Genomic DNA, 115,343 nt, shown 5'->3' with positions numbered 1-115,343 from the left:
GGTTCGCCGGGAGCGGCCAGGTGTCGACTTTCTGCGCGATGGCCTTGAACGCCAGGGCACATTTGGAACGCGGAAACGCTTCGTACACGGCGCGCTGTTTCTGCACGGCCTTGCGTACGCATTCGTCGTACGGCACGGCGCCCACATATTGCAGGGCCACGTCGAGAAAACGGTCAGTGACTTTGGTCAGCTTGGCGAAGAGGTTGCGCCCTTCCTGCGGGCTCTGGGCCATGTTGGCCAGGACGCGGAAGCGGTTCATGCCGTAATCGCGGTTGAGCAGTTTGATCAGGGCATAGGCGTCGGTGATCGATGTGGGTTCGTCGCACACCACCAGCAGCACTTCCTGGGCCGCGCGGACGAAGCTCACCACCGACTCGCCGATGCCGGCGGCGGTATCGATGACCAGCACATCGAGGTTGTCGCCAATGTCACTGAACGCCTGAATCAGCCCGGCATGCTGCGCCGGGGTCAGGTGGACCATGCTCTGGGTGCCCGATGCCGCCGGCACGATGCGTACACCGCCCGGGCCTTGCAGCAAGACATCGCGCAGCTCGCACCGCCCTTCGATGACATCAGCCAGGGTGCGTTTGGGGGTCAGACCCAACAATACGTCGACGTTGGCCAGACCCAGATCGGCGTCCAGCAGCATGACGCGACGTCCCAGCTCGGCCAGTGCCAGTGAAAGATTCACTGAAACGTTGGTCTTGCCTACGCCACCTTTGCCACCGGTCACCGCGATAACCTGTACGGGATGCATGCTGCCCATGTTAATTGTTTACCTTGTCTTGCTTAGACCTAAGCCACATGTCGGGCTGCACGTTCAGTGTCTGAACAATGCCTGGCAGACCATCGATGCAGGAAAATTCCACTGTCATTTTCTTCACCTAGCCCGCGCGCTTGCCGGTGCTGTGATAAAGATCCGCAAACATATCCGCCATCGCTTCCTCGCTTGGCTCCTCCTGCATCTGCACGCTGACAGCCCGGCTCACCAATTGGTGCCGACGGGGCAAATGCAGATCATCCGGTATCCGTGGGCCATCGGTGAGATAGGCCACAGGCAGTTCGTGTGTCACGGCCAGGCTGAGCACTTCGCCCAGGCTGGCCGTTTCGTCGAGCTTGGTCAGGATGCACCCGGCCAGACCGCAACGTTTGTAACTGTGATAAGCCGCTGACAGCACCTGCTTCTGGCTGGTTGTCGCCAGCACCAGGTAGTTGCGCGCCTTGATGCCACGCCCGGCGAGGGTTTCCAGTTGCAGACGCAGGGCCGGATCGCTGGCTTGCAGGCCGGCGGTGTCGATCAACACCACACGCTTGCGCAACAGCGGCTCCAGCGCCTGTGCCAGGGACTGGCCCGGGTCGACGTGGGTGACCGGTACATTGAGGATCCGGCCCAGGGTTTTCAGTTGCTCCTGAGCGCCAATGCGGAAACTGTCCATGCTCACCAGCGCGATATTTTGCGCGCCGTATTTCAACACATATCGGGCCGCCAGTTTAGCCAGCGTGGTGGTTTTGCCCATGCCGGCAGGGCCGACCATGGCAATCACACCGCCCTCTTCCAGTGGCTCGACGTCCGGCGTGGCAATCATGCGGGCCAGATGGGCCAGCAGCATGCGCCAGGTGTGAGCCTGATCGTTCGAGTCCGGGACCATCGCCAGCAAGTCGCGGGACAGCGGGCCGGAAAGGCCGACCCGTTGCAGACGGCGCCACAGATTGGCCTGTTGCGGACGGCCGTCTCGCAGCTGGTTCCAGGCCAGCGAGCCCAGCTGGACTTCCAGCAGTTCGCGCAGGCCGTTCAATTCGGAGCGCATCGCTTCGTAGGCGCGGTCGCCAACGCCCGGCTCGGCGTTGCGCTCGGCGCGTTCGGCGGCCACTGCGGCGTGGACGGACGGGCGAAACGGTTCTTCCAGCGTCGGTTCGATCTGCTTGCTGTCATCCATCGCAAGGCCGGCGAACAACTGACGGTTGGCGACAGTGTCCAGCTCGCTGCGGTGGGTCAGCTCAGCCTGAGCAGTGACGATGAGCGACTGAGTCTTGCGCAGCTCATCTTCGAGTTCGATGTTCGGTACACGCGGGGCCAGCGCAGACAGCTTGTAGTCCAGGGCGGCGGTCAGTTCCACGCCGCCAGCGATCCGCCGGTTGCCGATGATGGCGGCTTCAGCGCCCAGCTCATCGCGAACCAGTTTCATGGCTTGTCGCATATCGGCGGCGAAAAAACGCTTAACTTGCATGACTCACTACCTCAGCCGTTAGGCCCGACAGTCGCTACGATGGTGACTTGCTTATTGTCAGGAATTTCCTGGTAAGCCAAAACATGCATATTCGGTACAGCCAACCGTCCAAAGCGGGACAACATGGCGCGAACCGGACCTGCGACCAACAAAATAACCGGCTGCCCCTGCATCTCCTGACGCTGCGCCGCTTCGATCAACGAGCGCTGAAGTTTCTCAGCCATGCTCGGTTCGAGGAGAACGCCTTCTTCCTGACCCTGACCTGCCTTCTGCAGACTATTTAGCAATATCTGTTCCAACCTTGGCTCAAGGGTGATCACAGGCAGCTCCGGCTCAATGCCGACAATGCTTTGGACGATTGCGCGGGACAATCCGACCCGTACGGCAGCCACCAGCGCGGCGGTATCTTGACTACGCGCAGCGTTGTTGGCGATGGCTTCTGCAATGGAGCGGATATCGCGAACCGGCACCTGTTCGGCAAGCAACGCCTGCAGCACCTTCAGCAGGGCCGACAGCGACAACACGCCCGGGACCAGTTCTTCCGCCAGTTTTGGCGATCCCTTGGCCAGCAGGGTCATCAATTGCTGGACTTCCTCGTGGCCAATCAATTCATGAGAGTGCTTGTAGAGAATCTGGTTCAAGTGAGTCGCCACCACGGTGCTGGCGTCCACCACGGTGTAACCGAGGGATTGCGCCTGGGCACGCTGGCTGATTTCGATCCACACGGCCTCCAGGCCAAACGCCGGGTCTTTGGCAGTGATGCCGTTGAGGCTGCCAAACACCTGACCGGGGTTGATCGCCAGTTCGCGGTCCGGGTAGATCTCGGCTTCGGCCAGGGTCACGCCCATCAGGGTCAGGCGATAGGCGCTGGGCGCCAGGTCGAGGTTGTCGCGGATGTGCACGGTCGGCATGAGAAAGCCCAGCTCCTGAGAGAGCTTCTTGCGCACGCCCTTGATCCGCGCCAGCAATTGACCACCCTGGTTGCGGTCCACCAGCGGAATCAGGCGGTAGCCGACTTCCAGGCCAATCATGTCGATCGGGGTCACGTCGTCCCAGCCCAGTTCCTTGGATTCCTGCGCGCGGGTCGGCGATGGCAGCAGCTCTTGCTGACGCTTGACCTCTTGCACGGCGGCCAGCTTGACCTGGTTCTCTTTCTTCCACAGCAGGTAGGCGCCGCCGGCAGCCACCAGACCGAGGCTGATGAAGGAGAAGTGCGGCATGCCCGGGACCAGGCCCATGACGATCATGATCCCGGCGGATACGGCGAGCGCCTTGTGGGAGGCAAACATCTGGCGGCCGACCAGTTTGCCCATTTCTTCCGAACCGGAGGCTCGGGTCACCATGATCGCGGCGGCGGTGGACAGCAACAGGGATGGCAATTGCGCCACCAAACCGTCACCGATGGTCAGCAGCGCGTAAACCTTGCCGGCGTCGCCGAAGCTCATGCCGTGTTGCAGGATGCCCACCAGCATGCCGCCGATGAGGTTGATGAAGAGGATCAGCAGGCCGGCGATGGCGTCGCCGCGGACGAATTTGCTGGCACCGTCCATGGAGCCGTAGAACTCGGCTTCCTGGGCGACTTCAAGACGACGGCGTTTGGCTTCGGGCTGGTCGATGAGGCCGGCGTTGAGGTCGGCGTCGATGGCCATCTGTTTGCCGGGCATGGCGTCGAGGGTGAAGCGCGCGCTCACTTCAGAGATCCGGCCGGCACCTTTTGTGACGACGACGAAGTTGATGATCATGAGGATGGCGAAGACGACGATACCGACGACGTAGTTGCCGCCGATGACGACTTCACCGAACGCCTGGATGACTTTACCGGCGGCGGCGTGGCCGTCCTGGCCGTGGAGCATGACGACGCGGGTGGAGGCGACGTTGAGGGCCAGTCGCAGCAGGGTGGCGACGAGGAGGATGGTCGGGAATACGGAGAAGTCGAGGGGCCGCAGGGCATAGATACAGACGAGCAGGACGACGATGGACAGGGCAATGTTGAAGGTGAAGAAGACGTCGAGCAGGAACGGCGGCATGGGCAGCATCATCATGGCGAGCATGACGAGGAGCAGTAGCGGGACGCCAAGTTGTCCACGGCCCAGGCCGATCAATCCGGTTCTGGCGTGGGAGATGAGTTGTGAGCGTTCCACCGATGGGCACCTGCGCGTTAAATCAATCTTTTGACGCCGAAGCGTTGTATCGGGGTTATTGCAAGAAGGGGTCCAACATTTGGGATTGGGTGAAAATATCAGAGTGCCAGTATTTAGATTTGAGATCTGAGTCGTGGCTTAGTACGCCAAGATCACAAGCGTCGGCCTAAAGGCCTCGGTTTCGCCTTCGGCGAGTTACTTGGAAAAGCACCCCAAGTAACCAAGGGTGCCTGCTCCTGGCTAGGTCCCTCCTCCGTCGGGATTCCCTCACTCCGACGACGCTCCGTGGGCCCGCGCCGAACGGACATCCATGTCCTGACGGCGCTCTCGCCGCATCCCTGCGGCTCGACCCACTGCGCGTCGTCTGCGTTCGGCCTGCACCCAAGTCGCGTTTTGTGGTGTCTGGACTTTTTGCGTATGAAGATCAGAAGCGCTTACGCTTAGTAGGACCGGCTTCAGCCGGGAAGAGGCCGGTGTGACCACCACCCATTTCACTGAATGCACGCGCTGCTCTTAGTGGGACCGGCTTCAGCCGGGAAGGCGTCAGATGTGACACCGCAAATCATCAAGGGCAAACGACGCTCATGTGGGAGTGAGCTTGCTCACGAAAGCGGCCTTCCAGACGCTAGATGATTGGCCGATCGTTCCCCCGCTCTGCGTGGGAATGCCGCCCTCGACGCTCCGCGTCCAGCCGCTAGATCACTTTCACCGCCCGCCCAATAAATTGAATCGGCCCCGTAGGCTTGCCGGTCGGGGAGCCGTTGGGGTTTTCGAGGGTCAGTTCGAAGAGTTGGTTGGGTTGCAGCGGCGGCAGTTTGTTCACCGGTACGGAGAGGGTCTGGCCGGGTTTGACCAGGCCCAGGGACACGGGGCCCTGCCAGCCGTCGGCTTTTGTCCAGAACTGGAGGGCTTTGTCGGCGGGGACTGGGGTGGCGCCGAGCGGTATCAGCTGGATTTCTTCCGGGTTGCTGGCCTGGATGACCCAGCCGGGGGCCTGGTTTTGCGGGGCAACGAGCACGACGAGGTAGGTCGTGGGGTTCACCGGGGCGGTTCGGGTCAGGAGCATCGAGCCCAGCAGCAGGGTCGCAACGAGTCCTGCGCCGGCCAGTCCGCGCCACAGGGGCAGGAGATCCCACCAGGAATGCGACGTCACGGCAGGCGTTTGTACGGGAACTCGGCGGTCGTGGCTGCCGACGCTGCGCTCGATCCGGTCCCACAGCCGTGGGCTTGGGGTGTGCGGTTCGGCGAGTTCGGTCAAGGCCAGCAGGCGCCCTTCCCATGCGTCCACCGCCGTACGCAAGTCGGCGTCCGTGGCGAGGCGGTTTGGGACATTGAGGCGTTGCTCGGCCGGCAGTGTACCTAACACGTACTCGCTGGCCAGTGCGTCCAGTTCATCGGCGCTGCCTTTCGACGGATAGCCTGTCATCCCATGCACTCCCGCAATGCCACCAGACTGCGTTTGATCCAGGCTTTAACCGTACCCAGTGGCGCGCCGATTTTCTGCGCTATCTCCGAATGCGAAAAACCGTCTACGTACGCATGAAGAATGCAGTTGCGACGCGCCGGTTCCAGTTGTTCGAGGCACCCGTAAATACGCCCCGAGCGGGCACGGTATTCGAAGGTGTCGGCGTCGGTGGCTGCCTCCAGAGAGGCCTCGGCCAGTAACGCGCTTTCGCTCTGTTCGCTGACCTGAACGATGTGCGCGTTGTCACGCATGAAGTTCAGCGCCAGGTGCCGCGTCACGCTGAAGATCCAGCCACGGGCAGTGCCTCGCGCCGGGTCGAAGCTGCCGGCGCGGGTCCAGATTTTGAGGAAGGCGTCGTGCACAATGTCCTCGGCCAGCGCGTCGCTGCGGGCGATCCGCTTGGCGACGCCGAGCAGACGTGCGCTTTCTTGCGTGTAGAGCGCGTGCAACGCCTGCTGCTTACCTCGGGCGCAGGCCGCCAGGCAGGCTTCGTAGTCAAAACAGTCTTCAGGTAGGGACAAAATGTTCAACCGCCAACGAAAAGAAATACCCCGACCCAAAGGCCGGGGTTGCGTCGGTGCAGCGTAGATGACTTTGTACGTCGGCGACGCTGCCTGACGTGGGACGTGGGTCTACTTGGTGGCCCAGAAAATATAGTCCGCCTGATATTTCACGATTTCCTGCTTGCCCTTGGTCGCCGTCGAGCACTCCATCTTCGGCGCGACACCGCCTTTGGTCGCCACCCGCTGGATGTAACTGACGTTGCTCATCGCGCCCTTGCCTTCCGCAGGGTTGGCTTTCACCAGCTGATACGGAATGTCGCCCGTCCCGGCGGGTGCCACAGCGAGCTGCGTACCGGTGATCTTCGAACCGTCAGCGGCCTGCCACGTCGCCGGTGGCCCGAAGTACGTGCCGACCTGCTTGCCGCTGCGATCATTCAATACCGCTTTCGGGCCGACGAATGTCCATTCGGTCTGGCCGGCGGCGTTGGGCTTGTCGCGGCATTCGTAGGTGATCTCGCCCACGCCTACCGTCTCCATGGCGATCTTGTGACCGTCCGGAACCTTGACCGCGTCAGGCAACGCCATCTGCGCGAAAGCCGCCGGCGCCGTTGCCAGCAGGCAAGTGGCAGCCAATGAAACACCGAACGTGCCCAGTAATTTTTTAGCGTTCATGCCATCTCTCCATTGGATAAACAGGTCAGCAGCCATCGCTACTACTTGTACTACCCGGGGGAAAGGGAACTGGATGCAGGGATTTGAAAATAAATCTGTGCGGCGAGTGGAGGGGATACGCGGAGGATGAGCAGAAGGGCATTGAGTCGATCGACATGGCGCCCGCAGAAAGGCCAGGCCATGGACCCGGCGGACGGAATGAGCGTCCGCCGGGTGCTGCAACGATCAGGTCAGCGCTTACGGCATCAGCACCGAATCGACCACGTGGATGACGCCGTTCGACTGCATCACATCAGCGATGCTGACCGCGCTTTTGCCACCTTTGGCGTCCATCACCCAGAGCTTGCCGTCATGGGGCATCACGGTGAGGGATTCGCCCTGTACGGTTTTCAGCATCACCTTGCCGCCGTTCATTTTGGCGTCCGCCATCAATTGTTTGGCGGTGTGGGTGCCCGCGACAACGTGGTACGTCAGAATTCTGGTCAGGTCAGCCTTGTTCTCCGGCTTGACCAGCGTGTCGACGGTGCCGGCCGGCAGTTTGGCGAAGGCTTCATTGGTGGGGGCGAAGACAGTGAACGGGCCTTTGCTGTTGAGCGTGTCCACCAGACCTGCCGCCTTGACCGCCGCCACCAGGGTCGTGTGGTCCTTGGAGTTGACGGCGTTTTCGACGATGGTCTTGGTCGGATACATGGCGGCGCCACCGACCATGACGGTATCGGCGGCAAAGCCGGGGGATGCAGCAAGACAAAGGGCAGCGAACGAGACAGCGGCGATGCGTTTGGCGAGGGTCAACATGGTAGTTCTCCCGGATTCTTAGGTCCTTCGGATGAAGGTGGGGGATATACGAAGCGGGCGCCGGAACGGATGCATCAGAGTGAGGATATTTTTCCCTGGGCGACGACCGGTCCGGTCGGCAGCCCGCTCGGTGACCCGTTCAACGGCTCAAGAGTGACCGCGAGCACTGCGCCGCTGGCGAGCAGGTCAGCCAGTGGCGGCGCTACGCTCAATGTTGCGGGGGCATTGGCCGGCAGCAGGCCCAGCGACCGAGGCTTGCCATCGGCAGCGATTACCCACGCCTCGGCACTTTTACCCGGCCAGTCGGCGCGGCCCGTGTTGACGAACAGCACGCTTCGACTGCCCGGATTGATCGTCGCGGCAAACAGCGTCGTGCCGTCGCTCTGTTCGAGACGCGCCAACAAGGCCGGCCCCGACGTCGGTCGAGGAACAGGTTGCTGAAGCGTCAGCACCGACGCCAGCAACCCGGCAGCCAGCGCCGCCGTTGTCCAGCGCCAGAGCCCTAGGCTGTTCCACCAGCCTGACACCCGTGACGGCGAATGGCTGGCACCCGCAAACAACCGCTGCTCAATCCTGCCCCAGGTGCCCGCGGGAGGACTGGACGCGGGCAATTGACCGAGCCACTCGGCGAACTGCTCCTGCCATTGCGCCAGCGCGCGTTGATGGCGAGGCTCCAGCACAATCATCGCCTCCACCCGCTCACGCTCTTCGCGGCTGAGCACGCCCAGCACGTACTCGGCGATCAGCAGGTCCGGGGTCTCGTCGGGGGGCACGGGATGATCGTTCATAGGCCGAGGCACAAGCGCAGTCGAAGCAGCCCGCGACGAATCCAGCTTTTCATCGTCCCCAGCGCAATACCGTGGCGCTCGGCCAGTTCGGCGTAGGAACAACCCTCGAAGAACGCCACGCGGATATAGCGTTGCTGCGCTTCTTCGAGGGTTTCAAGGCAGCGGTCCAGCTGACTGCCCTGCTGCTCGCGCTCGAGGGCGTCCGGGATGGGGTCGTCCTGGGTGGGAAATTCGGGGATGGTTTCGAGGGGATCGTGACGGCGATGAGCCCTGCGCCGGTCAATCGCCTTGTGGCGGGCCATGGTCGAGAGCCAGGTGATGGCGCTGGCCAGTTGCGGATCGAATCGAGAGGCCTTCAGCCACGCCATGATGTACACCTCCTGCAGGACCTCTTCCGCCTCGGCCCGATTGCCGGAATAGTGCAGGCAAATACCGAACAGCCTGGACGAGGTGGCGTGATACATCGCTTCGAACGCCAACCGATTGCCTGTGGCGCAGGCCAGCAACAGGACATTCAACGCTTCGGCGCTGGACTGAGCGTCAGACAGTGGCGCTGCATTCGATCGAATGGTCAAGTGGCGAGGCCTAGAAAGGGACTGAGGTCACTCTAGACGCTTTCGGTTTGCGCTGTCATCAAGCTGACGTCGGCCCTCCGTACGAAGATCAAGAGCGTCTGCCTGGGGGCAGACCGTTTCGCCTTCGGCGAGTTACTTGGAAAAGCACCCCAAGTAACCAAGGGTGCCTGCTCCTGGTTGGGCCCGACTTCGTCGGGTTCCTTCACTCCGGTCTCGCTCCGTGGGCCCGCGCCGAACGGGCATCCATGCCCTGACGGCGCTCTCGCCGCATCCATGCGGCTCGGCCCACTCCGCGAGACCTGCGTTCAGCCTGCACCCAAGTCGCGATTGGCGGTGTCTGGACTTTTTGTGTACGAAGATCAAGATCAAAGGCTTCCCGGCTAAAGCCGGTCACACAGTGTGTACGCGGTGCCTTTAGTGGGACCGGCTTTAGCCGGGAAGAGGCCAGCTCAGGCGCCGACATTTTTGCTGACAGTCTCCCTCCCTGTGGGAGCGAGCTTGCTCGCGAATGCTGCATTTCAAACACCAGAAATTCGGTGGATGTACCAACCCCTTCGTGAGCAAGCTCACTCCCACAAGTCCTTAGCGACTGATCTGCTCTTGATCTGCCTTGCTTTGCTTTTGATCTTTCCTACGAAGCAAGTCCAGACACCACAAAACGCGACTTGGGTGCAGGCTGAACGGAGGTTTCGCGGAGTGGGCCGAGCCGCATGGATGCGGCGAGAGCGCCGTCAGGGCATGGATGCCCGTTCGGCGCGGGCCCACGGAGCGAAACCGGAGTGAAGGTACTCCGACGAAGGAGGAGCCCAACCAGGAGCAAGCACCCTTGGTTACTTGGGGTGCTTTTCCAAGTAACTCGCCGAAGGCGAAACAGTCTGCCCCCAGGCAGACGCTGTTGATCTTAAAGATCTTGAAAAAGACTTACGAATCACGCCTCAAATCCGGCGGAATCGGCAGATTATCCCTCAGCGGATCAGGCCGCTTGCCACGCCCCGCCCGATACTGCCGAATCTGATACACATACGCCAACACCTGCGCCACCGCCAGATACAACCCCGCCGGAATCTCCTGATCCAACTCAGTGCTGTAATAAATCGACCGCGCCAACGCCGGCGACTGCAACAACAAAATCTCATGCTGCGCCGCAATCTCCCGAATCTTCAGCGCCATGAAATCACTGCCCTTGGCCAACAGAATCGGCGCCCCGCCCCGCTCAGCGTCATACTTCAACGCCACCGCATAATGCGTCGGGTTCGTGATGATCACATCCGCCTCCGGAATCGCCGCCATCATCCGCCGCTGCGACATCTCCCGCTGCAACTGACGAATCCGCTGCTTGACCTCCGGCCGACCCTCACTGTCCTTGTGCTCATCGCGCACCTCCTGCTTGGTCATCAGCAACTTCTTGTGCGACTCCCACAACTGCACCGGCACATCGATCGCCGCGATGATCAAAAGGCCCAGCGCCATCCACAGCGTGCTCCAGCCGACCAACTGCAAACTGTGCACCACCGCCATTTCCAGCGGCTCATGGGCGATGGAAACGAGGTCGCCCTTGTCCTTCATCAGCACCACCAGCGCCACCGCCAGCACAATCAAAAACTTCGCCAGCGACTTCAGCAGCTCGATCAGCGCCTTGGGCGAGAACATCCGCTTGATCCCGGCGGCCGGGTTCATGCGGCTGAACTTGGGCGCCAGTGAGCCTGCGGCAAACAGCCAGCCGCCGAGGGAAATGGGGCCGACGAACGCCGCCACGGTCAACGCCAGCAGGATCGGCTGCACCGACAGCAACGCCGCCTTGCCCGAGGCCATCAGCATGATCGCCATGCTGCGCTCGTCGAGAATCGCCTCGCGGGTGATGGTGAAATTGTCGCGCATTAACTGCATCATCATTTCCGCCATGGAGCCGCCAAACGCCAGCAGCCCCGCAGCGCCCACGATCATCACCACGACCGTATTGAGCTCCTTGGAGCGGGCGATCTCGCCCTTCTCCCGGGCGTCGCGTTTGCGTTTGTCCGTGGGGTCTTCTGTCTTGTCCTGACCACTCTCGCTTTCGGCCATGTCAGCGCGCCTTGACCAGGTCTCTGAGCAACTGCAGGGCGTCGACCGCCAGCGGTTGGTATTGATTGAGAATGTCGCCGAGGGTGATCCACAGAATCACCATGCCCAGCACCAGCGTCAGCGGAAAACCGATCGAGAAGATATTCAGCTGCGGCGCCGCGCGGGTCATCACGCCCATGGCAATGTTCACCACCAGCAGCGCAGCGACGGCCGGCAACACCAGCACCAGCGCCGCGGCGAGCACCCAGCCCAGACGCATCACCAACAACCAGATGTCGGCAGTGCTGAGGCCCTGCCCCACCGGCAAGGTGGTGAAGCTTTCGATGATGATTTCGAACACAACCAGGTGGGCGTTCATGGCCAGGAACAGCAGCGTCACCAGCATGGTGAAGAACTGTCCGACCGTGGCGATCGATACGCCGTTGACCGGGTCGACCATGGACGCAAAGCCCATGCCCATCTGGATCCCGATGATCTGCCCGGCGATCACGAAGGCCTGGAAAAACAGCTGCAGCGACAGGCCAAGCCCGGCGCCAATGATGATCTGTTGCGCGATCAGCAGCAGCCCGCTGAGGTCGAGAGCATTCACGGCGGGCATCGGTGGCAGGCTTGGCGCAACCACGACGGTGATCGCCAGCGCCAGATAAAGCCGCACCCGTTTGGGCACCAGCGCGGTCCCGATCATCGGCATGGTCATCAGCAACGCGCCGATGCGAAACAGCGGCAGCATGAACGCCGCCACCCATGTGCTGATCTGGGTGTCGGTCAACGCCAGCACAGGTTCCATCGAGGGGTCAGCCGATCACTTGGGGAATGCTGGTGTACAGATTGGTGATGTATTCCATGAAGGTGCGCACCATCCACGGGCCGACCACGATCAGGGTGACCAGCATGACCAGAAGGCGCGGCAGGAAGCTCAGGGTCTGTTCGTTGATCTGCGTGGCGGCCTGGAACATCGAGACGATCAGGCCGACGATCAGGCTCGGCACCACCAGAATGGCGACCATGGTCGTGGTCAGCCACAGCGCTTCGCGAAACAGGTCGACGGCTACTTCCGGGGTCATGCTGCGCACTCCACGTCAAACAGGTTCATACACCACCAAAACTGCCGGCCAGGGTGCCGATGATCAGCGCCCAGCCATCCACCAGCACGAACAGCATGATTTTGAACGGCAGGGAAATGATCAACGGCGACAGCATCATCATGCCCATGGCCATCAGGATGCTCGCCACCACCAGATCGATGATCAGGAAGGGGATGAAAATCATGAAGCCGATCTGGAACGCCGTTTTCAGTTCGGAGGTCACGAACGCCGGCACCAGAATCGTCAGCGGCGCCGCATCCGGGGTCGGAATGTCGGTGCGCTTGGACAAACGCATGAACAGCTCGAGATCGCTGGAGCGGGTCTGCGCCAGCATGAAGTCCTTGATCGGCACTTCGGCCTTGGCCACGGCGTCCTGGGCGGTGAGTTTTTCCGCCAGGTACGGCTGCAGCGCATCGTTGTTCACCCGGTCGAACACCGGCGCCATGATGAACATGGTCAGGAACAGCGCCATGCCGGTGAGGATCTGGTTGGACGGCGTCTGTTGCAGGCCCAAGGCCTGACGCAGGATCGAGAAGACGATGATGATCCGCGTGAAACTGGTCATCAGCATGACGAACGCCGGGATGAAGCTCAGCGCGGTCATGATCAGCAGGATCTGCAGGCTGACCGAATATTCCTGCTGGCCGTTGGCGCCGGTGCCCAGCGTGATGGCCGGGATCGACAACGGATCGGCGCCGAACGCCAGTGGCGCTGCAAGCAACAGCAGCAGCGTCAAAACAATGCGCATCAGTTCATGTCCTTCTGATCCGAAGTATCTGGCTTGCCCGTCGTGCCTGGCGTGCCTGCTTTCTTGCCGGCGGTACCGAAAATATTCATGCCTGTGCGTTGCCCCGCCGCGCCCTTGTTGCCCAGCGCTTCAAGCAAACGCCTGGCGAACTCCGGCTGCGCGTTTTGCGCGTCAGGGACCTCGACCGGCTCATTCATCACGTGCAGCGCAGTGATGCTGCCGGGCGAGACGCCCAGCAACACCTGTTCGTTGCCGACCTGCACCAGCACCAGCCGATCACGCGTCCCCAATGCGCGAGAGCCCACCAGCTTGATCACCTGATTGCCGGCCGGCCCTGCGCGCTGCACCCGGCGCATCAGCCAGGCCAGCACGAAGATCAGCCCGATCACCAGCAGCAGCCCCAGCACCAGTTGCAGCAACTGACCGGCCATCCCGCCGTTCACCGAACCGGCGACGGGCGCGGCGACCGCAGGCGTTGCCGTCGCAGCCGTCGCAGCCGTCGCAGCCGTCGTCGCCATCGTTGCAGCAGGCGCGGCAGGCGTCGCCGGATCGGCCGCCATCACCGCCCAGGACAACGCCAACAGCGGCAGGCTCGACAGGGTTCTGATCACGCCGCGCACTTAACGCAGCTTCTTGATACGTTCGCTCGGGCTGATCACGTCGGTCAGACGGATGCCGAACTTTTCGTTCACCACCACCACTTCGCCGTGGGCGATCAGGGTGCCGTTGACCAGCACGTCCAGCGGCTCGCCGGCCAGACGGTCCAGCTCGATCACCGAGCCCTGGTTGAGCTGCAGCAGGTTGCGGATGTTGATGTCGGTGCTGCCCACTTCCATGGAAATCGACACCGGAATATCCAGAATCACGTCCAGGTTCGGGCCGTCCAGCGAAACTGCGCCGTTGCTTTTCGCCACGCCGCCAAATTCTTCCATCGTCATGCGATTGGCGTTGTTGCCGGCGTCGGCCGCCAGCAGCGCGTCGATGTCCGCTTGCCCGTCCCCGGATTCACCCAGTGCAGCAGCCCACTCGTCGGCCAGAGCCTGGTCGTCTGCGGAAGTCATATCGTTGTCATTAGCCATGGTTGTCCTCGGGGAACATTGATTCGTTTACGCAGCACATTCGTTTTGCCGGCGACGGAGCGTCAGCGGCGTTCTATGGGTTCGACGACTTGCAGGGCCAGGTTGCCCTTGTGCGAACCCAGTTTGACCTTGAAGGACGGCACGCCGTTGGCGCGCATGACCAGGTGTTCCGGGAGATCGACCGGGATCACGTCGCCCGGCTGCATGTGCAGGATGTCGCGCAGCTTGAGCTGACGCGTAGCGACCGCGACGCGCAACGGCACCGACACGTCGAGCACGTCCTGCTTGAGGGCGTTGACCCAGCGTTCGTCCTGATCGTCGACGTCCGACTGGAAACCGGCGTCGAGCATTTCGCGGACCGGCTCGATCATCGAATACGGCATGGTCACGTGAAGATCGCCGCCACCGCCGTCCAGTTCGATATGGAAGGTGGACACCACGATCGCTTCGCTCGGACCGACGATGTTGGCCATGGCCGGGTTCACTTCCGAGTTGATGTACTCGAAGTTGACTTCCATGATCGCCTGCCAGGCTTCCTTCAAATCAATGAACGCCTGATCCAGCACGATGCGCACCACGCGCAGCTCGGTCGGGGTGAATTCACGGCCTTCGATCTTGGCGTGGCGACCGTCGCCGCCAAAAAAGTTGTCCACCAGCTTGAACACCAGCTTGGCGTCGAGGATGAACAGCGCGGTGCCGCGCAGGGGTTTGATCTTGACCAGGTTCAGACTGGTCGGCACGTACAGCGAGTGCACGTATTCGCCAAACTTCATCACCTGCACGCCACCCACGGCCACGTCGGCCGAGCGGCGCAGCAAGTTGAACATGCTGATGCGGGTGTAACGGGCGAAACGCTCGTTGATCATTTCCAGGGTCGGCATGCGTCCGCGGACGATGCGATCCTGACTGGTCAGGTCATAACTCTTTACGCTGCCAGGCTCGGCAACACTATCGGTCTGTACCAGACCGTCGTCGACGCCATGCAGCAGCGCGTCGATCTCATCCTGGGACAGCAGGTCTTGCACGGCCATGTCGTGGTCCTACTGCAGTACGTAGTTAGTGAAAAGTACCTGTTCGATCACGCTCTTGCTCAGCTCTTTCTGGCCCACTTCCTGGACCACGGCTGCCGCCTTCTGGCGCAGCATTTCCATGCCCACCGGCGTTGCGATGGTATCGAATGGCTGGCCGGAGAACATCATCACCAGGTTATTACGGATGACCGGCATGTGCGCTTTCAACGCTTCAAGGTCGGCGTGGTCGCGGGCCAGCAAGGTGATGCTGACCTGCATGTAGCGCTGACGGCCGTTGACGTTGTAGTTGACGACGAAAGGCGGCGTCAGCGGTTCGAAGATCGCCTCTTTTTTGGCATTCGCCGCTTCCGCAATGGCGGCGGCGTCCGGCTTGCTTTCGGCCTTGTGCATGATGAACCAGGTCGCGCCTACCGACACACCAATGGCCAGCAGCAGCCCCACCACAATGAGGATGATGACTTTCAACTTGCCCTTTTTTGCAGGGTCCGCCACTGCTGCGTCGTCACTCTTCGCCATGCCAATAATCCGTCACTATCCAAGGGGTTCGGTGTTGCGTGACAGAAGAAGAGCAAGGGTTGTGCCACATGGGCAGCTTCAAGCTGCAAGAGGTAAGCGGCAAGCTAAAGCAAAAGGCGGCAGAGCCCGAGAAACCGGGGTCTCCCACGCACTACCGCCCTTGATCCTGCTTTTACTTGCCGCTTGCCGCTAACCCCTTGCCGCAACTGACAACGCCCAAGCGTTGGCAAGGCGTTTTCAGGCGTAATAGTCCACCGCGCTGGAACCCACCACGGTCAGCGGTGCGCTGGCAGCCGCCGAGGCGGCGTCCACCGGAGCACCGTCGGCGATGAGGTCGCTGCCACTGGCACCGTTGACGCGGCTGCCGCCGCCGTTGCGCTGACCATCGCCACCAGACTGCTGCTGAGCCTGTTGCTGCCACCCTTGAGACTGGTCAGAGACGTTGACGTTGACCTGGCCCATGCCCTGCTGAACGAAGGAATCGCGCAGGCGAGACATCTGGCTTTCCAGCGCATCACGCACGCCGACATGGGCGCTCATGAAGGTGACCTGGGTCTGCTGGTCCGCCGCCATATTGACGCGGATGTCCAGACGGCCCAGTTCAGCGGGCTCCAGCTGGATGTCCGCCTGTTTGAGGTTCTGGCTCGACAGGTACATCACACGGTTGACCACGCCTTCAGTCCATCCCCCCTGATTCATCGCCAATGGCTGATTGAGCAATGGCGTGGCAGGAGCCGACGTCGACGTGTTTTTCACTTGCGCGGCCTGGGACAAGGCCGCCAGTCGATCGGCGAAGTTGTCCACTCGCGTATCGCTGGTGGCGGCCTTCACGTCTTTCAGGCCGTCAGCCAGCAAGCCGCTGAAGGCTTTGTCGCCGCCGCCTTCGGTGGTGCTCTTGTCCACAGGCTGGTCGCCCAGCGCCGCCAGGTTGGTGGCCAGCAGTTGCGAAGGATCGGCGTTCGGGTCTTGCTTGCCCCCACCTTTGCCGTCGCCCTGCACACCGTTGTTCTGCGCCGTCTGCTGGGCCTTGTTTTCCAGGGCGACCTGCACAGCGGTCAAGCCTTCCAGCGGATCGGCGTACGGATCGAAATCGTCGCCGGCAGCGTCGGTTGCGTCGGTTGCAGCGGTCGGCGCCTGCACCGCAGGCGGCGGCATCACGGGCAGCGTGCCGGCGAGAAGCGCCGGATCTACCACTGGCTGAACGGGAGGCGCGACGGCCACGGGCTCTTGAACCGGCGGCGTGACGGCCAGTGTCGGGTCCGGCACAGGGTCTACCGACGGCGCATCCGCGAGGGTCGGGTCTTTCCCATCGTCAGTCCCGTCATCCTTGTCGTGAGCATCGCCTTTGCCCGCGCCGGCCTCATCGTCGGCCTTGCCGTTCACCGGCTTGGCAGGCAAGCCATTGCCGTTATCGGCAACGGTCTTGTCGGCGGCGGCAGACGTATGGCTGGCGGCAGGCTTGTCGTCGGCTGCCGAACTCTTGGCGCTTGCCGGCTTGGGCGCCGGATTATCCGCACCGTGAGACTTGACCGGTGCCTGCCTGGCGAATACGTCAGAAAAGCTGGAACTGCTGTGCTTGACGGGTTCCGGCGCCTTGGTCGGGGCATTATTCCCGGCTTTCTGGGCTTTGGCCGCTGTCAAAGCCGTCAGTAATGGGTTGGTGGCGAGCGCCATGTGAATCTCCGCAAGAGCACAATTACAGAGAGACAAAGCAAATGGCGGGCCAGGTAGCGAGAGAGGCTGGATTAAACGTGAGTCCGAGGCAGAAAGCCGGAGGGGAACACCCGGCTCAGTGACTGGCGTGGCAGAGTTGCAGTTCGTCTTCGAAAACTTTCCTGACGGCGCAGAATTCCTCTTTGATCTCGGACACCAGCCGCCTTATCCGGGCGTCATCCGCTGTCACCATGCCGCGCCCCTGCTCTTCGAGTTGCAGGCACAGTTCTGACAAATGCGTGGCGCCCATGTTGCCGGTGCTGCCTTTGAAGCTGTGGGCCATCAGGCCGAGGCGTTGCAGCGAGGCGCTGGAGGAGGCAGTGAAGGAAGGGTCACGCAACAACAGAGTCATGTCGTTGACCCGATTGATGGAATCGGAAATGAACACCTGCAGCAGCGCCGGGTATTCAGCTTCCATCACGTCACGCAGCGTGCTGAGCACGTGGAAGTCCACAGGATTATTCGACACTTGTTCACTCCTTGATCAAGACGCGGGGATTATGCCAGACCCTCCCAGGCAAATTCCACGCTGGCCGTACGGCCATCATCGGACCACCGACAGCGGTCGCTGAGCTGCCGGACCAGCGCAAGGCCGCGCCCGGACAATTGGGTGACCGCAGGCGGCAGCGCCAGCACGCGATCGGAATCGAAACCCGCACCGCTGTCCTGCACCCGCACCGTCAGGCGACCGCCCTCGCCGTCCGGGACGATCTGAAAATCGATGCGGATAAAACCGTCCACCAGACGATCGAGGCGTTCGGCGCGTTGCTGGTAGTAAAGCCCAAAACCTGCGGCGTCGCGCTTCAGCGCCGAGTCGAGCCCGAGCACGCCATGCTCCAGCGCGTTGCTGTACAGCTCCGACAGCACGATATACAGCTCGCTGCTCTGCATGCGCAAGCCATGTACCTCCTGCAGCAGTTGCAACAGATACGGCAGCGGGTTGAAGCGCTTGAGCGTTGCCGCGCGGTACTCGAACGACGCGGACCAATCCAGCGGGCTGGAATCGCCGCTGTCGGTATAGATGACCGAGGGCGGGCCGAGCAGGTCAGGCTCGGTGAAGGCCACTTCGACCATGCTCACATCGTCCCGCGCCTGGCCGCGAAAGCGCGCCAGGGCCCACTGCACTTCTTCGATCAGCAGCGCCGGGTTGCGATTGCTCACCAGCACATTCTGCAGACGCCGGGCGCCGAACAGTTCGCCGTCCTGGCCGGTGCTGTCGACCACGCCGTCGGACAGCAGAAACACCCGGTCCCCCGGCCCGAAGGGATACACCTGGGTGTTGTCGTCAAAGCTGCCGGCGCTCAAGACACCGAGGGGCACGTTGGACGAAATCAGCGGCGTGTGCGGCCGGTCGTCGCCATGCAGCAGGTAACCATCCGGCAGGCCGCCGTTCCAGACCTCGACCAGTTGCTGCTTGAAGTTCAGGGACAGCAACGCGGCGCAGCAGAACATGTCGACGGGCAGGATGCGTTTGAGCTTGGCGTTCATCTCCCGCAGGGTTTCGGACAAGCCGTACCCCTTGGCGGTCATGCCGTAGAACACCTCGGCCAGCGGCATCGCGCCCACCGCCGCCGGCAAACCATGGCCGGTGAAATCCCCCAGCAGCAGGTGCATGTTGCCGGACGGCGACCACGCAGCCAAAAGCAGGTCGCCGTTGAACAGCGCGTAGGGCGATTGCAGGTAACGGATGTTGCGTGAACTCAGGCACCCGGAGTGGGCGATCTGGTCGAACACCGCCTTGGCCACGCGCTGTTCGTTGAGCAGGTATTTATGGTGGCGGGTGATCAGGTCGCGCTGGTGCAGGACGGTTTCCTGCAGCACGCGAAGGCGGTTCATGGCGTTGATCTTGGCGGCCAGCACCACTTGGTTGTAGGGCTTGGCAATGAAGTCGTCGCCGCCGGCGTCGAGGCAACGGGCAAGGTCTTCGCCTTCGGTCAGGGACGTCAGGAAGATGATCGGGACGAGCGCGTCACCCGCGAGTGTCTTGATCTGGCGCGCCGCTTCGAAGCCGTCCATGACCGGCATCATGGCGTCCATCAGCACCAGTTGCGGCCGCCGACGCTCGAACAGCCCGACCGCTTCGGCGCCGTCGCTGGCGGTCAGGACGTCATGGCCCTGGCGGCTGACGATGGCGGACAGGAGCATCCGGTCGCTGACGTTGTCATCAGCGATGAGGACCGTCAGGCGATCGGAGGCAGGCGAGATCATCAGGCGATTTTGAAGAGTTTGGAGAAGCTGGAGATGGTGAGGATTTTGTGGACGTCGGCGGTGCAGTTGACCAACTGGACTTCGGCTCTTTCGCCGCCGGCATGGTCGCGCAGCAGGAGGAGCATACCGAGCGCTGAACTGTCGAGGTAGGTCGTGTCTTTCAGGTCAACCGTATAGCGTTTGGCCTCGTGTTCTTTTTCGTAGGCGCCACGAAAGTCCTGGTGCTTCGAGAAGTCGAAGCGTCCTTTGATGGTGATGGTCAGCTCTTGGCCATCTTTGGAGCGTTCGGAGGTAACTGACATTGGCAAATTCCTTGTATGAAACAGCGCCAGACGCTTGAGTTTTAGCAGCCCTTGTGAGGCGTGGCAAATCGTTAGCTTTTACTTGGCTTTCAGGATCAAGAGGGTCCGCCTAACGGCAGACGTTTCGCCTTCGGCGAGTTACTTGGAAAAGCACCCCAAGTAACCAAGGGTGCTTGCTCTCGGTTGGGCCCTTCGTTCCTCAGGGTTCCTTCACTCCGGTCTCGCTCCGTGGGCCCGCTGCCATCCGCCATCCATGGCGGGGGGCAGCTCTCGCCGCATCCATGCGGCTCGGCCCACTCCACGAGACCTCCGTTCAGCCTGCACCCAAGTCGCGATTGGCGGTGTTTGGGCTTTTTGTGTACGAAAATCAAAAACAGATCAAAACAGATCAAGAGCTTCCCGGCTAAAGCCAGTCCTACAGTGCAACTGCCTTTGATCTTCTCCCACGCCAGTTCAAACACCGCAAAGCGCGACTTGGGTGCAGGCCGAGCGCAGGTTTTGCGCAGTGGGCCGAGCCGCATGGATGCGGCGAGAGCGCCGTCAGGACATGGATGCCCGTTCGGCGCGGGCCCACGGAGCAAGACCGGAGCGAGGGAACCCGACGCAGGAGGGCCAAACCAGGAGCAGGCACTTTTGGTTACTTTTAGTGCTTTTTAAAAGTAACTCGCCGAAGGCGAAACAGTCTGCCCCCAGGCAGAGGCTCGTGATCTTAAGGGTCTTGATCTTGATCTTGATCTTGATCTCAAGCTCCTAAAACTGCTCGGTCCGAGGCAACCTTTGTACCAACTCATCCAGCAACTTTTGCTCGCGTTTATCTTCCAGCGCACGCGCCTCATCGATATACCGCTGCACCAGCTTGCGCAGCCCCTCCACCCGCGCATACGCCTTCTGCCACTCGCCGCGCGCCTTGTTCAGATTATTCTCATGCCACGCCAGACTCTGACGCTGCTGCGCCACCGCCGTCTCCAACTGATTAAGAAAGCGCTGATAATTCATCAGCCACTGACCCGACACCCCATGGGCGCCCTTGTCGATCCACTGCTGCTGATAATCAGAGCGAAACTTATCCAGCTCACCCAGCTTGGCCTCAGCCAGCCGCACCTGACCCTGAAAATGCCCCAGGCGCTGCACGGCGGCCTTCTCGACCTTCTCGGCCATCTCCACCACCGGCGCCAGACGGGCTGCGCGACTGACTGCCATGACCGGTTAACCCCCAGCCTGAGGATTGAAAATCTTCGCCAACTGCTCCTCACTGCTCTGCATGCTCTCGTTCTCCTGCAAGCCCTGGCGCAAATACTTCACCAACTGAGGCTGCAGCGAAATCGCCAGGTCAGTCTCGCGATCGCCGCCGGCCACGTACGCACCGACGCTGATCAGATCGCGGCTCTGCTGATAACGCGACCACAACTGCTTGAAATACTGCGCCTGAACCATGTGCTGCGGATCGACCACGGACGGCATCACCCGGCTGATCGACGCTTCGATATCGATGGCCGGGTAATGGCCCTCTTCGGCCAGTCGCCGCGACAGCACGATGTGGCCGTCGAGCACGCCTCGGGCCGAGTCGGCGATCGGGTCCTGCTGGTCGTCGCCTTCGGACAAAACGGTGTAGAACGCGGTGATCGAGCCACCGCCCGCTTCCGCATTACCTGCGCGCTCTACCAGCTTGGGCAGCTTGGCGAACACCGACGGCGGGTAACCCTTGGTCGCAGGCGGCTCGCCGATAGCCAGGGCGATTTCCCGCTGGGCCTGGGCGAAACGGGTCAGGGAATCCATCAGCAACAGGACGTTCTTGCCCTTGTCGCGAAAATATTCGGCGATGCGCGTGCAATACATCGCCGCGCGCAGACGCATCAACGGCGCGTCATCCGCCGGAGAGGCCACGACGACAGAGCGCTTGAGGCCCTCCTCGCCCAGGCTGTGCTCGATGAATTCCTTCACCTCGCGACCCCGTTCGCCAATCAGCCCGACGACGATGATGTCGGCCTCGGTGAAGCGGGTCATCATCCCCAGCAGCACGCTCTTGCCCACCCCGGTACCGGCGAACAGACCCAGACGCTGACCGCGGCCGACCGTCAACAAACCGTTAATGCAGCGAATGCCCACGTCCAGCGGCTGGCTGATCGGGTTGCGATTGAGCGGGTTGATGGTCGGGCCGTCCATCGGCACCCAGTCCTCGGCTTTCATCCCGCCCTTGCCGTCGAGGGGGCGACCGGCGCCGTCGAGGACGCGGCCTAGCATGGTCATGCCCATCGGCAGACGGCCGGTGTCCGGCAGCGGAACGACGCGGGCGCCCGGTGCAATGCCGGAGACGCTGCCGACCGGCATCAGGAACACCTTGCCGCCGGAGAAGCCCATGACCTCGGCTTCCACTTCGACCGGGTGATGGCTGCCGTCGTTGATTACCATGCAGCGGCTGCCCATGGCCGCGCGCAGGCCCTCGGCTTCGAGGGTCAGGCCGACCATGCGCAGCAGTCGTCCTTCGACGATCGGCTGCGTAGGCAGGGAGATGGCGTCAGGGTAGGTGCTCAGACGCTTGGCGAAACTGGTGCGTTCAAGGCGCATCGACAGCACCCAGCGGGTAAGTGGTTTTCTCGGCGCTCTGGATCGCCTCTTCCAGTTCGATGGTCACATCGGGGGGCGCCGGATGAAGGGCCTGCTCGTGCAACTGGTCGAACATTTTGCCGAGGGCCTGACTGATCCGCGCCTCGACCGTGGCGTCGATGCGGCTGTGCTCGCTCTCGACCCGGCAACCGCCGGGCTGGATCGTATCGTCCTCGAGAATGCGCCAGGTTTCTTCGTGACGCTCACGCATGGCTTTGACCAGCGCGAAGTCCTGCGGGTTGACCAGAATGCGCACGTTGGCCGCGCCCATCGGCAACAGTCGCAACGCTTCGCGCAGCACCGTGCCGATCTGGCTGGAGTCGGTTTTCAATTCGCGCTGGATGACCTGCCGGACCACGTGTTCGACCAGTGACACCATGGCTTTCTCGATCTGTGCGTCCTGGTCGGCGATGGGCTCGAACAGATGCCCCATCAGGGTTTCCATGCTCTCGAGCTTGGCCGCCAGGGCCACTTCCGCTTCCTGACGAACCTTGAGCTGGGTGCTGTGGAAACCCTCTTTTTCGCCGATGGCAAACCCTTCGTTGTAGGCGTCCTGGCGGATGCTTTCCAACTCTTCCAGAGTCATCGGCTGGACTTCCTCCAGCGGCACTTCTTCGCTTTCGGCGAGCTCGGCTTCTTCGATGACCGGTTCCGGCTCTGGCGTTTCCACCTGCGGGTCGAAGCTGGGCAAGGCCCAGACGTCGAGGCCGCGCAAATCCTGGGCGCGGATGAGCTCACTGGGTGCTGCTTTATCGGAGCTGGACATCAACGACACCTACGCTTAAATCATTTCCTCGCCACCTTTGCCGCCAAGAACGATCTCCCCGGCCTCCGCCATACGACGGGCAATGGTGAGAATTTCTTTCTGGGCGCCTTCCACGTCGCTGACGCGAACCGGGCCTTTGGCTTCCAGGTCGTCGCGCAGCAGTTCGGCGGCACGTTTGGACATGTTCTTGAAAATCTTTTCCTTGATGGCGTCGTCGGAGCCCTTCAGTGCCAGGACCAGCACATCGGAGGAGACTTCGCGCAGCAAGGCCTGAATCCCGCGGTCGTCGACGTCGGACAGGTTGTTGAAGACAAACATGAGGTCTTCGATCTGCGTCGACAGGTCTTCGTCCACTTCGCGGATCGAATCCATGAGCTGGCCTTCGATCGAGCTGTCGAGGAAGTTCATGATATCCGCCGCACGCTTGATACCACCCAAGGTAGTACGGGACGTGTTGGCGTTGCCCGAGAACTGCTTCTCGAGGATCTGGTTCAATTCTTTCAGCGCCGCCGGCTGCACGGTGTTCAACGACGACACGCGCAGAATAATGTCCAGACGCACCTTGTGGTCGAAGTGGCTCAGCACTTCACCGGCCTGATCGGCGTCCAGGTAGGCCACGACGATCGCTTGAATCTGCGGGTGCTCGAAACGGATGACGTCGGCCACCGCGCGCGGTTCCATCCACTTCAGGCTGTCGAGACCGCTGGTGTTGCCGCCCAGCAGAATCCGGTCGATCAGGCCGTTGGCCTTGTCCTCGCCCAGTGCCTGGGTGAGCATCTTGCGGATGTAGCCGTCCGAGCCGATGCCGACACCGGTCTGATCGCCGACCACGTCGACGAACTCGCTCATCACCTGCTCGACCTGCTCGCGGTGCACATTGCGCATCTGCGCCATGGCCACGCCCACACGTTGAACCTCTTTCGGCCCCATGTGGCGCAAGACCTGCGCGGCATCGGTCTCACCCAGGGTAAGGAGCAGAATCGCGGCCTTGTCCACGCGGGTCAATTTAAGCGCAGCAGCTCTATCACTCATCAGCGTTGATCCACTCTTTGACGACCTGCGCTACACGCGCCGGGTCCTCGGCCACAAGGCTCTTGATTGCGTTGAGCTGTGCGTCATAGCCCTCGGTAGGGCTCGGCAACAGAATACTTTGCGGACCGCCCAGACTGACGCGGTCGTTTGCCAGTTCACCGTCCATCCCGATCATGCCGCCCAGCTCGGAGTCCCCGTCAAGGCGCTTGCCTTGAGGATTGGTGATGCCCTTGAGCACCGGACGCAGTACACCGAACACCAGCACCAGGATGAACAGCACGCCCATGGCCTGTTTGACGATGTCCCAAAACCACGATTGCGAATAGAACGGAATGTCCGGGATCACTTCGCCCCGATCAGTGGAGAACGGCACGTTGATCACGCTGACGCTGTCACCACGGCTGGCGTCGAAGCCGACGGCGTCCTGCACCAGACGGGTGAAGCGCGCCAATTGATCGGCGGTCCACGGCACCATCGTCGTTTCGCCGTTGGCCGGGTTGACCTTGACCTGATCATCCACCACCACCGCAACCGAAAGGCGATTGACCCGGCCCTGCTGCTGCTTGGTGTGGCTGATGGAACGGTCGAGCTCGAAGTTCTTGGTCGACTGGTTACGCTTGTCGGCCGGGTATGGCGCCAGCATCGGCTGACCGGTGGCCGGGTCCATGATCTGTTGACCGTTGGCGTCCAGCAGCGGTTGGCCCGGGGCGATGGCGCCCGCGGCACCGGCAGCACCGGCGGTGGCGTTCTGTGGTGCGGTCGCCGGGCCTGGCGGCTGGTTGCTCAAAGCACCCGGTACGCCACCTGAACCGCTGCCGCTGGAGCGTTGTTCGTTGACGGTCTGCTCGCTGCGCAGAGCAGGCTGGTCCGGGTTGAAGCTTTCGGCGGTGGATTCGACAGCGCTGAAATCAACGTCTGCCGACACTTCTGCCTTATAGCGGTCATTGCCCAGCACCGGCTGCAGGATGTTCTGTACACGCTGGGTCAGCATGCTTTCCATGCGACGGGTGTAATCGAACTGCTTGCCGGCCATGGACAGCTCGGAGTTCTCGGCCTGATCGGACAGCAGGTTGCCCTTCTGATCAACGACCGAAATCTGCGACTTGCTCAGTTCCGGCACGCTGGTGGCGACCAGGTTCATGATCGCCAGCACCTGACCCGGCTCCAGCGAACGACCGGCATACAGCTCAACCAGAATGGAAGCACTGGGCTTGCGATCGTCACGCACGAACACCGAGCTCTTCGGAATCGCCAGGTGAACGCGGGCGCCCTTGACGTTATTGAGGCTGGAGATGGTCCGCGCCAGTTCGCCTTCCAGGCCACGACGGTAACGAGTGGCCTCCATGAACTGGCTGGTGCCCAGGCCTTGATCCTTGTCGAGGATTTCGAAACCGACGTTGCCGTCGCTCTGGGCAATGCCGGCGCCGGCCAGCTTGATGCGGGCACGGGACAGGTCATCGGACTTCACCAGCAGCGCGCCGGAATTAGGCTCGACGGTGTAGGGAATGTCGGCCTGGGCCAACGTGTCCATCACCTGCTTGGTGTCGACACCCGACAGGCTGCCATAGAGCGGCTTGTAATCAGGCTGTTGCGACCAAAGCACGACGGCGAAACCAATCGCCACGCTGGCAGCCAGACCGACCATGAGGCCGACCTGACGCAGCATGGTCATCTCGGAGAGATTTTGCAGGAACGCCAGCCCAAACATCGGCGGCTTGCTTCCTGGCGCACCCGTTTTGGCGGGTACGTTATCGACGGCGGCTTCGGCCATGACTTAAATCGTCCTCAAACCGGCATTTGCATGATGTCTTGGTACGCCTGAACCAGCTTGTTGCGTACCTGGGTCAGCGCTTGAAACGACACGCTGGCTTTTTGCGAGGAGATCATCACGTCGGTGAGGTCCACGCCGCTCTTGCCCATCTCGAAAGCGGTCGACAACTGATTCGACGCCTGCTGGGTGTCGTTGACCTTGTTCACCGCCATGCCGAGCATGTCAGCAAAACTGCTCGCACCGGCCTGTTCTGGCGCTGCGATGGCCTTGGGCTGAGCCATGGCGTCCATTTGCATGGAGCGCATGTCCAACATCAAGCGATTAAATTCAACACCTTGGGTCATGACGTTTCTCTCAAAAGGGCCGCAGATTTTTGACACGGATTCAGCGGTTACCTAAGCATTAGCAACAAGGGTGCCAGACCAATAGCGGCGATGTGCCACGTTTGATGAAAGTGTTCGGATGAGTATTTGAACGGACACATAAACGCAGAGGCGCTTCACGCATTGACACCGCGCGATGCCCTATCAGACGCGGTCCCTGTGGGAGTGAGCTTGCTCACGAAGACGGCATCACACCCACTGAAAAATCAGCGGGTTGTCGGATATCGGTCGTCAGCTCAAATCAGGCAGGCATCCATTTCACCGACACGCGCGCCTGCTCAGGAGGCAAACAAAAACCCTTCGACATCCATCCCCGCATCACGCATCTGCGCCAGCTTGTAGCGCAACGTACGCGGGCTGATACCGAGACGTTCAGCGGCCTCTTTGCGACGACCGCGCTCGGCACGAAGGGTGTCGATGATCATCTGGAACTCCCGCCGACGCAGGTCTTCACCCAGGGCGCCGGCCCCTTCCCCGCCGCCGGTATCGGGCGACACTTCCATGGCGCCGCTCGCGACCACCGACGCCTGAGGGGTTGGCGCGGCGGCGAACGTGACCGGCCCGGCAAGACAGAAGTCCTCAGCCTGAATCACCCCGCCCTGCTGCAGAATCAGCGCCCGCTGTACCGCGTTGTCCAACTCTCGGACGTTGCCCGGCCAGGCGTAGCTAATCAGGCACTGCTGCGCCTCGGCCGACAGCCGCACCGGCCCGTGCTTCATTTTATTGACGTGCTTGGCCAGCAGACGCTCGGCCAGCGGCAGAATGTCGGCGGGACGCTGGCGCAAGGATTGCCACGCGAGCGGGAACACCGACAGTCGATAAAACAGGTCTTCGCGGAAACGCCCGGCCGCCACTTCGCCCGCCAGATCGCGGTTAGTCGTCGCCAGCACGCGGATGTCCAGTTCGATAGGCTTGCGCGCACCGACCCGCTCCACTTCCCGCTCCTGCAGCACACGCAATAGCTTGGCCTGCAGGCCCATGGGCATTTCGGAAATCTCGTCGAGCAGCAGGGTGCCGCCTTCAGCCTGCTCGAACTTGCCGGCCTGGGAAGCAATGGCCCCGGTGAACGAACCCTTTTCGTGGCCGAACAGGGTGGCTTCGAGCATGTTGTCCGGGATGGCCGCACAGTTGATCGCAATGAACGGCTTGCCGGCGCGCGGCGACTGCTGATGAATGAAACGCGCCAGCACTTCTTTACCCGTGCCCGATTCGCCTGAAATCAACACCGTCGAATCGCTCTTCGCAACACGACTGGCGAGGCTGAGCAACTGCACGCTGGCAGGCTCGACCGCGATCGGACCCTCGCCATCGGCCGGCCCGAGGCGACCCAACGCATGGCGGGCAACCAACGCCACCAACGCCTTGGGCTCGAACGGTTTGACCAGATAATCGGCCGCGCCCTGACGCATCGCCTCCACCGCGCGGTCGACCGTGCCGTGGGCGGTCATCAACAGCACCGGCAACTGCGGGTAGCGGCTGCGCAACTGGCCAAGCAATTGGTGACCGTCCATGCCGGGCATATTGACGTCGCTGACCACCAGGCTGAACGACGAATCGGCAGCGGCGATCAGCGCCTCTTCCGCCGAGCCAACCGCCTGATAATCATGGCCGGCCAGCGCCAGGGTTTCGCCCAGTGCTTCGCGCAGAGACGGGTCATCCTCAACCAGCAACACCTTGATGGTCATGAGCGCTCACCTGCCGTTATGGCCAACGCGCCAAGGCCAGTCCCAACGCCAGGAACCAAAGGCAAGGACACGATGGCGCAGGTGCCACGGCCCGGACGTGAGCGGAATTCGACACGCCCCTGATGCGCACGCGCCACGGCGGTGACAACGGCCAGACCTAGACCGGTGCCGGTTGTTTTGGTGGTGAAGAAGGGCTCGCCGATGCGGGCTAGCGCCGCAGGCTCGATGCCGCTGCCACTGTCGCTGACACACAGGCGCAACGTGTTGCCGCGGTTGTACGCATGAATCTTGAGGCGGCGACGCCCGTCAGTCTGGCCGGCACTGGCCTGGACCGCGTTTTCAATGAGGTTGAGCAGCGCGCCGACCAGCGTGTCGCGGTTGCACAGCAACTCACCCGACGGACTGTCGCACTGCCAGCGCACGGCCACATCACGCACATGGGTCTGGGCGGCGGATTCGAGGGCGGCCACCAGCGCGGCCGGCGTCACCCGGTCGGTCAGCGGCAACTCGCCACGTGCAAACACCAGCATGTCGCGGACCTGATGCTCGAGCTCGTGCAAACGCTCTTTAAGACGTCCGGCAAAGCGCTGTTGGGTTTCGACGTTCAAGGCCTGTTCGGCCAGGTGGCTGGCGTAGATCATGGCGGCGGACAGCGGCGTACGGATCTGATGGGCCAGCGACGCGACCATGCGGCCCAGGGACGACAAACGCTCATGGCGCGCCAGCTGGCTTTGCAGATGACGGGTTTCGGTCAGGTCGTTGAGCAGCACCAATTGGCCCGGCTCGGCGTCCAGCGAACGGGTGGCAATGGACAGCCGACGCCCGTCCTTCAGGGAGATTTCGTGGCCATCGTCCTCGCGCGGCGCAAAGCAGCGGGCGATGACGTGGCGCCAGAGCATGCCGATCAACGGCTCGCCCAGCAGATCCAGTGCGGCAGGATTGGCCTCGCGGACCATGCCGGTGCCGTCGATAACAATGACGCCGCCGGGCAGCAGATCGAGCAGATGCTGCAAGCGGTTCGCCAGACGCTCTTTCTCCGCCAATTCCTCCATGCGCTGGGCGCTGACCACGGCCAGCTCGCCCTTGAGCTCGGTGACCCGCGCTTCGAGCAGGCCGTAGGAATCGGTCAGTTGAGTCGACATCTGGCTGAACAGCGCGAAGGCCTGTTCAAGGCCTTGCCTGCTCGCCACTTCCGGGGACTGCTGCACTAACGAACCAATGGCTGAACCGGGTTCGGAAGACATCTGAGCGGCCTGGGGCATAGTTGATCTCTCGGGTAGCGAACCGTCAGTAAACGGTATGTTCCCAGAGACATAGCAATCCCCGTGCCGAAAAAAAACCGCTGAAAAATCAGCGGTTTATTTTTGACGCGTCAAACGACAGTCAGTCTTCGACCTGTTCGTCGCCTTCGCGACGGCTCATGCCGTACTTGCGCATTTTCTCCACCAGCGTGGTGCGGCGGATACGCAAACGCTCGGCGGCGCGTGCCACGATCCCGTTGGCATCGTCCAGCGCCTGCTGAATCAGGCCCTGCTCCAGACCACCGAGGTAGTCCTTCAGGTCCAGGCCTTCAGGCGGCAGCAATGCGCTGCTGGCGAAGTTCGGCGTATGGCCGTTGATGGCCACGCGCTCTTCGAGATCGCTGCGCAGGCTGTCGACCAGTTGCTCGTCTTCGTCGTCGACGTAACGGAATTTCTTCGGCAGCTCAGAGACGCCAATGACACCGTACGGGTGCATGATCGCCATGCGCTCGACGAGGTTGGCGAGTTCACGCACGTTGCCCGGCCAACCGTGACGGCACAGGGACATGATGGCAGCGGAGTTGAAGCGGATCGAACCACGCTTCTCATGCTCCATGCGCGAAATCAGCTCATTCATCAGCAGTGGAATGTCTTCCACACGCTCACGCAACGGCGCCATCTCGATCGGGAACACGTTCAGACGGTAGTAGAGATCCTCGCGGAAACTGCCGATGACGATCATGTCTTCAAGATTTTTATGCGTCGCAGCAATGATCCGCACGTCGACGCTCTGAGTCTTGTTGCTGCCCACGCGCTCGAAGGTGCGTTCCTGCAAGACGCGCAGCAGCTTGACCTGCATCGGCAGCGGCATGTCGCCGATCTCATCGAGAAACAGCGTCCCGCCGTTGGCCAGTTCGAAGCGCCCTGCCCGGCTGGTGATGGCGCCGGTGAAGGCGCCCTTCTCGTGGCCGAACAATTCGCTTTCGAGCAGCTCGGCCGGAATCGCGCCGCAGTTGACCGGCACGAACGGCGCATCGCGGCGCTTGGAATGGTAATGCAGGTTACGCGCGACGACTTCCTTGCCGGTCCCGGATTCACCGAGGATCAGCACGCTGGCGTCGGTGTCGGCGACCTGCTGCATCATCTGGCGAACGTGCTGAATCGCACGGCTGGTGCCGACGAGGCTGCGGAAAAGATTGGGTTCGCGCTGACGCCCGCGTTCACGGGCCTGGTCGTACATCTCGCGATAGACCTGGGCGCGGTGCAGGGAGTCCAGCAGTTTGCTGTAGCTGGGCGGCATCTCGACGGTGGAGAGGACCCGGCGGCGCAGATCGTCTGCCAGTTCGGCCGAGGAATTCTCGCCCATCAGCAGGACCGGGAGAAACTCGTCCCACGCGGCCACGGTTTTGAGCAGGCCTTGAAGGCTGCCCGGGGCGTTCACGCTGCCGACCAACACGCAAAGCACTTCTCGGGTGGATGTCAACGAACCCACGACTTGCTGCCAGTCTGTGCTGGAGCAAGACAGGTTCTCATCACCCAGAAAATTCAGGATCACCGCCATGTCACGGCGGCGCTGGCTATCGTCATCGATCAGCAGGATTTTGATTTCACGCCACATGCAATAGCAACTTCCCTAGTCAACTCGATGCCCGATCACGGGCAAGCTTGGCTTTCGTATCGTCCGTTGAGACGTGTCAATCACCGAAATTAGTGAACTTCACTAGTTAAGTCAAAAAACCGTACACAGTCAAATTTATGGCGTACTTATTTTGGCTATGGACCAAGTGTCAACCGAACAGATGGTAAACCTTTGCCGCGCTTTTCGCTCGCTGGATCTGCGACATTTCGTCGACGATCGCTTGACGTTCGCCCACGGCAACGTCAATAAGCTTGCGATAGACGCCTAGCAGCTCTTCCAGATTATTTCGCAGCTCAGGCTCATCGTTGCTTGCCTGGCTGATGACCTCATCGACACAGGCCCGGCAGGCCATATCGAGCTGGCCGATCGCCTCCCAGTCACGCTGCTCGAGGGCATCGACCAAGGCTTCACGGGTTTCTTCGATTCGCTTGAGTGCAGCGCTCATGGGGTTCTCCTTCAGAGCACGGGTTGCTGTTCGCCGATCCCGTCCCAGCCTTCCTTGACCGTGGTCAGCAAGCCGCTGACTTCATCGAGGATCTTCGGATCGGATTTGATGTTCGCTTCCGCCAGACGCTTCATCAGGTAAACGTACAGGTTGTCGACATGGGCCAGGGCTTCTGCCTGCTTTTCCATGTCCAGACCTTCACGCAGGCCACCGATGATTTCAATCGCCTTTCCGATCAACAGTCCTTTGGCGGGGATGTCCTTGCGCTCGATGGCGCCTTTGGCCTGGGCGATACGGTCCAGGCCGGCTTCCATCAGCATCTGTACCAGACGGTGTGGCGTGGCCACGGCGGTCTGGGCGTGTGAGTTAACCTTCTGATACTGACGAAGGGCTGCCATACGGTTCATTGTCTTACCTCGCGCAACGAAGTTTCTATAGTGAGGGTATCGACACGGCCCGGGAAAACTTTAAGGCCATATGCCAAAAACCCGGCACTGGGGGCCGGGTCTTGATCAGCTCGTCAACGGTCAGCCGCTTTGCTGGGCATTGAGCGAGTCGAAGAACGAGGTAATGCTCGTCGCAGAGGCTTTCAACTGCCCCACCAACAAGTCCATCGCGTTGTATTTGGCGGTCAGTGTGGCGGTCAGCGTGGTCACGCGCAGGTCGAGCGCCGTCTGCTGGTTCTGCAGATCAGTCTGCTGTTTGTTGAGGCTGCTGGTGCGCGTGGACAAGATGCCGCCGGTCTGGGTATACGGCGTGATGGCCGCCTTCATCCGAGACAGCAAGCCGTTGGTGCTGTCAGTGCCGCTGAAGAGCTGCTGCACGTCGCCCGCAAGTCCCTGATCCATCGCGGCTGAAAACTTCTTGGCATCGAGGCTGAGCGTGCCGTCGGACTGACCGGTGGTAATACCCAATTGAGAGAGCACGGAAATACCGCCGGGTGCCCCTGACGTTACCAACTGATCACGAATCGCTGAAAGGATCGAGCGCGGCAACGCATCGCCGGTCAGTGCGGCCGGGGTCACTGTAGCACCGGTGGTTTTATCCGGGGTGTCGCTGATGGTGGCCTTGGTGACACTGGCCACGGCTTTGACAACGGTGTTGTAGGCATCGATGAAGGTCTGCAGCGAGGCTTTCAGGCCATCGTTGTTGCCGGTCACCGCAACGGTGGAGGCACCTTTGTCCAGTAGGGTCATGGACAAGCCGCCGAGGCTCTTGTCGATGGTGTTGCTGGCGCTGGTGATGGTCAGGCCGTTGACGGTCAGACTGGCGTCGATCGCTTGGGCGCCAATGTAACCCGCACTGGTTTTGCTGGCCGGATCGAGCTTGGCGCCAGCGACGATATTGAATTCGCTGGACGTCGTGCTGGAGGCCGTGATGTCCGTGCCCTTGCCCGTCACCGTGGAGCTGAATACCAGGCGTGAGCCATTGTCATCGGTGATGATGTTGGCGCTGATGTTTGACGTCGCGGTTTGCGCATTGATCTGCTTGGCGACCGACGCCAACGTGGCACCGGTCGGGATGGTGATCTTGGTGTCAATGCCATTTTGAGTGAGGGTCAAATCGCCACTCGGAATAGCACTGGTGGTCCCGCCGGCAAAAGAAGCACTGGCGACACTCGAAGCCGTTGCAAGGTCTTTGACGGTGATGCTGTAGGTACCGGGTACGGCCGAGTTGTCGGACGTGACGGTTAGCTTGGTCGCATCGGAAGCCTTTGCCGCATAACCGGCGAACGCAGGGGTGTCGGTCTTGCCGAGGTTGGTCAGCGCGGTCTGAAAGGCGGTCATCGCACTCGTCAACGTGCCAATGCCGGAGATTTTGGTGGTGACCAGCTTGGTCTGGGTGGTGATCTGAGTTTGCTTGGCCAGCTTGTCGGAGTTGACCAGCGCAGTGACGATGTCACCGATTGCCAGGCCCGAGCCGAGGCCGGTGGAGGGGGTAATAGGACTAGCCATGTGAGTCTCCTTTCAGTTGTAGTCGGCATTTGACGAGCACGCGATGCCACATGCACAGCGTTCACCTTTCATGCCATTTAAACTTTCGCGTCGAATAACAGGCTGTTTGCATTCTTCAGGCTGTCGGCGAGCTTCAAGGCTTCGGCAGACGGCAATTGCCGCACCACTTCACCGGTTTCCGTGGCGATCACTTTCACCACCACCTTCCCCGATTTATCGTCGATGGAAAATTCCAGATTGCGATGAACCGACTGAAAGAACTTTTCCATTTGTTTGACGGCTGCTTCCAGTTCTTCGGTTTTCTTTTCCGGGTCTGAGTCTTTACTTGTCGACGTGCCTGACTGCGATGAAGCCGCCGGAGCAGGAACGACTTGAGGCGCCACGGCAGGCTTGTCAGCAACCACAGGCACCGCGGGCAACGACTGGACCATCGAATAAGACACGTTCAGCCTGCTACTTATGTCCATGTCCACTCACCTCTTGAAAGTAAAAAGCGGGAGAGCACGCAAGCATACTCCCCCGCCAAAACTCTAGCCGTTATTACTGAAGCAGTTTCAGAACAGCGGATGGCAGCTGGTTAGCCTGGGCCAGAACAGAGGTGGAAGCTTGTTGCAGAGTCTGTTGTTTGGTCAGGTTAGCGGTTTCAGCGGCGAAGTCGGTGTCTTGAACGCGGCCCAGTGCTGCGGTGGCGTTTTCGTTAACGTTTTGCAGGTTGGAGATGGTGCTGGTCAGACGGTTTTGCGCGGCACCGAGGCTCGAACGGGTGCTGTTGATTGTTGCCAGAGCCGCGTCGATTGCCGAGATAGCGGCGTCGACGTTGGTGTGAGCAGTAGCGTTATCCGCGCCGCTGATCGAAGTAGAGCCGCTTGCAACGCCCAGAGCCGAAGCAGTGAAGCTGCCAGTCAGAACCAGGTCGATGTGGTTCGAAGTACCGGTGTTGGAACCGACTTGCAGGGTTACGGTGCTAGCCGAACCGTCCAGCAGGTTCTTGCCGTTCAGGTTGGTCGAACCGGCGATACGGGTCAGTTCGTCCGACATTTGAGCGTATTCGGAGTCCAGTGCGCCACGGTCAGCAGTACCGTTCGTGTCGTTTCGGGACTGAACAGCCAGTTCACGCATACGCTGCAGAATGTTGGTCGATTCTTGCAGAGCGCCTTCAGCGGTCTGAGCGATCGAGATACCGTCGTTGGCGTTCTTGATGGCAACAGTCTGGCCGCGGATTTGCGAAGTTTCGCGAGTTGCGATCTGCAGGCCGGCTGCGTCGTCTTTAGCGCTGTTGATTTTCAGACCGGAAGACAGACGAGTCATCGAAGTCGACAGTGCATCGGAAGCTTTGGACAGGTTCTTCTGAACAGCCAGGGAAGCTACGTTGGTGTTTACGCCTAAAGCCATGATGAATTCCTCGTGAGTTGTTTGCTGCGGCTATCCGGCCCTGGCAAGCGCCGGGTGTGGCCTAGAGAACCTACGTAATGTTTATCGTCGCGGTTGCCAGGAGCTTGAGGGCTTTTTCAAATTTATTTGCCACCAGAGCGCCACCCCCGCAGTTTGTTGTCCGGGGATACACAGCGTTTCGGCGCAACCCCCGTAAGCTTTAACCTGACCCGGCGATTTGTTAACCAGTTCTCAAAAAGACGGGCGCCCCCTTCGGCGCGCCCGGACTTTGCTTGGCCTTATCTATAGAGGCGGTTGTTTATTGGAGAAGCTTCAAAACGGCGGACGGCAGCTGGTTCGCCTGGGCCAGCACTGCCATGGAGGCTTGCTGCAGGGTTTGTTGCTTGGTTAGCTCCGCGGTTTCGGCGGCGAAGTCGACATCCTGAATCCTGCCACGAGCAGATTGAGTGTTTTCACTCATGCTCTGAAGGTTGGCGACCGTCGAGGTCAGTCTGTTCTGCGACGCCCCCAAGGCCGCCCGGGTAGACGTAACAGACATCAGAGCTTTATCGATTGCTAGCATCGCCGCGTCAGCATTCGTATGGGCGTCGGCAGTGGTCGCTCCTGATAACGCCAACGTGGGGGAATCCACTCCCATTGAAACAGCATCGAACTTAGCGCTTAAATCCAGAGTAATTCGAGATGCGGCGCTCGTGTCGGTACCAATCTGCAGCTCCATGACCCCCGCAGAACCATCAAGAAGCCGCCGACCATTGAGCTTCGTATCTTCGGAAGTTCGGGTGAGCTCGGCGCTCATCAAAACAAACTCATCATGCATGGCGGCGCGCTGAGCAGTACCGTTATTGTCATCACGAGCTTGAATCGCCAGCTCTTTCATCCTGGTGAGAATATTTGCTGTCTCGTTGAGCGCTCCTTCCGCTGTCTGCGCCATTGATACTCCATTGTTAGCGTTTCTCAACGCGACGCTTTGCCCTCTTATCTCATTGGTCATCATCGTCGCGAGCTGCAGCCCGGCTGCATCATCCTTCGCGCTGTTGATCCGCAACCCCGATGACAACCGTGTCATAGATATACTCAGCGCATCGCTCGCACGATTGAGTTTGGTCTGAATAGCAAGCGACGCAATATTGGTATTTACGGTTAAAGCCATTTTGAATTCCTCGTTGATAGAAACGGAGGGTTCTCTAATATCGGGGAAGTCCATTTCTCCCGGAGAACCTACAGTCCCGGTATCGACGATTTGCATAGTGGCTTTAACAACAAACATGGCGCACGGGTTGCGCCATCACGACAGTTGAAGGGTAATAAATTGGCTAACGCATTAATTGGAATAGATATTAAAAAAACATAAAAAAACGGCCGCTGCGGGCCGCTTAATTCAGATCAAACTGAAACTAATGTAGGAGCTTTCTCTAACTTCCCGACAATAGGAAAGTGTCAGACTTCAAGAAATTCGAGTTCCAGCCAATCCGCCACCCCCAACCAGTCCTGCCGCTCCTGGCACGCCAGAATCGCACTCAACACCCTCCCCCATTCAGCCTGTCTCTCGGCAGAAACCCCATCCATCAGCGGCAGCGATCGATCAATCAACTCGACCATTTTCAAGGCCCCTTCGATATCCCGGCCAAGACGAAACAGCTTCGCGCAGTCGCGGGCTTCTTCTACAACGTGTTCAGGCAGGGTCATGGCGCGGTCCAGTCCGGGTCGAAGTCGGCGCCGGCGATCAAAGCACCGTCGCGGCTGGTGTTGAGGAACGTGACCTCGGGGTGGCGGGCGATGAAGCGTTCGAGTTCGATGAGGTAGCTGCGGAAATTGAGCTGCGTCTTGACCTTGTTGCCCCGGCCGTCGCGCACCCAGTGTTTGGCGATGCTTAGGGCAGGCCCCAGATCGCCGTCCTGCCAGCCGGTGTGGGTCTTGCCGCCGGGAAAGGCGAAGTCGGCGCCGAAGAGGGTGATCCGCGCGGCGCCCATTTTGACCGCGAGATCGACGGCCGGATGAATGACGCTGCCCCCCACATGCAAGGTGGCCTTGGGAATCTGCTCGCGCAGGTGGGCATACAGCGGGCTGGTGGAATAGCCGACGTAGCGCGGGCCTTGCCATGCCTCCAGCATTGCGGCTTCCTGGCCCGGCACATAGACCAGCGCGATGTGCGCCGAATCCTCGGCGGGGAGATGTCGCGGGGTGATGCGGTGGTCGATGCTCACCACAACATCCGGGGTGATGCCCTGGTTGCGCAGCGGCACGTAGGCGGTATCCACACAAATGATCAGGGGCCGGTTGGCGCTGTTCGACGTGCTCAAGAGGCGCGGCAAATGCTGTTGCAGACTGGGTCCCGTGGCGATCACGAACACGTCGCACCCGGACTGAGTGTCAAACAACTCGGCGACATCGGTGTCCTGTTGCAGCAGCGCCCTGCCCTGCTCCAGCAGGCGCGCGTTGTCGGGGGTATCGGCGGCGAACGCGTGATTGTTGAAGTCGACATGCACCTCGCTGACCAGTCGATCGCGGATCCGTGCGCTGCTGTCGTCGGCCAGCACCAGTTCGGCCGGCAGCGCGAAGAATGGCAGGAGGATTTCGCTCCGGGCATCGGCGTACGCGAGGTTCACGCGGGGATCTGACAGCCAGTCATCCTGTTCCAGCAGTTGCAGCACCAGGGCGAACAGCGCGCCATTGAGGATGTGGACGTGCAGCGTTTGCAGGGAAGCGTCGGCCAGCAATACCCGCTGCAGATCGCCGAGGGCGGTGCCGTAAAGGTGAACGACGGGGCTGTTGCCGGGGAGGCTTTGTGCCTGGATTTGCGCTTCGGCGAGGCGATCATGGCGGCTGGTGAGCTGGATGCCGCCAATGCTGAGCGTCGATTGTCGGCCTTCGATCAACTGCGCAGGAATGGATTCGATGTGTTCGGCGCTCAACCGCTGCGCCACTTCAGGCCAGCGCTGTTGGATCACGGCGAGGTTGCGCTGGAAAAACTCGCTCATGACGGCAATCCTTTTCCTATTGGAAGTGCAGAACGCAAAACGGCGACCTGAGAAATCAGCGTCGCCGTTGTGCAGGCTGGGATCAGCCTGGTGACGCGATGTCAGGGACGATAAAGGATCGCCGAGCCCCACGACAAGCCCACGCCGAAACCACTGACCGCGATGCGCTTCCAGGTGGCGTTCATGACGTGTTTTTCCAGCAACAGCGGAATGCTGGACGACACGGTGTTGCCGGTCTCGAGCATGTCCTTGACGAATTTCTCCGGCGACTTGCCGTCCTCGAACCGACGGGCGACCGCATCGACGATGGCCGCGCTGCCCTGGTGGATGCAGAACGCATCGACGTCGGAGGATTGCAGGCCGGAGTCTTCGAGCAATTCGTTGAGGTGCGCCGGCACTTTGACCAGCGCGAAGTTGAACACCTGACGCCCGTTCATGTAGAACGCGCCGTCGGTGGTCTTGAGGAACTCCGCCCCCGAGCCGTCGGTGCCGAACTTGGATTTGCCCAGCTGCCACGGGGCGTCGTCGCTCATCCAGGTCGCGGTGGCGGCGTCGCCGAAGAGCATGGTGGTGTTGCGGTCTTCCGGGTCGACGATCTTCGAATACGGGTCGGCGGTGACCAGCAGGCCGTTTTTCAACCCGGTCGCTTCCATGAAGCCTTTCAGCGCATAGATACCGTAGACATAACCCGAGCAACCCAGGGAAATGTCGAACGCGGCGACGTGGGTCGGCAGGCCGAGTTTGTGTTGAACGATGGCGGCCGTGTGAGGCAGACCTTCTTCGTCGCCGTTCTGGGTGACGACGATCAATGCGTCGATGGCGTCCCGCGACAGACCGGGGTTGTTGGCGAACAGCTGGTTGACCGCTTCGACGCACAGGTCCGAGGTTTCCTGGGTGTCGTCTTTGCGCGGCAGAAAAGCAGAACCGATCTTGCCAAGGATGAAGTCTTCATCCTTTCCGAATTTGGCACCCTGGGCGTAATTGTCGACGCCGGCTGTGGGCACATAACTCGCTATGCTCTTGATGCCAATCATCATGGCTTCCCAATAAAAAACTGCTGAACATCACCCGGCGCGGTTAGGCGGGGCGTTGAAAATCCGGGGCTTGCGGCCTGAAAAAAGGGCAACGTACAGGTCGGGGCAGTACCAGAATCGCTCTGGAATCAGCCCGACGACGTCACGGCCCGCCAACACGATACAGTGAAGATGCCCGTTATGACCCACAGGTCACCAAAAGTTTTACAAGCTTTTAGCTGACCGACAGGTACGGCGCAACATCAAATCGCTGCTCAGACAGGTAATTGACATGAAGATGTCACGGGATTGTGGCGGGTGGTTTCAGTGTCATCGGCATTGCGTCAGACGCTAATTCATCGGACGACACGTGACATTGTGGGAGTGAGCTTGCTCACGAAGGCGGCATTCCAAACCCTGAAAATGCGGCGAATGTTCAGCCCCCTTCGCGAGCAAGCTCGCTCCCACAGGTTTTGCGTGCGCTGAAGATAATGGTCATTGCGCAGAACCACTGTGGGGGTGAGCTTGCTCACGAAGGCGGCATTCCAAACGCTGAAAATGCGGCGAATGTTCAGCCCCCCTTCGCGAGCAAGCTCGCTCCCACCGATTTTGCGTGCGCTGAAGATAATGGTCATTGCGCAGAACCACTGTGGGAGTGAGCTTGCTCACGAAGGCGGCATTCCAAACGCTGAAAATGCGGCGAATGTACCGGCCCCTTCGCGAGCAAGCTCGCTCCCACAGATTTTGCATTCGCTGAAGATTATGGTCATTGCGCAGAACCACTGTGGGAGTGAGCTTGCTCACGAAGGCGGCATTTCAAACGCTGAAAATGCGCCGAATGTACCGGCCCCTTCGCGAGCAAGCTCGCTCCCACAGGTTTTGCGTGCGCTGAAGATAATGGTCCCTCTCACAAGCTTAGTCGGTCGCGCGAGTGCTAACCCACCACATCCCAACTCAGCGCCGAGCCGCGTTTCAGCGCGTGTCGTGCTTTGCGCCCGAGGACGGCGTCGATGTGTTTGGGCGCCAGGCCAAGGCCGGGGCGGATGGCGCGGATGTTGTCCGGGGTGAAAGCCTCGCCCTCGGCGATGTCCCGCACCACATACAACGAGCGGCGGTATTGCAGCGATTTCTGTTCGGCTTCAGTGGCGCCGTATTGCACGTGGCCCATGCCTTGCCAGGCGCGCTCGGTTTCAATGACCAGGCTGGCCATTTCTGCTGGCTCCAGCGAGAAACTGGCGTCGACCCCGCCGTCGGCGCGTTCGAGGGTGAAGTGCTTTTCGATGACCGTCGCGCCCATGGCCACCGCCGCCACCGACACGCCAACGCCCATGGTGTGATCGGACAAGCCGACCTGGCAGCCAAACAGCCCGGCCATATGCGGAATTGTGCGCACGTGGCTGTTGGCCGGTGTCGCCGGGTAGGTGCTGGTGCACTTCAGCAGCACCAGATCCTTGCAGCCCGCCGCCCGCGCAGCGCGCACGCTTTCGTCCAGCTCGGCGATGCTGGCCATGCCGGTGGAGATGATCATCGGCTTGCCAGTGGCCGCCACTTTGCGAATCAGCGGGATGTCAGTGTTCTCAAAGCTGGCGATCTTGTAGGCCGGCACGTCGAGGCTTTCGAGAAAATCCACGGCGGTCTCGTCGAAAGGCGTGGAAAACGCCAGCAGCCCCAGTTCTTTCGCGCGGGCGAAGATCGGCGCGTGCCAGTCCCACGGCGTGTGCGCCTGCTCGTAGAGCGCATACAGCGAGGTCCCGGCCCACAAGCTGTTGGGGTCTTTGATGAAGAACTCGCCCTCGTCGATGTCCAGGGTCATGGTGTCAGCGGTGTAGGTCTGCAACTTGAGGGCGTGGGCACCCGCCTTGGCCGCAGCCTCGACGATGCTCAACGCCTGATCCAGCGACTGATTATGGTTGCCGCTCATCTCGGCAATGATGAACGGCGGCGCGTCGGGGCCGATGGTTCGGGAACCGATCTTGAAAGAATTCATCGTTGCTCACTCGCTGCACTGACATCGGCCGGCACTAGGCCAAACGATAAAAATAAGAACGGGCAGTGGCTCATGCGCCCTGCCCCTTTGCCGCGTTATCGGCAACTGTCGCCAATGCATCAGCGATGCGCCGGGCACCTCGGCCATCCACCAACAACCTCGATTGATCGGCAAATGATTGGCGTAACGGGGCATCACCGCAAAGCCGCTCGATGGCGTCGTGCAAACGCCCGGGCTCAAGCTGCACATGGGGCCCGAGATACTCATGCACACCGGCCTCGGCCAGCAATTGCGCATTGAGCTGCTGATTGTTCGCCACCGAAATACAGATCGTCGGCAAGCCCAGCGCTGCACGCTCCCAAGTGGTGCCGCCGCCGGCGCCGATAAACAGATCGGCCGCCTGCATCAGCGCGAAAAAATTACCGGTCAGCGTGTGCAGACGCCACTCAGGTCGAGAGACCGCCAGCTCGCTCATCGCCTGCCAGTGCGGGTTGTGCAAACCGGCGACGAAATCCACCTGCAGATCGTCGAACCCCTGAAGCGCCTGCATCGTGGCGTAAACCTGAGCGGCCTCATCGAAGCCGCCAAAATTGACCAGCACCCGCTCCACCCGAGGCTTGATCGCGATGGGCTCGCAGTGAAACTCCTCGCGCAGCAAAGCAAATCTCGGCCCCAGAAAGGTCTGGCTCTCAGGACCAACCCAAGCGGCATAGGGCTGATCCAGCGCCTGAGCGCTGTAATTCTGGTCCAGCAACACCTCGACCGCATGGGGCCGATTGGCCAGATCATCGATCGCCATGACCCGATCGGCGAGACCGCGCGCCGCCGTTTCCCAACGTGCATCCAGCCCGTAATGGTCGACGATCAGCCAGTCAAAGGGCGGCTCATCTTCAATCTCTTCGGCCAAGGCAGACAGGTCCGCCTGCCACGGCAATGCTGCTTCGATGTCCGAGTCTTCTTCAGCACCATAGCGGGCGGGCAGCACATGGGTGACATAGCCCTGATCCGCCAGCCGCTGGAGTAAATGGCCCGGCAATTCGCGGCAGGCAAAATGCACATCGGCGCCATCTGCACGTAGCGTGTTCGCCAGCGTCAGGCAGCGGGCAATGTGGCCGCTGCCGATGGTCACCGAGGCGTCGGCGCGGATCAGCACGCGCATCATTGCAGTTCCCCGCCGGCCTTGAGCGCCGCGTACAAATATTCTGCGCGCAGCCAGTCTTCCGGGCTGTCGATGTCCTGCACCAGATGCCGAGGCAGGATCACCGGCAGGCTCAGTTCGGAAAACACCGTGTCGCCGCGCCGCCAGGCTTCGCTGCGGCCCCAGTAGAACTGGCCGGCGTCCTGATACGCGACGGGCAGATCCTGGGAGCGCACGCTGCGAAATTCCGGGTGCATCGCGCCCAGGCAGCCGTCGCTGTCGATCAACAGCGCACGCTGCACCGGGAAGCCGAAGCTGCACACCGAGAACGCATAGGATTTTTCGGCTGCTGCTTCGAGCGCTTCCAGGCCCTGACGCAGATAACGCGCCTGCAACAGCGGCGCGGTGGCGTAGATGCAGCAGGCGTAATCAAAGGAATAACTGAGGGCGCCGAGGGCATGCTGGATTACCGCCGCCGTGCCGGTGAAGGCATCGGCCAGGTCCGCTGGGCGCATGAACGGCACCTCGGCACCGTAATGGCGGGCGACGTCGGCGATCTCTTCATCGTCGGTGCTGACGACAACCTGATCAAACACCCCGCTCGCCAGCGCAGCACGAATGGAATGGGCGATCATCGGCTCGCCGTTGAACAGCTTGATGTTCTTGCGCGGGATGCGCTGGCTGCCGCCCCGTGCGGGAATGATGGCGACGGCGCTCATGCTCGTGGGCCTGTCATGGGTTCGTTCGCATCAGTCGCTGGCCCGCGCTGTTTCGCAGAGCAGACGGCCAAGCTGATCAACCACGTAATCCTGTTGCGCGTCGGTCATCGCCGGGTACAGCGGCAGGCTGATGGCCTGGGCGTAATAGGCTTCGGCCTCGGGAAAATCACCCGGTTTGAAGCCCAGGTCGCGGTAATAGGGCTGAAGATGAACCGGGATGTAGTGCACGTTCACGCCGATGCCCGCCGCGCGCAGCCCTTCGAACACCTGACGATGGCTCACCGAAAGCATGTCGGTCTGGACGCGGACGACATACAGGTGCCACGCCGACTCGGCCTCGGCCTGAAGGGTCGGCAAGGTCAGCGGCAGGTCGGCCAGCAGTGTCTGATAGCGCGCCACCAGCTCTCGCCGACGGGCCAGAAAACCGTTCAGTTTGTTCAGCTGCGAAAGCCCGAGCGCAGCCTGAATGTCGGTCATGCGGTAATTGAAGCCCAGTTCGACTTGCTGGTAATACCAGGGGCCGTGACTCGGTTCGTCCATCTGCGCCGGGTCACGGGTCATGCCGTGGCTGCGCAGGCGGCGCAGATGTTCGGCCAGTTCAGGGCGATTGGTCAGCACCATGCCACCTTCGCCAGTGGTCACGATCTTCACCGGATGAAAGCTGAACACCGTCATGTCAGCGAACTCGCCGCAACCCACCGGACGCCCGGCATAGTGCGCGCCGACCGCGTGGGAGGCGTCTTCGATCACCACAAACCCATAACGCCGGGCCAGTTCGCCGATGGCGCGCATGTCGCAGCTCTGGCCGGAAAACGCCACCGTCACCAGCACCTTGGGCAGCGTGCCGGTTGATTCAGCCACTTCAAGCTTACGCGCCAGGGCGTCGGTGTCGAGGTTCCAGGTCAGCGGGTCGATGTCGACAAAATCCACGTCGGCGCCGCAGTAGCGCCCGCAGTTGGCCGAGGCCAGAAAGGTATTCGGGCTGGTCCACAGCCAGTCGCCCTGCCCCAGTCCGGCCGCCAGACAGGCAATGTGCAGCGCCGCCGTGGCGTTGCACACCGCCACCGCGAAACCGGCTTCACAGCGCTCGGCCATGGCGGCTTCGAAGCGCTCGAGGGTCGGGCCCTGGGTCAGCCAGTCCGACTTGAGCACCTCGACCACGGCGTCGATATCGGCCTGATCAACGCTCTGCCTGCCGTACGGAATCATGGCTTTACGTCAGCGTGCAGCTCGCCGATCTGGCGGATCGACAGAAAGTCCGGGTTGGTGTCGGAGCGGTATTCGAACTCGTCGTGGACCGCTTTGCCCTGCGCGCCGGTGGCGTCAACGGCAAAATCGGTGTCGACGTTGTTGAAGCGGATCGACGGCACGATGGTGTAGTGGTCGTCGAATTCCAGGGTCATGCGCGCGTCGTCCTGGGGCACCATCAGCTCATGCAGTTTTTCCCCGGGACGGATGCCGACGATCTTGTGCGGCAGGTCGGGGGCCATGGCCTGGGCCAGATCGACGATGCGCACCGACGGAATCTTCGGCACGAACACTTCGCCGCCGTGCATGCGCTCGAAGCTCTGCATGACGAAATCCACACCGTGGTCGAGGGTGATCCAGAACCGCGTCATGCGCGGGTCGGTGATCGGCAATTCAGCCGCGCCGCCGGCCAGCAGCTTGTTGAAGAACGGCACGATGGAGCCGCGGGAGCCGGCGACGTTGCCGTAGCGCACCACGGAAAACCGCGTCTGCTCCTCGCCACCGATGTTGTTGGCGGCGACGAACAGTTTGTCCGACAGCAGCTTGGTGGCGCCGTACAGGTTGATCGGGCTGGCGGCCTTGTCGGTCGACAGCGCGACGACCTTTTTCACGCCGTTGGCGATGGCCGCCGAAATGATATTTTCCGCGCCATTGACGTTGGTGCGGATGAATTCGGTCGGGTTGTATTCCGCCGCCGGCACGTGCTTGAGCGCCGCCGCGTGGACCACGTAATCGATGCCGCGCATGCCCTGCTGCAAGCGGTCGGCATCGCGCACGTCACCGAGGAAATAGCGCATGCACGGGGCGTTGAATTCCTGCTGCATTTCGTATTGTTTGAGTTCATCGCGGGAGAACACCACCACGCGCCGAGGCTGATAACGCGCCAGCAGCGAGCGGATGAACATGCGACCGAACGAACCGGTTGCGCCTGAGATGAACACTGATTTGCCGTTGAACATGACGTAGTCCTTTAACCCGGAGGCCTTAAGCGAGCAGCTCGGCCCAACTGGAACCGTCGGCCTGAGCGAGGGTGAAGCCCTTGCCGGTCAGTTGCAGATTCTTGTTGTACGCCAGGTCGTGGGCGAACGCACCGGACCATTTGTCCTGCAGCGCCGCGAGTGTCTGTGGCGCGTCGGGCAACGACCCCGAATGGACGAACTGCACGTGAGGCGTCCACACCGTCAGGTAGCCGGCCTGGGCCACTTTCAGGCAAAGATCAACGTCGGCAAAGGCGTCGGCAAAATGACCTTGATCCAGGCCGCCGACGTCGTCGAACAGCGCCTTGCGCACCATCAGGCAAGCGTCGGACACCGCCGAGTAATTCTGGTCCAGCAGCAAACGGCTCATGTAACCGGCAGCGTCTTTTGCTTCGCCGACGAACGCTGAACCGACGCCGCCGTTCATGCCGAGGATCAACCCCGCCTGACTGACCGTGCCGTTGCGTTCAATCAGCTTGGCGCCGACCACACCGACTTCCGGGCGCATTGCCTGATTGAGCAAGGCGTCGATCCAGTTCGGGCTGATGACTTCACCGTGGGCCGAGAGCAGCGCCAGGTATTCGCCCTTGGCCTGCGCGCCCACGGCGTTGATCAGCGCGGCGTGGTTCAGCGGTTGATCGAAACGAAGCACCCGCACGCGACCTTTTTCCTGGCGGCCCAGCCATTCGCTCAGCTCCGCCGACACGCTGTGATCGTCCGCAATCAGCACTTCGTAATTCGCGTAGCGCGTGCGCAGCAGCACACTGGCCAGGCAGCGCTGCAGCACCGGCAGGTCGTCGATGCCGTGCAGGATGATCGACACCAGCGGGCGCTGGATGTGGCGGTAATCGATGCGCCAGGCGCCGGTCGCCGCCGGACTGATCTGGGCCTTGAAGCCGCGATTGTTCAGGTGCCGGGTCAGGGCCAGACGCTGCTGGGGGTTTTCTTCCTGCGGTTGCGCGTCGGTAACCAGCAGCGGCTGGTCCAGATGGGCCAGCCAGCCCATGCCGCCCTGCTCGATGATGCGCAGCAGCAGTTCGAATTCGGCAGCCTGGGCGAAGTCGGCGGAGTAACCGCCGGCCTCGACCAGCACGTCGCGGCGGACCAGCCAGTGGCGGGACATCAGCGTCGGGTTGCTCAGCAGCAGGTCGAGGTTGAAGCCCGGGCGCATGACATGGGTCAGCGCACCGCTGGCCTCACGCTGAACTTCATCGGCGAACACCGCGCGGCACTCAGGGGCGGCCTGCAGCTCCAGCGAGGCGCGCAACAGGCCGCCGGCGGTGAAGGCATCACCGACTTCAGCCAGCATCAGCCAGTGGCAGGTGGATTGGCGGGCGATCTGGTTGACCTTGTCGACCCAGTTGCTCTTGCTGACCTTGACGAAATGCAGGGTGTTTTGCGCGCTGGTGGCGGCCGGCGGCTCGCCGCTGGTGAACACCACGACCTTGAACGTCTTGCAGTGGCCTTCGACCAGGCTGTCCAGGGTGACCTGGAGTTTGGTCATGTCATCGTTGAGGTCCAGCAACAGAATGCCGAACTGCGGTGCGCCGCCAAGGCTGTCGATGCGGTTGAGGATGGCCTGCGCGTCGCCCGGGCTCGGCTGGCGTGCGTCCAGCCACTGCAACAACTGGCCCGACGGCATGTCGGCCAAGCGTTCACGATGGTCCTCGCGATGGACCGAGTTCAGGCGCTCGAGCCAGCGCGACATTTGCGCGGCTTCTTCGGGGTCGCCCTGCCGCGCCATCAGACCGGCCAGCGGCTCGACGATGTGCGGGTTGAAGATGTTCAGGGCCATCGCTTCCCACATCCGGTTGGCGATGGTTTCGGGGTTGTCGTTGGTGTGAGTGCGCAGCAGCACTTCCTGCTGAACCCAAGTGCCTTCGAGCTGTTCCATTTGCAGCTTGCCGGCTGGCAGCGCGTGGATCAGGAATTCGATCTCGGTCAGCACATCGAAAAAGGCCTGGTTGTAAAACGGCATCTCAACGAACTGCCGGGGCCCGAACTGACGGTCCACGGGTCTGAAGACATCGTTCCAGTAGGACAACACGATGCTGGTCAGGCCCAGGGAATGTTGATCTTCGAGACAGACCTGCAGGGCGGTGTAGGCCTTTTTGACCTGCTCGATGCCGTCGGCTGCATTCAGGTCGCGGTCGGCCGTGGTCAGGGCTGCCAGAAAACCGGCGAATTCGTGGCGTTCGAGGACAGCTGACGGATCGCTGTCACTCAGCTTTTTCAGCATGTGGGTCGGGCGGTCGGAGAGCCGGTGGTGGAGTTCGCGGACCACGTAGGGGATCGGCAGGATTCGCGCCTTGGCGGCCGAGAGCAGGAAGTAGGCGTGGCCGAACTCTTGCAGTTCGCCGCTGATGCTCTGGGGCAACGCGGCAAACCACTGTTGCAGCAGCGCCGTGCGGGTGACGGCGTAGAACGGCGGAATGTAGTGATCCATGAAGCTCAGGACGCGCTCGCCGCTGTCGTCGGCGGCGAAGTCTTCCTGGCCCTTTTTGTCGCGGCGGAAGTATTCAACCTTGTCGCCGTGGGCCTGGTACATCAGGCAATAGCCGTGGCACAGGCCGTAGGCGGGGTTCGCGGCGAGGAATTCCACCGACTGGGCCAGCGCGTCATTCATCAGAAAATCTTCGTCGCCCACGAACGCCATGAACGGCGTGGCTACCTGGGTCACGCCGTGGGCGATCCTGCTCTGGACCCCGGTCTCGGCGAACTGAGGCACGTGGCGGTAATCCACCTGCGGGAACAGCGCGGCGATGTCTGCGGCTGACTGCTGCGAAGCATCGAGCACCAGCACCCGAGCCGACGAGGCACTGTAGTACTGCAATGTCCGGCGCAGGAGCGCGGGCCGGTCATGGGTGAGGACCACAAGCGTCAGTTGGGCATCGAGCGGCATGGTGTTTCCCGGAGATGAATGAGGGTGCATTACGTTTTCCCTGTGATGCGGCCAGGCGTCAAAAAGATGATCAATGGCGATATCGGGGAGACGAAGCAGGAAGCACGCCAACTCTGCATGGCGGGACTGCGCGCAATGGGCAGGATGGGCTTTGGCCGGGAAGGTGGCTGGCAACGATGCGGCGGACACCGGTCATATGGGAGTCAGCTTGCTCACGAAGGCGGCATCTCTACCGATGGATATTCGGCGGATGTGCCGGCTTATTCGCGAGCAAGCTCGCTCCCACACGTTCTTCACCTGCCGGAAGATCGGCGACGTCAGCAGGACCGGCGTTAGCCGGGAAAGCGTCATGCGTCACACCACAAAATTGAGGATGCACATTCAGGCCTCTTCCCGGCTGAAGCCGGTCCTACATTCACACCGCGTACCGTCAGTAGGACCGGCTTTAGCCGGGAAAGCGTCATGCGTCACACCACAAAATTGAGGGTGTGCATGCGGGCCCCTTCCCGGCTGAAGCCGGTCCTACATTCACACCGCGTACCGTCAGTAGGACCGGCTTTAGCCGGGAAGACCTCAGACGTCACACCGCAAAAGTGAGGGTGCACATTCAGGCCCCTTCCCGGCTGAAGCCGGTCCCACGTGCACACCGCGTACCGACTGTAGGACCGGCTTTAGCCGGGAAGGCGGCATACGTCATGCCGCAAAAGTGAGGGTGTGCATGCGGGCCTCTTCCCGGCTGAAGCCGGTCCCACTAAAACACCGTGCTTAATCCGCCAGCCACCCGTTGACCCAGTGCTGGAGGTTGTCGCCGCGCAGGACGTAGTCGCGCATGACCACTTCTTTCAGCTCATCGCCCATGCGGTAGCTGGCGTCCGGGTCGGCCAGGTGCATGCGGATCGCTTCGAGCCATTCGGCGGTGCTGTTGGTCATCACGCGGGTGCACGGCAGGTAGCCGTCGTACGCACGGGTGTCGGTGCAGATCACCGGGTAGCCGCAGGCCCCGTATTCCAGCAGGCGCAGGTTGCTTTTGCAGTCGTTGAAAATGTGGTGTTCCAGCGGCGCCAGCGCGAGGTCCAGGTTTAGGGCCGCCAATTTGGCCGGATAGGCCAGCAAGCCCACTGACGGATAAAACTCGTGCACGTACGGGCGCAGCGACTCGGGGCACATGCCGAAGAACACCCAGTCGACCTGATCGGCCAGCTCGCGCACGACCTCGGCGATGATTTCCAGATCGCCGGCATGGCTGGTCCCGCCGCCCCAGCCCACCCGAGGCTTCTTCGAGGTCCGGCGCTGGCTGCGCAGGCCGGTCCAGAGCTGTGAAGCCAGCATGTTCGGCACCACGCGGATGTCGTGGTGCATCCCCGACAGCGCATCGGCCAGCGTCACCGTCGACACCACCACCCGATCACACAGGCTGGTGCCCAGACGCACCATCGCTTCCATGTTCGACGGCATGCTGCGCAAGTGGCCGTTCTTTTTCGGCACGCTGATCACGTAGTCGTCCAGCTCGTAAATGCGCCGGGCGTTGGAGTACGCCTTGAGGCTGGCGACCTGATCGATGGAATTCTGGCTGTAGCGGCACTGCACGACGATCACGTCCGGCGACTGACGCTCCAGCTCGATGATCGACGGCAGGTCGTAACTCATCCGCCCTTCGATTCGGCCATCGGCTTCCAGCTCCAGAAACGGCTGGGACACGCGGTAATGACCCACCGCCGTGCTGTTGACCGGGATCGCCAGCACATTGGGCAGGCGCCGCGATGAATAAGGGTTCCAGCCTTTTTTAAGGCCCGGTTCCAGGCTATAGAACGAACCGGTCAGGCGCAGGTTCGGGTTGTAGGCCGGGTCGCGGGCGAGGATCGGCAGCCAGCGTTTGTAGAAGGTGTGTTGATCGTCGACCTGGGATTGTTTTTCGCGCACCTGTTCCGCCGGTGTCGAGGCGCCGATCGCCAGCACGGCACGGGGTGCCCAGACCACCAGATGGCCGGATTCGCGGACGCGCAGGCAGAAATCCACTTCGCTCAGGCTGCCGGTGAATTCATTGCTGTTCAGGCCACCGAGCTGCTCGAACAAGGCCCGGCGCACCAACAGGCAGTGGCCGCCCACCGCGCTCAGATCCTGGGCCGCTTGCAACCGCAGCAGATGACCGGGCGCGTGCAGTGGCTCGCCAAAAAACGCAGGGCCGGCCGGGCCGTGGTAACCCAGAATCAGCCCGGCCTGCAGGATGTAGCCTTCGGGGGTGAACAGCTTGGCGCCGACCACGCCGACTTCTTCCCGCCGGCCGTGATTGACCAGTTCGCCCAGCCACGCGGAATCGGCCACCACCGCGTAGATGCTGAGCATCAGCAGGTGCTCGCCGCGGGCGTGGGCAGCGGCGAAGTTGCGCACGTCGGCGCCGTTGCCCTGCCCTTCGTAATGCAGCACGCGCAGGGTATCGCCGCCGATCTGCTGCATGTCCGCCAGCCAGGATCGCGCTTCCGGGTTTTGACTGGCGCAGTCGACGATCAGTACTTCGAACGGCGCGTAAGCGGTCTTCGACAGCAGCGATTCGATGCAGCGCTGCAACGCCGCCAACTGGTCCTGATGGACGATGATGATCGACACCAGCGGACGCGCGTCGCTCAGGTAATCAATGTGATTGACCCACTGCCCTTCCACCTCGCGCAGCTGATGGGCGATGCCCATGCGGTGCAGATGCGCATCGAGCACCGGAGCGTTTTGCGCCATGACCTCATCCAGCGCGAGCCACGCCTGGAAGGGAAACTGCGACTCGACGAGGATTTCCGAAACGTGCTGAACCACCACGCCATGGGCTTCGGTCAGTCGCCAGATGGCGTCGTGGGGCGCCAGTTCGCCGTAGGCGGAATCGAAACCGCCAATCCCGGCCAGCGCGGCGATCTGAAACGCCAGCACCCGGCCAACGTAGGGGTAACTGCGCAGCAGGTCGAGGTTGAAGTCAGGCCGGAACACCGGCTCGGCCGACTCGCCTTCGTGCAGCGCGCCTTCGTCGCCGTACAGGCACAGCACGTCCGGCGAGTGGGCAACGCGTTCGGCGAGGATCAGCAGCGCGCAATCGGTGAGCCGATCCCCCGCCCGCAGCAGGTAGCACCAGTCGCCGCGCTCAAGCTGAGGCAACAGGTCATTGAGTTGCGCCAGCCAGTCGGGCTGCAGCGGCAAGGTGAACACACGGCCGTCGAGCACCGGCGCGTCACAAGCGCTGGACAGCACCAGAGTCAGTTCGGCGGCGTACAACTGCGCGTCGAGACTGGCCAGGGTCAGCGCCACACCGGCGGCACTGGCGTGTTCGTCGAGCACCACCGCCACCATCTTCGGCTGCGACGGCCATGTCGCGACGTTATCCGCCACGCGCAGGCGATCGGCGCCAAACAGGGTGCGGAAGCTCAACCATTGCTGGTACAGCTCGGCAAAACTTTCGCTGTCGGTGCCGACCCGCCACGGCAAGGCGGCCTGTCGGTCACCGAGCATGCGGCTGAGGGGCAGTTCTTGCCAGACACGGGGCTGCTCCAGCGCCTGAGTCAGCGGCACGAAGCGCACCCAGCCGTATTCGGGAGCGTCTTCGCCGGTGCGCGCCTTGAGCATCTTGCCCAGCCATTGACGCTCGTCGGTGATCAGATCCCTGACCCACTGCTGACGGCTGAAGCGCTCCGGGTGCAAGCGCTCGGCGCTGAGCACGTCGTTGAGCATGACCATGTTGCCGCGCTTGAGCAGACAGACGTAGAGCACGAAATCCACCAGCGCGGTGAAGCCGTCGCCCACTTCACGGAGCGCCGGCAGAATCACCTGCACATCGCTGCGGCGCATCAACGAGCTGCTGAAGCCGCCGAGGAAGTTGGTCGGCGAAATATCGAATACGGAGAGCAGATCGGCGCCGTAGAACACCGAGCTGGATTCGGCCAGCGGCGCGTTCTCGATGCGCACCGGCAGCTGAATGTCCTGGGGGTCGCAGAAATAACGCTGGGCCAGCACCAGGCTGACGTCGTCATGCTCGACAAGCACGCTGGCCTGACGCGCCACCGCCGCCGGAAAAAGCCGGTCGTCGTCGCAGAAAAACTTGATGAACTCGCCCTGCGCTTCGTGCAGGCACACCAGCAGATTACCGACGAAACCCTGACGCGTAGGGTTGCGCACGTAACGCAGGGTGACCGGGCTGGAGTCCAGGTACTTTTCAACGATGCCCTGGATCTCGTCGGTCTGGCTGTCGTCGCAGACCACCACTTCAAGGGGCCTATAGGTCTGGGCCAGGGCGTCCTGAAGCGCTCGCTGAAAGAAGCGCGGGTTGTAGGCGGGAATGACGAGGCTGACGAGAGGAGCTGAATTCACGGGCGGGACTCACGAGCGGCGCCGTTCCCCGGGGAGAGGATCGGCATAACCGCTGACAATACGGTTGACGCTCAACGGTGGCGACCCCTGTTGATCAGGGGCCGCCCGCCGCTGGGCCGATTACAACTTGCTGAACAGGTTCAGCGCAGACAGCTGGGTAAACACCAGCTGCGACGCCTGCAGCATGGTTTTTTGCAGGGTCAGACGGGCGATCGCATCGACCGGATCGGATGCGGTAATCGTGCCCGATTCGGTGGTGCCGTTGTCGATCATGTTCTGGTTGGTCACGCCCTGATCGGTCGCCGTTTTGGCCCGGGCACCGCCGTCGCTGGTGGCATTGATGATCTGCTCGGCCGCACTTTTCAGGTTACCGATGGTGGAGGTCATCGTGGCCTGCAGTTTCTGCTGGGCAATCGGGTCGCCATCGACCTTGCCGTTGAGCGCGGTAATGACCTTGGACAAGGTGTTCAGCACGTTCTGGCTTTGCTGGGTCGAAGACTGCGCGGTGAACTGGTCACCTGCCGCCATCGCCGGCGGCGTGCCGCTGAAGGTGAACGTCACGCCGGAGGCCGTCGCCGTGTTACCGCTCAGCGTGCCGGTGGACACCGCTTTGCTGGTCGCCGGGTCATAGGGCGCTGCGTACAGATTGAAGTTGGTGGCATCCGTAAAGCGCACGACAGCGCCGCCCGACGGGAAGGTTTTGTCGAACGCGGCCTGATCGGTCACCACCGAGCTGGTGATCACATCGGTCGAGGTGTTGGCCGGCAGACGCGAAGTGCTCACGGTGCTGGGGGAAACACCCAGCTGGAAGGTGTGGTCCTTGACGGCCGCGTCGGCGGCGCTGGTGCTTGCGTACTGATCTTTGGTCAAGTTGATGTTCAGGTTCAGTTCCAGGCCCCGGAAGGTGATGGCCTGGTTCGCCGAACTGGTGGACGCAAACTTGCCGGCGGCCGACGCCTCACCCGTCACATCCTGGTTGTTTTTGTCCAGGATGGTATAGGCCGTGCTGCTGGTGAAGGAGATCTTGTAGGGCTGGCCGGCGGTGAAACTGGTGTCGTAGGTGGAGGCATTGCTGACGCTGCCGCCGGACAACGAGATCACGCCGTCATCCGCGCCAGCGACCAGGGTCGTTGAGGTGCGCGTGGTGTTGGTCGCTTGTTCGAATGCATCCCAGCCGGTGGTGTTGCTGGCCATGGAGATGCCCGTGCCAACGGCCAGCAGGTTGCGCGTCTGGTCGCCCTGATAGCTGTAGGTGCCGTCGGAGCTGACGGCGTATGGCGCGGTGGTGCCCTTGGACCCGGAGAACAGGTAGGTGCCGTCGGCGTCCTGGCTGTTCATCAGGCCGAGAATCTGCCCCTGCAACTCCTTGAGCTCGGAGGCGTTGGCCTGGCGGTCCTTGTCGGTGAACGAGGTGTTCGCCGCCCCCAGTACCAGCTCTTGCGCGCGCTGAATCGCCGAGGTGATCGACGTCAAGGCCGTCTCGGTCTGCACGACGGTGGTATTGATCGTGTCGATGTTGGATTTGTACTGATTGAGCATCGTGCCCTGCTGCTGCAACTGCAGCACACGGCCCGCGCCGACCGGATCATCGCCGGCCGTGTTGAGCTTGACCTGGCTGGCCACTTCGTCACCGGTTTTGGTGACGTTGGCGTAACTGCGCGAATAGTTCGTGGCGCTGGTTTCGTAAAACTGGGTCGTTGAGATACGCATGGATTACGATTCCTTAAAGACTGTTGATCAGCGTGCTGAAAATGGCTTGAGCGGCTTTGATGATCTGCGACGAAGCGGTGTAGTACTGCTGATACTTGACCAGGTTGGCGGCTTCTTCATCCAGCGAAACACCGGAAACGCTGTCGCGCGCACTCTTGGCCTGGGTAAGGACGGCGGTGGTGGCCGTCGAATCATTCTTGCCCTGCGCCGCCTTGCTGCCGACGGTGGTAATCATGTTGGCGTTGGCGCCGCTCAGGCTCATGCCCGTGCCATTGCCGGCTGCGCTGTCGAGGGTCTGTTTGGTCTGCAGGGTACCGACCGAGGTCGCGTTGCGGTTGTCCAGAGACCCGGCGCCGGTCATGGCGATGCTGTAGGTGTCGCCACTGTTGGCCGAGCCGGCGAGGGTCATGCCAAACTTGAACGACTGCGCAGCACCCGACGAGTCGGTGTAACCCACTTCCAGACTGATGTCGTTGGACTGGCCTTGAACAATCGACCCCTTGATTGCATTGCCGGACTTGTCTTTGACCGCCGCGCCCTGCGCATCGACCAGCGTATAGGCTTGAGCACCATTGGTGACATCGCCCATGAGCAAACGCATCGGCGTCGAGGCGGTGAGCGCGTTTCGCAGATCGGCCGTCGCGGTCGGGTTGTAGATGTCGGCCTGGGTCGACAAGACAGGCTGGGTGAACGTGCCCGAGCCTTTGCTCACGATGGAGCTGCCGGTCAGCGGACTGGCCGAGGCGATGGCTTTCGGGTCGGTCATCACCACCTTGATACCGTCGGCACCGGTCTTGGTCGGGCTGATCTTGAAGCTGTCACCCTCGGTGGAGGTGCCATTGAATTTCAGCGAGAAGCCGTCGATGACCGGCGCAGTGGTGGCGCTGGTGTTGTACGAACCCATGTCCCTGCCGTCCGGCAGCCGCTTGACGCTGTACTGGCCGCTGGCATCGGTGAAGGTCACCTGATAATCGTTGGTCTGCAGCGCGCCGCTGTTGGCAATGGACACCGCGAAGTTGCCCGAGGACTGATCGTTGGTCGTGTTGGCAAGGCTGCGCTGGCTGGTCAGGCTCGGGTCATTGACGCTGATAAACAGGTTGCTGCCGAAGTTGCCGTTGGCGTCCACACCCTGGTTGAGCTGGCTGTTGATCTGGTCGGAAGCGACCACCGCCAGACGGCCCAGCTCGCTGGCGGCCGGCTGCAGCACGTCGCTGCGATAACGCAGCAACCCGCCAAGCGAGCCACCGGTTACCACACTGGAGACATCAACTTCGTTGTTCTGATATTTCAGTTTCAGCGCATACACGCTGGGGTCGCTGTCACTGGGCACGGCGCTCAGGGTATTGGCGGTGGTGCCGGTGACCAGCGGCTGGCCGGTGCCGATGTAAACGTCATAGCTGCCGTTGTTTTCAACGACCTTGGCGCCGACCAGTTCATTGAGCTGACGTACCGCCTCGGTGCGCGAATCGAGCAGCGTGTTGGGCTGACCGCCGGAAGCCTGGGTCTCGGTGATCTGCTTGTTGAGGACGGCAATGGACGACGCCAGTGCATTCACCTGCCCTGTTGCCGTGGTCAGCTGGGTATTGATGCTGGCGTTCTGGTCCTTCATCTGCGCCGAGATGGTGTTGAACTGACCGGCCAGCGCCGATGCACTGGTCAGAAATGTCGTGCGCGCAGCCGTGTCGGTCGGCCCGGACGCCAGGGCGCTCAGGTCAGTGAAAAACTTCGCCAGCACCGTGCTCACGCCGGTCGAGCTGTCGGACAGCATCGAGTCGAGCTTGCTGGCCTGGCTCAGGTACGCGGTGGCGTCGGCGTTGAGCGATGTGCTGGTCTGCAACTGGTTATCGAGGTAGCCGTTGTAGATGCGGCGCACGTCGGACAACGTCGTACCGGTGCCGATGAAACCGACGCCGATGTTCTGCTGAGCCCCGGCGGCGGTCATCACTTGCTGACGCGAGTAGCCCTGCGTGTCGACGTTGGCAGTGTTGTTGCCGATCGTCGTCAATGCTGCGCTGCTGGCGGTGAGTCCCGAAAGCCCGATTGAGATCAGTGACATGGTTCAAACCTTATAAAGTCGTGGAAGAGCCCGAGGCGGATGCGTAGGTCTGGTAACTCTTCATCTGTTTCGCTATCTGAGAAATCTTGCTGGCATAGGACGGGTCGGTTGCGTAGCCGGCCTTCTGCAGCTCTTTCACAAACTGTTCCGGGTTATCGGCGGATTTCAGGGTTTCTTGATAGCGATTGTTGTTCTGCAGGAAGCTCACCAGGTCGTGGAAGCTGCTGGCGTACGAGTCGTAGGCGCGGAAGTCCGCGGTCTCCTTGACCATCTGGCCGTCACGGAACTCGCTGGTGATCGCGCGGGCTTCCGGTCCTTTCCAGCCGCCCTGGGCCTTGATGCCGAACAGGTTGTGGCTGCTGCCGCCGTCGGACTGACGCATGATCGATTTGCCCCAGCCGGTTTCCAGCGCGGCTTGTGCGACGAGCACGCTTGGATCGACGCCGATACGCGCGGCAGCGTCCTTGGCCAGCGGCATCATCGTGGCGACGAAGTCATCACGGTTGGCGAATGCACTCTTGCCCGGCGCCAGCGGTGTCTGCACGCGACTGCGCACATAAGCGTCAGCGTCGGCGGCGTACTGAGGCCCGACGGTCCAGTCGCCATTGCTCTGAGACCCTGCGCTTTTCGCGGCGGCCACGGCATTGGAAACGGCGATGCGGTTCTTCAGTGTGGTAGCGCTGGTGCTCGCGTCCTGGCCGGCGGCGGTGGCGGTGTTCGGGACGATGCCGGCCATGATGCGGTCGCTGAGTTTGCTCGGCAGCGACAGGCGACGGGAATTCAGCGCTGCCACGTCGCTGTGCGCGGTGCCGTCGGTTGCGGCGGGCGCAGTCACCGAACGGGTGGCCCACAGCGGACGCTGAGCGATGTGCGTGGCCAGACCGGTCTGGGCAGGCGCGTCGGCTTTGCCGTCGACCTTTGCCGTGGTCTTGTTGTTGCCGGACACAAGCCCGGTGGCCGGCGCGACTTCAGCGCCCTTGTTTTTCGACAGCTGACGCATGAGCACGTCCTGCAGACCAATGCCGCCACCCTCGCGAGACATGCTCACCGACAGCTGCTGGTCATACATGTCCTGATACTGCCGCGTCGCCGCGGTGTTCATCGGGTTGTCCTTGGCCAGCACTTCGTTGGCCGAACGCATGGCCTTGAGCATCTGGCTGACGAACAGCGACTCGAATTCCTGCGCGACTTTCTTGAGGTTGCCCTCGCTGTCGCGATCACCGGTTTTCATGGCCGTCAGACGATTGAGGTCGGTGTACGCCCCTGAATCACCTGAAGAAACGCCGCCGCTTGGAATGCTCATTCAGTTTGCCTCTTAAATCACGATCAGGTCGGCTTGCAACGCGCCGGCCTGTTTCAGTGCTTCGAGAATCGCCATCAAGTCGCCCGGCGCTGCGCCCACCTGGTTAACCGCGCGGACAATCTCATCCAGCGTGGTGCCCGGACCGAACTTGAACATCGGGTGCATTTCCTGCTGGGCGTTGATCTTCGAACGCGGGACCACGGCGGTCTGGCCGTTGGAGAACGCGCCCGGCTGGCTGACGATCGGGTCTTCGGTGATGGTCACGGTCAGGCTGCCGTGGGTCACGGCTGCCGGCGACACCTTGACGTTCTGGCCGATAACGATAGTGCCGGTCCGCGAGTTGATGATGACTTTGGCGGACGTCTGGCCCGGATCGATTTCCAGGTTTTCCAGCACCGACAGGTAATCAACACGCTGGTTGGGGTCCAGCGGCGCGGTGACTCGCACGGAGCCGCCGTCCAGCGCCTGAGCGACGCCAGGGCCGAGCATGTCGTTGATCTTGTCGACGATGCGCTTCGCGGTGGTGAAGTCGTTGCGATTGAGGTTCAGGGTCAGGGAGTTGCCCTGGTTGAAGCCACTTGGCACGGCACGTTCAACCGATGCACCACCTGGAATGCGACCGGAAGACGGCACGTTGACGGTGATCTTCGAACCGTCGCGGCCTTCGGCATCAAAACCGCCGACCACCAGGTTGCCCTGGGCCACGGCATAGACATTGCCGTCGATACCCTTCATCGGGGTCATCAACAGGGCACCGCCGCGCAGGCTCTTCGAGTTACCAATGGACGATACGGTGATGTCGATCTGCTGACCCGGTTTGGCGAACGGCGGCAGGTCGGCGTATACGGCCACGGCCGCGACGTTTTTCAGCTGCACGGTGCCCGAACCCGCCGGCACCTTGATGCCGAACTGCGAGAGCATGTTGTTGAAGGTCTGCAGGGTGAACGGCGTCTGGGTGGTCTGGTCACCCGTGCCGTTGAGCCCCACCACCAGACCGTAACCGATCAACTGGTTGGTCCGTACGCCGGAAATGCTGGCGATGTCCTTCAGGCGCTCGGCGTGGGCGCCCAGTGCGGTGGTGAACAGCAGCGCTGCCGCTATCAGTTGCTTGAACGTGATCATGGCTATCCCGCTATCAGAAAGGGAACAACGGGCTGAGGAAGAATCGGTCGAACCAGCCTGGCTGACTGGAATCGGCAAACGCGCCTGTACCGGAATAAGTGATGCGTGCGTCGGCGATGCGAGTCGACGACACGGTGTTGTCAGTGGCAATGTCGTCGGCGCGAATCAGGCCGGCGATGCGCACCAGTTCGTCACCGGTGTTCAGGGTCATCCACTTCTCGCCGCGCACCAACAGAATGCCGTTGGGCATGACGTCAGCGACGGTCACGGTGATCGAGCCGGTCAGGCTGTTGCTCTGCGCCGCCTTGCCGTCACCCTTGGTGGCGCGGTCGCCGGTGTATCCGGCGTCCAGGCTGAGGTTGCCACCGCCAACCGGGTTGTTGGTGCTGACGCCTGCGCCAAACAGCGAGGTCAGGCCAAGGCTGGTTTTGCTGGTCTTGCTGATCCCTGAGCTGGCGGCCTTGCTGGCAGCCATCTTCTCGGAAAGCGTGATGGTGATGATGTCGCCGACCCGATAGGCCTTGCGGTCGCCGTACATGTTCTGCTCGAAACCGGCCTGATAAATCGAACCGTTGCTGGCCGCTGAAGGCAGCGGCGTGCGCGGCAACACCGGCGCGTAATAAGGGTCATTGGGTTTGGCCGCAGGCGCAACGCAGCCGGTCAGCAGCGCGATACCGCACACAGGAGCTGCCAACAGGGAAAGCCGCAATACAGAGAGCCGTTTCATGACACTTAAAACCTCGCGGTGTAGCAGGCGTTTTTCAGGCGCCCCTTGGAATTGATCAGGTGTTTCGCAACAGGACATCAGGCGTTTCAAACAGGGCTTACAGGTTCTGGGTCACGTACTGGAGCATCGAGTCAGCGGTGGAGATCACTTTGGAGTTCATCTCGTAGGCACGCTGGGTGGTGATCATGTTCACCAGCTCTTCAACGGTACTGACGTTGGAGTTTTCCAGGGTGTTCTGCTTGACCACGCCCAGACCGTTGAGGCCCGGCGTACCGACCTGAGGCGCGCCGCTGGAAGCGGTTTCCAGGTACAGGTTGCCGCCCTGGGATTGCAGGCCGGCCGGGTTGATGAAGTCCGCGGTCTGCACGTTACCGATGATCTGTGGCGTGGCGGTGTTGGCCGAGGTGGTGATCGACACGGTGCCGTCTTCGCCGACGGTGAAGGTCTGCGAGTCTTGCGGAACGACGATCGCAGGCTCCAGCGCGTAACCGTTTGCAGTCACGATCTGGCCGTTGCTGTCCAGGTGGAACGTACCGTCGCGGGTGTAGGCCAGGGTGCCGTCAGGCTGACGGATCTGGAAGAAACCGCGACCGTTGACCGCCATGTCCAGCGGCTGGTTGGTGGTCTGCAGGCTGCCGGCGGTGAAGTTTTTCTGGGTGCCGACGATGCGCACACCGGTACCCAGTTGCAGGCCCGATGGCAGCTCGCTGTCCTGAGTGGACTGGGCGCCTGGCTGACGCTTGATCTGGTAAAGCAAGTCCTGGAATTCCGCACGGTCGCTTTTGAAACCGGTGGTCGAAACGTTGGCCAGGTTGTTGGAAATGGTCGTCAGGTTGGTGTCCTGGGCGGCCAGACCGGTTTTAGCAACATAGAGTGCCGGAAGCATGTTTGAATCTCCTCGAGCGCCTGTTTATCGGCGCAAGCTGTCAGTCATTAGCCCATTTGCAAGACGCGAGCCATCGACTCGTCATCCTGCTCGGCGGTCTTCATCATCTTGATGTGCAGTTCGAATTGGCGGGACAGCGCCAGCACCGAGGTCATCTCGTCGACGGCGTTGACGTTGCTGGCCTGCAGAAACCCGGATTCGACCTGCACGTCAGCATCGGCCTGGGCCGGTCTGCCGCTTTTGGTGTGCATCAGACCGTCGGGGCCTTTTTCCATGGTGGTCTGGTCGCCCTTGACCAGCTTGATGCGGTCGATCTGCGCCATCACCTGAGGGCTCTCGCCCAGCGAGCGAACGCTGATGGTGCCGTCGGCGCCGATCTCGATCTGCTGCTGCGGAGGCACGGCAATCGGCCCGCTGTTGCCCATGACCGGCAAACCATTGCCATCACGCAACACGCCGAGGGCGTCGATGTTCATGCTGGAGGTGCGGGTGTAGGCTTCGCCGCCGTCGGGCGTCTGCACCGCCATCCAGCCGTTGCCTTTGACGGCGACGTCCAGATCGCGACCGGTGTCGACCATCGCGCCCTGGCTGAAGTCAGTGCCGGGACGTTCGCTCATGGCGTACGCCCGGGACGGGTTAACCTCGCCGAACACCGGCATTGAGCGCGCCTGTTCGAGGTCGCGCTGAAACCCGTTGGTAGAAACGTTCGCCAGGTTGTTGGCATGGGCCTTTTGGGCGATGGCGTTTTCCGACGCTCCGCTCATGGCCACGTATAGCAACTTGTCCACAGTCTTCCTCCTCCGACAGACGCTTGCCGCCTGTAGCTGTACTGAACAGGTCATAGCAATAATCGAACCAGTTTTTCAGCGGTGATACAAAGCGTTGATTCTTCAATGATTCCGGCCGCATTTGGCGGACCGGGATCCGGTTTGGGCCGCCGCGCGACAGCGGACTGCCGGTTTCCTGCACATCGACGGCAGCGAGCGCCAGAAAACTCTCCATGGGGTGCGAAACTTGCAGCGTTTTATGAATTCGCTTGAGTCGCTACGGAAAACTGTCATGGGTCTGCGCATCGCCCTGCTCTTTACATTGATGGCCTGCTCGTTTGCCGTGTGGGCGGCGCCGGCGCCTTACTTCCTTTGGCAAGGCGCCCACCGTACCGTCTGCGCCCAGACCAGCCCGGGCAAAGGCTGGACCCGGATCAGCGCCGCGTATGTGAAGTCGGATTGTTCGATTTGACGGGTTTTGATCTGCTGCAGCTTGATTGCCTGACACGCCGCCTTCCCGGCTGAAGCCGGTCCTACAATGATCTCGGCACAACCGGCTATCCCTGCTCGACGCAAGACCTGTAGGAGTGAGCTTGCTCGCGAAGGCGGTTTAGCTGTGATGAATCAACCGTCTGACACGCCGCCTTCCCGGCTAAAGCCGGTCCTACAATGATCTCGGCACAACCGGCTATCCCTGCTCGACGCAAGACCTGTAGGAGCGAACTTGCTCGCGAAGGCGGTTTGTCTGTGCCATCCCTCTCGCCTGACACCCCGCATTCGTCAGCAAGCTGACTCCCACAGGTTATGCACATAACGCTGAAATCCCGGCGAACGCCGATCCTGTAGGAGTGAGCTTGCTCGCGAAGACGGTTTGCCTGTGATGAATCAACCGTCTGACACGCCGCCTTCCCGGCTGAAGCCGGTCCTACACTGATCTCGGCACCACCGGCTATCCCTGCTCGACGCAAGACCTGTAGGAGTGAGCTTGCTCGCGAAGGCGGTTTGCCTGTGATGAATCAACCGTCTGACACGCCGCCTTCCCGGCTAAAACCGGTCCTGCAATGATCTCGGCGCAAGCGGATATCCCTGCTCGACGCAAGACCTGTAGGAGCGAGCTTGCTCGCGAAGGCGGTTTGTCTGTGATGAATCAACCGTCTGACACGCCGCCTTCCCGGCTGAAGCCGGTCCTACACTGATCTCGGCGCAAGCGGATATCCCTGCTCGACGCAAGACCTGTAGGAGTGAGCTTGCTCGCGAAGGCAGTTTGTCTGTGATGAATCAACCGTCTGACACGCCGCCTTCCCGGCTAAAGCCGGTCCTACAATGATCTCGGCACCACCGGATATCCCTGCTCGACGCAAGACCTGCAGGACCGAGCTTGCTCGCGAAGGCGGTTTGCCTGTGATGAATCAACCGTCTAATACGCCGCCTTCCCGGCTGAAGCCGGTCCTACACTGATCTCGGCGCAAGCGGATATCCCTGCTCGACGCAAGACCTGTAGGAGTGAGCTTGCTCGCGAAGGCGGTTTAGCTGTGATGAATCAACCGTCTGACACGCCGCCTTCCCGGCTGAAGCCGGTCCCACCTTCGCGTTCACGCTAAATCCCGCATCAAGTCGCGCGTATCAGGGTCTGCATCAGTTCCGCCTCCGTCGAGAGGGTTTTCGAGTTGGCTTGATAGGCCGTCTGCGCCTGGATCAGCTCCACCAGCTCGTTGGTCAACGTGACGTTGGAGCCCTCCAGCGAATGGCCGATGACACTGCCCAACGTGCCCACGCCCGGCGAGTCGTAATTGGCGACGCCGGAGGCCAGGGTTTCGACCCAGCGGGTGTCGCTCACCGGCTGCAGCCCCTGGTTGTTGGCGAAGCTGGCGAGCATGACTTGACCGACATTGCGGTGCAGACCATTGCTGAACCCGATCATCAGCATGCCGCTCTTGTCGATCGTCAGCTGGGTGGCCTGCCCCGCTGCGTGGCCGTCGATGACGGGGTTGATGCTGCCCGTGGCGGCGTTGTGCTGACTGATCTTGTTGAAGTCCATGACAATCCCGTCGGCATTTCCCACCGCGCCGTTCGCGCCCCAACGCCCGCCCGGTTTGTTGCCGTCCAGCGGTTTGGCCGGCACCCAGCCTTCGAGGGTCAGGGTGTTGTTGGCAGCGGTCAGCCATTGACTGCCGATCAGCGATTGCAGCGAGCCGCCGGAGTCAAACAGCATGCTTGCCGTCGACGGCGCCGTACTGGTCGGGTCCTGCGGGTTACGCCCGTCGATCAGCGTATGCATCTTCCAGCTGTTGCTGCCGTCTTTGACAAAATACTGGGTCATCTCGTGACGCATGCCGAGGCTGTCGAACACGCCGTAGGTGGACGCCTTGGTGTAAGTGGTGATGTCTGCCGGATTGAAGGTCGGCACGGGCCGCGGCATGAGCGAATCGGCCGGGTCGAGCACGGGCAGGCCACCGTCCAGCAGCGGCAGTGAGATCGGGCCGGGCGCAGGCGCGGGGCTTACGGTCCAGCTGCCGTTGACGTTGATCGCCGGACGCCACTTCTGCAGGGACAACTCGGTGTCGGAAATCATCTTCACCGCCGCCGTCGAACCTGTGACCGACAGCCTCCCCGCCGCAGACACCTGCAAACCGATCTCCAGCGGTGCGGTGCTGGTGGGGTCCAGCGGATTGACGCCGTCGACGAGAATGTACGACGTCCAGTTGTCGTCTTCAGTCTTGACGAAGTACTGCTTGAGTTCGTGATCCTGTGGCGGAACGCCGGCGTCCTGAATGAGCCGCCCCGTTACCCGCGTGTAGGTGGTCGGGTCGCCAGGGTCGAAGCGCGGGATGGCGCCGAGTGACGGCGACGCCGCATTCAGGTTGAGGGTCTGCTCCATCTTGCCGGTGGCCTTGGGCGACATGTCGGCAGCGTCAATCTTCAGGTCCGTGCGAACGCCGCTGATCACCTCCCCCGCGTCTGTCACCCCATAGCCCTGCAAGCGGCTGCCGTGGGAGTCCACGACAAAATTCTGTGCATCCTTGATGAAGGCCCCTGACCGGCCGTAACTGATGGAACCGGCGTCACTCATGACAAAGAAACCGTTGCCCTGAATGCGCATATCAAGCGCCCTGCCCTCGCTGGTGATGACGCCGCCGGGCGCAAAGTTCTGCGAAACGTTGGCCACCTGCACCCCATCACCCGAGGCCGTCCGGCTGCCCCCGAGCATGGATGAGGAATAGACCGCCGAGAACTCGGCGCGTGAGGATTTGAAACCGGACGTGTGGACGTTGGCAATGTTGTTGCCGGCCACTTCCATGCGCTTGTGCGCCGCGTGCAACCCTGAAACCGCTGTGTTGAATGACATGAACACTCCCTGCGCCGTTGTTCAACGACACGCTCGTCAATGCATCGAGATCGCGGGCAAAGGAATGCAATCGAACGGACCGCCTGAGTGGCGTCGCTCAATGGCATTTATTTGTCAGCGAACTTGATTCTCGCAAAGACGAAAGTAGGAAGTTTCCAGTTGTAGAGTGGGACGGCTCTCGATATTTCAGTCAAAAAAAAGCATAAAAAAAGCCCCTCAGAGAGGGGCTTCGTTGACCGTGTCCAGCGACCGTTATCAGGTCATCTGAATGATCGTCTGCATGATGGTGCTTTGCGTCGAAATGGTCTTGGCGTTCGCCTGGTAGTTGCTTTGCGCCTTGATCAGGTTGACCAGTTCACCGGTCAGGTCGACGTTGGATTCTTCCAGCGCCTGCCCGGTCAAGTAACCCAGCGTACCCGACTGTGGAGCGCCCGTGACCGGGATGCCCGACGAGGCCGATTCGCGCCAGTTGGTGCCGCCCGCGGGTGCCAGCCCCTGAACGTTGGCGAAGTTGGTCAACGACACCTGACCGATCACCTTGGACTGACCGTTGGTGTAAGTCGCGAACATGTTGCCGGTGGCGTCGATGTTCATCGCTGTGATCTGGCCGGTGGCGTAACCGTCCTGGGTCTTGGTGATTGCACCCGAGACCGCGTTGGTCTGGGTGGTCGCCAGCATATTGAGCTTGATCCCGCCCGCGTTGGCGGACGCGCCGTTGCTTGACCAGGTGGTGGTGCTGCCGACGGTGGTCTTGGCGGCCGGTACCCAGTTGTTGATCGAGAAGACGCCGTCAGTACCTACGCTCACGTTTGGCGAATTGGTGGTATCAGGGGCGCCGGTGCCGCTGGTGATCAAGCCACCCGACGAATCGAAGGTCACTGCGGTCGCGTCAGCAGTAGTGGAGTTTGGATCGCTGATGCTGCGGCCATCGACCAGGCTGTACATCGTCCAGGTATTGGTGCCCGTCTTCGAAAAATACTGGTCGAGGGTGTGTTCGTTACCCTGACTGTCGTACAGCGGCGTGCTGTAGGTGGTGGTGTAGCTGTTGGTGTCGGACGGCGAGAACGTCGCAACCGTCGGAACCGTCGACGAGGAGTTCAGGTTGGAAGCGACAGTGATCAAGCTGGTGCTTTTCGGCGCCAGGTTCGACGAATCCACACGCAGGTTGCTCAGCACGCCGGTGGAGACATTGCCCTGACCGTCAACGCTGTAGCCCTGCAGGTTATTGCCCGCTTCGTTGATGATGTAGCCGGCGGAGTCGGTGTGAAATGCGCCGGCACGGGTGTACAGCTTTTCGCCGTTGTTGCTCAGCATGAAGAAGCCGTTGCCGTTGATCGCCAGGTCCAGGCTGCGGCCGGTGCCGGTGTTCAGCGTGCCTTGGGTGAACTGCTGCGAAACCGCGGCGGTGGTGACGCCGCTGCCGGTGTTGGTGCCGCCGGAGGTGCCGCGAATCGATTGGGCGTACTGGTCAGCAAATTCCGCACGGGAAGATTTGAAACCGGTGGTCGCGACGTTGGCAATGTTGTTGCCGGTAACGTCGAGACTTTTGTTTGCGGCGTAGAGCCCACTAAGACCAACATTGAAAGACATGATTAACTCCTGCGCCGTCTAGTCGGCTCTAAATTCCGATTTGCTTGATTTTTGACAGTGCCACCTGGGTGCCGCCGGCAAGGTTCAACGTCATGTCAGAGCCCGTTGTGCCCATGGTCACGCTGCTCACTGTCGCCGGCAGATAGGTGCTCAGATTAGTAGCGGTGCCGTCCAGATTGCCGTTGGCGACGAAGCTGTAATTGCCCGCTGCCACCGCTGCGCCGCTGTCGTCCAGGCCATCCCAGCTGAAGGACGTGGTGCCAGCCTTCTGAGTGCCCAGATCGATGGTGCGCACGACGTTGGTACCGGTGCTGTCGTAGATCTTCACCGTGGTGTCGGCGCTGGACGATGGCAGCACCACCGAACCGGTCATGGCCTTGCTGGTGTCGACGTAGGTGGAACCTGCGTCCACGGTTACCGAGCGGCCAACCAGCGACGAGGCCTGCAACGCCTGGGACGACTGATACATGGTGCTGATCGAGTCGACCGAGGTGCTCAGGTTCTGCATGGTTTCCAGACTGCTGAACTGAGCCAGCTGGGCCACGAACTCGCTGTTGTCCTGAGGATCGAGCGGGTTCTGGTTCTGCATTTGCGTGACCAGCAATTGCAGGAATGAATCCTTACCCAGCGAACTTGAGCCGGTGAGGCTGCTGGTGTCGGTGCTGGATTTGGTGCTGGTGCCTGTAGTTCCGGGGGTCGTGCTTTGCAGCCCTTTGAGGAACGTCGAGGTAGCGTCTGTGCTTGAGACCGTCATGGATTTCGCCCTTTATCACTGACCCAGGGTCAGGACCTTCTGCATCATTGTTTTCGCGGTGTTCATGATTTCCGCGTTGGTCTGGAACGAACGGCTGGCCGAGATCATGTCGGCCATCTCGTTGACGACGTTGACGTTCGGGTAATACACGTAGCCGTTCTTGTCGGCTGACGGGTGATTTGGCTCGTAACGTGCTTCGAGGTTGGAGGCGTCTTCGACGATGCCGGAAACCTGTACGCCGGTGCCGGCCTGACCCTGGTCTTCGAACAGCGAGGCGCTGCCGCCGGATTCCTGGCCCTGGAAGACCGTGGCGAACACCGGATGGCGGGCGCGGTAGGTCTTGTCCATGCTGGAGGACACGGTTTCGGCGTTGGCGATGTTGCTGGCCACGGTGTTGAGTCGGGTGTTCTGGGCACTCATGCCGCTACCGGCAATATTGAAAACACTGGATAGGGACATGGATTACTCTCCGCGCAGGGCTGCAACCAGCCCTTTGAATTTGCTGTTGAGCAAGGTAAAGCTGGCCTGAAAACCGATGGCGTTTTCGGCGTAGTTGGCGTTTTCGACCTGGGAGTCGACGGTGTTCTGATCGAGCGACGGCTGCGACGGGGTGCGGTAGAGCAGGCTGGCTTCGCCATCGCTCATGCCTTCGGCTTCGATGTGACGGCTATTGGTCATGTCGAGGGCGAAGTGGCCGTTGTTGCTTTTGTCGCTTTGGGCGGCCAGGACTTTGGAGAAGTCGAGGTCACGCGCCTTGTAGTTGGGGGTGTCGGCGTTGGTGATGTTGTTGGCCAGCACTTCAGCACGCTGGGCGCGGAAGTTGAGCGCTTTTTCGTGGATGCCGAGGGCGTTTTCAAAACTGATGCTCATGTCGGGACCTTTGAGGGCTGACCAGATGTACGTGCAGGAGTTATAGCAATGTGCGTGCCACTTGCTGGAACTGCCGTTTTTCGCGGGCTGCAGGGGTGTTGGTGCAGGGGGATGACAGAAAAGCGGCAAGGGATTTCCGCTCGATGGGAGGAAAGCGGCAAGAGCAGTGCCGTTTTTTTGCCGTTGCCGACGCTGCCGCTTTCAAAAGCCGGAGTCGGCTCTTGCATTGTGTACATCCCTCGCTACTCGGCGGCGCTGATGTTTTGGGCTCGGCCTAACGGCCTTGGTTTCGCCTTCGGCGAGTTACTTGGAAAAGCACCCCAAGTAACCAAGGGTGCTTGCTCCTGGTTTGGCCCTTCGTTCCTCAGGGTTCCCTCACTCCGACGACGCTCCGTGGGCCCGCGCCGAACGGACATCCATGTCCTAGCGGCGCTCTCGCGGCATCCATGCCGCTCGGCCCACTCCGCGTCGTCTGCGTTCGGCCGGCACCCAAGTCGCGATTGGCGGTGTCTGGACTTTTTGTGTACGAAGATCAAAAACAAAAGCAGATCAAAGGCTTCCCGGCTAAAGCCAGTCCTACGGACTGCATGCGCTGCTGTCAGTGGGACCGGCTTTAGCCGGGAAGAGGCCAGTGCAGGCGCTTGCTATTTTGCTGATCAGACACCCTACCTGTGGGAGCGAGCTTGCTCGCGAATGCCGTTGCCGTTGCCGTTGCCGTTGCCGTTGCCGTGCTGTTGATCTTCATACGCAAACGGTCCGGTCACCGCCGAACGCGACTTGGGTGCAGGCTGAACGCAGGTCTCGCGGAGTGGGCCGAGCCGCAAGGATGCGGCGAGAGCGCCGTCAGGACATGGATGTCCGTTCGGCGCGGGCCCACGGAGCGAGACCGGAGTGAAGGAACCCTGACGAAGGAAGGGCCCAACCAGGAGCACAAAGCCCTTGGTTACTTGGGGCTTTATCAAGTAACTCGCCGAAGGCGAAATATCTGCCGTGAGGCAGATGCCCTACCAGCGCCAACACGAAACAAAAAACCCCGCCTAAGCGGGGTTCTCATCAAAGCAAAACCGCAGCCAATCACTTGGCCTGATAAATAATCCCGGGACTGCACTGCACCATCTGATAATGATCGGGCAACCCGTTCAACGCCTCCGACGCCCCCAGGAACAAATACCCCCCCGGCTTCAACGTCGAATGAATACGCAGCAAAATATCCTTCTTCACCTCTGCCGAAAAATAAATCAGCACGTTGCGACAGAACACGATATCGAACTTGCCCAACGCCGCATAACTGTCCAACAGATTGAACGAACGAAACTCCACACGGCTTTTGATCGGCGCCTTCACCGTCCAGCGCCCTGGCGTCTTCTGATCGAAGAAACGCTGCAGACGATCCGGCGACAAACCCCGGCCGATGGCCAGACTGTCGTACTCACCCGTCTTGCAATTGTTCAACATCAAACCCGACAAATCCGTCGCCACAATCTGCGCGCCCGACTTCAACTGCCCCGGGTTGCTGCGCTCGAACTCATCGATCGTCATCGACAGCGAATACGGTTCCTGACCCGACGAACACGCCGCCGACCAGATACGCAAACGCTGGTTGGGGCTGGCCTTGATCGCCTCGGGCAAGACCTTGTTCTTCATCACCTCGAAGGGGTACGTGTCGCGAAACCACAACGTCTCGTTGGTGGTCATCGCATCCACCACCTGCTCACGCAAACCACTGCGCGGCTGAGTCTGGATCCGCTGGATCAGCTCGCCCAACGATTTGATGGACTGCTGCTCCATCAACTTGTTGAGGCGGCTGGAAACCAGGTACTGCTTATTTTCACCCAGCAAAATGCCACAGGCTTTTTCCAGGAATACCCGGAACTGATCAAAATCCAAATTACCTGTAGACATGCCGCCTCTCAAATCATGTGAACAGCAAGGAGGAAAACCCCTCCTCAGCTGATATCTGCCGCCTTGATACGATCTACCACCCTCGCCGCCAGATCGTCTGGCCGGAACTTGGCCAGGAAATCATCCGCGCCGACCTTCTTGACCATCGCCTGGTTGAACACGCCGGACAACGACGTATGCAACACGATGTGCAACTTCTGCATGCGCGGGTCGCTGCGAATCTCCGCAGTGAGGGTATAGCCATCCATCTCCGGCATTTCAATGTCGGAAATCATCATCAGGAATTCTTCTTCCGGCTTCTTGCCTTCATCCACCAGTTTGCGCAGGAAATCGAGTGCCTGACGACCGTCATTCAACGCCGTGACTTCCACGCCGACGGTTTGCAGGCAACGCGTCACCTGTTTGCGCGCCACCGAGGAGTCATCGACCGTCAGCACGCGCAGCGACAGCGCCTTGTGCTGAACCTCCGCCGTGACCACGCCGACCGAGATGTTCTCGGACACCGGCGCCACTTCGGCGAGGATCTTCTCGACATCGATGATTTCCACCAGCTGGTTGTCCAGACGCGTCACTGCCGTGAGGTAGTGGTCGCGACCGGTGCCCTTGGGTGGCGGGTGAATGTCTTCCCAGTTCATGTTGACGATGCGTTCCACCGCATGCACCAGGAAGCCCTGAATCTTGGTGTTGTACTCCGTGATGATCACGAATGAATTGGTAATGTCAGCCAGCGGCTTGCCACCGGTCGCCAACGCCAGATCGAGGATCGGGATAGTCCCGCCACGAATATTTGCCACTCCGCGCACAATCGGACTGGATTTGGGCATATGGGTAAGTTTCGGGCACTGAAGCACCTCTTTTACCTTGAACACGTTGATCCCATACAACTGCTTGCCGTCCAACCGGAACAGCAACAGTTCAAGGCGGTTCTGCCCGACCAGTTGAGTGCGCTGGTTTACTGAATCCATCACACCAGCCATGCACCACACCTCCCAAAACGACCAATTGCGCTACCGGAACGGTAAGCGGCACGGGCCTTGCTATTTACTCATCATGAACACACAAACGACAGTATCCCGACGCCCGGCACCCGCAACCCGCAGCTTTCTCTGCGTGCTGGTCGCGCTGTGTCTGTTGTGTGCCGCCAGCCTGAGCCGCGCGGACAACATGACCCTGCCTGAAACACTTATCGGCGTGACCCAGGGCTTTCTTGAATTCACAGTTGAAGACTACATGGCGACCAACCAAACCGCCGGCCGCTACGAAATTGAAGTCAAGCAGTTGGACCCGCGTCTGCGCATGCCGCTGTGCGACAAGGATTTGACAGCCTCACTGGAAAGCCCGGCCCAGCCCATCGGCCGCGTCACCGTGAAGATACGCTGCGAAGGCACGTCCCCGTGGACGGTGTTTGTGCCGGCCCAGGTACACCTTTACCGCAATGTGGTCACGGCCGTGCGGCCCATGAAGCGCGACGCAATCGTGAGTGAAAACGATGTGGCGCTGCGCGAACGCGACGTCAGCCTGCTGGGGCAAGGCTTTCTGGATTCAGTCGATCAGGCAGTCGGGCAAAAAGTTGTCCGACCAACGGTCATCGACCAGATCCTGACGCCCGTCCACCTCGATCAGCCGCAAATGGTCCATAAGGGCGACCAGGTGGTGATCAGTGCGCGCAGCGGTTCAATGAGCGTGCGCATGCCGGGCGAAGCCTTGTCCGACGGCGGTTTCAACGAGCAAATACGCGTGAAGAACCTCAACTCCCAACGGGTGATCAAGGCCAATATCGTTGCGCCCGGGCAAGTCGAGGTCGCTATGTAACTGACATGTGAAGGTAAGACCTCTGGCGCTGCGCTTGCGCTTTTCCTACACTCGGAACCCCTGTGCTCCGTGCGAAGTCCATTCGAGACTGTTTTCGCACGGGCCCTAAAGTTATTCCGGGTCTGGCCGAAACCAAGGCAAGCGTCCTAGAACCCAGAGGTTTTTCAATCATGGTCATCGACTTCAATCGTTTGAACAGCTCCACTACCGTTGGTGGTACAACACGTACTGCCAGCACCAAGGAAGCCAGCAAAACCGAAGCTACGGCAGCGGTCAGCGGCACCTCGAGCGTGCCCGGTAGCGGTGAGGCAGTACATTTGAGCAGCGAAGCTCAACAGTTGCAGAAGATCAGTGATTCGTTGCGTGATCAGCCTGTCGTCAACAGCGCCCGTGTGGCTGAGTTGAAGCAGGCGGTCGCCGACGGCAGCTATAAGGTCGACAGCAATCGTGTTGCAAGCAAACTGCTTAACTTCGAAGCCCAGCGCTAGCCCCAGGTCTGCGCAGGGGCTTCTGGACGCTTAAACACCAGGGCATGCGATGCAAGACACTACATTGCTTCAACTGATCACGGACGACATTGCGCCAACCCGGCATCTGCTGGACATCCTGAAGGCCGAGTCAGTGGCGCTTCACGGGCGCAATATGGTCGAGATGGAACACATCCTGGCGCAGAAACAGGCGCTGGTGATCGTGCTCGAGCAGCATGGACGCCGACGTACCCAGCTGATGACCAGCCTGGGTCTGCCCGCCAATCGCGCGGGACTCGAAGAAGTGGCGAAACATTCGTCAGTGGGTGAAGCCTTGTTGACCGCAGGCGATGAACTCAGCGCGCTGATGAGTGAATGCCAGGCGGCCAACGAACAGAACGGCAGCCTCATCCAGCTCCAGCAACTCACCACGGCACAGCAGTTGAGGATTCTCAACGGCGGCGACACGCCCACGCTGTACGACAGTCGCGGTTCGACGTCGGGCAAAGCCAGGCCGCGTCCGCTCAGCCAGGCGTAAGTTCTTGTATCAAGGTGCGCACTGTGGTGGCAATATGCCGCACGCTGCACGCTGCCGTTATTTGCCTGGAGATGGATAGACCGTGAATGCCTCAAGCGCGGACGATGTTCCGCAGCCCCCGAAGGTACTGACCACCCCGTTGGAAATCGCCGCCAATCTGCGGCTGCTGATGGAAAGTCATGACCCGTTGATCATCACGTTTCACGAACGCACCCAGCGTTTTCAGAGTTACGTGATCGACGTCGACCGTGACACCAACCAGGTCATTTTCGACGAGATGATCCCCCGAGATGGCGAGCGTTTCCTTGCCAGCGGTGAGCCCTTCCGGGTCGAAGGTTTTCACGACGGTGTGCGCATCGCCTGGGAAAGCAAAGCCCAGCTGACCGTGATCGAAGAGCCGCGCAGCTATCGCGGCCCTCTCCCTGAAGAAGTCGTCTATCACCAGCGCCGTAACGCGTTCCGCGCGGCCCTGAAGCTGGCTTCGCTGATTGATGTCGAGATTGGCGGCGACCGGCTCAAATTCCCGTTGCGCGGCAAACTGCTGGATGTCTCCGCCACCGGCTGCAAGCTGCGCTTTGAGGGCGATATCTCCGAGCGCATGCAACTGGGCCAGGTCTATGAGCGCTTCATCGCCTCCCTGCCCTTCGGCAACATGACCACGCCGGTCGAACTGCGCTATCTGCACTTCGAAGAAAGGATCAACACTACGTTCGCCGGTGTGCGCTTCCACAACATGAGTGGATTGGTGCAGCGTCAGGTCGAGCGTTTCGTGTATCAGCTGCAGCGTGAAGCGCGACGCTTCGACAAAGACGACGATTTCTGATCGTTTGTGATGACCGGCTGGCGCGTTTCAGGGCGTGCTGGCCGGTTACCGACATCCGCTGCCATCGCCTCCCCCATAACGCGCACATCAAATAGCGCTTCCTGATCCAATCCCGCAACGCCCCCCGCCCCGCTCCAACCCCCTCCAACCCACGCCTGTTCGATCAAAATGCGAACCTCATCACGCCCGCGTGTAGGACTCTTCACCGCGCCAAAGTAGGACGCGTCTTGAAATAATCTGTGCCACTTTCAAGGCCCTGACCCTGTGTTAATTTCGCGGCTCAAACGCACCGGAGCATGGACGCTCGCCGCGGCCACATCTCAGGGAAGTTTCGTCATGCGCCCCATCATCGTTCTCAACGACCCCACCCTCAAAGGCGGTCGAGTCATTCAAGGCTCGCCCTCCACGTTCCTGCACGGTCTCGAAGTCGCCCGCCACGGCGACGGGGTGCTCTGCTTTCACGGCCCCTGTGCCATCGCCGAAGGGGATGAAACCTGCCTCGTCGATGACCGGCCCATTGCCCGCGACGGGGATCGCCTGCTGTGCGGCGACGCCCTCGTCGCGACCCACGATGACTGCTGCATCCTGTAGGGGTCGTCATGAAATACTCCTTTTTGAAACGGCTGCTCGGCAAACCTGCGCAGCTGCCCCCCCCTGCCGTCCCGCAGCAGTACGTGGCGCCACCGCGCAGCATGTACGACCGAATTTCCGAAAAGCGCCTGGCGCAGGAAGCCGCCCAGCGCCTGCTGGACCGGGCCAAACCCCGAGGTGATTTCTGCGCGCAGAGCGTCAGCGTCGAGGACGTCTGGCTCCGATTGCCCGGGCATTCCCTGGATCAGCGGTTACCTGTCCAGGACATCCCCAGGCACGCGAACGCGCTGAGTCACGACCCAAGGCTGATGGCTGCCAACGGCTCGCGCCGACTGTTGTGGCGGATCGAGATCGACGCGATTCCTCTGCCCTCGATCGACCCGCTCGCCCGCGCCATGGAACTGCTGCAGGCGACCCTGACCCAGTGCCCGCTGCTCGACCGAGTCGCGGACTGGACGCAGGTTGAAGTGCATCTGTTCCCGCCGTCCCATGTCGATCCATTGGTCTGGTTCGAAACCGTGGTGAGTGTGTGGCCCCAGGCGCTGCTGCCCGGCGGCGGTTTCCGTATCGCCGGCCAGGCACCGGGGCCATGGCTTGCCGAGTTGCTGTCCGGCAACCTGAGCATGCCCAATCATCTGTGCCTGAGCATCGACAGCTGGGCCACTCTGCCGGCCAACGCACACGCTGCAGATCCGGCGCCCTTGGGAGAGGTGGTATCCCTCGTTTCGCTCAAGCGGGGCGCGCGGACCGATACCCCGAATACCGCCCCCGAGCAGACCTTCAATCAGCAGGTTCAGACTTCGTCGCTGTGCGGCCAGGTCGGGACCGTGGCTGCCGAATGGACGCGGATGGCCCTCGGCTGCCTGGCGGCCCGCGCCGCCTCCGGCCAGGCCCAATGGGTGCTGGACCTTACCGACAGCGATTCAAGCAGCGGATCGATCATCGCCGCCCCTCACGCTGTGCCCACTGCCCCGACAGGAAGTCCGACATGACCTTCGCAATCCCCTCCCCCTTCAACTTCGCCGGTATCCGCCAGGAAGGACGCCTGCTCGAACTCAAGACGCCACTGACCGAGCCGCTGCTGGCCGTGCGCGTGCACGGCGTCGAGCGAATCGGCCGAATCCCGCGTTACTGCGTGGACGTCGTCAGCGAATCGACATGCCTCGACCCCCACCAACTGATCGGCGAGCCGGTTCGCCTCGCCATCAAGGCCGCCGACGGCAGCCACAGTTACAAACACGGTTTCGTGGGCAGCGTGCGCTACCTCGGCAGCGACGGCAGTTTGCAGGACTGGCAGCTCGAATTCGCGCCGTGGTTCAGCCTGCTGGAATACCGTCAGGACTGCCGTATCTGGCAAGACATGACGTTGATCGACATCTTCACCGACGTATTCCGAGGGCATCCCCAGGCGCAAGGCCGCTATGAATTCAACTTGCGCCACGAGCATCCGCCGCAGTCCTACGTCACCCAGTTCAACGAAAGCGACGCCCACTTTGTGCATCGCTGGTGCGAGCAGGCCGGCATCTATTGGTACGTCGTCCATGAGGCTGACCAGCACCGGATTGTGTTCGTCGACAGCGTCCTTGACCTGCCGCCGCTGGAGCCGGAAGCGTTGCCTTTTCATACCCAGACGGCCGCGCTGGACCACGACAGCATCGTGGAATGGAGTCAGGCCGACACGCTGCTGAATGGCCACGTTCTGTGGAGCAGCAATAATTACCGCGCTCACCGCCAGCCGCTGTCTGCCCGCTCCATGGGCCTTAATCCACCGGGGGCGGCGAAGACGCTCGAGCGTTATGAATACCGAGGCCAGTACGCGTGGCACAGCGAAGACGACGGCAACTGGCAGACACGGGTGCAAATCGAGCAGGTGGAATCAGCCGCGCGGCGCATCACCGGCCATGGCGGCGTCCGGCACATGCTCCCGGGTCACGGGTTCGAGCTGCGCGGGCATCCGCTGTATGAGGACGGGCCCGCTAAACGCCGTACGTTTCTGCTGATCGCCGTCGAGTTTTTCGCGCAAAGCAATTTACCCGTTGCACTGACACGCCGTGAACGCCCCGGCAGCCTGCGATCGCGCCTGAAAGAGCTGGGCGCCGACAAGCCGTCCGAGAAAGGCGAAGGATTTTATTGCAACGCGTTCGAGGCTCAACGCCTGGACGTCCCGTACCGCAGTGCCTTCGAACACCAAAAGCCTGCTAACCCCGGGCCGCAGACCGCCGTGGTCGTGGCGCCCAACGGCGGGCCATTGCAGACCGACGCGCTGAATCGGGTGTGCGTGTGCTTTCACTGGGACCGCCTCCGATCACCGGAAAAAGCACCCAGTTGCTGGCTGCGCATGCTGCAAAACAGCAGCGGCGCCGGTTGGGGCAGTGTCTACGTGCCGCGGGCAGGTGAAGAAGTGGTGGTCACCTTTCTCGACAACGACATCGACCGCCCGCTGATCCTCGGGCAGGTCTACGGCGGCGACAAACCGGCGTGGCATTCCACGGGCCGGATGAGCGGTTACAAAAGTCAGGAAATCGACGGGCTCGGTTACAACCAATGGGTCATGGACGACACCACGGCGCAGTTGCGCACGCAGATCCATAGCAGTCACGGCCACAGCCAACTGAACCTCGGCTGCCTGGTCGATCAACAGGGTAATGACCGCGGCGCGTGGCGCGGTGACGGGTTTGAATTGCGCACCGATGCCTCCGGCGCCATTCGCGCGCCGCAGGGTTTGTACCTCAGCACCTGGCGGCGCACCAAGGCACAAAGCGGGCATCTGGACAGCAGCGAGGCCGGCCAGCAGTTAAGCGACGCCTTGCAGCGCGTGACGGCGCTGTCCGACAGCGCCGGTCAGCACGATGCCCTGTCGCTGGAGGAAGGCCTCGAAAACCTGAACCGGCTGCATCAGGCCGCCACGCATTCCCACCGTCAGGGCAATGCGACCTCTCAGGGCTATGACGCGCCGCTGATCGTCGCCTCGGCGCCCGCCGACATCGCTGCTGTCACGCCGGAGAACATCCAGTTGCACAGCGGCCGCCACACCAGCCTCTCCGCCGGTGAGGACCTCAATCTCGCCAGTGCACGCTCGCTGCTGGTCAGTGTGGGTCGCAGCATCAGCCTGTTTGCCCGCGACGCCGGGGCGAAGCTGTTCGCGGCCAAAGGCAAAGTGGAGATTCAGGCCCAGGACGACGCCATCGAGCTGACCGCCAAAGACAGCGTGCGCATCACTTCCACGGCACGAACCATCGAGATCGCTGCCCAGGAGGAAATTCTGCTGACCTGCGGCGGTGCCTTTATCCGCCTCAAGAACGGCGATATCCAGATTCACGCCCCCGGCACCATAGACATCAAGGCGGCGAAGAAAACCATCGGCAACGCCAGCCAGATGGACCGCGAGCAGACGCCGTGGCCGCAGAGCACGGCGGGCCAGACGCTGACACTGCTGGCCGGGCAAAGCAGCGCCGCCAGTCACCAGCCGTGGACCGGCATGCCTTACACGGTGTTCGCCGACGGGGTCGAGATTGAAAAGGGTGTGATGTCGAGCGACGGGAAAATCAGCGTCGAGCACCGCGTATCCCGCTCGCGCTACCGCGTCGAGCTTGCCAACGGCGCCAGCTATGACATCCCGGTCAGCGGCGATTACCTCGGCGATCAGGACAACGGCGCCCGCGCCAACCGCGGCCTGCATCGCCATCAACACAGCCTGACGCGCGGTTCGGGCGAAGCACCCAGCCAGTACCGCGAAGACTACGACCGCCTCAACGATCCCGACACGGAAGCCTGAAGATGAACACACCCAGCATCACCTGCCCCATCGCCACCCGCCAGACCTCGTCGGCCGTCATGAACCAGCGCTGGATGGTCGAGTGCAGCGAGTATTCGCCCAAGCCTGCGACCTTCGAGCCGCTGGTGAATGGCGAACGAGCATTCGGCGCCGTCCACGACGCGATCATGGCCGCAAAACATTCGGTGGAGATCATTTGCTGGGGGTTTCAGCCTTCGATGCAGTTCAAGCGCGGCGGTGGTCAGGCGCAGTGCATCGGCGAATTGCTGGTCAATAAAGCCTCTCTTGGCGTGAAGGTGCGCGTGCTGTGCTGGTCCGACAGCGCGCACCTGACTGCGATGTTCGCGGAGAACATGACACCAGGACGCAACGTGGCCTCTATTGCATCGCACGCCGGCGACTGGCGATCCACGTGGCAGCAAGCGTATGACTGGGAATGGTACCGCCGCGCCTCAACCCCTGACACCGGCGCCAGTTCGCTGGTGGAGAGGGTGTTCCCCGGACTGAAGGGCTTCCGATTGATCACGTTGAAGGCACAAGAACTGTTCAAGGCGGGCGCGCGGCCTTTCGAAAACATCGAGTTTGCGGTCCGCGACCTGGGGCTGGCCGACCGAGCGGAGATTGCCTATCAAATATGGACCCGCTCCCGGGAGCAAGGCGCGACAGAACTTGAGGCCGCCAGCAAGGCGGCGGCGATGTCGGTGATCCCCACCCATCACCAGAAAATGGTGCTGGTGGACTACGACCACGCCGACCGTGCAGTCGGTTTCGTCATGGGCCACAACATGCTCGACCCCTATTGGGACCGCGACGACCACGCCTATGCTCCTGCGGATGATGTGTCCGGCCGCAACGGTTCTACGCCGCGCCAGGACATATCCAGCCGCGTCACCGGCCCGGTGCTCCAGGACCTGAACGCCAACTTCACCCAGGCCTGGCTGAAAGCAACCGGCATTGATCTGCAGACACCCCGCGAATCCCTCGCCGCTAACCTGAAACCGCGCAAGGGTTTCGGGCCGCCGATGATGGCGCAAGTGCTGCGCACCCAGACCGAGGCCGGCAAGCGCGACATCCGGACGATGTACCTGCAAGCGGTCAAGAACGCGACCCAGTTGATCTACATCGAGAACCAGTACTTCCGCTGGAAGCCGTTCGCTGACGCGGTGGTCGACATCGCCCGCCGCCATGCCGAAGGCGGCCGCGACCCCGGCGAACACGGGTACCTGCATTTGTTCGTCGTCACCAACTCCTCCGACGAGGGCATGGCCGACGGCGCCCTCGGCACGTTTCGCATGCTTCGTCAGTTGGGCCGCAGTGAAGTCATGCCCTCTGTGGCGCGTCTCGAACACGATGATTACTGGCAGGCGAAGCTCGATGCGCTGCGCGAGGAGCACTTTGCTGCGTTACGCAAATTGACGGCCTATTACGACCGGGCGGACGCAATGGGCAGGCTTGATGGACCCATCGAACGGTTGGAAATCGAACGGGATGAACTGGTCAGGCAATACAAAGAGCTGGCGGGGAAAATTCACCAGGAGAGAAAAGCGCCTATTACTCCGACAGAAGTCCCGGGATTGAAAGTCCATATCTGCACACTCGTCGCCCCCGACTCCCCGCCTGATAACTGGCTGGAAGTGTATATCCATAGCAAGCTGATGATTGTTGATGACGTGTTTACCACGCTGGGCTCGGCGAATATCAATGAGCGGAGTATGAGTTCGGACAGCGAGTTGAATATATGCGTCGAGGATCCGGCGGTGGCACGGCCGTTGAGGAGGCAGTTGTGGGGGTTGCATACGGGGGGCAACACATCGACTGATGACATATCAACGGAATATCAGAAATGGAGTGATGTGCTGACTGAAAACAATGACCGTCGAGACCCCATGAGCCAAGCCAAACTACGGAAACCCGCTTGTTCGCTCGTGGAATTCTTACGACTCAGCCCGAGCCGCAAAAATGTTGACTAAATGCAATTTTTATCGGAAATCATTGTTCGCACTTATTTTATCTTTAGCTGGTTGTGATTATGGAGACAAACCAATGACATCATTTATTCCAGAAAAAGTAGATTGGGAAGTCGCGTTCAAACGATTAGAGTTTGAATGCATTCATGAAAAAGATCGTCTGCCTCCACTGGACCCAGATGCACATCGCCTATATCAATATGGATTACACCTATCCCAACTTTCCGGGCCAAAGGATTTCGATCAGACGGCGCGCTACTATCGGATCGCCGCCGCGCATGATCACTATCGTGCTGCGACAAACTTGCAAGCCCTGCTATCACAGGGCCTAACCAACGCCCCGCGGCCCGCGAAAGAAACTATTGATTTGGTAGAAGATTTGATTAACCGCAGCATCCCAGGAGCTTACTATGATATGGGTCACTATCTTGAACTCGGATATGGTGTTACGCAGGATGCTGAAGCAGCTCGCTACTATTTCAGACGCGCTGCTGACTATGGAAATCCGGAGGCTCAATATTACGTAGCTAATTTATTGGCGAAGACTGGTAAAGCTGGAGCCATCCCACTTGCGATGATGCGCTGCGCCATGGAACAGGGACATCGCGAGGCGGCGCTGAGATACGGCGTATCGAGAAAGAATGAAGGTCTATTCATTGAAGCTCTTGAAGCTTATCAATCAGCATCTAAATTCGGAAATCCGGCTGGAGCGCGCAGACTTAGAGAGGCATTTAACTACAGCAAGACAAGCAACGAAACCTATTACTTAGCAGCCGATATTGATAGTGAACGATCACGGCGATATAGCCTTATAAGTAACTTTTTGAATAAATACGAACACCTCGGCGCCAAAGTCCCGGACATCGACCAGATCGTCCCCCTCCCCCCCGCCAAACTCCCCGATTGGGACGAAACGTTCGAATGGAAGCGCAAACGCGACGCCGCCGTGCCTCCTTCTCCGCCTAGCGAAGAATTGATCGCGCGAATGTGCGAGGAGAAAGGGCTTGATCCCGCTACCGGCTGGCCGTTGAGTGGGTTGAGGTAATATTCCTCGCTACATAAGTAATCAAAGCAAATAGTAAACACAAGGAATAATATGAACTACTTCGGATCAGCAGCGTTATTAATAGTGCTGTCTTTGACAGGCTGCGACGCGAGCGATACCAAAATTACGAGACTCGTTCCTGAAAAAGCCGATTACGACGCTGCGTTCAAAAACCTGGAATTTGAATGCGTGCATGAATCAACAAAGCTGCCAGCTCTCGATGCTGATGCAGAACTTTTGTATCGATACGGATTGCATCTGACGCAAGTGAGAGGTCCGAAAGACTTTGATCAGGCAGCCCGTTACTATCGAATTGCCGCCGCGCATGGCCACTATCGTGCTGCCACAAATTTGCAAGTCTTACTGTCGCAGGGCGTGACAACGGCCAGGCGTCCGGCGAGGGAAACTCTGGACCTGGTAGAGGACTTGATGGCTCAAGGCATACCAGGCGGCTATTACGACATGGGACACTATCTTGAGCTTGGCTATGGCGTAAAACAGGACACTCCAGCCTCGCGCGTATATTTCAGGCGTGCAGCCGACTTGGGAAATCCAGAAGGTTTATATTATGTCGGCGAATCGTTAGCACGGATCAAAGGCGCAGGTGATGTCGCCTTTTTTATGATTCGTTGCTCAATGGAACAAGGGCATAGGGCGGCCTCAATTAGGTACGGTCATGACAGACAAGCTCAAGGTGACTTTGGCGAAGCAGTTAGAGGTTTTCAAGCAGCGACACGGGCTGGAGACGCCTCCGCGGCAATGGGCCTGAAGTTTTCTTTCATGGGTGCGAGCAGGAAGAGTTTACTCAACAATTTAGGTTTGGATGAGGACAAGGAAAGATCTCGTCGCTATGGACTCATTGAAGACTTCCTGCAGAGATACGAACACCTAGGCGCAAAAGTCCCCGACATCGACCAGATCGTCCCCCTCCCCCCAGCGGAACTCCCCGAGTGGGACGAAACATTCGAATGGAAGCGCAAGCGCGATGCGGCCGTACCCCCATCCCCACCCAGCGAAGAACTGATCGCGCGAATGTGCGAGGAGAAAGACCTTGATCCAGCGACAGGTTGGCCGTTGAGCGGATTGAAGTAATAGCACTCGGCGCAGATTGTCGGCTACACGGAGATAAACCGTAGGCGCGCTTGCCCGCGAATTAGGGCGGGTCAGACGAAATCCATTTCGCAGACAGATCGCCCTCGCGAGCAAGGTGAAGCGCCACCCCGGTCGCCCCCACAGAGTTCTACGGCGCAGCGGAAAAAGTGGATCGCAGCAAGATCAAAAAGATCGGCAAGCCTCCATCACAAAGGCCGATCCACCCCAACATCCCGACGCACCTCAACCGCCTCCTCCGGCCCAGCCGCACCAGGTTCAGCAGCCACTTCCTCATCCATAATCGCCACCGGCCGCACAACGCCCTCACCCGACGCCACAACACGCTCCACCATCTCTGGCTGCACTTCAGATTCAGCCGCCATATCCGGCGCCACATCCGACGAAACCTCAGGCTCAACGTCCTGCATCTGATCCTGCACCACCTGCTCATCCACCCGAGGGTCAAGGGCAACCACCAGCGGGGAGCTGGACATGCTGTCGGGCATCGCGATGTGGTGCAGCGGGGCGTCTTCGACCTGGTGCAGGTTGGTGACGGCTTTTGGACGAATACGCAGCACCAGCACCAGCGCCACGAAGCAGACGAAGGCGTAGAGCATGTTGCTGCCGAACATCTTCATCAGCACGCCGGACACCAGGGGGCCGACACTGGCGCCGACGCCGTAGGTCATCAGCAGCATGGCGGTCAGGGACACGCGGCGTTCGCCTTCGACGTGGTCGTTGGAGAAGGCCACGGCCAGCGGATACAGCGAAAACTGCAGCAGGGACGCCAGGAATCCCACCGCCAGCAACAGCTCCATCGGCACGCTGGGGAGAATCGCCAGCGGCAGCGAGGCCAGCACCAGCAAACCTGCGACGCCGCGAATCAGCCAGGCGCGGTCGTAGCGGTCTGACAGCTTGCCCAGCGGGCCTTGCACGATAAGGCCCGCGCCGATGCAGCTGGCCATGAACAGGCCGACATGCTCGGTCGACAGCCCCTGTTGCGCGGCATACAACGGCGCCAGACCGTAGAACGAGCCGATGATCATGCCGGCGCTCAACACGGTGGTCAGGGATTGCGGCACCCGGCGCATGAAGAACAGCGGTTCCAGCGGTGCCGGGTGCATCGGTGCCGGGTGAATGCTGCGGGTCATTGCCACGGGCACGAGGCAGAGGGCAAAACACATCGCCACGAGCATTAGCAACTCAGGGCCCAGTTGCGGGTGGATGACCAGAATCAGCTGGCCGAGCACAAGCCCCAGGTACGACGCGATCATGTACAGGCTGAACACCGTGCCGCGCTGCTTGGGCGAGGCCTGCTCGTTGAGCCAGCTCTCGATGACCATGTACTGGCACATCATGCCCAGGCCGACAATCATCCTCAGGAAGATCCACGCCGGCAGGTAGTCGAACAGACCGTGGCCCAGCACCGCCGCGCCGACGATCCCGGCGCAGGTGGCGTACGCACGAATGTGCCCGATCCGGCCGATCAGCCGGTGGCCGATCTTGCCGCCCAGGGCCAGACCGACATAGTTCGCGGCCATCAACGCACCCACCCACAGGCCATCCACCTGATCGGCGGCCAGACGCAAGGCAAGGTAGGTGCTGAGCAGGCCCGAGCCGATCAACATCATCAGCGAGGCAAAATACAGCGCTCGAAAGGACTTCCAGATTTGGCGCATAGCTTTCCAAAAAACGGAAATCCCCGGCTTCAGAGGATTTCCGAACAGCGATTCTTAAGCCTGAGCGGCCAGAACGCGGCGCTCCCAGGGGGTGATTTCGTTGAAGAAGCTGGTCAGTTCCAGGGTCTTCGACGCGACGTAGCCTTCGATGAATTCGGCACCAAACAGTTCCTTGGCCAACGAGCTGCGAGTCAGACGTTCCAGGGCAGCGTGCAGGGTACATGGCAACGACAGATTATCGGGCACAACGAATTCGCCCTGGATCGGCGGCGACGGTTCCAGCGCGTGCTCGATACCATAAAGCCCCGCAGCCAGACTGGCCGCAATGGCCAGATACGGGTTGGCGTCGGCGCCGGGCAGACGGTTTTCGACCCGACGGGCGACCGGTGCGCTGGCCGGAATGCGCAGGCCCGCCGAACGATTGTCGTGGGACCAGCACGCGTTGTTCGGCGAGGCGAACGGATGGCACAGGCGCTGATAGGAGTTGACGTTGGGCGCAAACAACGCGGTGAAATCAGCCATCGCCGCCTGCTGCCCGCCGATGAAGTGATGGAACAGCTCAGTGGCCCCGCCCTGCTCATCGCTGAAGATGTTCTGGCCGGTGGCGGTCGCGACCACGCTCTGGTGAATGTGCATCGAACTGCCGGGGGTGTGCGCCAGCGGTTTGGCCATGCACACCACGATCAGGCCGTGCTTGAGCGCGACTTCCTTGAGCATGTGTTTGAACAGAAAGGTCTGGTCGGCGAGCAGCAGCGGATCGCCGTGCAGCAGGTTGATCTCGAACTGGCTGACACCCATCTCGTGCATGACGGTGTCGCGGGGCAGGCCCAGCGCCGCCATGCAGGCATAGACTTCTTTGAAGAACGGCCGCAGGCCGTTGTTGGAACTGATGCTGAACGCCGACTGGCCGTCCTCGCGACGACCGTCCAGACCGACCGGCGGCTGGAAGGGCTGGCTCGGATCGGGGTTGGCGGCGAAGACGAAGAACTCAAGCTCGGTGGCCACCACCGGTGACCAGCCATGCCCGGCGTAGCGGGCGATCACCGATTTGAGCTGGCCGCGGGTGGACAGCGGCGACGGCTGGCCGTCGAGCTCGTCGGCGTCGCAGATTGCGAGGGCGCGAGGCTCGTCGCTCCACGGCAGACGGTGGATCTGCTGCGGGTCAGCGATCAAGGCCAGGTCGCCATCGTCGCTGCCATAGAATTTCGACGGCGGATAGCCGCCCATGATGCATTGCAGGAGCACGCCCCGCGCCAGCTGCAACCGACGGCCTTCGAGAAAGCCCTCCCCGGTCATCACCTTCCCTCGGGGCACGCCATTCAGATCCGGCGTGACGCATTCAATTTCATCAATGCCCATCAGTCGCTGCGCGAGTGAATGGTGGTCATCGCTACTCATGACTCAAATCCTTTTTATGGGGCAGGCCGCAGGGCGGCAAGGCGTACAAAATAAGCGTCAGGCGTTCGGAATATCAAGCGCATCTTTGCCGCACGGCGGGTTGGCCGGCTTCTTGCTTTTTTCGGTGCCATAGCGCCGCAAACGCCATTTCGATGGCGGCGAGCGTTCGACGACGCCAGCCATCACAGCGCGGGCGTTTCGCCGTGCGTCAACGCGCACAGCCCGCAGCGCGTCAGAGAGCACAGGAAGCTTATGAGTAAAACGATCCCGGTCACCCAGCCGCTGCTGCCTCCGCTGGAAGAGTTCATGCCCTATCTGCAGCAGATATGGGACAGCAAGCGCTTGACCAACGCCGGGCCGTTCCATGAAAAGCTGGAGAAAGACCTGGCCGCGTACCTGGGCGTCGACCACTTGTGCCTGTTTTCCAACGGCACCCTGGCGCTGCTCACGGCGTTGCAGGCGTTGCGTGTGACCGGCGAAGTCATCACCACGCCCTACTCGTTTGTCGCCACCGCCCATTCGCTGCTGTGGAACGGGCTCAAACCGGTGTTCGTCGACATCGCGCCGGGCACCTTCAATCTCGACCCTGACCGCATCGAAGAGGCCATCACCCCGGCGACCACGGCCATCATGCCGGTGCATTGCTATGGCATGCCGTGTGACGTCGACCGCATCCAGCAGATCGCCGACCGCTACGGCCTGAAAGTGATCTACGACGCCGCCCACGCCTTCGGTGTGCAGCACCAGGGGCAGAGCCTGCTGCGCAACGGCGACCTGTCGGTGCTCAGCTTCCACGCCACCAAAGTCTTCAACACCTTCGAGGGCGGCGCGATTGTCTGCCCGGACGCGAAAACCAAAAAACGCATCGATTACCTGAAGAACTTCGGTTTCGCCGATGAAGTGACCGTCGTTGCCCCCGGCATCAACGGCAAGATGAGCGAGATCAACGCCGCGTTCGGCCTGTTGCAGCTCAACTACATCGATGGCGCGCTGGAACGCAGAAAGCAGATTGATTCGATGTACCGCGAAGCACTGACGCAGATACCCGGCATCGATTTGCTCTGGAGTCCCGGTGAGCACCACAACTATTCGTACTTCCCGGTGCTGGTGGACGACGCCTTCCCCATCAGCCGCGACGCCTTGTTTGAGCGCTTTCGCGAGCAGGACATTCTGGTCCGGCGCTATTTCTACCCGTTGATCTCGTCTTTCCCGATGTACCGCAGCCTGGAATCCGCCAAACCGGACCGCCTGCAGGTGGCGAGCGACGTGTCGAATCGGGTTCTGTGCCTGCCGATCTTCGATAGCCTCACCCCGGATGAATTCGCCCGCATTATCGCGATCATGCAGACGGTGCTGGCCGAGCACCGCTGAGCCGCGCCCACATTCACATCGCCGGTCCGCCCCCATGAGCGTGAACCGGCGCCCGTCATCCGTCGCAAGGTAACCCGATGAGCGCTTCACGCCTGGTCAGCATCGTCATTCCCGCCTACAAGCCCACGTACTTCGAGTTGGCGCTGCGCAGCGCCTTTGCGCAGGACTACGACCAACTGGAGATCGTGATCTGCGACGACTGTCGTGACGGCGGCATTCGCGCGCTGCTGGAACAACTGACCCCGGAAAGCCCGTTTCCGATTCGTTATTTCTACAACGAAGATTCGCTGGGCGAGGCGCTGAACGGCGCACGCGGGGTCAGGGAGGCGCGGGGCGAGTACATCAAGTTTCTCTACGACGACGACCTGCTGGAGCCCGAGTGTGTGAGCGCGCTGGTCGACGTGCTGCACGGTTACCCGGACATCACCCTGGCGGCGGCCACCCGTCGACTGATCAACGAGAAAGGCGACGTTCTGCGTGATAACGTCCTGACGTTTTTCCCGTTCCAGGAAGACGTGGTCATACACGGGCCGGAGCTGGTGGCGCTGCTCTCGGAGCTGCCGTTGACCTTCATGGGTGAACCCAGCTCGGTCATGTGCCGGCGCGACAGCGTGTTGGCGTATGGTCAGGACATCATGTCGCTCAAAGGTCTGCCTATTCACTGGCTTGGCGATATGAGCCTGTACGTCAAGCTGCTCCGAGAAGGCAATCTGGCCCTGCTCGGCCGACCGCTGTCGCGCTTCCGCATGACCGACACCCAGAGCAGCAGCATCGCCAGGGCCACGCCGCAGATCGCCAAAGAAGGTCACGCCAACTATTACCGCATCACCAAAGAGCTGGGATGGCTGCGCGAGCTGGCTGACAACGGCGACGTAAAGGTCGCCCCCCTGCGTGACCGGGAGAACTTCGCGCCCTTTAACCTGCGAGCCTGGTTTCTGCAGAAATCCTCGTCGGAGATCCGCCAGGACCAGATTCTGGAGTGGGCCTGGCAGCGACGCCCCGCCGGGCCGCAGAAGCCGCACATCGTGCAGTACTTCCAGCAGCACAATGGCGCGCCGACCTTTGCGGTCATCATTTGCGACCTTCACAATCGCCAGCAGGCGCTGATCAAGACCCTGGTCAGCGTCGAAGCCGCCACCCGCGGCTGGATGCCCCCGAGCGTATTCGTGCTCTACGACGGCAGCCGTGACACGCCGCAACCCGTGGCGGAGAGTCCCGCCATTTATCTGCCGGTGACGGGGCACAACCCCGCGCCGCAGCTCAACCGGCTGATGGACGAACAGGGTTTCGACTGGTTCCTGATGCTCGACGCAGGCGCGACCGTGAGCGTGGCCGGATTGTTCAAGGCAGCGGTCAAGATCAGCGAAGGGCCGACTACCCGGGCCCTGTTCGCCGATGAAATCGCCCAGCCCCAGGACGACACGTCGGAAGTCATGCTGCGGCCGGACTTCAGCCTCGACTATCTGCTCAGTTGCCCCGCCGTCACCAGCAAGCACTGGATGTTCAACCGCTATTCGGTCATCGATGCCGGCCGATTCGACCCGCACTACCCTCAGGCCCTTGAGCTGGACCTGATCCTTCGCCTGATCGAGCACGATGGCATGGGCGGCCTCGAACACATTGCCGAGCCCCTGGTCACCTATCGCCCTGACGCACGCGAGTCGAACCCCGATGAAACGCGAACGCTGCAGCGCCACTTGCTCGCCCGGGGATATGAAAACGGCCAGGTGATCGAGACGCGGCCCCGGCAATACCAGATCAAGTACGGCCACGCGGGCCGGCCCAAGGTCTCGATCATCATCGCCACCCGGGATCAGATCCTGCTCCTGCAGCGGTGCGTCGAGAGCATTCTGGAAAAAACCACGTACCCGAATTACGAGATCCTCATCGTCGACAACGACAGCCAGACGCCTGAGGCCGTTGACTGGCTGAATGGCGTCGCGGCCATGGGGCTGGAGCAGGTGCGCGTGCTGCGTCATCCCGGCGAATTCGACCGCTCTGCCCTCTACAACAGCGCCGCACGCCAGGCGATCGGCGAGTACTTGTTGCTGCTCGACAACAGTACCGCCGTGTTGCACGGCGACTGGCTCGACAACCTGCTCAATCATGCGCAGCGGCCGGAAGTCGGCATTGTCGGCGCAAAACTGCTGGCGCCGGACAACACGATCCGCCACGCAGGCCTGGTCCTTGGCCTGCACGACCCTGTCACCCCGGTGTTCCGCGGCCAGAGCGGCGCCAGCGAAGGCTACATGCAGCGACTGACGGTGGATCAGAATTACAGCGCGGTCAGCGATGCGTGCCTGATGATCAGTCGGGCATTGTTTGATGCGGCGGACGGGCTGGACGAGGGTGAGCTGAACAATCGTCATCGCGACGTCGACCTGTGCTTGCGAGTGAGGGAGTCCGGGCGGTTGATCGTCTGGACGCCCCACGTGGTGCTGCTTCACGAGGCCGCGCAGATCCCGGAAACCGTCGCGCGCGAAGCGCCAGACGACGAGGCCAGCGCTGCGCTGTACACCAAATGGCTGAAGTACATCGCCCATGACCCTGCGTACAACGACAATTTTTCAGCCCGCGCCCAGGGCCTGCAGCTGGAAACCAACACCGCGCTGACCTGGCGGCCGCTGAGCTGGCGCCCCGTGCCGATCGTGCTGTCCCACCTGAACGACCTCTGCCCGGGGAGCCAACGCCTGAACGGTGCGCTGGACACCCTCGCTGACGCGCTGCTCATAGAGCATGTGTGCGTGCCTGACGTCCTGACCCTCGGCGAGTTCACCCGCCTGCGCCCGGACGCGTTGATCCTCCAATGCCCCTTGAGCGAAGCGTCCCTCGCCGACATCCGCACGATCAAGGCTCACAGCCAGGCGCTGCGAATCTGCGACATGGATCAATACCCGCCGTCAGCCGAACGGTTGCCGGGCGCGCCCTCAGCGCAACAGGTGCGTGCCGGTCTCGAGGCCAGCCTTGCGCTGATGGACAAGGTGGTGGTGTCCAGCACAGGGCTGGCCGACGAACTAAGCGCATTGCATCCGCACATTGACGTCATCGAAACCCGGCTGAGCGAGCACTGGCGGCGAGTGCAGTGCCATTCGCTGCCCCACGACAAGCCACGGATCGGCTGGGTCGGCACGCAGGCTGAGGTGAACGATCTGGCGTTGATTGCGGACGTGATCAAGGCCTTCGCCGACCGGGTCGAGTGGATCATCATGGGCCCGTGCCCGCAGGCCCTGCGCCCTTATGTTCATGAATGGCGCAGCCCGGTGGAAGGTGTCCTGTATCCCGGCGTGCTGGCGTGTCTCGACCTGGACCTCGCCCTGATTCCCGCCGGCGACGACGTGTTCGGCGAACACAGAAGCTGCCGCCTGGCACTGGAATTCGGCGCCTGTGGCTATCCGGTCATCGCCACCGACGTGCAGGGCCTGCGCAACAATCTGCCGCTGACGCGGGTACACAACACGACTGCCGACTGGACCGACGCGATCGACCAGCACCTCAACGATCTGGACGAATCAAAACGACTCGGGCAGGCATTGAAGCAGCGCGTGATGAGTGACTGGATTATGGATGAGGCGTATCTGCAGCGCTGGCGCCAGGTGTTGCTGGACCGCTGAATAAAAAAGGGCTCCTTCGTGGAGCCCTTTTTGCGTGCGGCTGAACAGTCACCTTACGCGCCGGAGGGTGACGCCTTCGCTCACCAGCGAATCACGCAGCCACCCCACGAATACCCCACGCCGAACCCCACCGCCGTGATCACGCTGCCGGGTTGCACCTGGCCCTTCTTCAGGGACTCTTTCAGCGCAATCGGAATGCTGCACGACACCGTGTTGCCGCAGTGTTTGAATTCGGTGATGAATTTCTCCGGCGCCAGCTTCAGTCGACGACGCAGCGCTTCGAGCATGAACTGGTTGGCTTGGTGAAAGACGAACAGGTCGGAAGACTCGACCGTGAACTGCTCGTCGAACAGTGAGGCGAACAAGGCCGGGACCCGGGTCATGGAGAATTCGAAGATCGCCGGGCCGTTCATGTACAGGTCCGCGTCCGAACGGACATTGCCGCTGTCGTCTTCGTATTCGACGGGCATCTGTTCTGCATCGAACGGCCGGCGGGCAGCGCCCATGGGTACGATCAGGTTGTTCGCCCCGGCGCCGTCGCTGCCGTAGCGAAAACGATCGAGGCAAGGTCCCTCCTCGTCCGACGCTTTGATGAGCGTGGCGGCCGCCGCATCGCCGAACAGCGTACGCACGCTCTTGTCCCGGGGGTTGATGTAGCGGCTGTAGGTTTCGGCGGTGATCAGCAGCACGTTCTTGCACTGGCCGGATTCGATGAAGCCCTTGGCAATGCCCAGCCCGTAGATAAACCCCGAACAACCCTGATTGAAATCGAACGCAGCGCAGTGCTGGGACAGTTGCAGGCGATGCTGCAGGATGCAGGCGGTGGCCGGGAGCATGTAATCGGGGCTTTGGGTGCAGTAGATCAGGCAGTCGATTTGCTCTCGCGCCGTGGCGCTGTTGGCGAAAAGTTTTTCGCAGGCGCGAAACGCCAGGTCCGAGGCGGTCTCGTCGTCGGCAATGATGCGCCGCTGGCTGATCCCGGTCTTCTGGAAAATCTTGTCGACGTCCCACTCCGGAAACGCTTCGGCCAGCATCTGGTTGTCGAGCACGCCCTCGGGCAATTCGTATTCGATTTCGGCGATTCGAGCGTAGGTAGGCATGTCGTTCTTATCCTGAGATGCACTTGGCCGGCACACCGAAAACCACGCTGCCAGGTTTGACCGCCCGCAGCACCACGCTGCCGGCGCCGACCACAGCCCTTTTGCCGACGCGCACCTTGGGCAGCACGGAGGCGCGCGAACCGAGGAACACTTCGTCTTCCAGCACCGCGCCGCCGGTCAGATCACAGTGCCCGCTGAGGGTCGAGAACTGGCCGATGACGGTGTCATGGCCGACGGTGCACAGCGAGTTGATCGTGACGAAATCGCCAACGACCAGATCAACCGACAGCACCGAAAACGGACAGACCAGCACGCCCCGCCCGATCGTCACGTTCTCGCCAACGATGGCCGTCGGGTGAATCAGCGTGAAGAACGCCGCGCCCTTGGCCAGCAGCTTTTCCACCACGTATTTCTTGTCGGCGGGCTTGCCGATGGCGCAGAGCAGCAGCTCATCGTCGGCCGGTTCGTAGGCGTCGATGGTCGAGAGAATGTCGGCGTAATGATTGAAGCGATTGAGCGACAGGCTGCCGTCATCGATGAATCCGCCGATGACGTAATCCGGGTTGTGCTCGACCCAGTCCTTGAGCCAGGAATGGACCTCCCGGCCCAGCCCGCCTGCGCCGACGATAATGAGTTTTTTGGTGTTCATTCGGCCAGGTAACCTCCATCGACAACCAGCGACGTACCCGTGACCCAGCGCGCGGCCGGTGACAGCAGATAATTGACGGCGTAGGCCACGTCCAGCGGATGACCGAGCCCCAGCGGATGTTTGCGTTCGATGGCGGCCATGGCGTCTTCGCCGACCAGGCCTTCGAGTTTCTCCGCCATTTCGGTTTTGATCACGCCGGGCGCAATGGCGTTGACGCGAATGCCTTCCCGCGCCAGCTCAAGGGCGGCGGCGCGAACCATGGATTCAACCGCGCCCTTGCTCGCGCAGTAACCGATCAACGCGGGCTGGGCGACCTGAGCCATGACCGACGACAGCATGACGATGCTCGACGGGTTGCGGCACACGCCTTTTTGCCTGAACGCCTTGATCAGGGAAAAACCGGACGTGACGTTGGTGGCAAAAATGGTTTCCCAGTGATCCAGGCCCATGGCCCGAATCGGCAGCGGCAATTGCACGCCTGCCGCATGCACCAGACCGTCGAATGGCGAGCCGTTGCGCGACAGTGCTTTCAGCCAGGCGGAGACGTCGCCGCCACCCAGAAAATCAAAGACTTCGACCGAATGCCCTTCGCCGTGCAACTGGCTCAGGGTTTCTTCCAGGCGTTGAGCGTCACGGGCCACGGCGACGATTCGTGCGCCCTGTCGGCTCAGCCAGATCGCCACTTCACGGCCGATCCCGGAAGACGCGCCGGTGACCAGGATGGACATGCCGTCCAGGGAAAAAGGATTGCTCTGCACTTACGCCTCGCTACTGTCTGTGCCGACCAGCGTCAGCGGGCTGATCCACGTGTTGTCGAGATCGACGATGCAACCGGCCCACGAATACCCCACGCCGAAACCGGCGAGCAAGTGCTGGCCGTGCAGGGTCGAGCCGCTGTCGGCCATGGCCGCATTCGCGCCAAGACTCAACGCCAAGGGAATCGACGCGCTGCTGGTGTTGCCGACGTTCTGCAGATTGAGCACGACCTTTTCCGCCGGCAACTTGGTCTTCTTCGACAGGTGCTCGAGCATGAAGCGGTTGGCCTGATGGAACACATATTTGTCGATGGAGCGTTGCTGTTCCTCGGCGTGCTTTTCCAGGGTGCGCACCAGCCCCGGCACGCGGGCCAGGGTGAAGGCAAATATCTCGGTGCCGTTCATGTACAGGTCGAACGGGCCACGCACATCGTCTTCACTGGTGGAGCCATCGGCCCCCTTGCGGTCACGAAACCCGCCGCCGGGCACGATAAGGTTCTTCTCGCCACGGCCATCGGTGCCAAGCACGAAAGGCGCGCCGGCAACGGTGTCATCGTGGTCGAGCAACGTGGCGGAACCGGCATCGCCAAACAGCGCGGCCACCGAGCGATCGCCCGGCGCTACCAGTTTGCTGATGGTGTCGCCGACCAGCAGCAGTACGCGTCGGCTGCCGCCACCGGCGATCATCGCCGACGCCATCCACAGTCCGTACACGTAACCCGAGCAGCCCATGTTCACATCGAGCGCGGCGGTGGTGACCGGCAAACCGAGGCGCCGTTGCAAGGTGCAGGCGGTGGCCGGGAGCACGTAGTCCGGGGTCTGGGTGATGAAGATCAGCGTGTCGATGGACGTTTTGTCGATGGCCAGATCCGCCAACAGACGCTCGGCCGCCTCGACACACAGGTCCGACGTGCATTCGTCCTGCACCACATGCCGGCGCTCGATGCCGGTGCTGGCCATGATCTTGGCGATGCTCTCGTCGCCGAAGCGCCCGGTCAGGTCCGCGACGTCCGACACGCCCTTGGGCAGCGCACAGGCGATGCCCCTGATTTTGACGTTGGCAATGCTGCGCACTGCGTCAGCGCTACTGCCAGTGACGCTACTCATACCCGTTCCTCGCCAACCGTTGTGACGGCACCGGCCTGTCGTGCCCACTCCGCGCAGGACGCCCGAAAATGCAGAAGCTTGGCTTCCAGCGAGCTGTGATAACGCGGGGCATTCCAGGACCAGGTGTCGCCAGGAATTCGTTTGCAGATGGTGTGATCTTCTTCGAACACGGCCCGGTTGTTCTCGGCCGTGGACGTCATGAACGTGGACACGATCTCGTCGTATCGCTCGGACGCGGCACGCAGCGGGTACAGCTGGCTGGTGAACCAGGTCCGGTCGGGTTGTGCAGAAGGAAAGAAATTCTGCATCGACCACGAATAACCGTAGGTCGAGGACAGCATCGAAAACGGATACAGAAAGAGGCTCACGTACCCCGCGTAGGCCTCCCTCGGGGTGAAAAAGCGCGACAGGCTTTCCAGCCGTCGGGCGACTTTCTCGTTCTCCACCGGGGCGTACCAGATGGAGTTTTCGCCGTAGAAGACGTTCTCGCCGACGCCCAGTTTCAGGGTCGCGAGGGTGTCCCGATGCACGAGGGGGATGTGGTACGGCTCGAGGGCGTTTTCCAGGGAAATCGGCCAGTCGGCTTCGAAGGCGTACCGATTGAAATCCGAGGGCTTGTTCAAATCCGGGGTGGTCTGCTCAAGCAGGGTGAAGATGTCCTGGCCCAACTGGTCAGGCAACGACGCCCGGGGTTCGATGGCGAAAAACACCAGCTCTCCACAGGTCGCCAGCTTGAAGAAATTCAGGCTGGCGCTGCCGATGTCACAACCGACGAAACGCTTGGCGTCAGGGATGCGCAGCTGACCGTCCGCGTAATTCCAGCCGTGGTAGGGGCAGAGAATCCGTTGATGGCCTGCGTCTTCGGTGAAAAACCGCGTCCCCCGGTGGGGGCAGCGGTTGTCGAAGGCGATCAGATTGCCCGCGTCGTTGAACACCACGACTTCGAAATCCAGCACGTTGAAGCGCACAAAATCCTTGTCATCGGCCACTTGCGACTTCAGGCAAAGCGGATGCCAGTAGGCTTTCACCAGGTCCGGCGCGATCCGTTGTGAGGCTGTGCACGTCATGAGTTTGTCCAGAAAACGGGGTCACGCGTGAGAGCGCTACAGCCAGGGCCGCGTGGCTGCCCTGATGTTGAAGCGCTTTCGGTAATGGAGCGCCTTATCCGGAAACCGGGTTTATTCCGAAACCAGCGTGATGACGTCCCGGACGGTTTCGCACTTGTTCAGGCGCGAAGCCGAAATGGTTTTCTCCAGGCGCTCGTCGACCAGGGCCATAAAGGTCACCAGGGCAATCGAATCCCAGTCCAGCGGCTGGTCGACTTTGAGGGTGCCCTCATCGGCTTCCATCGCTTCTTCGATCAACGCGACGACTTGCTCTTCCAGTGCCACTGCTTGCTCTACCATCTCTCGCCACTCCACGGACCATGATCGGACGCCTTCGCCGATGCGTAGCGGGACTGAAGCAAGTTCCGAACCAGAACCCGAAAAGCAGGCGCCAGGCCACGGATCATATGGGGTACAGGGGTTTCCGGGAAAGTTGGAAGAATCGAGGGGAGACAAAAAAACGGCGCGCTCGAGATGCGACCAGGCCGTTGTATCTGGATTGACTGCAGCCAACGACGTGGGTCAGGCGTTCTGCGATCAATTATGGGAGCGAGCTTGCTCGCGAAAACGCCGGTACACCCAGTCAATCTCCAGCGGCGGAATGCTGTCTTTGCGGGCCACTATGGTGGCCCGCGCAGGATCAGCGCCCATCGTCATCACGCTGCAGTTCTTTCCTCACCGATCTTCGCGCCGCGCATGTGGAACACCAGCATCGTGCCTTCGATGTGATACAGCTCCAGGCTGCCGGCCAGGTCTTCCAGGTAGCGGGTCAGCTCGGGAAACTGCGGATTACCGTAGTCATGCCAGACGATGCAGCTGCTGTCGCCACCGAGCATCTTCAGCGAGTTTTCGGTGTCACGCTTGACGTATTCGTACTCGTGGTTGGCATCGACAAAGATGAAATCGAACTTGCCCGCATAGGGCGACGGATCAAAGGTCATGGAGTCTTGCAGGATCTGCCTGACCATGGCCTTTTTCGGCGACTGGTTGTACTTGCGGCTCGACAGCACGGCCTTTTCGGCGAGCAACTTGTCATCGCCCTGAAACACGACGCCGTCGGTGTCCGGCAGGTCCAGCGTGTAAATCCGTGGCTCGCTGTCGCCGTTGTCCGGCAGATCTTCCAGCACCAATCGGGTGGTGCGCCCGTCGAAGGTGCCGAACTCGAACACGAAGTCCGGGTTGATGGCGCGGACCAGCTTGAGCAGCATCACCGATTCAAATGCCGTCAGGCTGCCGGCGCCGTCGGCGGGGGGCATGAAGAATTTGACCTCTTCTTCCCGGCCGTCCTCAATGCTCAGCACGCGGTAGGGCCGAATGTGCATCAGCGCTGAAGGGGCATATGTGCGGGTCGCGAGACAGGTATCCATTTTTCTCTCCTCAAATCGGTTGTCAGACGCTGGGGCGCACAGTGTGGTCAGGTTGCGCCAGCGCGGTCAGTGTTCAGGGGGCGGTATCGACGGATACCTGCAACGCGCGGACAGGTCAGGCGTGTTGAATCATTCTGTTGTGTTACCGGCAATGTGTGCGGCGTCGGCTTTCAACTGCGTCAGCTCTTTTTCGTATTTAACGATCTTGAGAATGCGTGAATTGACGAAGTGACGCGTGATGTTTTTGGGCGAGAAAAAGACATCGGTCTGCCACTCACCGCATATCAGCTCTTGCCCGGTGGGGTCGTCGGCCGGCTGAAGAATCATGTCGGCCATGATCCGGTCGACACCCGAAACGTTCGGCCCTGACTCATGCCACAGTCGACTGTCCATGATCACGAAGTCGCCGGGCGCCAGCTCCGGCGTGACGGTCGGCCATTGCACATCGAAACTGGCCGGATCGATTTCACCGGCATCGCCGAGGAGCCCCAGGGCGTGGGAACCCACATGAAAGGTCATACCGCCGTTGTCTTTGTTCACCGCACTGATTGCTACGAAAACGCTGCACTTGTTCAGGTGACCGGCGTGGTAACAACTGTCCTGGTGCAGGAACACTTTGTTGGCACTCAGCGCGTCTTTAATGACAAAACGGTGGTTATACAATGCAATGTGCTCGCCCATCAGCGGCTTCAAGGCAGTGGCGAAAACCGGCTCGCGGTACATGTGAGCCAGGCCTTCAGGTAACTGTTCGTTGAGGGAAACAGGGTTGGCGCGATTGACGTCTCGCCCCTTCTCCAGCACCGCGCCGTAGAAGCTTTGCCACTCGTTCTGCCATGCATCGACCACGTCCCGGGGCACGGCGTTGCGCACCACAAAAACGCCCGTCTTGCGAAACACATCAACGTCGAATGCCTCGGACGAGAGCCGGGGAATCAGCGCGTCGAGGGATTTCACGCTGTCGTGCATGGCGGCGTTCATATGAAACGGAACGTCAGTTCGCTGTCTTTGGTTTCCTTGAACTTGTTGCAACGGGCAAGGACGTTGTAGCGAATGGGGAACAGTTCACGGTCCGGGGATTCGAGAATATCGATCTCGACGATATCGAAGTCGCGCAGCAGCGCATTCCAGCCATGTTCGGTAATGCGCCAGCAGTCCGGGCTCGGACCGTGTATGCGCCAGTTCAATGGGGCGGAAATCAGCAGATAACCCTCATGTTTGAGGATGCGGCGAATCTCCTTGATGGTGTCGAACGGGTTCAGCGTGTGCTCGATGACTTCCATGCAAACGACGCAGTCATAGGCGCTGTCGGCAATGAATTCGTTCTTGCGGGTGATATCGCCAACGAGGGTCGGCCCGTAAGTGTCGACGATGTCGAAGGTATCAACGGCGAACTGGGTGAAACTTTCCCGAACCAGCGAACGCTCCTGGGGGCCGACTTCCAACAACCGTCCGGTCTCTTCGTGGAGCAACTCGGCGGTCTTCTTGACGAAGTGCTGCAAGTGATCGCGGGCCAGCTGGAACGTGTCGTTATCGAATTTCGAAGGTGTTGCCATGGTATGTCCCGCTGTCTGCCTGGAGCAGTGATTGGAAGGTGATCGGCGTGAAGCAAAGCCGCCTGTCTTTCAAGTATCGGCATGAATACGACGATCATTAATCTACTCAAGCACGCTTTCCAGCAGGCCTCAAGACCTATCACGCAAGCACAACTGGTCACCCTCGCAGGGCCACTAATTGGCCATTAGGTGCAGGTTTCACGGCAAAACCTGATGCCCATCCGTTGGCCGGGATATTGCTTCATCGGATGTTCATGCCCGAGGCGTCATTTTCATGACGGGTCGCTTGCGCACCCGTTTTGCTGTCAATGCGCCGATGTTGGAGGCACGTTTTTCAACTACCGGATACCCCCATGGATTCTCAACGACTGGTCAGTGTCGTCATCGCCGTCTGCCGCACCGAGTTTTTTGAAACCGCGCTGAGCAGCGTGATCGGGCAGACCCACGATGCCATTGAAATCGTGATTTGCGACGACGCCACGGACGGTCTGGCAGAAACCGTGACAGACCTGTACCGGGCGTCGTGCCGCTGGCCGATTCGCTACCTGCGCAACGAATTTCCCGAGCGCTCAGACGCCTGTTTCAACCGCGCCGTTGCCGAAGCTTCCGGGCAGTACATCAAGTTCATGGCGGGTGACGCCGTGCTGGCGCCGGACTGCATTCAGCAGATGGTCGCGGCGCTGGCGGTCAATCCCCAGGCCTCACTGGCGGCTGCGCACCGCCAGTGGTTGAACGCCGAGGGTGCGGCGCTGCAGGAAAATCTGGCGACACGCTTTCGCGTCACCGAGCCCACGGTATTCAACGGGCCTGACGTGGTTGCGCTGCTGGGGGAGTTCACCTGCAATTTCATCGGTGAGTTGAGCAGCGTGCTGTGTCGCCGCGATGACCTGCTGGCGTTGGGCGCCGACCTGTTTTCCCTCAACGGGGAATCTGTCGGCCCGCTGGGCAATCTGGCGCTGTACGCCAAATTGCTACATGCCGCCGAGCTGATCATGCTGCCGGCCACACTGACGGGCACGCGCATCGCGCCGCAGCAGTTGACCGAACAGGGCATTGAAATCGTCGGCACGGACAGTGATCATCTGCCCGTGTTTCATCGGCTGATCCGTGAAGCCGGCTGGGCCAGCACGTCGCTGGACAACGGCTGGGTGGGCGCCCGCCCGTTGTCCGCAACCCAGGGGCTTACCGATTTCAACCTGCTGGCGCAGTTGTCCGCGCCGTTGCCGCAACGGCTGAACCCGCAGCAGGTCGAGGCCTGGCTCGGTCATCGCGTGCCGACGGCCGAACAGCAAACGCAGATCGACCAGCACCTGGCCGACGTCGGCGCGCCTTCGCTGTTGGTGGTGATCAAGGATGTTGCCAACGCCCCGGAGAAGATTCAGCGCAGCCTCGACAGCCTGGCCCTCCACGGCGCCCTGCACGCTGCCATGAACGTCGTGGTGTTGACCGACGCGACCGAGCGGCCGGCCACCTTGGTCGGCCCTAGGGTGACCACCCTTGCCATCGGCGCTATGAACACTGCCGCGCTGCTGAATCAGGTGGTCGAAAACCACCGTTTTGACTGGCTGATCGTGATTGACGCCGGCACCCAATTCACGCCGTTCGGCCTCGCTGCCAGCGCGCTGAAGCTGCTCGCATCCCCTGACGCCCGCGCCGCCTTCGCCGACGAAATGCACCGGCGGCCTCGGGGTGGCTTGAGTTCAGCCATGCGCCCGGACTTCAACCTCGACTACCTGCTGAGCTACCCGCTGCTGACCGCAGGTCATTGGCTGTTCCGGCGGCAGACCCTGGTGGACCTCGGCGGCTTCGATGAGCGCTTCGCCGATGCCGCTGAATTCGACCTGATCTTGCGGTTGTATGAGCGTGAAGGCGCCGGGCAGATCGTTCACATCAGTGAGCCGCTGCTGGTCTGTGACCTGCCGGAAGCGGTGGATAATCCTGACGAAATCGCCACATTGCAGCGCCATCTGCAGGTGCGAGGTTATCCGCGCGCGGTCATCGAACACACCCTGCCCCGCCGCTACCACGTGCGCTACGGCCACACCGATCAACCCTTGGTGTCGATCATCGTCCCGACTAAGGATCAGCTGCCGTTTCTGCAGCGCTGCGTCGAAACCCTGCTGCACACCACGCGCTACCTGAATTACGAACTGCTCATCGTCGACAACAACAGCGAAACCCCCGAAGCCCTCGAATGGCTGGCGCGCATCGACGCCCTGGGCTCGGCGCAGGTGCGCGTGCTGCGTTACCCGCACCCGTTCAACTATTCGCGCATCAACAACGTCGCTGCGGCCCAGGCCAAGGGCGATTACCTGGTGCTGCTGAACAACGACACCGCCATCGTCCATACGCGTTGGCTGGACGAATTGCTCAATCATGCGTTGCGCCCTGAAGTCGGCGTGGTCGGCGCCAAGCTGCTGTTCCCCAACGGACGCATGCAGCATGCTGGCGTGCGCTTGGGCATGGACGGCCCTGCCGGTCACCAGCACATCGGTGAGCCCGGGCACATTCAGGGTTACATGCAACGCGTGCAGGTGGATCAGGACTTGAGCGCGGTGACGGCGGCGTGCCTGATGGTCCGCCGCTCGATTTACGAGGAAGTCGGCGGGCTGGATGAAGAGGCCTTCGTCGTGTCCTACAACGACGTCGATTTGTGCATGAAAGTCGGCGCCCTCGGCTACCTGAACGTCTGGACACCCCACTCGGTCTTGATCCACGAGGGCAGCGTCAGCCAGACCCACGTCGACACCGCCACGCAGCAGGCCAAGCGCAAGCGCTTCGTCGGCGAGCAACTGGCGATGTACCGCAAATGGCTGCCGACCCTGGCGAACGACAGCGCCTTCAACCCCAATCTTTCGTTCGACCTGCAATCGGTCGAACTCGAACTCAACATGCCGTTGGTCTGGCGGCCGATGGCCTGGCGCCGCGATCCGGTGGTGCTGGCCTACCCCGCCGGCCTCTGGGCCTCGCCCCATGAGCGGGTGATCGCACCGTTCGAGACGCTGCAAGCCGCCGGTGTTGTGGACGGCATGCTCAGCAGCCAGGCGCTGTCGATTCCCCAGGAGGGTCGCTTCAAGCCTAACGTCGTGGTGTTTCAGGCCCGGCTCGACGCCGACCACCTGCAAACCATCGCCCGCGCCCAGCTGTTGCCGGATGCCTTCGTGGTGCTCGACATCAATGACCTTCATCTGGGCTCCCGGACGCCGGGCGAAGACCCGTTCGCCTTTGATGCCGAGTGCGTTGACCTGCTGCAGAAGAGCCTGCATCAGGCCCATCGCGTGATCGCTTCGACCCAAGTGCTCGCCGATATCGCTCGCGAATTTCACGCGGACGTGCGGCTGCTACCTTCGCGCCTGTCGCCTCAGGTCTGGGGCCACCTCGTCTCGCGCCGTGGCGTGGGTGGCAAGCCAAGGGTCGGTCTGGTCAGCGATCGCTGGCAGCCACAGGATCTGCACATGATCCTCGCCGTGGTCGAGGCCCTGGCAGAAGAAGTGGAGTGGATCGTGATGGGCGATGACCAGGGCGTGCTGCGCAGTCATGCCCATGAATTCCACGACCGGCCGGCCGCCGAGCAATACGCCACAGCCGTCGCCGACTTGCACCTCGACCTCGCCCTGCTTCCCGCCGTGGATAACCTGTTCGGCGCCTGCAAGAACAACATCACCCTGTTGCAACTGGGCGCCTGCGGTGTGCCGGTGATCTGCAGCGACGTTCGCGCCTACGCCGGCGACTTGCCGGTGACGCGGGTGCCGAACACGCTGGAGGCCTGGGTCAACCTGATTCGTGCCCACACGATGGATCTGGCCAGCGCGGCGCTGCTCGGCGACGACTTGCGCGAGCAGGTGCTTCGCGACGGGATGTTCGACGACGCGGCTGTTCAGGCCTGGCGCGAGGCGTGGCTGCCCTGATACCGGCGGCGGCTCATCAGTCGGCCGTCATTGAGTTGCTGGCGGATTGCTTCCTGCGGTAGCCGCCCGGACTTTCCCCCGTCCATTTCTTGAACGCCCGGTGAAACGCGCTGGGCTCCTGAAATCCCACCAAGGACGCGATCTCCACCACGCTCAGCTCGGTGTCGCGCAGCTTCTGCTGGGCGATGCCGCGGCGAACGTCGTCCTTGATCCCTTGAAACGCGCAGCCCTCGCGCTCCAGCCGACGGCGGAAGGTGGTGGCACTGAGTTTCAGTTCATCGGCCATTTCCAGCAGCGTCGGCCAGTGGCCGTAATGGCTGTTGCGCAGGCGCTGATAAACCTGCGCCGCCAGCCCGCGCTGGTTGCGGTAGCGAATGACCAGCCACTGCGGCGCGGTGCGTAAAAATAATTTCAGCGACGGCAACGACTGCACCACCGGCAGACGCAGGTAGTGACTGGAGAACTCGATTTCGGTGCGTTGCTCGCCAAAACTCAGGTTGAAACCCCACAGCAGTGAGTCGTCGCTGAGACGCTGACGGCGCTGGCGAAACTGCGCGCGGTCGATGCTGATGCGGCGGCCGCCGAGCCAGCACAGCAGGCTGATCATCAACAGCAAGAACGTTTCCTCACCGAAGCGCTGCCGGACCGGGTCGTCCGTGGTGGTGTCCACTGCGAGCACGGCGCGCGAGCCGCGGACGATGAGGCTGCCGCGAAAGTCGCGCAGGAACAGGCCGAAATTGCTCAGGCACTGGCGCAGGGCCTTTTCCAGGTTGGGCTCCTGAATGAGCCCCCGGCAAATCAGGGCGAAGCTGCCCAGGGGCATGCCGTGGGAGTCGAGGCCGAAAAACTCGTCGCCCAGTTCCTTGATCTGAATCAGCCACAACGCCGCAAACGCGCTGGCCGAAACCCGCGCCGTGGGGTCGTCGAGCAGCGCCATGTCGATCTCCGCCGCCTCAAGAACCGACTGCAAACGCAGCGGCTGGTCGCGCAGCGCGTGGACGATCAACTGGACGAAGTAGATCGACACTGAATCCTTTTCCCGCATGACCGCCTTTCCCTTCTTGAATGGTGCACCACGGATCAGGCGCTGATGGTAAAGAACGCCAGCCCATCTGGACAGTTTCGGCATAGGCCCGCCCCGAACGCCGATCTAGACTTGCCCGCAGTCAGCACCGGCCGAAACGCCATTTCGCCGTGCCGCCCCCATAATTCCAATACGTGTCAGGAGTCCCCATGAGCACACCCGAAGTTTTCGTCGTCAGCGCACTGCGTACCGCCATCGGTGGATTCGGCGGTTCCCTCAAGGACGTCTCGCCCATCGAACTGGGCACTCAGGTCAGCCGCGCCGCACTGGCCAAATCCGGGATTGCACCGGAACACATTGGCCATGTGGTCATGGGCCACGTGATCCCCACCGAAGTACGCGATGCCTATCTTTCCCGGGTCATCGCCCTCGAAGCCGGCCTGACCAAAGAAACCCCCGCCATGAACGTCAACCGCCTGTGCGGTTCGGGGTTACAGGCCATCGTTTCGGCGGCGCAGTCGCTGATGCTCGGCGACGCCCAGGCCGTGCTGGCCGGTGGCGCCGAATCCATGAGCCGTGGCGCGTACATCATGCCCCAGGCCCGCTGGGGTGCGCGCATGGGTAATGTGCAGGCGTACGACTACATGCTCGGCGCATTGCACGATCCGTTCGCCAATATTCACATGGGCATCACCGCCGAGAACATCGCCGAGCACTACGGCATCACCCGCGCCGATCAGGACGCCCTGGCGCTGACCAGTCAGCAACGCGCCGCCCACGCCATCGCCGAGGGCCGTTTCGAGGGCCAGATCGTGCCCATCGAGATCGCCACGCGCAAAGGCACCGTCACCTTCGCCCAAGACGAACACGTGCGTGGCGACGTGACGGCCGAGCAGTTGGAGAAGATGAAGACCGCGTTCAAGAAGGACGGCACCGTCACGGCCGGCAATGCGTCCGGCCTCAACGACGGCGCGGCGGCGCTGGTCATGGCCAATGGCGACATGGTCCGCGCGCACGGCCTCAAGCCGATGGCGCGTCTGGTGGCGTATGCCCATGCCGGGGTTGATCCGGCGATGATGGGGTTGGGGCCGATCCCGGCCAGCCGCAAAGTACTGGAGCGCGCCGGCCTGACCGTGGCGGATCTGGACGTGATTGAATCCAACGAAGCCTTCGCCGCGCAGGCCTGCGCCGTTGCCCGTGAGCTAGGCTTTGATCCGGCCAAGGTCAACCCGAACGGCTCGGGCATCTCCCTCGGCCACCCGGTGGGCGCGACGGGGGCGATCATCGCCACCAAAGCGATCCACGAGCTGCACCGGATTCAGGGCCGCTACGCGCTGGTGACCATGTGCATCGGCGGCGGTCAGGGCATCGCCGTCATTTTCGAACGCGTGTAAGGAGGCTTGTCGATGAGCATGCAACACATCGCCGTGATCGGCGCCGGCACCATGGGCAACGGCATCGCGCAGGTCTGCGCGGTGGCGGGTTTCGACGTGACCCTGCTGGACATTTCCGACACGGCACTGGAGCGCGGCATGGCGACCGTGCGCAAGAACCTCGAGCGGCAGGTGACCAAGCAGACGGTCGCGGCCGATGTCGCCGAAGCGGCCCTGGGGCGCATCAGCGTCACCACGAACTATGGCCAGTTGAATGGCGCGCAACTGGTGATCGAAGCGGCCACCGAGAACCTGGAACTGAAGCTGCGCCTGCTCAAGCAGATCGCCAGCCATGTCGACCGCGAGTGTGTGATCGCGTCGAACACCTCGTCGCTGTCCATTACGCAACTGGCGGCCAGCGTCGAGCACCCCGAGCGGTTCATCGGCCTGCACTTCTTCAACCCGGTGCCGATGATGAACCTGATCGAGGTCATTCGCGGTTTGCAGACGGCGGACACCACCCACATTGCGGCGATCAAGCTGGCCGAGCGGTTGAACAAGACCGCGATCACCGCCGGCAACCGGCCTGGTTTTGTGGTCAACCGGATTCTGGTGCCGATGATCAATGAAGCGATTCTGGTGTTGCAGGAAGGCCTGGCCACCGCTCAGGACATCGACGACGGCATGCGCCTGGGCTGCAACCAGCCCATTGGCCCGCTGGCGCTGGCTGACCTGATCGGGCTGGACACCTTGCTGGCGATCGTCGAAGCGTTCAACGAAGGCTTCAACGACAGCAAATACCGCCCCGCTCCGCTGCTCAAGGAAATGGTCGCGGCGGGGTATCTGGGGCGCAAGACCGGGCGTGGCTTTTTTGTTTATAACTGAATGAATCCGGATGTGGGACAGCGTGTTTCTGGTAGGACTGGCTTTAGCCGGGAAAGCGTCGGTGGTCACACCGCTAAATTGATGGCGGTCAATCCGGCCTCTTCCCGGCTGAAGCCGGTCCTGCATAACGCGTTCGCCAGCAAACGCGCTCCGACCACCTAAATGTCGCCACTCAATGTGAAAACAGCGAATTCCCGACCTTGCCCGCCATCTTTTCCGGTTTGATCAAAAACCGCGCCAGCGCTGGCAGCAGCCACAGGGCGCCGAACATGTTCCACAGCAGCATGAAGGTCAGCATCAGGCCCATGTCGGCCTGGAACTTGATGGCCGAGAATATCCAGGTGCACACCCCGATCGCCAGACAAAGGCCAGTGAACAACACCGCTTTGCCGGTGGACTTCAGCGTCTGGTAATACGCTTCCTGCAACGGCAGTCCCGCCCGCAGGAAACTCTCCAGTCGGCTGTAGATGTAAATCCCGTAATCGACCCCGATCCCCACCCCGAGCGCCACCACCGGCAGCGTCGCAACTTTCACGCCGATGCCCATGAACGCCATCAGCGCGTTACCCAGCACCGACGTCAGCACCAGCGGCAGGACGATGCACAGCGTCGCCGCCCATGAACGGAAGGTGATCATGCACATCACCGCCACGCACACGTACACCAGAATCAGAATGGTCAGCTCGGCCTGCTTGATGACTTCGTTGGTGGCCGCCTCGATCCCGGCGTTACCCGCCGCCAGCAGAAACTCCAGGCCATCCTTGTTGTTCTGCTGAGCGAACTCCTGCACCGCATGCACGGCGCGATCCAGGGTTTCGGCCTTGTGGTCGTTGAGGAAAATCAGCAATGGCGCCAGAGAACAGGTGTTGTTGTACAACCCGTCGGCGCGGGAAATCGAGCTGTTCAACACGTCCTTGTTGCGCGACAGCGACTCCCATTTCAGGTTGCCTTCGTTCATCCCCTTGATGACCTGTTTGGACACGGTCACCAGGGAAATCGCCGATTGCACCCCTGGCGTATTCTCCATTTTCCACGACAGCTCGTTCATCGCCGACAGCGTCTGGTACGCCGAACAGCCTTCAGGCGGCGTCTTGACCATCACCACCAGCACATCGGAGCTGGTGGAGTAATTGTTGATGATGAAACTGTTGTCCTGGTTGTAGCGCGAGTCCGGCCGCAGTTCCGGCGCGCCTTGATCGAGGTCGCCAATCTTCAGGTTATGGCCGTACCAGAGGCCGCCCACCAGCGCGACCAGTGCCAATGTCACTGACACGCGGGCGACTTTTGGTGCGGCGAAGTTCGACAGCAGACGCCAGAACGGATGCTCGCGCACGGCATCCTCTTTACTGCGCACCACGGCTTTTTTGCTGATGCCAACGTAGGAAATCGCCACCGGCAGGAGGATCAGGTTGGTGAACACGATCACCGCCACGCCAATGGACGCCCCGATGGCCAGCTCGCGGATCACGCCGATGTCGATGATCAGCAACGTGATAAAACCCACAGCGTCGGCAAGAATCGCGATCATCCCCGGCAGGAACAACTGGCGGAAGGTGCGACGTGCTGCGGTGAGCGCGCTGTCGGCATCACTGGATTGCAGGGCGATGCCGTTAATCTTCTGCACGCCGTGGGAAATACCGATGGCGAAGATCAGAAACGGCACCAGCATCGAGTAGGGATCAAGGCCGAAACCCACCACATGCATCAGGCCCAGCTGCCAGATCACGGCGATCAACGTGGTGCTCAACACGGCGATGGTGCTGCGGGCGCAGCGGGTGAACCACATCAACAGGACCAGCGTGATCAGGAACGCGATGCCGAAGAACATCACCACCATGATCAGGCCGTCGATCAGGTCGCCAACCTTCTTGGCGAAACCGACGATGTGAATCTCGACATTGGGGTTCTGCGCTTCGTACTTGTCGCGAATCTTCTCTTCAAGCTGGTGGGAGAACTGACGGTAATCCAGCGGCAGCAGCTTGCTCTGGTCGTTGGGGTCCGGGTAGAACTCCTGCAACGGCACATCGACGATGCTCGACTTGAAGTTGTTGGAGACCAGACGCCCAACCTGCCCGGACTTGAGAACGTTAATGCGCAGCTTGTCGAGGCTCTGTTGCGAGCCGTCGTAGCTCTGCGGAATCACCTCGCCGCCGGCAAAGCCCTCCTCCGTCACTTCGGTCCAGCGCACGCTGGGGCTCCACAGCGACTTGAGCCCGGAGCGGTCGACACCGGAAATGTAGAACACCTCGTCGTTGATCTGCCGCAGGGTCTCCATGTACTCCTTGGAAAAGATGTCGCCCTGCTTGGCCTCCACCGAAATGCGCACGGTGTTGCCCAGGTTCGCCAGGTCGTTGCGGTGCTCCATCATGTTCTGAACAAACGGATGCCCCAGCGGAATCATTTTTTCGAAGCTGGTGGACGGGCGCACCAGGGTCGCTTGCCAGAACAGAAAGATGCTGACCAGCAGGCAGATGCCGATCACCGTCTTGCGGTTGTTGAAAATCAACTGCTCCAGGCGCGTCGGCTTGTCGTGGTGTTGTTGAAGGTTGCTCATGGAAACGTGTCCTCGCCTGCTTGTTCTTATTGTTGAGCGCTGTCAGCGCCCGTCGGCGAGGTGACGCGAACGCCGCCCTGTCCCACCAGAACCAGATTGCCTTTGTCGTCCTCGGCTACGCCGGACAACGAAAGCCGGTCGGGGCGATTGGCAACCGTGAAGCTTTCGCCATCGTCCGTGCTGCGCATGACGCTGCCGCCGTTGCCGACCAGCACGATAGAGTTGTCCGGCATCAGTGAGGCGTTGGCGATGCTGAACTCCAGCGGGCCGCGCTCACCCTGTAGCGGGACGGGCTCCCAGGTGGTACCGAAATCGGTCGAACGAAACAAATTGCCGCGCAGGCCGTAAACCAGCAGCGTGTTGGATTCCGCCGTGCCTACCGCGCCGAACAATGAGCCCTGATAAGGGCCTTCGAGTTTCTCCCAGGTCTGGCCGTCGTCCGGGGAGCGGAACATGCTGCCCTGTTCCCCGACCACGAACAGGCCGGCGTCCTTCACGAACGCAATGCCGTTGAGGTGAAACTGGTCTTCGTTGTCCAGCCGGTCGCCGATGTCTTCCCAGTGCTGGCCGCCATCGGTGGTTTCCAGCACCGCCCCGTAGGCACCCACGGCAATCCCGGTGGTCAGGTCCTTGAACCAGACATCCAGCAACGGCGCTTCGCGTTTGAGGTCTTCGAACTGTTTGGTCCAGGTGGCGCCGGCATCGCTGCTGGCCAGGATCTGTGCATCGTGGCCCACCGCCCAGCCGTGTTGCTCATCGACGAAATACACCGCCGTGAGCATCTGGCGCGTCGGCACTTTGGCTTGGGTCCAGGTTTTGCCCTGGTCATCGGAATAGAGAATGTGGCCGCGATCCCCCACCGCGACCATGCGCTTGCCGGCATGGGTTACGTCCAGCAGCAGGCTGCGGGAGGCTTTCGCGGACTCGAGGGCGTAGACGGCGGAATCGCCAGCGTTCGCGGGGGCGTCACCGGGTGCGGCGGCGGACGTGCTGTCAGCAGCCAAGGCAGCGCCACAGAAGAGGGGAGAGATAAATAGCGACAGAGCAGCGTGGAGAGGCAGGCTCTTGAAAAGCATCCGGGCGCTGAAATGGCACCGAATGACCGCAAACCGAGTGCGCCGAATGACGGGCTCACGCATGAAGCTACCCCTTTCTTTATTTTTATTGGGTGCTCCAGAAGGCCGTTTAACCGCGCAGACGCTCTAGCCTGCACGCGACGTGGCCGTACCGAAGCGACCCCATCCTAGTCAGCTTTGGAAACGTATGACAATCGACATGACGTTATCTTTTGTTAAGCAGCGGGGCGCTGATTGGCGTGTTATCACTGGGAGTGATTGACCGAATTCACCGTGTGTAGCGTCGCTGGGCCGTGGAGCTCCCATTCAGGCGTCAACCGTGCCGGGCCGCTCGGCACCAGCACGGTTGTCGGCTTGGCTCAGAAAGCGTAAGTGAGCGCCAGCGTGGACATCGTCGTCCTGGCAGACTGACTGCCCGCGTCACCTGCAATACGGAAGCGATCGCCGCTGTGGGTGTCCTTGATCAGCGTGTTGCCTTTCGCCTCGGCGTACACCTGATGATCCACACCCGCCCTCACCGAAAGCTGCGGACTCACGCGGTAACTGAGCGCAACCGCCAGACTTTGCATGCGGCCGTCGTTCCCGTAGTCACCGTCGTAGGTAACGCCGGTGACATGATGTCGATCGTGATCCCGCGCCCGAACCCACTGGCTGTATTTGAATCTGCCTTCCAGCGTCCAGTTGCGGAAATGGTAGAGACCGACCAGCCCCACATAAGGCGTGTCGTAGGTCTGCTGATAGGAAATGCCTTTCTCCCCCGCCGGAAATTCTCCGGACTCGTCGCGGAACCCTTCGTCCGACGAATAGGTGTAGCGCCCGCCTTTCGCCGACCAACCAAACTGGTTGCGCTGATAACCGAGCATCACGCCCAGTGCCACATCCTCACGCTTGAGCGCCCACGCGGTGGCGGCGAAATCGGCCTGCCAGGCTTTGCTGACCTGAGTGTCCGGATGATCGGAATAGTGGCTCCAGTCGCCGCGATCTTCCTCCAGCCAGTCGTAATCCTTCAGATGCCCATCGCCCTTCGCCACCCGCGTCCAGCCGTTCAGATCAAGGGACAGCCAGTTTATCGGCTGGTACTTCACGCCCAGATGAAGCGTCGGCACCTGCTTCATGCTCCAGTTCAACTGGCTGATCTTCTGCCCGCTTTCAACGTCGTACACCTTTTCCCGCGCCTGACCATTCAACAGCCCGACACCCAGACTCACCCCAACCGCCCCCAGCTGGAACTGCTCCTCGCGGGTCGTCTGCGCTTCGGCTGACGCCTCGGCGTTAAACGCAGCCAGCCCTGCCCATAACAGCGTATTCCTGCCCTTCATCACCCACTCCGCACTCTTCTTATTGAGATTTTTGCCCAGCGCCGCACGCCGCTGGACAAGGAGCGAAAGGATGAAGCGCCGCGAAGGAAATCTCTGCCGGGCGGTTCTGAAGGAACTGCGTGAAAGCTAAACGTTGGCGTTGGGAAATTGCCTACAAAGCCGTCGAAGGTCTGTTCAGTGACGCAACAATTTGCGCAATGGCACCCCATCCTTGAGCACCGGCGACTTGATGACGATGTAGCTGAAGTACTTCGAGATCCCGATGTTTTTGTCGAGCAGGCTTTCCACCACTTCCTGATAGTGCTGGATGCTGCGGGTCATGAAGCGCACCAGGTAGTCGTAGCCGCCGCTGATCAGGTGGCATTCCAGCACTTCGTCCACTAAGCGGATGTTGGATTCGAACTTGGCGAAGTCTTCGCGCTTGTGGTCGCTGAGGGTGATTTCGGTGAAGACGGTGACCGAATCGGTGATCTTGGCCAGGTTCAGATGCGCTTTGTAGCTAGAGATATAACCGGCCGACTCCAGCCGTTTGACCCGCTGCAGGCAGGGGCTGGCAGAGAGGCCGACGGCATCGGCGAGGCTGACATTGGTCATGCGGCCGTCCTTTTGCAGTTCGACCAGGATGCTGATGTCGATCCGATCCAGTTTTACGAGCCCTTCCATCACGTACCTCTTGACTGCCGTTGTAAGACAATCTTCTAGCAAAATCAGCGCCGTAAAGACAGCTGATGCTGCGCCACCAGGTCGGCCATGCTGTTGATGCAGTACTCCGCCGCGCAGGGCGAAGGCTGACGCGCCCGGTGGCGGCCGATCAGGCAGCGGTCCAGCGCGGCGAAGGGCTCGACCGACGGTCGCGTTACGTGCAGGACCGGTTGCACCTGATCGCCCTGATCCGTGAGCCATTGCGGACCTTCGGCCAGGGAAATGAAATCTTCCGGTGCAATTCCCAGTCGCTCGCACAGCACGCCGCGATCCTCGGCATCGCGATCACCGCGCACCAGCAGTCGATAGAACTTGCGCAGGTAGAGCATCGCCCCCGGCGCGTCTTCGAACAGCGACCAGTTGCCCGCTGAACGGGCAAAGCTCATGCCCTCCTCCCAACTGGCGTGCAGGCCCCACTTTTCCGCCAGTTGACGATGGGCGAAGCACAACAGGCCACTGAAACCCAGCTCGGCGAAGCGCGGATACAGGCTCGCAACCACCGCGCTGAATTCGGCCAGCACATCATCCCTGGCCGGCTGCCCGCCGCGGCTGTCGAGCAGCGGTTGCAGCGCGGCCCAGACACCCGAATCGCGATCCACCAGCACTTCATCGCAATCGATCAGTAACGCTCGGTACTCTGTCAGTCCAAATCCTGTCAGCCCCAAATCTGTCAGCCCCATGTGGATCGAACCTCCCGGATGCATCTGGCCCGTTACGGGCAAGGCGCTACTTCAATTCGAGTTCAAGACCCGTGCCAAGGCGGCGTCGAGGATCTGCACGGCTTCGTCGACCTGGGCTTCTGTCGTCACCAGCGGGGCGAGGAAGCGCAGCACGTTGCGGTAAACGCCGCATTTGATGACCAGCAAACCACCGGCACGGGCTTCGTCGATCACCCGTGAATTGAGGTCGGCGTCCGGGGTGCGCGCGGCGTCATCCTTGACCAGCTCGATCGCCAGCATGAAACCGGTGCCGCGCACGTCGCCGATGCGCGGGTAACGCGCCTGCAAACCGATCAGGCCCCGACGCAGGCGCTCGCCCAAAAGCTGGCTGCGCGCGAGCAGTTGTTCTTCCTCAAATGCATCGATCACCGCCAGTGCCGCCGCGCACGCCAGGGCGTTGCCGCCGTAAGTGCCGCCGAGGCCGCCGGGCAGCGGCGCGTCCATGATGTGCGCCTTGCCGACCACACCCGACAACGGCAAGCCACCGGCGAGGCTTTTGGCGACGGTGACCAGATCAGGCTGGATGCCGGCGTGCTGGTAGCCGAACCAGGTGCCGGTGCGGCCGAAACCGGTCTGGATTTCGTCGAGGATCAGCACGATGCCGTGCTTGTCGGCCAAGGCGCGCAGGGCCTGGAGAAACTCCGGCGGCGCGGTGAGGAAACCGCCATCGCCCTGCACGGGTTCGATCAGAATTGCAGCCACGCGGTCCGGTGCCACTTGGGTGGCGAGCAATTCGTTCAGCGCGGTGATTGCGTCAACGCTGCTAACGCCGCGATACGCGTTCGGGTACGGCGTATGGAACACTTCCGGCGCAAACGGCCCGAAGTTCTGCTTGTAGGGTTGGCTCATGCCGGTGAGCGTGGTGCCGAGCAAGGTGCGTCCATGGAAGCCGCCGCGAAAGGCGATGACCGCTGAACGGTTGGTATGGGCACGGGCGATCTTCACCGCGTTTTCCACCGCTTCGGCGCCGGAGGTGAAGAACGCGGCCTTGTAGGCTTCCTGCCCGCCGATCATTTCGCACAGGCGCTGGGCCAGGTCGAGGTAAGGCGTGTAGGCCGCCACCTGGAAGCAGGCGTGGGAGACTTTTTGCAGTTGAGCCTGCACGGCCGCGACCACTTTCGGGTGGTTGTGGCCGATGTTGAGCACGCCGATGCCGCCGACGAAATCCAGGTAGCGCTTGCCATCCACGTCCCACAATTCGGCGCCCTGGGCGCGGTCGATCACCAGCGGGTGCGCGGTCACCAGGCCACGGGGCACAAATTGCTCGCGCTGACGGAGCAAAAGAGGGGTTTCGTCGACTTTGCTGTTCATGGCATTTCCCATCGTGAGTCCGGCAACCTGGAGGCGGTTGCGATGCTGTTCAGGTTACGGCGTGCGGGCAACGCACTTAGCCGAACTTGGCCCGTGAGAAATTCGGATCAACTGTTTTGGCCCCGCCTTTCAACAGATCCTGCGCCGGGCTTGGGGGATGATGTGGGCTGGCTCCCTACACTTCCCTTCAATGTCCTTTCAGCAGGAAACGCCCATGGCCTTGCTCTACAAAGCCGACCCCGCGCGCGCGCCACACTGGCAGACGCTGTTCGCCGAACACGCCCCGGACATCGAATGGCGCGCCTGGCCGGACATCGGCAATCCCGAAGAAGTCGAGTACCTGGCCGCCTGGCAGGCGCCGGATGATCTGACGCAGTTGCTGCCCAATCTGAAGGTGCTGTTTGCGCTGTCGGCCGGGGTCGATCAGCTGGATCTGTCGCGGTTGCCGGCGGACCTGCCCGTAGTGCGGCTGCTGGATCCGGGCATTACGCGAGGCATGTGCGAATACGCGACGTGGGCGGTGTTGAGTCTGCACCGGGACATGCTGCGGTACCGCGAGCAGCAGGCGGCGCGGCGTTGGCAGGCGCATCTGTTGCAGCCGGCAGAAAATCGGCGCGTGGGGGTGATGGGGTTGGGCACCCAGGCGCAGCAGATTCTGGCGACGCTGGCGCCGGTCGGGTTTGCCTTGTCGGGCTGGGCGCGCAGTGTTCATGAGATTGAGGGGGTGGACTGTTTTGCGGGTCAGGCGCAGTTGTCGGCGTTTTTGGGGCAGTGCGATATTTTGCTGTGTGTGTTGCCGTTGACGGAGCAGACGGAGGGGATTCTGGACCGGAATCTGTTTGCGTTGCTGCCGCGGGGTGCGGGGCTGGTGAATATGGGGCGCGGCGGGCATCTGGTGGAGGGGGATTTGCTGGAGGCGCTGGAAAGTGGGCAGTTGGGCGGCGCTGTGCTGGATGTGTTGCAGATGGAGCCGGCGGCGGCTGATCATCCGTTTTGGGGGCACCCGCAGGTGGTGTTGACGCCGCATGTGGCGGCGATGACGCAGCCGGCGAGTGCGTTTGGGGTGTTGCTGGAGAATATTCGGCGGTTTGAGCGGGGGGAGCGGATGGTAGGTCAGATAGATCGAAACCGGGGCTATTGAGATCCAGATCAAGATCAAAAGCGTCGGCCTAACGGCCTCGGGTTTCGCCTTCGGCGAGTTACTTGGAAAAGTCGAAAGTCGCACCATCCCCAAGTAACCAAGGGTGCTTGCTCCTGGTTGGGTTCCTCCTCCGTCGGAATACCCTCACTTCGACGACGCTCCGTGGGCACGCGCCGAACGGACATCCATGTCCGCAACGGCGCTCTCGCCGCATCCATGCGGCTCGACCCACTGCGCGTCGTCTGCGTTCGGCCTGCACCCAAGTCGCGATTTGTGGTGTCTGGACTGTTTGTGTATGAGGATCAAAAGCAGATCAAGGGCTTCCCGGCTGAAGCCGGTCCTACGGGGATCGCCGCCCCTCCCACTGACACCCCGCATGCTTTTTTAGTGGGACCGGCTTTAGCCGGGAAGACGCCAGTCCAGTCGCCAACAAGTATGCGACTTGCAATACAACGCCCTCTCTGCTGAGCCAGTCCCACTGAAATCTAAAGCCTTTCCGTCCGGCAACATCCCGGAACCCCCACGCCGTTGACCACTCGTCGACCCGACCGCATCCTCCGCCGCCTCAAATTGGCAGGCATCAACAAGGTCATGTTCAAGGACGACAAAAAAGATCCCTTTGGGGACGACTCGATTTTCAAAGGGCTTCCCAACGGGGGCGCGTCATGGACACCGTGGAATCCGCCTCCCGAACCCGTGCGGGTGCCCACTCCGATGCCAGAGCGCTGGCCGGCCCCGAAGGAGCGCACGGACAAGGTCTTCTCCAAATCCTGCACCGGGGAATGGTGCAGTACTGACGCCGGCACTGAGGTAGAGCCCGCCTCCAACTTCGGCGCGATCATGATGGCGGGCGCCATGATGCTGCCCTCCGCCTCCAACGCCATTGCCGCCGCACTCGGCGCAGACATGGGACTGGGCCGGATGGCCGGTGGCGGCATCATGCAGCGCAGCCACACCTGGCTGCTTCGCGGAGCCGGCGGCCCGGCGAGTCTGTTCATCGTCGGCATGCTCCCGGCGAAGATGGGCGACGGCACGCTCTACACCGACGACGAATTGCGCAACCTGACCCAGGCGACAACGCGGGTGCGTTTCCAGTTGCGCCGTGATGCAGAAGGCGAGTTGCAGATCTACGGCATCCATTCCAAAGCATCCGGCGACGACTCGGTCCGCACCGTGCAAGCCCGCTGGAACGCCGACAAAAGTGCGATGGAAGCCCATCTCAACGGCATCACCATCCTCATGACGCCCCGCCTGGGCCGACACGGGAGACTGGAACCGCTGGTCTACCCTGAAAACAGCGATGCCCGATTAGGCACCATCCTCGTCCACCCGATCCCGGAAGACTCCGATAGCCAACTCGAAGGCCTCCCCGGCGACGACATCACCGCTGAAGACTGCATCTTGGTCTTCCCCGCTGATTCGGGGCTGAGGTCGATGTACGTGGTGTATGCGCGGCCGTTTAATGGGGATCATGGGTATCATCCGCCTCCGCTGGACCTCCCAGGCTTTCCAGACGCCAAGAAAGCAGACAGTAAAACAATGGTCCAGGGTGGTGGAGCGAAGCGACGACGCTGGAAAGATCCCAAAGGCCGAATATTTGAGTGGGATAGTCAGCACGGGACTGTCGAAATGTATGACAAACAAGGCAAGCACTTGGGGGAGTTTGATCCTCAGAGCGGCGAGCGAACCAAGCCGGCCAAGCCCGGCCGTAAAATTGAAAAGTGAGAGTTCTATGTTCCTCTATATATTTGGATTTTTGCTCGACAGCACCGAAGACGACTCGCTGAAATTTGAAATGAAGATAGATCCGTCGTTGAATGACGAAATCGTAGCGCGGCTCGGCCATGCAAGCCTAAACGCGATGGCGGAAGGTGACTGGCCGCTGACAAACGAGCAGGTCACAATGCTGTCTTCAATCACGGGACGCCAACTTCCGACCGATCTGAAGCTCCTGATAGGCGCCGTAGCGTGAGCACAGCACGGGGCCAACCACCCTCTGGATAACTTAATGAGGCGCTCCAACCAAAGCATTCGCGAGCAAGCTCGCTCCCACAGGGACGGTGTCCGGGCATGAAATTTTGATCGTTCCCACGCTCTGCGTGGTAATGCAGCCCCGGACGCTCTGCGTCCCTGTGGGACTGGCTTTAGCCGGGAAGGCGTTAGCGGCCATACTGAAAAATTGATATTGCACACACCGGCCTCTTCCCGGCTGAAGCCGGTCCTACTATTGGAACGCGTATGTAGTGGTCAACTAATTCCGGACACCTCGATAGGTGGTTTCAAGGCCATCGTCCGTTCGTAAACGGTCGGTGGCAGATAACCCAGTTTCGAGTGCAGCCGCTCATTGTTGTAATACCCAACGATGT

Annotated in this window: 98 protein-coding genes and 1 pseudogene (1 of these 99 running past the window's edge); 19 read left to right on the top strand and 80 right to left on the bottom strand. The window is 61.3% G+C overall.

Annotated features, from left to right (window positions below; genetic code table 11):
* From fleN to ABEH28_RS00230, 54 genes and pseudogenes are all read right to left on the bottom strand, one after another.
* Positions 1 to 766, bottom strand: the 5' portion of a protein-coding gene (fleN, locus tag ABEH28_RS00495; protein ID WP_062385964.1) for a flagellar synthesis regulator FleN. The gene continues 68 nt to the left of window position 1, outside the view; the window shows 766 of its 834 coding nt (coding positions 1-766); it begins with the start codon at positions 764 to 766; its stop codon lies beyond the left edge, outside the window.
* Positions 767 to 884: 118 nt separating this feature from the next.
* Positions 885 to 2,228 carry a flagellar biosynthesis protein FlhF gene (gene flhF / locus ABEH28_RS00490; RefSeq protein ID WP_192174156.1) on the bottom strand — a complete coding sequence of 448 codons (1,344 nt, stop codon included), beginning with the start codon at positions 2,226 to 2,228 and terminating at the stop codon, positions 885 to 887.
* Between the two features lie 11 nt (positions 2,229 to 2,239).
* Positions 2,240 to 4,369 carry a flagellar biosynthesis protein FlhA gene (flhA, locus tag ABEH28_RS00485; protein WP_346626661.1) on the bottom strand — a complete coding sequence of 710 codons (2,130 nt, stop codon included), beginning with the start codon at positions 4,367 to 4,369 and terminating at the stop codon, positions 2,240 to 2,242.
* A 694-nt stretch (positions 4,370 to 5,063) separates the two neighbouring features.
* A complete protein-coding gene (locus ABEH28_RS00480; protein ID WP_346628761.1) occupies positions 5,064 to 5,795 on the bottom strand; it encodes an anti-sigma factor in 732 nt (243 codons plus the stop codon).
* Positions 5,792 to 6,355 carry a sigma-70 family RNA polymerase sigma factor gene (locus ABEH28_RS00475; RefSeq protein WP_346628760.1) on the bottom strand — a complete coding sequence of 188 codons (564 nt, stop codon included), beginning with the start codon at positions 6,353 to 6,355 and terminating at the stop codon, positions 5,792 to 5,794. Before ABEH28_RS00475 ends, ABEH28_RS00480 begins: the two co-directional genes overlap by 4 nt.
* Positions 6,356 to 6,466: 111 nt before the next feature.
* Entirely contained in the window at positions 6,467 to 7,009 is a 543-nt protein-coding gene (locus ABEH28_RS00470; protein ID WP_346628759.1) for a DUF3455 domain-containing protein, read from the bottom strand.
* A gap of 237 nt (positions 7,010 to 7,246) precedes the next feature.
* A complete protein-coding gene (locus ABEH28_RS00465; protein WP_346628758.1) occupies positions 7,247 to 7,804 on the bottom strand; it encodes a fasciclin domain-containing protein in 558 nt (185 codons plus the stop codon).
* A gap of 74 nt (positions 7,805 to 7,878) precedes the next feature.
* Positions 7,879 to 8,577 carry an anti-sigma factor gene (locus tag ABEH28_RS00460; protein ID WP_346628757.1) on the bottom strand — a complete coding sequence of 233 codons (699 nt, stop codon included), beginning with the start codon at positions 8,575 to 8,577 and terminating at the stop codon, positions 7,879 to 7,881.
* 11 nt (positions 8,578 to 8,588) lie between these two features.
* On the bottom strand, positions 8,589 to 9,167 hold the full coding sequence (locus tag ABEH28_RS00455) for a sigma-70 family RNA polymerase sigma factor (RefSeq protein WP_346628756.1): 579 nt from the start codon (positions 9,165 to 9,167) through the stop codon (positions 8,589 to 8,591).
* A gap of 921 nt (positions 9,168 to 10,088) precedes the next feature.
* Positions 10,089 to 11,228 carry a flagellar biosynthesis protein FlhB gene (gene flhB / locus ABEH28_RS00450; RefSeq protein WP_192174150.1) on the bottom strand — a complete coding sequence of 380 codons (1,140 nt, stop codon included), beginning with the start codon at positions 11,226 to 11,228 and terminating at the stop codon, positions 10,089 to 10,091.
* A 1-nt stretch (position 11,229) separates the two neighbouring features.
* A complete protein-coding gene (fliR, locus tag ABEH28_RS00445) occupies positions 11,230 to 12,015 on the bottom strand; it encodes a flagellar biosynthetic protein FliR (protein WP_282373601.1) in 786 nt (261 codons plus the stop codon).
* Positions 12,016 to 12,022: 7 nt separating this feature from the next.
* The gene (fliQ, locus tag ABEH28_RS00440; protein WP_065987304.1) at positions 12,023 to 12,292 is read right to left on the bottom strand and encodes a flagellar biosynthesis protein FliQ; all 270 of its coding nucleotides are present in this window, start codon (positions 12,290 to 12,292) and stop codon (positions 12,023 to 12,025) included.
* 25 nt (positions 12,293 to 12,317) lie between these two features.
* Positions 12,318 to 13,061: a flagellar type III secretion system pore protein FliP gene (gene fliP / locus ABEH28_RS00435; RefSeq protein ID WP_192174149.1), complete on the bottom strand. Its 744-nt coding sequence runs from the start codon at positions 13,059 to 13,061 to the stop codon at positions 12,318 to 12,320.
* A 119-nt stretch (positions 13,062 to 13,180) separates the two neighbouring features.
* Positions 13,181 to 13,621 (bottom strand): annotated as a pseudogene (gene fliO / locus ABEH28_RS00430) (flagellar biosynthetic protein FliO); the annotation flags it as partial.
* Positions 13,622 to 13,681: 60 nt separating this feature from the next.
* Positions 13,682 to 14,140, bottom strand: a complete 459-nt coding sequence (gene fliN / locus ABEH28_RS00425) for a flagellar motor switch protein FliN (protein ID WP_192174148.1) — start codon at positions 14,138 to 14,140, stop codon at positions 13,682 to 13,684.
* A 62-nt stretch (positions 14,141 to 14,202) separates the two neighbouring features.
* On the bottom strand, positions 14,203 to 15,171 hold the full coding sequence (gene fliM / locus ABEH28_RS00420) for a flagellar motor switch protein FliM (RefSeq protein WP_133775890.1): 969 nt from the start codon (positions 15,169 to 15,171) through the stop codon (positions 14,203 to 14,205).
* 9 nt (positions 15,172 to 15,180) lie between these two features.
* Positions 15,181 to 15,687 carry a flagellar basal body-associated protein FliL gene (gene fliL, locus ABEH28_RS00415; RefSeq protein ID WP_192174147.1) on the bottom strand — a complete coding sequence of 169 codons (507 nt, stop codon included), beginning with the start codon at positions 15,685 to 15,687 and terminating at the stop codon, positions 15,181 to 15,183.
* A 237-nt stretch (positions 15,688 to 15,924) separates the two neighbouring features.
* Complete coding sequence (locus tag ABEH28_RS00410; protein ID WP_346628755.1) at positions 15,925 to 17,361, bottom strand: flagellar hook-length control protein FliK; 1,437 nt, start codon at positions 17,359 to 17,361, stop codon at positions 15,925 to 15,927.
* Positions 17,362 to 17,476: 115 nt separating this feature from the next.
* Positions 17,477 to 17,869 carry an Hpt domain-containing protein gene (locus ABEH28_RS00405; protein WP_346626655.1) on the bottom strand — a complete coding sequence of 131 codons (393 nt, stop codon included), beginning with the start codon at positions 17,867 to 17,869 and terminating at the stop codon, positions 17,477 to 17,479.
* 29 nt (positions 17,870 to 17,898) lie between these two features.
* The gene (locus ABEH28_RS00400; protein ID WP_192174144.1) at positions 17,899 to 19,608 is read right to left on the bottom strand and encodes a fused response regulator/phosphatase; all 1,710 of its coding nucleotides are present in this window, start codon (positions 19,606 to 19,608) and stop codon (positions 17,899 to 17,901) included.
* Positions 19,608 to 19,910, bottom strand: coding sequence for an STAS domain-containing protein (locus tag ABEH28_RS00395; RefSeq protein ID WP_192174143.1), 303 nt, complete (start codon positions 19,908 to 19,910; stop codon positions 19,608 to 19,610). Before ABEH28_RS00395 ends, ABEH28_RS00400 begins: the two co-directional genes overlap by 1 nt.
* A 750-nt stretch (positions 19,911 to 20,660) precedes the next feature.
* Positions 20,661 to 21,110: a flagellar export protein FliJ gene (gene fliJ / locus ABEH28_RS00390; protein WP_192174142.1), complete on the bottom strand. Its 450-nt coding sequence runs from the start codon at positions 21,108 to 21,110 to the stop codon at positions 20,661 to 20,663.
* Between the two features lie 6 nt (positions 21,111 to 21,116).
* A complete protein-coding gene (gene fliI, locus ABEH28_RS00385) occupies positions 21,117 to 22,475 on the bottom strand; it encodes a flagellar protein export ATPase FliI (protein WP_192174141.1) in 1,359 nt (452 codons plus the stop codon).
* Positions 22,465 to 23,280 carry a flagellar assembly protein FliH gene (gene fliH, locus ABEH28_RS00380; RefSeq protein ID WP_192174140.1) on the bottom strand — a complete coding sequence of 272 codons (816 nt, stop codon included), beginning with the start codon at positions 23,278 to 23,280 and terminating at the stop codon, positions 22,465 to 22,467. The genes fliI and fliH overlap by 11 nt, the downstream gene beginning before the upstream one ends.
* A gap of 15 nt (positions 23,281 to 23,295) precedes the next feature.
* Positions 23,296 to 24,312 (bottom strand): flagellar motor switch protein FliG, encoded by a 1,017-nt coding sequence (gene fliG, locus ABEH28_RS00375; RefSeq protein WP_065987292.1) that lies wholly within the window; start codon positions 24,310 to 24,312, stop codon positions 23,296 to 23,298.
* Positions 24,305 to 26,083 (bottom strand): flagellar basal-body MS-ring/collar protein FliF, encoded by a 1,779-nt coding sequence (gene fliF / locus ABEH28_RS00370; protein WP_192174139.1) that lies wholly within the window; start codon positions 26,081 to 26,083, stop codon positions 24,305 to 24,307. Before fliF ends, fliG begins: the two co-directional genes overlap by 8 nt.
* 14 nt (positions 26,084 to 26,097) lie before the next feature.
* Positions 26,098 to 26,427 carry a flagellar hook-basal body complex protein FliE gene (fliE, locus tag ABEH28_RS00365; protein ID WP_065987290.1) on the bottom strand — a complete coding sequence of 110 codons (330 nt, stop codon included), beginning with the start codon at positions 26,425 to 26,427 and terminating at the stop codon, positions 26,098 to 26,100.
* Positions 26,428 to 26,744: 317 nt separating this feature from the next.
* Positions 26,745 to 28,151, bottom strand: a complete 1,407-nt coding sequence (locus ABEH28_RS00360) for a sigma-54 dependent transcriptional regulator (protein ID WP_346628754.1) — start codon at positions 28,149 to 28,151, stop codon at positions 26,745 to 26,747.
* Positions 28,148 to 29,395 (bottom strand): ATP-binding protein, encoded by a 1,248-nt coding sequence (locus tag ABEH28_RS00355; RefSeq protein ID WP_346628753.1) that lies wholly within the window; start codon positions 29,393 to 29,395, stop codon positions 28,148 to 28,150. The genes ABEH28_RS00360 and ABEH28_RS00355 overlap by 4 nt, the downstream gene beginning before the upstream one ends.
* A 139-nt stretch (positions 29,396 to 29,534) precedes the next feature.
* A complete protein-coding gene (gene fleQ, locus ABEH28_RS00350; RefSeq protein ID WP_192174136.1) occupies positions 29,535 to 31,010 on the bottom strand; it encodes a transcriptional regulator FleQ in 1,476 nt (491 codons plus the stop codon).
* Positions 31,011 to 31,179: 169 nt separating this feature from the next.
* A complete protein-coding gene (gene fliT, locus ABEH28_RS00345) occupies positions 31,180 to 31,476 on the bottom strand; it encodes a flagellar protein FliT (protein ID WP_133775902.1) in 297 nt (98 codons plus the stop codon).
* Between the two features lie 11 nt (positions 31,477 to 31,487).
* Positions 31,488 to 31,883 carry a flagellar export chaperone FliS gene (gene fliS, locus ABEH28_RS00340; protein WP_122534871.1) on the bottom strand — a complete coding sequence of 132 codons (396 nt, stop codon included), beginning with the start codon at positions 31,881 to 31,883 and terminating at the stop codon, positions 31,488 to 31,490.
* Positions 31,884 to 32,003: 120 nt separating this feature from the next.
* A complete protein-coding gene (gene fliD / locus ABEH28_RS00335) occupies positions 32,004 to 33,431 on the bottom strand; it encodes a flagellar filament capping protein FliD (RefSeq protein ID WP_346628752.1) in 1,428 nt (475 codons plus the stop codon).
* A gap of 77 nt (positions 33,432 to 33,508) precedes the next feature.
* The gene (locus ABEH28_RS00330) at positions 33,509 to 33,898 is read right to left on the bottom strand and encodes a flagellar protein FlaG (RefSeq protein ID WP_192174241.1); all 390 of its coding nucleotides are present in this window, start codon (positions 33,896 to 33,898) and stop codon (positions 33,509 to 33,511) included.
* Between the two features lie 73 nt (positions 33,899 to 33,971).
* Positions 33,972 to 34,823 (bottom strand): flagellin domain-containing protein, encoded by an 852-nt coding sequence (locus ABEH28_RS00325; RefSeq protein WP_192174134.1) that lies wholly within the window; start codon positions 34,821 to 34,823, stop codon positions 33,972 to 33,974.
* A gap of 298 nt (positions 34,824 to 35,121) precedes the next feature.
* Positions 35,122 to 35,973 (bottom strand): flagellin domain-containing protein, encoded by an 852-nt coding sequence (locus ABEH28_RS00320; RefSeq protein WP_192174240.1) that lies wholly within the window; start codon positions 35,971 to 35,973, stop codon positions 35,122 to 35,124.
* Positions 35,974 to 36,260: 287 nt separating this feature from the next.
* A complete protein-coding gene (locus tag ABEH28_RS00315; protein ID WP_346628751.1) occupies positions 36,261 to 36,509 on the bottom strand; it encodes a hypothetical protein in 249 nt (82 codons plus the stop codon).
* A complete protein-coding gene (locus tag ABEH28_RS00310; RefSeq protein WP_346628750.1) occupies positions 36,506 to 37,801 on the bottom strand; it encodes a 6-hydroxymethylpterin diphosphokinase MptE-like protein in 1,296 nt (431 codons plus the stop codon). The genes ABEH28_RS00315 and ABEH28_RS00310 overlap by 4 nt, the downstream gene beginning before the upstream one ends.
* Before the next feature lie 101 nt (positions 37,802 to 37,902).
* Complete coding sequence (locus ABEH28_RS00305; RefSeq protein ID WP_282371604.1) at positions 37,903 to 38,835, bottom strand: ketoacyl-ACP synthase III; 933 nt, start codon at positions 38,833 to 38,835, stop codon at positions 37,903 to 37,905.
* A 335-nt stretch (positions 38,836 to 39,170) separates the two neighbouring features.
* Entirely contained in the window at positions 39,171 to 39,449 is a 279-nt protein-coding gene (locus tag ABEH28_RS00300; protein WP_346628749.1) for a hypothetical protein, read from the bottom strand.
* Positions 39,450 to 39,748: 299 nt separating this feature from the next.
* Positions 39,749 to 40,801, bottom strand: a complete 1,053-nt coding sequence (gene pseI / locus ABEH28_RS00295; RefSeq protein WP_346628748.1) for a pseudaminic acid synthase — start codon at positions 40,799 to 40,801, stop codon at positions 39,749 to 39,751.
* Positions 40,802 to 40,871: 70 nt separating this feature from the next.
* Complete coding sequence (pseG, locus tag ABEH28_RS00290; RefSeq protein ID WP_346628747.1) at positions 40,872 to 41,963, bottom strand: UDP-2,4-diacetamido-2,4,6-trideoxy-beta-L-altropyranose hydrolase; 1,092 nt, start codon at positions 41,961 to 41,963, stop codon at positions 40,872 to 40,874.
* Complete coding sequence (gene pseF, locus ABEH28_RS00285) at positions 41,960 to 42,658, bottom strand: pseudaminic acid cytidylyltransferase (RefSeq protein ID WP_346628746.1); 699 nt, start codon at positions 42,656 to 42,658, stop codon at positions 41,960 to 41,962. Before pseF ends, pseG begins: the two co-directional genes overlap by 4 nt.
* A 30-nt stretch (positions 42,659 to 42,688) precedes the next feature.
* Positions 42,689 to 43,867: a UDP-4-amino-4,6-dideoxy-N-acetyl-beta-L-altrosamine transaminase gene (gene pseC, locus ABEH28_RS00280; protein WP_346628745.1), complete on the bottom strand. Its 1,179-nt coding sequence runs from the start codon at positions 43,865 to 43,867 to the stop codon at positions 42,689 to 42,691.
* Positions 43,864 to 44,865, bottom strand: coding sequence for a UDP-N-acetylglucosamine 4,6-dehydratase (inverting) (gene pseB / locus ABEH28_RS00275; RefSeq protein WP_192174127.1), 1,002 nt, complete (start codon positions 44,863 to 44,865; stop codon positions 43,864 to 43,866). Before pseB ends, pseC begins: the two co-directional genes overlap by 4 nt.
* 25 nt (positions 44,866 to 44,890) lie before the next feature.
* Positions 44,891 to 47,785: a TIGR00180 family glycosyltransferase gene (locus ABEH28_RS00270; protein WP_346628744.1), complete on the bottom strand. Its 2,895-nt coding sequence runs from the start codon at positions 47,783 to 47,785 to the stop codon at positions 44,891 to 44,893.
* Positions 47,786 to 48,550: 765 nt separating this feature from the next.
* The gene (locus ABEH28_RS00265; RefSeq protein ID WP_346628743.1) at positions 48,551 to 52,126 is read right to left on the bottom strand and encodes a glycosyltransferase; all 3,576 of its coding nucleotides are present in this window, start codon (positions 52,124 to 52,126) and stop codon (positions 48,551 to 48,553) included.
* A gap of 120 nt (positions 52,127 to 52,246) precedes the next feature.
* The gene (locus tag ABEH28_RS00260) at positions 52,247 to 53,836 is read right to left on the bottom strand and encodes a flagellar hook-associated protein 3 (protein WP_346628742.1); all 1,590 of its coding nucleotides are present in this window, start codon (positions 53,834 to 53,836) and stop codon (positions 52,247 to 52,249) included.
* Positions 53,837 to 53,849: 13 nt separating this feature from the next.
* Positions 53,850 to 55,892, bottom strand: a complete 2,043-nt coding sequence (gene flgK / locus ABEH28_RS00255) for a flagellar hook-associated protein FlgK (protein WP_192172643.1) — start codon at positions 55,890 to 55,892, stop codon at positions 53,850 to 53,852.
* Positions 55,893 to 55,902: 10 nt separating this feature from the next.
* A complete protein-coding gene (flgJ, locus tag ABEH28_RS00250; protein WP_282371627.1) occupies positions 55,903 to 57,195 on the bottom strand; it encodes a flagellar assembly peptidoglycan hydrolase FlgJ in 1,293 nt (430 codons plus the stop codon).
* A gap of 12 nt (positions 57,196 to 57,207) precedes the next feature.
* Positions 57,208 to 58,317, bottom strand: a complete 1,110-nt coding sequence (locus ABEH28_RS00245) for a flagellar basal body P-ring protein FlgI (protein ID WP_074893047.1) — start codon at positions 58,315 to 58,317, stop codon at positions 57,208 to 57,210.
* 13 nt (positions 58,318 to 58,330) lie between these two features.
* Positions 58,331 to 59,044: a flagellar basal body L-ring protein FlgH gene (gene flgH / locus ABEH28_RS00240; protein WP_282371631.1), complete on the bottom strand. Its 714-nt coding sequence runs from the start codon at positions 59,042 to 59,044 to the stop codon at positions 58,331 to 58,333.
* A gap of 97 nt (positions 59,045 to 59,141) precedes the next feature.
* Complete coding sequence (flgG, locus tag ABEH28_RS00235; protein ID WP_065987266.1) at positions 59,142 to 59,930, bottom strand: flagellar basal-body rod protein FlgG; 789 nt, start codon at positions 59,928 to 59,930, stop codon at positions 59,142 to 59,144.
* A gap of 47 nt (positions 59,931 to 59,977) precedes the next feature.
* Positions 59,978 to 60,718 (bottom strand): flagellar basal body rod protein FlgF, encoded by a 741-nt coding sequence (locus ABEH28_RS00230; RefSeq protein ID WP_192172647.1) that lies wholly within the window; start codon positions 60,716 to 60,718, stop codon positions 59,978 to 59,980.
* Between the two features lie 271 nt (positions 60,719 to 60,989).
* Here ABEH28_RS00230 and ABEH28_RS00225 point away from each other — a divergent pair, with 271 nt between their 5' ends.
* The gene (locus ABEH28_RS00225) at positions 60,990 to 61,169 is read left to right on the top strand and encodes a hypothetical protein (RefSeq protein WP_346629199.1); all 180 of its coding nucleotides are present in this window, start codon (positions 60,990 to 60,992) and stop codon (positions 61,167 to 61,169) included.
* Positions 61,170 to 62,306: 1,137 nt separating this feature from the next.
* Here ABEH28_RS00225 and ABEH28_RS00220 read toward each other — a convergent pair.
* The 7 genes from ABEH28_RS00220 to ABEH28_RS00190 all read right to left on the bottom strand — a co-directional run bounded on the left by ABEH28_RS00220 (position 62,307) and on the right by ABEH28_RS00190 (position 70,136).
* A complete protein-coding gene (locus tag ABEH28_RS00220) occupies positions 62,307 to 64,043 on the bottom strand; it encodes a flagellar hook protein FlgE (RefSeq protein WP_346628741.1) in 1,737 nt (578 codons plus the stop codon).
* Between the two features lie 255 nt (positions 64,044 to 64,298).
* Positions 64,299 to 65,633 (bottom strand): flagellar hook protein FlgE, encoded by a 1,335-nt coding sequence (gene flgE, locus ABEH28_RS00215; protein WP_192172650.1) that lies wholly within the window; start codon positions 65,631 to 65,633, stop codon positions 64,299 to 64,301.
* 28 nt (positions 65,634 to 65,661) lie between these two features.
* Positions 65,662 to 66,387, bottom strand: coding sequence for a flagellar hook assembly protein FlgD (locus ABEH28_RS00210; protein ID WP_282371640.1), 726 nt, complete (start codon positions 66,385 to 66,387; stop codon positions 65,662 to 65,664).
* A gap of 15 nt (positions 66,388 to 66,402) precedes the next feature.
* Entirely contained in the window at positions 66,403 to 66,846 is a 444-nt protein-coding gene (gene flgC, locus ABEH28_RS00205; protein WP_133775926.1) for a flagellar basal body rod protein FlgC, read from the bottom strand.
* Between the two features lie 3 nt (positions 66,847 to 66,849).
* Positions 66,850 to 67,257 carry a flagellar basal body rod protein FlgB gene (gene flgB / locus ABEH28_RS00200; protein WP_192172652.1) on the bottom strand — a complete coding sequence of 136 codons (408 nt, stop codon included), beginning with the start codon at positions 67,255 to 67,257 and terminating at the stop codon, positions 66,850 to 66,852.
* Positions 67,258 to 68,331: 1,074 nt separating this feature from the next.
* Complete coding sequence (gene cheR, locus ABEH28_RS00195; RefSeq protein WP_192172653.1) at positions 68,332 to 69,159, bottom strand: protein-glutamate O-methyltransferase CheR; 828 nt, start codon at positions 69,157 to 69,159, stop codon at positions 68,332 to 68,334.
* A gap of 44 nt (positions 69,160 to 69,203) precedes the next feature.
* The gene (locus ABEH28_RS00190; RefSeq protein ID WP_192172654.1) at positions 69,204 to 70,136 is read right to left on the bottom strand and encodes a chemotaxis protein CheV; all 933 of its coding nucleotides are present in this window, start codon (positions 70,134 to 70,136) and stop codon (positions 69,204 to 69,206) included.
* A gap of 73 nt (positions 70,137 to 70,209) precedes the next feature.
* Here ABEH28_RS00190 and flgA point away from each other — a divergent pair, with 73 nt between their 5' ends.
* The 10 genes from flgA (at position 70,210) to ABEH28_RS00140 (ending at position 81,269) form a co-directional block, all read left to right on the top strand.
* Positions 70,210 to 70,971 (top strand): flagellar basal body P-ring formation chaperone FlgA, encoded by a 762-nt coding sequence (gene flgA, locus ABEH28_RS00185; RefSeq protein ID WP_346626644.1) that lies wholly within the window; start codon positions 70,210 to 70,212, stop codon positions 70,969 to 70,971.
* Positions 70,972 to 71,141: 170 nt separating this feature from the next.
* The gene (flgM, locus tag ABEH28_RS00180; protein WP_192172656.1) at positions 71,142 to 71,459 is read left to right on the top strand and encodes a flagellar biosynthesis anti-sigma factor FlgM; all 318 of its coding nucleotides are present in this window, start codon (positions 71,142 to 71,144) and stop codon (positions 71,457 to 71,459) included.
* Between the two features lie 49 nt (positions 71,460 to 71,508).
* Complete coding sequence (locus ABEH28_RS00175; protein WP_074893095.1) at positions 71,509 to 71,976, top strand: flagellar protein FlgN; 468 nt, start codon at positions 71,509 to 71,511, stop codon at positions 71,974 to 71,976.
* An 82-nt stretch (positions 71,977 to 72,058) separates the two neighbouring features.
* A complete protein-coding gene (locus ABEH28_RS00170) occupies positions 72,059 to 72,799 on the top strand; it encodes a flagellar brake protein (protein WP_192172657.1) in 741 nt (246 codons plus the stop codon).
* A 336-nt stretch (positions 72,800 to 73,135) separates the two neighbouring features.
* On the top strand, positions 73,136 to 73,390 hold the full coding sequence (locus ABEH28_RS00165; RefSeq protein ID WP_192172658.1) for a PAAR domain-containing protein: 255 nt from the start codon (positions 73,136 to 73,138) through the stop codon (positions 73,388 to 73,390).
* An 8-nt stretch (positions 73,391 to 73,398) separates the two neighbouring features.
* Complete coding sequence (locus ABEH28_RS00160) at positions 73,399 to 74,382, top strand: hypothetical protein (RefSeq protein ID WP_346628740.1); 984 nt, start codon at positions 73,399 to 73,401, stop codon at positions 74,380 to 74,382.
* Positions 74,379 to 77,165 (top strand): type VI secretion system Vgr family protein, encoded by a 2,787-nt coding sequence (locus tag ABEH28_RS00155; RefSeq protein ID WP_346628739.1) that lies wholly within the window; start codon positions 74,379 to 74,381, stop codon positions 77,163 to 77,165. The genes ABEH28_RS00160 and ABEH28_RS00155 overlap by 4 nt, the downstream gene beginning before the upstream one ends.
* Before the next feature lie 2 nt (positions 77,166 to 77,167).
* Positions 77,168 to 79,135 carry a phospholipase D-like domain-containing protein gene (locus ABEH28_RS00150; RefSeq protein ID WP_346628738.1) on the top strand — a complete coding sequence of 656 codons (1,968 nt, stop codon included), beginning with the start codon at positions 77,168 to 77,170 and terminating at the stop codon, positions 79,133 to 79,135.
* Between the two features lie 73 nt (positions 79,136 to 79,208).
* Complete coding sequence (locus ABEH28_RS00145; RefSeq protein WP_346628737.1) at positions 79,209 to 80,177, top strand: DUF6396 domain-containing protein; 969 nt, start codon at positions 79,209 to 79,211, stop codon at positions 80,175 to 80,177.
* 51 nt (positions 80,178 to 80,228) lie between these two features.
* A complete protein-coding gene (locus ABEH28_RS00140; protein ID WP_346628736.1) occupies positions 80,229 to 81,269 on the top strand; it encodes a DUF6396 domain-containing protein in 1,041 nt (346 codons plus the stop codon).
* A gap of 206 nt (positions 81,270 to 81,475) precedes the next feature.
* Here the strand turns inward: ABEH28_RS00140 and ABEH28_RS00135 are convergent, their stop codons facing one another.
* The 3 genes from ABEH28_RS00135 to ABEH28_RS00125 all read right to left on the bottom strand — a co-directional run bounded on the left by ABEH28_RS00135 (position 81,476) and on the right by ABEH28_RS00125 (position 84,529).
* Positions 81,476 to 82,948: an MFS transporter gene (locus tag ABEH28_RS00135; RefSeq protein WP_346626637.1), complete on the bottom strand. Its 1,473-nt coding sequence runs from the start codon at positions 82,946 to 82,948 to the stop codon at positions 81,476 to 81,478.
* Positions 82,949 to 83,002: 54 nt separating this feature from the next.
* Complete coding sequence (locus tag ABEH28_RS00130; RefSeq protein WP_346629173.1) at positions 83,003 to 84,244, bottom strand: glutamine synthetase family protein; 1,242 nt, start codon at positions 84,242 to 84,244, stop codon at positions 83,003 to 83,005.
* Between the two features lie 159 nt (positions 84,245 to 84,403).
* Entirely contained in the window at positions 84,404 to 84,529 is a 126-nt protein-coding gene (locus ABEH28_RS00125) for a hypothetical protein (RefSeq protein ID WP_346628735.1), read from the bottom strand.
* Between the two features lie 69 nt (positions 84,530 to 84,598).
* Here ABEH28_RS00125 and vioA point away from each other — a divergent pair, with 69 nt between their 5' ends.
* Positions 84,599 to 85,717 carry a dTDP-4-amino-4,6-dideoxy-D-glucose aminotransferase VioA gene (gene vioA / locus ABEH28_RS00120; RefSeq protein ID WP_346628734.1) on the top strand — a complete coding sequence of 373 codons (1,119 nt, stop codon included), beginning with the start codon at positions 84,599 to 84,601 and terminating at the stop codon, positions 85,715 to 85,717.
* Positions 85,718 to 85,794: 77 nt separating this feature from the next.
* Complete coding sequence (locus ABEH28_RS00115) at positions 85,795 to 89,328, top strand: glycosyltransferase (protein WP_346628733.1); 3,534 nt, start codon at positions 85,795 to 85,797, stop codon at positions 89,326 to 89,328.
* An 80-nt stretch (positions 89,329 to 89,408) separates the two neighbouring features.
* Here ABEH28_RS00115 and ABEH28_RS00110 read toward each other — a convergent pair whose 3' ends face one another.
* The 9 genes from ABEH28_RS00110 to ABEH28_RS00070 form a co-directional block, all read right to left on the bottom strand.
* Entirely contained in the window at positions 89,409 to 90,428 is a 1,020-nt protein-coding gene (locus ABEH28_RS00110) for a ketoacyl-ACP synthase III (RefSeq protein ID WP_346628732.1), read from the bottom strand.
* Between the two features lie 7 nt (positions 90,429 to 90,435).
* The gene (locus ABEH28_RS00105) at positions 90,436 to 91,077 is read right to left on the bottom strand and encodes an acetyltransferase (RefSeq protein WP_346628731.1); all 642 of its coding nucleotides are present in this window, start codon (positions 91,075 to 91,077) and stop codon (positions 90,436 to 90,438) included.
* The gene (locus tag ABEH28_RS00100) at positions 91,074 to 91,835 is read right to left on the bottom strand and encodes an SDR family oxidoreductase (protein WP_346628730.1); all 762 of its coding nucleotides are present in this window, start codon (positions 91,833 to 91,835) and stop codon (positions 91,074 to 91,076) included. The genes ABEH28_RS00105 and ABEH28_RS00100 overlap by 4 nt, the downstream gene beginning before the upstream one ends.
* Positions 91,836 to 92,939 carry a ketoacyl-ACP synthase III gene (locus tag ABEH28_RS00095; RefSeq protein WP_346628729.1) on the bottom strand — a complete coding sequence of 368 codons (1,104 nt, stop codon included), beginning with the start codon at positions 92,937 to 92,939 and terminating at the stop codon, positions 91,836 to 91,838.
* Positions 92,936 to 94,006 carry a Rieske 2Fe-2S domain-containing protein gene (locus ABEH28_RS00090; protein ID WP_346628728.1) on the bottom strand — a complete coding sequence of 357 codons (1,071 nt, stop codon included), beginning with the start codon at positions 94,004 to 94,006 and terminating at the stop codon, positions 92,936 to 92,938. The genes ABEH28_RS00095 and ABEH28_RS00090 overlap by 4 nt, the downstream gene beginning before the upstream one ends.
* 111 nt (positions 94,007 to 94,117) lie before the next feature.
* On the bottom strand, positions 94,118 to 94,324 hold the full coding sequence (locus tag ABEH28_RS00085) for an acyl carrier protein (protein WP_065987337.1): 207 nt from the start codon (positions 94,322 to 94,324) through the stop codon (positions 94,118 to 94,120).
* A gap of 377 nt (positions 94,325 to 94,701) precedes the next feature.
* Positions 94,702 to 95,412, bottom strand: coding sequence for a class I SAM-dependent methyltransferase (locus tag ABEH28_RS00080; protein WP_346628727.1), 711 nt, complete (start codon positions 95,410 to 95,412; stop codon positions 94,702 to 94,704).
* Positions 95,413 to 95,541: 129 nt separating this feature from the next.
* Entirely contained in the window at positions 95,542 to 96,378 is an 837-nt protein-coding gene (locus tag ABEH28_RS00075; RefSeq protein ID WP_346628726.1) for a phytanoyl-CoA dioxygenase family protein, read from the bottom strand.
* 8 nt (positions 96,379 to 96,386) lie between these two features.
* On the bottom strand, positions 96,387 to 96,965 hold the full coding sequence (locus tag ABEH28_RS00070; protein WP_192172673.1) for a methyltransferase domain-containing protein: 579 nt from the start codon (positions 96,963 to 96,965) through the stop codon (positions 96,387 to 96,389).
* A gap of 353 nt (positions 96,966 to 97,318) precedes the next feature.
* On the opposite strand from ABEH28_RS00070, the gene ABEH28_RS00065 reads away from it, so the two are divergent.
* Positions 97,319 to 100,873 (top strand): glycosyltransferase, encoded by a 3,555-nt coding sequence (locus ABEH28_RS00065; RefSeq protein ID WP_346628725.1) that lies wholly within the window; start codon positions 97,319 to 97,321, stop codon positions 100,871 to 100,873.
* Between the two features lie 16 nt (positions 100,874 to 100,889).
* On the opposite strand, the gene ABEH28_RS00060 is transcribed toward ABEH28_RS00065, so the two are convergent.
* Complete coding sequence (locus ABEH28_RS00060; protein WP_346628724.1) at positions 100,890 to 101,918, bottom strand: AraC family transcriptional regulator ligand-binding domain-containing protein; 1,029 nt, start codon at positions 101,916 to 101,918, stop codon at positions 100,890 to 100,892.
* A gap of 188 nt (positions 101,919 to 102,106) precedes the next feature.
* Between ABEH28_RS00060 and ABEH28_RS00055 the strand changes: the two genes are divergently transcribed.
* Entirely contained in the window at positions 102,107 to 103,291 is a 1,185-nt protein-coding gene (locus ABEH28_RS00055) for an acetyl-CoA C-acyltransferase family protein (RefSeq protein ID WP_346628723.1), read from the top strand.
* 12 nt (positions 103,292 to 103,303) lie between these two features.
* Positions 103,304 to 104,155 carry a 3-hydroxybutyryl-CoA dehydrogenase gene (locus ABEH28_RS00050; RefSeq protein ID WP_346628722.1) on the top strand — a complete coding sequence of 284 codons (852 nt, stop codon included), beginning with the start codon at positions 103,304 to 103,306 and terminating at the stop codon, positions 104,153 to 104,155.
* 172 nt (positions 104,156 to 104,327) lie between these two features.
* On the opposite strand, the gene ABEH28_RS00045 is transcribed toward ABEH28_RS00050, so the two are convergent.
* From ABEH28_RS00045 to gabT, 6 genes are all read right to left on the bottom strand, one after another.
* A complete protein-coding gene (locus ABEH28_RS00045; RefSeq protein WP_346628721.1) occupies positions 104,328 to 106,709 on the bottom strand; it encodes an RND family transporter in 2,382 nt (793 codons plus the stop codon).
* Positions 106,710 to 106,735: 26 nt separating this feature from the next.
* Positions 106,736 to 107,785 (bottom strand): YCF48-related protein, encoded by a 1,050-nt coding sequence (locus ABEH28_RS00040; RefSeq protein ID WP_346629172.1) that lies wholly within the window; start codon positions 107,783 to 107,785, stop codon positions 106,736 to 106,738.
* 359 nt (positions 107,786 to 108,144) lie between these two features.
* Positions 108,145 to 109,104 carry an omptin family outer membrane protease gene (locus ABEH28_RS00035; protein WP_346628720.1) on the bottom strand — a complete coding sequence of 320 codons (960 nt, stop codon included), beginning with the start codon at positions 109,102 to 109,104 and terminating at the stop codon, positions 108,145 to 108,147.
* A gap of 174 nt (positions 109,105 to 109,278) precedes the next feature.
* A complete protein-coding gene (locus ABEH28_RS00030) occupies positions 109,279 to 109,767 on the bottom strand; it encodes an Lrp/AsnC family transcriptional regulator (RefSeq protein ID WP_003174918.1) in 489 nt (162 codons plus the stop codon).
* A 44-nt stretch (positions 109,768 to 109,811) separates the two neighbouring features.
* Positions 109,812 to 110,486 carry a 2-haloalkanoic acid dehalogenase gene (locus ABEH28_RS00025; protein ID WP_282371123.1) on the bottom strand — a complete coding sequence of 225 codons (675 nt, stop codon included), beginning with the start codon at positions 110,484 to 110,486 and terminating at the stop codon, positions 109,812 to 109,814.
* 51 nt (positions 110,487 to 110,537) lie between these two features.
* The gene (gene gabT, locus ABEH28_RS00020) at positions 110,538 to 111,836 is read right to left on the bottom strand and encodes a 4-aminobutyrate--2-oxoglutarate transaminase (RefSeq protein ID WP_346628719.1); all 1,299 of its coding nucleotides are present in this window, start codon (positions 111,834 to 111,836) and stop codon (positions 110,538 to 110,540) included.
* 214 nt (positions 111,837 to 112,050) lie between these two features.
* On the opposite strand from gabT, the gene ABEH28_RS00015 reads away from it, so the two are divergent.
* The 3 genes from ABEH28_RS00015 (at position 112,051) to ABEH28_RS00005 (ending at position 114,949) form a co-directional block, all read left to right on the top strand.
* Entirely contained in the window at positions 112,051 to 112,977 is a 927-nt protein-coding gene (locus tag ABEH28_RS00015) for a glyoxylate/hydroxypyruvate reductase A (protein ID WP_192172682.1), read from the top strand.
* Positions 112,978 to 113,505: 528 nt separating this feature from the next.
* Positions 113,506 to 114,702, top strand: coding sequence for a colicin E3/pyocin S6 family cytotoxin (locus ABEH28_RS00010; RefSeq protein ID WP_346628718.1), 1,197 nt, complete (start codon positions 113,506 to 113,508; stop codon positions 114,700 to 114,702).
* A gap of 7 nt (positions 114,703 to 114,709) precedes the next feature.
* Positions 114,710 to 114,949 carry a pyocin S6 family toxin immunity protein gene (locus ABEH28_RS00005; RefSeq protein ID WP_346628717.1) on the top strand — a complete coding sequence of 80 codons (240 nt, stop codon included), beginning with the start codon at positions 114,710 to 114,712 and terminating at the stop codon, positions 114,947 to 114,949.
* Positions 114,950 to 115,343: the final 394 nt, after the last annotated feature.

Source organism: Pseudomonas sp. Ps21-P2 (genome assembly GCF_039672565.1).
Taxonomy (GTDB): Bacteria; Pseudomonadota; Gammaproteobacteria; order Pseudomonadales; family Pseudomonadaceae; genus Aquipseudomonas.
Note: the sequence above shows the minus strand (reverse complement) of the source record. Positions and strands in the feature narration are given on the sequence as shown.

Coding starts and splice junctions, on each gene's coding strand:
- flgB (WP_192172652.1), bottom strand. CDS start 67,257: ATGAGCATCAGTTTTGAAAACGCCCTCGGCATCCACGAAAAAGCGCTC.
- ABEH28_RS00050 (WP_346628722.1), top strand. CDS start 103,304: ATGAGCATGCAACACATCGCCGTGATCGGCGCCGGCACCATGGGCAAC.
- pseG (WP_346628747.1), bottom strand. CDS start 41,963: ATGATGCGCGTGCTGATCCGCGCCGACGCCTCGGTGACCATCGGCAGC.
- flgH (WP_282371631.1), bottom strand. CDS start 59,044: ATGAAACGGCTCTCTGTATTGCGGCTTTCCCTGTTGGCAGCTCCTGTG.
- ABEH28_RS00150 (WP_346628738.1), top strand. CDS start 77,168: ATGAACACACCCAGCATCACCTGCCCCATCGCCACCCGCCAGACCTCG.
- ABEH28_RS00300 (WP_346628749.1), bottom strand. CDS start 39,449: ATGACCATTATCTTCAGCGCACGCAAAATCGGTGGGAGCGAGCTTGCT.
- ABEH28_RS00190 (WP_192172654.1), bottom strand. CDS start 70,136: ATGGCTGGTGTGATGGATTCAGTAAACCAGCGCACTCAACTGGTCGGG.
- ABEH28_RS00480 (WP_346628761.1), bottom strand. CDS start 5,795: ATGACAGGCTATCCGTCGAAAGGCAGCGCCGATGAACTGGACGCACTG.
- pseF (WP_346628746.1), bottom strand. CDS start 42,658: ATGAGCGCCGTCGCCATCATTCCCGCACGGGGCGGCAGCCAGCGCATC.
- flgJ (WP_282371627.1), bottom strand. CDS start 57,195: ATGAGCATTCCAAGCGGCGGCGTTTCTTCAGGTGATTCAGGGGCGTAC.
- ABEH28_RS00175 (WP_074893095.1), top strand. CDS start 71,509: ATGCAAGACACTACATTGCTTCAACTGATCACGGACGACATTGCGCCA.
- fliQ (WP_065987304.1), bottom strand. CDS start 12,292: ATGACCCCGGAAGTAGCCGTCGACCTGTTTCGCGAAGCGCTGTGGCTG.
- flgM (WP_192172656.1), top strand. CDS start 71,142: ATGGTCATCGACTTCAATCGTTTGAACAGCTCCACTACCGTTGGTGGT.
- ABEH28_RS00260 (WP_346628742.1), bottom strand. CDS start 53,836: ATGCGTATCTCAACGACCCAGTTTTACGAAACCAGCGCCACGAACTAT.
- fliN (WP_192174148.1), bottom strand. CDS start 14,140: ATGGCTAATGACAACGATATGACTTCCGCAGACGACCAGGCTCTGGCC.
- ABEH28_RS00410 (WP_346628755.1), bottom strand. CDS start 17,361: ATGGCGCTCGCCACCAACCCATTACTGACGGCTTTGACAGCGGCCAAA.
- ABEH28_RS00160 (WP_346628740.1), top strand. CDS start 73,399: ATGAAATACTCCTTTTTGAAACGGCTGCTCGGCAAACCTGCGCAGCTG.
- ABEH28_RS00025 (WP_282371123.1), bottom strand. CDS start 110,486: ATGGGGCTGACAGATTTGGGGCTGACAGGATTTGGACTGACAGAGTAC.
- pseC (WP_346628745.1), bottom strand. CDS start 43,867: ATGATTCCGTACGGCAGGCAGAGCGTTGATCAGGCCGATATCGACGCC.
- ABEH28_RS00070 (WP_192172673.1), bottom strand. CDS start 96,965: ATGGCAACACCTTCGAAATTCGATAACGACACGTTCCAGCTGGCCCGC.
- ABEH28_RS00360 (WP_346628754.1), bottom strand. CDS start 28,151: ATGACCATCAAGGTGTTGCTGGTTGAGGATGACCCGTCTCTGCGCGAA.
- ABEH28_RS00395 (WP_192174143.1), bottom strand. CDS start 19,910: ATGTCAGTTACCTCCGAACGCTCCAAAGATGGCCAAGAGCTGACCATC.
- ABEH28_RS00325 (WP_192174134.1), bottom strand. CDS start 34,823: ATGGCTTTAGGCGTAAACACCAACGTAGCTTCCCTGGCTGTTCAGAAG.
- fliL (WP_192174147.1), bottom strand. CDS start 15,687: ATGGCGAAGAGTGACGACGCAGCAGTGGCGGACCCTGCAAAAAAGGGC.
- ABEH28_RS00110 (WP_346628732.1), bottom strand. CDS start 90,428: ATGCCTACCTACGCTCGAATCGCCGAAATCGAATACGAATTGCCCGAG.
- ABEH28_RS00225 (WP_346629199.1), top strand. CDS start 60,990: ATGGGTCTGCGCATCGCCCTGCTCTTTACATTGATGGCCTGCTCGTTT.
- ABEH28_RS00315 (WP_346628751.1), bottom strand. CDS start 36,509: ATGACCCTGCCTGAACACGTTGTAGAAGAAGCCCGCGACTGCGCGAAG.
- ABEH28_RS00245 (WP_074893047.1), bottom strand. CDS start 58,317: ATGATCACGTTCAAGCAACTGATAGCGGCAGCGCTGCTGTTCACCACC.
- fliS (WP_122534871.1), bottom strand. CDS start 31,883: ATGAACCGTATGGCAGCCCTTCGTCAGTATCAGAAGGTTAACTCACAC.
- ABEH28_RS00400 (WP_192174144.1), bottom strand. CDS start 19,608: ATGATCTCGCCTGCCTCCGATCGCCTGACGGTCCTCATCGCTGATGAC.
- ABEH28_RS00270 (WP_346628744.1), bottom strand. CDS start 47,785: ATGCCGCTCGATGCCCAACTGACGCTTGTGGTCCTCACCCATGACCGG.
- ABEH28_RS00105 (WP_346628731.1), bottom strand. CDS start 91,077: ATGAACACCAAAAAACTCATTATCGTCGGCGCAGGCGGGCTGGGCCGG.
- fliM (WP_133775890.1), bottom strand. CDS start 15,171: ATGGCCGTGCAAGACCTGCTGTCCCAGGATGAGATCGACGCGCTGCTG.
- ABEH28_RS00310 (WP_346628750.1), bottom strand. CDS start 37,801: ATGAGCGAGTTTTTCCAGCGCAACCTCGCCGTGATCCAACAGCGCTGG.
- ABEH28_RS00030 (WP_003174918.1), bottom strand. CDS start 109,767: ATGGAAGGGCTCGTAAAACTGGATCGGATCGACATCAGCATCCTGGTC.
- fliD (WP_346628752.1), bottom strand. CDS start 33,431: ATGGCTAGTCCTATTACCCCCTCCACCGGCCTCGGCTCGGGCCTGGCA.
- fliI (WP_192174141.1), bottom strand. CDS start 22,475: ATGCGCCTTGAACGCACCAGTTTCGCCAAGCGTCTGAGCACCTACCCT.
- ABEH28_RS00155 (WP_346628739.1), top strand. CDS start 74,379: ATGACCTTCGCAATCCCCTCCCCCTTCAACTTCGCCGGTATCCGCCAG.
- cheR (WP_192172653.1), bottom strand. CDS start 69,159: ATGTCTACAGGTAATTTGGATTTTGATCAGTTCCGGGTATTCCTGGAA.
- ABEH28_RS00130 (WP_346629173.1), bottom strand. CDS start 84,244: ATGACCGGGGAGGGCTTTCTCGAAGGCCGTCGGTTGCAGCTGGCGCGG.
- ABEH28_RS00305 (WP_282371604.1), bottom strand. CDS start 38,835: ATGATTGGCATCAAGAGCATAGCGAGTTATGTGCCCACAGCCGGCGTC.
- ABEH28_RS00210 (WP_282371640.1), bottom strand. CDS start 66,387: ATGACGGTCTCAAGCACAGACGCTACCTCGACGTTCCTCAAAGGGCTG.
- ABEH28_RS00015 (WP_192172682.1), top strand. CDS start 112,051: ATGGCCTTGCTCTACAAAGCCGACCCCGCGCGCGCGCCACACTGGCAG.
- ABEH28_RS00125 (WP_346628735.1), bottom strand. CDS start 84,529: ATGGCTGGCGTCGTCGAACGCTCGCCGCCATCGAAATGGCGTTTGCGG.
- flgG (WP_065987266.1), bottom strand. CDS start 59,930: ATGCTTCCGGCACTCTATGTTGCTAAAACCGGTCTGGCCGCCCAGGAC.
- ABEH28_RS00090 (WP_346628728.1), bottom strand. CDS start 94,006: ATGACGTGCACAGCCTCACAACGGATCGCGCCGGACCTGGTGAAAGCC.
- ABEH28_RS00035 (WP_346628720.1), bottom strand. CDS start 109,104: ATGAAGGGCAGGAATACGCTGTTATGGGCAGGGCTGGCTGCGTTTAAC.
- fliJ (WP_192174142.1), bottom strand. CDS start 21,110: ATGGCAGTCAGTCGCGCAGCCCGTCTGGCGCCGGTGGTGGAGATGGCC.
- flgA (WP_346626644.1), top strand. CDS start 70,210: ATGAACACACAAACGACAGTATCCCGACGCCCGGCACCCGCAACCCGC.
- ABEH28_RS00040 (WP_346629172.1), bottom strand. CDS start 107,785: ATGCTTTTCAAGAGCCTGCCTCTCCACGCTGCTCTGTCGCTATTTATC.
- ABEH28_RS00465 (WP_346628758.1), bottom strand. CDS start 7,804: ATGTTGACCCTCGCCAAACGCATCGCCGCTGTCTCGTTCGCTGCCCTT.
- fleQ (WP_192174136.1), bottom strand. CDS start 31,010: ATGTGGCGTGAAATCAAAATCCTGCTGATCGATGACGATAGCCAGCGC.
- ABEH28_RS00045 (WP_346628721.1), bottom strand. CDS start 106,709: ATGAGCAACCTTCAACAACACCACGACAAGCCGACGCGCCTGGAGCAG.
- flgK (WP_192172643.1), bottom strand. CDS start 55,892: ATGTCACTGATCTCAATCGGGCTTTCGGGACTCACCGCCAGCAGCGCA.
- ABEH28_RS00355 (WP_346628753.1), bottom strand. CDS start 29,395: ATGTCTTCCGAACCCGGTTCAGCCATTGGTTCGTTAGTGCAGCAGTCC.
- ABEH28_RS00005 (WP_346628717.1), top strand. CDS start 114,710: ATGTTCCTCTATATATTTGGATTTTTGCTCGACAGCACCGAAGACGAC.
- ABEH28_RS00080 (WP_346628727.1), bottom strand. CDS start 95,412: ATGGATACCTGTCTCGCGACCCGCACATATGCCCCTTCAGCGCTGATG.
- flhB (WP_192174150.1), bottom strand. CDS start 11,228: ATGGCCGAAAGCGAGAGTGGTCAGGACAAGACAGAAGACCCCACGGAC.
- ABEH28_RS00065 (WP_346628725.1), top strand. CDS start 97,319: ATGGATTCTCAACGACTGGTCAGTGTCGTCATCGCCGTCTGCCGCACC.
- ABEH28_RS00145 (WP_346628737.1), top strand. CDS start 79,209: ATGACATCATTTATTCCAGAAAAAGTAGATTGGGAAGTCGCGTTCAAA.
- fliG (WP_065987292.1), bottom strand. CDS start 24,312: ATGAGTGATAGAGCTGCTGCGCTTAAATTGACCCGCGTGGACAAGGCC.
- flgC (WP_133775926.1), bottom strand. CDS start 66,846: ATGTCCCTATCCAGTGTTTTCAATATTGCCGGTAGCGGCATGAGTGCC.
- ABEH28_RS00075 (WP_346628726.1), bottom strand. CDS start 96,378: ATGCACGACAGCGTGAAATCCCTCGACGCGCTGATTCCCCGGCTCTCG.
- pseI (WP_346628748.1), bottom strand. CDS start 40,801: ATGAATTCTTTCAAGATCGGTTCCCGAACCATCGGCCCCGACGCGCCG.
- ABEH28_RS00220 (WP_346628741.1), bottom strand. CDS start 64,043: ATGTCATTCAACACAGCGGTTTCAGGGTTGCACGCGGCGCACAAGCGC.
- ABEH28_RS00095 (WP_346628729.1), bottom strand. CDS start 92,939: ATGAGTAGCGTCACTGGCAGTAGCGCTGACGCAGTGCGCAGCATTGCC.
- ABEH28_RS00320 (WP_192174240.1), bottom strand. CDS start 35,973: ATGGCTTTAACCGTAAATACCAATATTGCGTCGCTTGCTATTCAGACC.
- pseB (WP_192174127.1), bottom strand. CDS start 44,865: ATGTTCAACGGCAAATCAGTGTTCATCTCAGGCGCAACCGGTTCGTTC.
- gabT (WP_346628719.1), bottom strand. CDS start 111,836: ATGAACAGCAAAGTCGACGAAACCCCTCTTTTGCTCCGTCAGCGCGAG.
- fliR (WP_282373601.1), bottom strand. CDS start 12,015: ATGGAACCTGTGCTGGCGTTGACCGACACCCAGATCAGCACATGGGTG.
- ABEH28_RS00055 (WP_346628723.1), top strand. CDS start 102,107: ATGAGCACACCCGAAGTTTTCGTCGTCAGCGCACTGCGTACCGCCATC.
- ABEH28_RS00115 (WP_346628733.1), top strand. CDS start 85,795: ATGAGCGCTTCACGCCTGGTCAGCATCGTCATTCCCGCCTACAAGCCC.
- fliE (WP_065987290.1), bottom strand. CDS start 26,427: ATGACCCAAGGTGTTGAATTTAATCGCTTGATGTTGGACATGCGCTCC.
- vioA (WP_346628734.1), top strand. CDS start 84,599: ATGAGTAAAACGATCCCGGTCACCCAGCCGCTGCTGCCTCCGCTGGAA.
- ABEH28_RS00330 (WP_192174241.1), bottom strand. CDS start 33,898: ATGGACATAAGTAGCAGGCTGAACGTGTCTTATTCGATGGTCCAGTCG.
- ABEH28_RS00135 (WP_346626637.1), bottom strand. CDS start 82,948: ATGCGCCAAATCTGGAAGTCCTTTCGAGCGCTGTATTTTGCCTCGCTG.
- ABEH28_RS00140 (WP_346628736.1), top strand. CDS start 80,229: ATGAACTACTTCGGATCAGCAGCGTTATTAATAGTGCTGTCTTTGACA.
- flgE (WP_192172650.1), bottom strand. CDS start 65,633: ATGTCTTTCAATGTTGGTCTTAGTGGGCTCTACGCCGCAAACAAAAGT.
- flhF (WP_192174156.1), bottom strand. CDS start 2,228: ATGCAAGTTAAGCGTTTTTTCGCCGCCGATATGCGACAAGCCATGAAA.
- ABEH28_RS00060 (WP_346628724.1), bottom strand. CDS start 101,918: ATGCGGGAAAAGGATTCAGTGTCGATCTACTTCGTCCAGTTGATCGTC.
- fliP (WP_192174149.1), bottom strand. CDS start 13,061: ATGCGCATTGTTTTGACGCTGCTGCTGTTGCTTGCAGCGCCACTGGCG.
- fliT (WP_133775902.1), bottom strand. CDS start 31,476: ATGAGCGCTGCACTCAAGCGAATCGAAGAAACCCGTGAAGCCTTGGTC.
- fliF (WP_192174139.1), bottom strand. CDS start 26,083: ATGGCCGAAGCCGCCGTCGATAACGTACCCGCCAAAACGGGTGCGCCA.
- ABEH28_RS00470 (WP_346628759.1), bottom strand. CDS start 7,009: ATGAACGCTAAAAAATTACTGGGCACGTTCGGTGTTTCATTGGCTGCC.
- ABEH28_RS00165 (WP_192172658.1), top strand. CDS start 73,136: ATGCGCCCCATCATCGTTCTCAACGACCCCACCCTCAAAGGCGGTCGA.
- fliH (WP_192174140.1), bottom strand. CDS start 23,280: ATGTCCAGCTCCGATAAAGCAGCACCCAGTGAGCTCATCCGCGCCCAG.